This window comes from Streptomyces sp. NPDC093598, from assembly GCF_044764825.1.
Lineage (GTDB): Bacteria > Actinomycetota > Actinomycetes > Streptomycetales > Streptomycetaceae > Streptomyces.
The window spans coordinates 1-109,621 of sequence record NZ_JBIWIV010000018.1 but is presented as its reverse complement, the minus strand read 5'-3'; the positions used below and the strand labels follow the sequence as shown (position 1 = coordinate 109,621).

Genomic DNA, 109,621 nt, shown 5'->3' with positions numbered 1-109,621 from the left:
GCAGCACCTGCACCGGGGCGAACTCCGGGCAGATGCGGTGCACGGACGCGATCGCCGTGCGCAACTGCGCGCCCTGGGGGCCGGACAAGTCGAGTCTCCCGCTGAGCGGTTGGGTGCCGATGGCCGCGCCGCGCCGAGCCCTGCCCGCACCGAGCACGGGGGCCGCCGGCCGCGCGGGGGCGAGGTAGGGGCCGCTGTCCGTGGGACGGGGGTGCAGCGACCGGGGCGGTGCGGACACGGAGGACGATGCTGCGTACATGGGCGAAACAGATCCCTTCGTGTGCCTGCGACGACAGCGCACCACCCGGCCCGACAGCCCGGGAGAACCCTGGGGAGTGCCCCTGCGGCGACCGGGTCGGGGTGGCGCGTTCCTACCTGACACCGGATGGCCCGTGGCACACCATCTGGCGCACCCTGGCGAACCCTGGCGAATAGTCGCCCGGCAAGTCTCCCCCCGCTACTGTCAACTCAGCCGAGAACCTGGGGGCTTGACGTGAGCGGACAACCCAACACCCGGCTCGCGGACCTGTTCGGCCTGGCCGGCTGGTCCAAGGGCGAACTCGCGAGGCTGGTCAACCGGCAGGCGGCGGCCATGGGCCATCCCCAGCTGTCGACCGACACCTCCCGGGTGCGGCGGTGGATCGACACGGGAGAGATCCCGCGCGATCCGGTGCCGCGGGTGCTGGCGGCTCTGTTCACCGAGCGTCTCGGCCGTGTCGTGACCATCGAGGACCTCGGTCTGGTCCGGCACGGGCGTGCGGGTAAACGGCAGGGCGGCGGGAGCGCCGATGCTCCCGACGGTGTGCCGTGGGCGCCCGAGCGGACCGCTGCGGTCCTCACCGAATTCACGGGAATGGACCTCATGCTCAACCGACGCGGCTTGGTGGGCGCGGGCGCCGCGCTCGCCGCGGGATCCGCACTCAGCAGCGCCATGTACGACTGGCTGCACACCGACCCTGCCCTGACTGCCGACGCCCCCGACCTCGACCATCCCCTGCACGCCGACCCCGCCGGGTTCGACCGTTACGAGGCCGCCCCCATCGGGTCGCAGGAGATCGAGGAACTGGAGCGCTCGGTCGAGGTGTTCCGCGCCTGGGACGCGGCCCGCGGCGGCGGGCTCCAGCGCAAGGCCGTGGTGGGCCAGCTCAACGAGGTGGGCGGCATGCTCGCCTACCGTCACCCACCCCACCTCCAGCGGCGCCTGTGGGGCGTCGCCGCCAACCTCGCCGTCCTCGCGGGCTGGATGTCGCACGACGTCGGTCTGGAGCCCACGGCCCAGAAGTACTTCGTCATCGCCGCGCACGCGGCCCGAGAGGGCGGGGACCGGCCCCGCGCGGGCGAGGCACTGTCCCGCGCGGCCCGCCAGATGGTGCACCTGGGCCGGCCCGACGACGCCCTGGACCTGATGAAGCTCGCCGCGTCGGGTTCCGGTGACGAGGTGCTGCCCAGGACCCGGGCGATGCTCTACACCATCGAGGCCTGGGCGCAGGCCTCCATGGGCAAGGGCCAGGCCATGCGTCGCACGCTCGGGCGGGCGGAGGACCTGTTCGTCTCCGACAAGGCGGACGTGCCACCGCCGGACTGGATGCAGACCTTCAAGGAGGAGGACCTCTACGGTATGCAGGCCCTGGCCTATCGCACGCTCGCCGAGTTCGAGCCGGGTGCGGCCGCGCATGCCCAGCACTACGCGGAGAAGGCCCTCGCCCTGCGGGTCGACGGACGGCAGCGGTCGAAGATTTTCGACTACCTGTCGATGGCGTCGGCCTGCTTCATCGCCGACGACCCCGAACAGGCGGACCGGTACGCGCGGCTGGCCCTGGTGTCGATGGGATCCAACTCCTCCCACCGCACCTGGGACCGGCTGCGCCAGATGTACCGGCTCACGGCCGAGTTCTCGGGCTACCCGAGGATCCAGGAGCTGAGGGAGGAGATCAAGCTCGCCCTGCCGAAGACGAAGGGCAGGGGCGGCAACCACGCACAGGCCTGAGCTCCCTAAGACATGACCTTGGCGACGAGCACACAGGCGTTGTCCTCGCGCTCGCTCTCGCCGAACTCCTCGACCACGGTCCGTACGCAGTCCTCCGCGGTGCGGTTCCCGGCCAGGCGCGGTGCCAGTGCGAGGAGGAGGTTGGCGGCCGCCGATCCCGTGTGCCCGGGTACCAGCCCGTCGGTGTGCAGGAGCAGCAGGTCCCCCACCTCGAGCGTCTCTTCGGCCTGCCCGTAGACGGCGCCGGAGGTGGCGCCGAGCAGGACGCCGTCCGGTGCGTTCAGCACGCGCCCCGTCCCGTCGCGGAACAGCAGCGGGGCGGGGTGTCCGGCCTGCGCCCACATCAGGGTGCGGGTGGCGGGCCGGTAGCGGCAGCAGACGGCGCTGCCCAGGGCGGGTTGCACGGTGGCGTCGAGTAACTGGTTCAGCCAGGCCATCAACTGCCCCGGCCGGGCGCCGGCCATCGCCATGCCGCGTACGGCACCGAGCAGCATGGTCATGTTCGACGTCACCCCGACACCCTGGCCGGTGAGATCGCCGACGCTGAGAAGCGTTTCGCCGTCGGTCAGTTCGAGTGCGTCGTACCAGTCGCCGCCGATGAGTGTGTGCGTGGAGGCCGGCAGGTGATGGGCCGCGAGGTCGAGGGTCCGGGGGCCCCGGTGCGGGAGCCGCAGGGAGCCGCGCCACGGCGGCAGCACGGCCTCCTGCAGCTCGACCGCGAGCCGGTGCTCGCTGCGCGCTGCCTCCTGCCGGTGGTGGAGCGAGTCACGGGTCTCGCTCACCGCCCGCTGGTTGCGGCGCAGTTCGCTGACGTCGCGCAGCACGGCCCACATCGAGGCGGTGCTGCCGTCAGTGTCGAGCACCGGTTCGCCCATCATGTGCACGGTCCGTACGTCGCCGCTTCGGCGGGCGATGCGGAACTCGCCGTCGATGGGCCGGGCGTCGACGAGGCAGTCGGTGACCATCGCCGTCAGCTTCGGCCGGTCCTCGTCGAGTACGAGCGACGGCAGCTCGTCCAGGGTGAGCGGGGGAGCGGCCGGGTCGCGGCCCAGGATCCGGTAGAGCTCCCCGGACCAACTGGCCTCGTCCGTCAGCAGGTTCCACTCGGCGCTGCCGACGCGGCTGAGCAACGAGCCCTGCGCGGGTACCCGGGGTTCCGGGGCCGCCGTCGTGGGCGGGGGGCCGTCGCGCAGCTGGGCCAGGTGCTCGTCGAGGTCGTCGAGCTGGTGCAGGGCCAGGTCGTACAGGGCGCGCTGCCAGCGTTCGCGAGGGTGGTCCGATTCCTCTCCCTCGGAGTCGCGGCGCACCGCGTCCACGTCCCCCTTGAGCCGCCGCGTCTGCGATATGAGCGCGTCGACCGAGCCGCGTCCGGGCGGCTGGGCGGCTGGGCGGTCCGCGGAGAGGTGGGACGGCATGACGCACTCCGATGTGGGGACGGTACGACCAAGTCGGACGGAGGGACCGTTACGACTGTTGCACAGCCCGCGACGCCCTGTAAGGGATTCGGCGACACACGATTCGGTGGTGCTTATGGCATATGCCACAGTCTCACGGAGTTACTCCGAGGTAGGCGTGGGGCGTGCCACTCGGAGATCCAAGTCGTAGATTACACAGGGCAGTTGGCGACCCGTCGGAAACGTTGACGCGAGGCTGCTTCGGGTGTTCGACGGCTCTTTGTTCGAGCCGTGTCGAGCAGGTGCTGCTCCGGTCAGTACCGCAGCACCGCGGCCATGCCGTCCGCCTCCCCGAGCGCACCGTCCGGTACGAAGCGGACCTCGGCGCCGGTCTCCAGGCACTGCTCGACGATCTCGTCCACGATGTCCTCGCGGGAGTCGAGGTCGCCGCTCTCGGCGAGGATCAGATGGTCCCCGGCGTCGCGGACCGTCACGCGGTAGTTCTCCTCGACGGCCAGCAGCCGGACGCGGCCGTCCCGGGCGCTCTGCCACAGCTCGTCGACGCCGGCGGCGAACGCCCGCCGCCCGCGGGCCGTTTCGAGGGCGCGGGTCACGGCGTCCGTGCTCCTGCGGGCCTCCGCGTCGACCACCGGGCGCAGGGCCTGCCACACGATCTCGGGGGTGCCGTGCGCGAGCCCGCCGTGCGGGACGTGCACCGCGCCGCGGGCGGTGCTGCCGACCTCGTCCAGCAGGGAGAGGGCGGCCGGCTCGCCGGTGACGTACAGCCGTCTCGGATGGTCGCGCAGAACGGCGTTCATCGCGGTGTCGGCCTCGCGCAGGAACTGGCGGGTGCGTTCCTCGCGGAAGGCGCTCGGCATGTCGCCGATCCGCTGCTGACGTTCCGGGTCGAAGTTCTCCACGCGCCGGGTCAGCGGGAAGCCGCCGACGCGGGCCTCGGCGACCCGGTCGACACCGCCGTTCCAGAGCGTGGCGCGATCCGCGGCGAGGGACAGTGCCCAGAACGGCCGCCCTGCCGTCTGGGCGGATACGAGGTTGCGGGTGAGGAAGGTGTCCGAGAGCACCACGCGTTCGGGTACGGGCCTGGCCAGTGACCACACCTGGTGCTCGCCCGGAGCGGCGAAGATCGCCAGGCCGTCCTCGGCGTGCGTCAGGTCGACCTCGGACAGGGCCCGGTCGAGGTGCCCGGCGACCTCGGTGCGTCGCTCACGGGTGACGGCCGGATCGGCCTCCAGTTGCCTCTTGGCCTCGGCCACCACATTGCGCAGCCGGACCTGGTCCTGACTGTTGTAGGGATCGCGCCGGTGTGTCGGCGTCAGCACGGAGACCGCGGGGTAGGGGCGCGGGCGCCGCAGCTCGGCAAGGGTCGCGGGACTCAGAACGCTCTCCATGACAGAACGATAGAGCGAATCCGCCATGGGGGCATTTGGGGCAATCGGTGTCATTCGTCGTCGCGGTCCGAGCCGCAGGAGCTGCCGTCCGGCGGGAGCGTCCCGTACAGCAGGAAGGCGTCGACCTTGCGGTGCACGCACTTGGACGAGCCGTAGCCGGTGTGGCCCTCGCCCCGGTTGTCGAGCACCACGGCCGACGATCCGAGCCGCTCGGCCGTCTCCACCGTCCAGCGGTACGGCGTGGCCGGGTCGCCCCGGGTGCCGACGAGCAGCATCCTCGGCGCGTCGACGTCCTTGACGTCGTCGCGGATGTAGTCGGTGCCCTTGGGGCGGCCGTAGCACATCAGCACCTGGGTGAGGCGGTACCGGCCGAAGACCGGTGACGCCTGCTCGTAGCGGGCGCGCAGCCGGCCGAGGTCCTTCGTGACCTGCGCGGCGGCGGGGCGGTCGGGGTCGTCCGCGCAGTTGACCGCCATCAGCGCCGCCGGCAGGTTGTCGAGCGGCACGTCCGCCGGGTCGGTGAGTCCGGCGTGCGGGCCGCGCCGCGGCGGGACGGTGAAGCCCCCGGTCAGGAACGCCTCCAGACCGCGTGTGTCGCCGTCCTCCAGCAGCTGGGCGATGGCCCGCTGGAGCGAGGGCCACAGCTCCCTGCTGTAAAGGCCCTGCCCGAGGGCGCCCGCGAAGTCCTGGCCGGAGAAGGGCTCCCCGAAATCGGTCGGCAACGGGTCCTTGTCGAGCGACTCGACCACCTCCACCACGTGTTCCCGGGCCTCGCGCGGATCCCGCCCGAACGGACAGGCGATGTCCTCGGTGCACCAGGTGAGGAAGTTCTCCAGTGCGGTCTGCTGCCCCTGTGCGCTCACCACGCCCTGGTCGGCGAGCGGCTCGGTCAGCGTGTCGACGCCGTCCAGCACCATCCTGCCGACCTTCTCGGGGTACTGGGCCGCGTACACCGCGCCGAGCCGGCTGCCGTAGGAGAAGCCCAGGTAATTCAGCCGGTCGTCGCCCAGCGCGTCGCGCATGACGTCCAGGTCGCGGGCGGCGTTGACCGTCCCGATGTGGGGCAGGACGGGGCCCGAGTGCTCGGTGCACTCGGCCGCCGCCGCGCGCAGCTCTTCCAGCACGGCCTGGGGGTCGGTCACGTCGGCGTTGCCGTCCGTCGCGTCCAGGGCGTTGTCCGAGGCGTTTCCGCAGCTGACCGGCGAGGAACGGCCGACGCCGCGAGGATCGAAGGAGACGACGTCGTAGCCGTTCGTCAGGCCCATGAAGTCCTTGCCGCCCATGGCGAGTTGGGCCACGCCCTGGCCGCCCGGGCCGCCGAAGTTCAACAGGACCGAGCCCCGGGAGCTGCCCGTGGCCCGGTAGCGGGCGACGGCGAGATCGAGGGTGCCCTTGCCGGGCTCGGCGTAGTCGAGCGGGACGGTGACCTTCCCGCACTGGAGATCCTTCGGCATGTCCATGCCTTTGCACTTCGACCACGTGACCTTCTGGTCGTAGAAGCGCGTCAGACCGGGCGGGGGGTCGTCGGCGGCCGGGAGTGCTGTGCCCAGCAGGGCGAGCCCGGCCGTGCCGGTGACCGCGCAGCGCCGTATCGAGGGGCGCATGGACAGCTTGGCCAGCATCGATGCCTCCTGGGGCGCGGGACGCTCCGCAGCGGACCGGGAAACGGCGCCCTCGCCCACCATAGGCGGGCCCCGGAAGCCGCGCCTCCGGGCGGACGGGGCCGGGCGGCGCGCCGCGTCCCGCGCGGCTCGGCCCCGCATACGAAGGGCTTTACCGCTAGTTCGACAACCGGGCCGCTCGATGGAGTGAAAGGCCGATAAGCCATAACTCGGATCGGCCGCTCCGCGTTCTGTCTGGTGCGGGTGAGTGCCCGCGACGATGTCTGGAAGGCAGGGGTCCCATGAGACGGATTACCCGAAACGGAGTGATCGCCGTCGCCGCCGCCTCGGGCGCGATGGCCGTGACCGTCCCGGCGTACGCCGGTTCCGGGGCGGACGGCTCGACGGCCGGTTCGCCCGGGGTGGTCTCCGGCAACACGGTCCAGCTGCCGGTGCACGTCCCGGTGAACGTGTGCGGGAACACCGTGAACGTGGTGGGGCTCCTGAATCCCGCCGCGGGCAACAGCTGCGTGAACAAGGACGACGGGCGCGACGGCCGGCCGGGCAGGACCGGCGGCGCGGTCGCCCACGGCAGCGGAAAGGGTTCACCCGGAGTGATCTCCGGCAACGGTGTGCAGCTTCCGGTCGACCTGCCGGTCAACGTCACGGGCAACTCGGCGAACGTGGTCGGCATCGGCAACGCGTCGATCGGCAACCAGTCCTCGAACACTCCCGGCGACAAGCGCCCGGTCCGCCCCCAGCACCCGCCGAAGCCGGTCCCGAAGCCGACGGCGCCACCCCGGCCGCACCCGGCCCCCGAACCGGCTCCGCGCACCGTCCCGCACGCCACGGGCGCATTGGCCCACACGGGCACGGACCACACTCTCCAGGCCCTCGCGGCGAGCGCGGCGCTGGTCGCCGGGGGAGTGGTGCTGCGCCGGAGGTTCCACCCGGGGGCGGACGGCTGAGCGGCCGGCCGTGCCCGGTTGCCGAAGGCCCCGTCGGTCGCGCCGGCGGCGGGGCCCGGTGAAGCCGGGCTACACCGCCTCCGCCACTCCGGTGAGCAGCACCATCCCCGAGTCCCCGTGGTCCGGCAGGGTCGGGTCCACGTCGATGTGGGTCACGTCCAGGTCCCGGGTCAGGGGTGCGAACACCTCGGTGACGGTCGTCGGGTTCACCGGGCAGCCGGGCCAGCGGGAGGCCGGGCCGATGCGGTACGTCGGCATGTTCTCCATGAACGCGGCGACCAGGTGGCCGCCCGGCCGGGCCGTGCGGACGAAGGTGCGGCAGAAGTCGGCGAACTCGGCGAAGTCCTCCGTGGCGCCCTCGGCGACGAAGTGCATGGAGGCCAGTTCGTACGTACCCGGCGGCAGGGTCCGGACGTCGGCGTGGACGACGTTCACCGGCGCCAGCGCCCCGGCCAGGGTCGCGGGCACCTCGGGGTTGAGCTGCCGGCACAGCGCGTGGAACGGCAGCCAGCTCGCGTCGGGGCGGTGACAGATCTGGTCCGTGAGGTAGGCGACGTTGCTCGATCCCGCCTCCACGGCGTCGATCCGGCGGCTCGCAGCGGACGCGAGCATCAGCGGGTAGAGGTTGGGACCTGCCCCGAACTCCACCGAGCGGGCGATGGCACCGGACGGAAGGCGCCGGTAGAAGGCGCTGTGGTGCGCAATGATCGCCGCGTCCGAGGGATGCACCTCGCGGTAGTTCTCGGCGAGGTAGTCGGCGACCGGCCAGCGGTCCCAGTCCACGTCGTCGTTGTGCGTCGTCATGGCCGTTCAGCCCTTCAGCCGCACCAAGTGCCTCCCCCCGGGCAGGCCGGGCTATGCGCCTGGTCTCACACCTGGTCCGTTCGAGTTCGATCGTAGGTTCGACCGAGCGGCCCTGCATCTCGGCCGGTGTCCGCCGGCGCGGAGCCGCCCGTCGGACGCGGGGCGGCTCCGCCCTCAGCCACGTCCGCGATGGAACCTGATGTGCAACTCCCGCACTGAATCCACCAGTTCGGGGACCGGGCCGTCCACGACTACACCGGGTGCGACCTCATGTACGGAGAGTCCCCGAACCGGCGGTTCGGGGACGCCCAACTCGCCCAGCCAGGATGCGAGTTGTTCGGACGAGGCGACGTAGACGATGCGTCCGAGGCCCACCCAGGCATGCGCGGCCGCGCACATCGGGCAGTGCTCGCCGGAGGTGTAGACCGTGGCGGCCGCCCGCTCCTGCGGGGTGAGACGGGCGGCCGACCAGCGCGCCAGCTCGAACTCGGGGTGCCGGGTGCGGTCGCCCGAGGCGACCCGGTTGTGGTCCTCGCCGAGGACGGTGCCGTCCCCGCCCACCAGGACCGAACCGAACGGCTCGTCCCCGGCTTCCAGCGCCTCGGCCGCGAGTTCCACGCAGCGGCGCAGATGCGGCAGTTCCGTGTCCTTCACGACCATGGGTCCGGCCTTTCCGGTGACGACGCGATCACCAGGACCTTATGGCGCCGGTGCTCGCGGGGGAAGGAACGCCCCCGGGGGCCGTGCCGGTGCCGGTCGGGAGCGCGGAAAACCCTTTGCCGGACCGGCCGGGCGGATGCTGAGGTGTGCCCATGGATCATGCCGCGCTGCTCGCCCTGTTCGACCGTGACCTGCGTGAGGGAGCGCGGCCGGACGGCCCCGACGCCCGTGTCGAACGGACCGGCGGCGTCGTCCGTCAGGTTGCCTCCGAGCGTGGCTGGAGCGGCGTCGTGTGGTCCGCCCTCGACGAGGCCGGAGCGGACGCGGCGATCGCGGGGCAGATCGGCCACTACACCGGGCTCGGTCTGGACTTCGAGTGGAAGCTGTACGGGCACGACCGGCCGGCGGACCTCGGGCGGCGCCTGCGCGCGGCCGGGTTCACAGCCGGACCCGAGGAGACGCTGATGATCGGCGAGGTCGGTGCTCTGGCCCTCGACGCCGACCCGCCCGAGGGAGTGCGCGTGGTGCCGGTCACCGACCCGGCGGGCGTGGATCTCGTGGCCGACGTGCACGAGAAGGCGTTCGGCACGGACAGCTCCGGGCTGCGCCACCAGCTCCTCGCCCGCCTCTCGTCCGACCCGGACACCCTCGTCGCCGTTGTGGCGATGGCCGGTGACGAGCCGGTCAGCGCGGCCCGGATGGAACTCGTGCCCGGCACGCCCTTCGCCGGCCTGTGGGGCGGCGGCACCGTCCAGGGCTGGCGCGGCCGCGGCATCTACCGCACCCTGGTGGCCCACCGTGCCCACGCCGCCGCCGACCGCGGCTACCGTTACCTCCAGGTCGACGCCTCCCGCCAGAGCCGGCCGATCCTGGAACGGCTCGGCTTCGTGCCGCTGACGACCACCACGCCGTACCTGTACACGTCCTAGCCGAGCAGGGCCGCGGATGTCACGTCCGCGTCCACCCGACCTGTCGCAGTGTCATGACGACGAACGACACGAACCAGACCCCAGGGCGCGGCCCGCCCTGGTCGAAGCCGCCCGCGTCACCGGCGCCCGCCGCTTCGTCGGGGAGTCGATGGCCTTCGGCTACGGCGACCACGACGACCGCCCGCTCGCCGAGGACGACCCCTTCGGCCCGCCCGGCAGGACACCGCGGCTGGACGGCACATCGCGGCCAGCAGCGGCTCGCCTTCGACGCGCAGGCGGCGGGGGAGCGTCGCGCTTCGCTTCGGCCTGTTCCACGGCCCCGGCGGCGGCGACGCCCTGCTGCTGCCTCTGCTGCGCAGGGCGGCACCCCGATGGGCTTCCGCGCCCACGTCGAGCCTGTGGCCGGGGCCTTCGGACCGCCGCAGCCGATGACCGTGCCGCTGTGGCTGATGCGGCCCATGTCGTACGCGCGCACCATGATGTGCTATGGCCTGGGCGAAGCCTTCGCCGCCGTTCCGGCGCACACCAGGCCGAGGAGCACGGCCAGTGCACCGATGATGATGTTGTTCCACACGACACCGGCGTCCGGGCTTTCGCCGACGACCCACGGCGAGATGATCATCCACACCCCGAGGGCACACATGGCCCAGCTCAGGCCGTACATGCGCTCCGGAGCACGAGTGAACCCGAGCGCCAGCAGGCCGATCGCGATGCCCATGATCAGGTTGTGGGTCACGAGGGGCGGCTGGCTGGTCGTGTAGTGGACGATCCACGGGGAGGCGGCGCAGTACAGACCGAGCAGGAACACCGGTCCGTCCACGAGCGCCACATCGCGTCCACCGAGCACGCGGGCGTACCGATCCCGCATCTCGGAGGCATCAGGGTGGCTGGTTATGTCACCTCTGGTGGGCGAGACGTTGGCCATGACTCGTCTCCTTCATGGTGCAGGGCGACCGCGTCTGGTGGGGAATGCGGTAAACGCCACGTAAGCATCATTCTGCTCTTATTTTTCCCTTATGTGTAGAGGCCGGTACGGGTGCGGGGCTACCCGGTGGTACATGTCCGGGCGGATCGGGGGCAACCGGATGTGAACGACAGCGACCGATCGACGTCGCCCCGGCGGGCGCGCGGGACAGGGGAGGGCAGCGGACGTGACTGCGGCCATCAGCGCGAAGGTGTTGGAACGGTTCCCGGCGGGATCCCCGCGCGGATCGTGGCCCGCGGAGGAGTACGCGGCGCGCTGCCGCGCCGAGGGCGAGCCCGCCACCGTCGTGATGGACCTGGAGTCGGACGCGTTCCTGGTGGTCGTCCCGTCGGACGACGACTGAGCTCCGTCGCCGTCCGCACAGCGCGCTCCTTCGGTCGTGCCGAACTGCGGGGCGCGCTGGCCTTCCGGGGTGCCCGCTGTGAAACGGCCTGAGCCGCGCATTCCTTGACGGCCCGGCCGCGGTCCTGTCCGTCTCCGGCAGTCCCTCCGCCTCCTCCCGGCAAGACCGTGCTGCCGCACGCCACCGCCTGGAGATCCACCCCACCCTGTGGGCCGGCATCGGCCTGGTGCGCGGCGGGGCGGGCACCGCCCTGGCCGGCGGCCACGACGAGGTCGCCGAGCGGATATGGGAGTACCACGCCTCGGGCATCGGCGCGTTCATCCTGTCCGGCTGTCCGCACTCGGAGGAGGCGTACTGGTTCGGCGAGGGCGCCCTGCCGCGGCCCGCCGCGCAAGGACTGTGGCGGCATCCCGCGGGCAAGGAGTCCGCGGCCGCCGCTCCGAACCTCGTCCGTGCCGGTCGCGAGCTGACACCTCGCGGCTCCCCTCGCAAAAGATCAACCCTGGAGCCCGACCCGGGCGTCCTGGTCACCAAGGAGGCAGGAGTGCCTCCTTGGTGACCAGGAGGCACACATCATGAAGCAGCGGGCTGCACGCACCGTCTCGATCGCCCTGGCCGTGGCCTTGTCCGCCGGAACGGCGGCACTCGCCCCGGCAGCGCAGGCAGCGGACCAGAAGCACGGCCACGACGCCACCCGGACCGCGTTACGCGCTCTGGTCGACGAGGGCGGGCTCCCCGGAGTGGCTGCCGAGGTCCGCGACGGCAAGGGAAATCGGTTCGCGCAGGCCGGCTACGCGGACACCGCCACGGGCCGCAAGCGGTCGGCCGGCGACCATTTCCGCGGGGCCAGCATCACCAAGACGTTCGTCGCGACCGTCCTGCTCCAGCTGGAGGCGGAAGGGAGACTGGACCTGGACGACACGGTCGAGCGATGGCTGCCCGGCCTGGTGCGCGGCAACGGCCACGACGGCAGCAAGGTCACGCTGCGTCAGCTCCTCAACCACACCAGCGGCATCCCCAACTACTCCGACGACCCCGACTTCAGCCACGACACGGCGGGGCCCGGCTTCCCCGAACACCGGTACGACACCTACGAACCCGAGGAACTGGTGGCGATCGCCCTGAGGCACCCGTCGCAGCCTGACCCGGAGGGGAAACCGTCGTACTCCAACACCAACTTCGTGATCGCGGGCATGATCGTCGAGAAGGCGACGGGACGCTCGTACGCGCAGGAGATCAGCCGTCGCGTCATCCGGCCCCTGAAGCTGCGCGGCACGTCGTTCCCGGGCACGGCACCGCAGATGCCGAAGCCGCACCCCGTCGGGTACTCCCGGCTTCACCAGGACGCCCCCGACGCCGAGATCCACGACGCCACCGAACAGAACATGACCTGGCTGGGCGCGGCCGGAGACGTCATCTCCACCAGCGGTGACCTCAACCGTTTCCACCGAGCCCTTGTGAAGGGTGAGTTGCTGCCGCCGCGGCAGATGAAGGAGATGTTCGACGAGGTTCCGGCCGAGTACGGCATCGGGTACGGACTCGGAGTCGAGTTCGCGCAGTTGTCCTGCGGCGTGAAGGTGGTGGGCAAGAGCGGCCGTACCAACGGATCCCTGTCCGCGATGGTCGGCACCCAGGACGGCAAGCACCAGCTCACGTTCAACATCAACGGCGACTGGCTCCCGGACTCCTCGCTCTACATCAACGTCATCGAAGCGGAGTTCTGCGGGAAGGTCCCGTCCCGGACGGACCGGGTGGCGGCCGTGCCCCGGCTCGGCTAACCGGACGCCAGCGAGCCGAGGTGCGTCCGGCGTGCCTCGGCCGTCTGGCCCTGCACCAGCAGGAACATCCCCTCGCGCGCCAGCCGCTGCGCCCGGCTGCCCAGGTCCATGGACCGGCCGCCCCCGGCCACGACCGCCGCGGTCATGGCCGCGCGCAGGAGGTCGTACGCGCGTGTCTTCACGGCCAGCCGTTCCGGGACGGAGTCGTGCGCTGTGGGCCGGTCGGCCAGGGCGTAGGCCTCCTGGCGGACCTCGTCGAGCCGGGCCCGCAGAGCCTCGGCCGTCTCCCGGCCCTCCGGGCTCCGCGCCACCAGGTCCAGCGCCGCGTACGCCACCCCGAACACCGCCGGACTGGCGTTCGCCGCCCGGGGCAGGTCGACCAGGGCGAACTCCTCCTGCGGCGTGCGCAGCACGACGGCATCCGCCGGCACCCGCAGACCGTCCAGTTCCAGGGACACCGTACGTGCGGCGGTCAGGGCCGCCAGCCGCATCGGCGCCGAGGGCCTCAGCCCCGGCTGCTCGCGGGCCTCGGCGAACACGAACACCACCTCGGCCGTGTCGGTCACCCCGGCCAGCAGCATCACGTCGTTCAGACCCCAGCCCGTGTACCAGGGCACCCTGCCCTCGAACCGCCAGCCGCCCTCCTCGGCAACGGCCCGCACCGGGACCCGGGGGAAGGCACGGACATGGGCGAAGGCGATGCCGGCCATCAGCGCACCGGTCGCCAACGGGCGCAGCAGCTTCTCCCGGACGGGTGAGTCACAGGTGGCGAGCAGCTTCACCGGTGTGTGGTGCTGTGTCTGCACGAACCATGTGGAGCAGCACGCACCGGCGAGGATCTCCGCGGTCTCCCGCGCCACGGCGACGGGCGCGTCCGCCCCGCCGTACTCCCGCGGCGCGACCACCCCCAGCAGCCCCGCCCGCTTCACCGCCTCGACATGGCTCGCGGGCACGCCCTCCTGGTCGACGCGCTCTGCCTGCGGGACGAGGAGATCGTGAGCCAGTCGCCGTGCCCGGGTGACGAGGGGATGGGGTGTGGTGGTCATGGGAGGAATTCTCGCGGTCGGGCGGTGCGGGGCGCCGATCCGGGGGTGTGTCGTCGGCCGACCGGGCGCAGATCCGGCGGGCCCGGCGGAGCCAGGGTGCTCCGGCCCTCGCAGGAGGGCCCCCGACCGACCGGACCGTCCCGTCAGGGACGCGTGTCCAGCTCCGTGAGCACGTCGAAGTCGAGCCCGTCGGCCCGCGCCAGGTAGATGCGCTGGCGCACATGTGCGTCCCGCAGGTGCAGCAGGCCGCGCGGGCCCTCGTACGACACCGCCCCCGCCGTCGCGCCGATCACCGACACGTCCAGCGTCCCGGCCCTCCTCAGCAGTGCGGCCAGCAGCAGCACGCCCTCGTAGCAGGACTCGCCGAGGCTGCCGAGGGCGGGCGCCTCGACGCCGTAGCGGGCGGCGTAGCGCCCGTGGAAGTCGAGGGTGTCGCGAGTGGCCAGCGAGGCGAAGAACCCGGCGGTGCTGTAGAGGTCCTGGGTGGCCGCCGGGCCGCTCGCCACCAGCATGTTCTCGTCCATCAGCGTGCTCAGCCGCAGACAGCGCGCGTCCAGGCCGGATGCCGCGAACGCCCGGTTGAAGCGCACCGCGTCACTGCCGACGAGCAGCATCAGCACCGCGTCGGCGTCCGAGCGTTCGACGCGCCGCAGTACCGGCGCGAAGTCATGGACGCCGAGCGGCAGGTACGCCTCACCGGCGACGCACCCGCCGGAGCCCCGGGCGTACCGGCGGGCCGACCGGGCCGTGTGCCGCGGCCACACGTAGTCGTTGCCCACCACGAACCAGCGCCGCACCCCGCGCTCGCGCGCCAGCAGCTCCATCGCCGGCCGGAGCTGGTCGCGCGGGGTCTCGCTCGTCAGGAACACCCCCGCCGTGTCCTCCCCGCCCTCGTACAGCGCGGTGTACACGTACGGGACGCGGTGCGCGATCCTCGGCGCCAGTGCCTGCCGCACGGAGGAGATGTGCCAGCCGGTGACGCCCTGCACGGCACCCAGGTCCACCAGCGCCTCGACCTCGTCGGCGATCTCCCGCGGCGCCCCCGAGCCGTCGACCGGCACCAGCCGGAGCTCTCTGCCGAGCACGCCGCCGTCCCGGTTGACCTCCTCGGCGGCCAGCCGCGCGCACAGCTCGCAGGTGGGCCCGAAGATGCCGGCCGGCCCCCGCAGGGGGAAGACGAGGGCCACGCCGAGCACGGAGTCGTCGGCCGTGAACCACTCGGGCCCGGAGAGGTCGTGCCGGAACATGGCGTCATGATTCCGGCTCGACCGGACGAACTCCAGTGCGTCTCCTACGATGGACACCCTCGTGACCCCGCGTCTGCGGTGTGATCCGAACGACAGGCCCTAGGAGCAGGGATGCCCAGCCCCACCCCGCGTCGGCCCGACGACTTGGTGCAGTTGCTGACGCGGGCCGAACGGCTCGCTGCGCGGCGGTTGCAGGGCGTACTGGAAGCCGAGGGCTGCTCGCTCGACGCGTGGCGGGTGCTCGCCCTGCTGTCCGACGGCGAGGGGCACCACATGACGGGCCTCGCCGAGGCCGCCTTCCTGCCGCCTCCGACGCTGACCAAGCTGGTCGACCAACTCGTCGACCAGAACCTCGTGCACCGCAGGGTCGACCCGTTCGACCGCCGTCGTGTCCTCGCCCATCTCACCCCCCGCGGTCAGGAGTACTGGCAGCGCGTGGACCGAGCGGTCCGCGCAGGCCGGCCCTCGCTCGGCGACGGTGACGACGAGCTGCTGCGGTCCCTGCTGGTCCGGCTGGCGGCGACCCTGGAGAACTCGGCGCACGTGTGAGCGTCCGAGCAGGGAATGACAGGCCGTCACCCAGCTGAAACCCGACAGGTCTACACCTGACTGGTCTACACCCTTGACTGGTACAGACCAACGCGGTTGAGTGTGGCTCCACAGCCCCCCACCACGGCCGCCCCCACGCCGTGACCGGACCACCGGTGCGTGCGGTCAAGGGTCTGCTTCACCCTGCCCTTTCAGGGTGCGGCCGTGCTCCGCGAAGGAGTCGCACCCATGTCGAGACGCCGTATCTCCGCAGTCCTGGCCACCCTCGCCCTCGCCGGCACCGCGCCGGTACTCCTGCCCGCCTCGAACGCCTCGGCCGCCGCCTGCTCCAGCTACCCGAACTGGACGGCCGGAAAGGCGTACGCCGCCGGCGACATCGTCCGCTACACCGACGGCAAGGCGTACATCGCCGAGCACGCCAACCCGGGCTACGACCCGGTCATCAGCACCTGGTACTGGGAGCCCTACGCCTGCGACAACGGACCCGGCACGCCCGACGCGCGCTTCGTGGTGACCGAGGCCCAGTTCAACCAGATGTTCCCGAACCGGAATTCGTTCTACTCCTACAGCGGTCTCACCGCCGCCCTGAGCGCCTACCCCGGCTTCGCCAACACCGGCAGCGACACGGTGAAGAAGCAGGAGGCCGCCGCCTTCCTCGCCAACGTCAGCCACGAGACCGGCGGTCTGGTGCACGTGGTGGAGCAGAACACGGCCAACTACCCGCACTACTGCGACTGGAGCAGGCCCTACGGCTGTCCGGCCGGCCAGGCCGCCTACTACGGGCGCGGCCCGATCCAGCTGAGCTGGAACTTCAACTACAAGGCCGCGGGCGACGCGCTCGGTATCGACCTGCTGAACAACCCCTGGCTGGTGCAGAACGACTCGGCCGTCGCCTGGAAGACGGCCCTGTGGTACTGGAACACCCAGACCGGCCCCGGCAGCATGACCCCGCACAACGCCATGGTGAACGGCGCCGGGTTCGGCCAGACGATCCGCAGCATCAACGGCTCCCTGGAGTGCGACGGCAAGAACCCGGCGCAGGTGCAGAGCCGGGTGAACAACTACCAGCGGTTCACCCAGATTCTCGGCACGTCACCCGGCGGCAACCTGTACTGCTGACGCAGGACCCCGCGGCGTGGTGTCATGCGGAATGTCATGAACCTGACTGGTTGACCGAAGGGCATCCCTCATGCGCCGACGCACCCCCCACGCCCTGCTCGCCACGGCCGCGGCACTGGCCGCCGCGGTCGTGGCCCCCCAGCCCGCTGCCGCCGCTGTTCCGGCTCCGGGCACGTACTACGTCCAGAGCGCCACGACCGGGCTCAACGCCGCCGACAACGGCGGAGCGGTCGAGCAGCACAGACCCCGCGGCAACGAGGACCGCCAGCAGTGGCAGCTGAAGCCGAACGGTTCCTCCTACGTCCTGGAGAGCACCGACGCGCCCGGCACCTGCCTCGGTCGCGGCGGTGACCAGGCCGCGACCGTCCCCTGTGCGGGCGCCGACGCCCCCTGGGAGATCACTCCGCTCTCCGCCGACCGCTACACGCTCAGGGTCCCGGGAACCACCCGTCACCTCACGCTGGCGCCCAAACCGTCCGGCGCCACCTACCCCGCCCGCCTCGCCATCGGCGGATCCGGCGACCTCGCCGCCTGGTACCTCACCCCGGTCACCCCCGTCACCGGCCCCATGCCGCCGAAGGACCGGCGCACCCTGGACCAGGTCACGTTCCTCACCACGCACAACGCGTACGCCAACGGCGTCGACGGTGGCTTCGCCCCGCCCTTCGTCAACCTCGTGCCCAACCAGGCCCGCGGCATCGAACGCCAACTCGCCGACGGTGTCCGGGGATTCATGCTGGACATCCATCAGACCCCGGACGGCGCGATCCTCTGCCACAACAGCTGCACCCTCGTCAGCAGGCCCGTCGCCCTGTGGGTGGACCTCCAGCGCATGGTCGACTTCCTGAAGGCCCACCCCGACCAGTTCGTCACCGTATTCCTGGAGGACTACGTCGACCCGGCCGTCCTGCGCGCCGAACTCGCCCGTGTCAACGGCCTGTCGGACGTGCTCTACCGGCCCGACCTCACCGGCGTCCGGCAGAGCGGCTGGCCGACGATGGCGGACCTGACCGCCGCCGGCGACCGGCTGCTGATCTTCACCGACCACAGCCGCTCCGCCGACCAGGCCGCGGGCCTGACCCGGGACAGCTTCGGCGTCATGTACCAGCGCGAGTGGACCGTCGAGAACCACTGGTCGATGGGCTCGGGCATCGGCACCTCCGACTGGTCCTGCTACAGCCGCTGGTACGGCGCCGACACCAACATCCCCCTGACCCGCACCGAACCCGGATTCCGCCCGCTGTTCGTCATGAACCACTTCCGGGACGTCCCGCTCACCGGCACGGCCGGCACGGACAACACCAAACTCGCCGACCGCGCCCGGAGGTTCTGCCAGCCAGCCGCCCGCAAGAAGCCCAACTTCCTCGCCGTGGACCACTACGACCGCGGCAACCCGGCCTCCGCCGTCACCACCCTCAACTCGTACACGTACCCGTAAACCGGCTTCGCCGGCCCGCGTGCCGTGTGTGAGACTCCGCCAATGAGCTCACAGACGATCACCGCGGCCGCCGCGGGCACCTGGAAACTCGGCGACCTGCCCGTCCACCGCATCGGCTTCGGCGCGATGCGGCTGACGGGCAGCGCCGCCTTCCACCACGGCACACCGAGCGACCGCGCCCGGTCGATCGCCGTCCTGCGCAAGGCGATGGACCTCGGCGTCAACCACATCGACACGGCCGCCTTCTACTTCTCCTCGCTGCGCTCCGCCAACGAACTCATCAACAGCGCGCTCGCGCCCTACCCCGACGACCTGGTCATCGTCACCAAGGTGGGCCCGTACCGGGCCTACGACGGACAGTGGGGCACCTCGGCCCGCCCCGAGGACCTGCGCGGCCACGTGGAGGAGAACCTGCGCCAGCTCGGCCGCGACCACCTGGACGTGGTCAACCTGCGCCGGATGCCCACGTACGACTCCATCACCGAGCACTTCGGCGCCCTCGCCGAACTGCGCGAGGCGGGCCTGATCCGCCACCTCGGCATCTCCAACGTCACATCCCGGCACCTCGCCGAGGCCCAGGCCATCGCCCCCGTGGTCTGCGTCCAGAACCGGTACGCCCTCGACCGCCCCGACCCCGCGACCGACGAACTGCTCCGCATCTGCGGCGAACAGGGCATCGCCTTCGTGCCGTTCTACGCCGTCGCCGGCGAGGCCGCCGAGCAGGGCGTCACCACCTCCCACGACGAGGACGTCCACGCCGTGGCCCGGGCCCATGGCGCCAGCCCCGCCCAGATCCGCCTCGCCTGGACCCTGCACCAGGGCCCCCACGTCCTCGCCATACCCGGCACCGGCAACCCCGACCACCTCACGGAGAACGTGGCTGCGGGTGCGATCCGCCTCACCGACGAGGACCTGAACCGGCTCAACGGGCTTCAAACAAGGCCGGTTGCTTGACATTTACACGGCCCAGACGCTCTCCCTCATCAGATGCCGGCGCGGCAGCTCGTGCTGCTCGCACCACGCCTGCACCGCGCGCGGCCGCACCCGGAAGAACGCGTACGACGCGTGGTCCTCGCGCGGATCCCAACCGGTCTTCACACGGAACGCCTCGGCCGCCGCCGACGGCACCTCCCGCATCGGGTGGGTCCGCACCTCACCGTCGACGAGCACGACGTCCCGGGTGTCCCCGAAGGCCAGCCGGGTCCGCCCGCCCTCGCGGAGGTTGCGGCCGGTGGGGTTGGTCAGCCGGGTGCACAGCCACACCGCCTCGTCGTGCCACACGAACCACAGCGGCACCAGACACGGCATCCCATCGGCGCCCGCCGTCGCGACCCGGATGTCGATCTCCCGCTCCAGACGGTCCAGCAGGTCCGCCTTGCGCTGCTCGGGGGTGCGGGACGGCTCGGTGATCCTCATGGGCGGGACGCCAGCGGGCGACGGGGCGTGGCGCCTCGGGCCGGAGGCCTAGGGCGGGGCCTAGGACTCGAGATACTGCGCCACCCCCTCTCCCAGCGACCAGTCCGCGGAGTCGTTCTCCGTCAGGACGACGAACACGTTCCGCGGCTCGGTGCCCGCGTACGCGTGCGCCAGCTCGGCGATCCTGCGGTACAGCGCCTGCTTCCGCGCCGGCGCGCGGCCGGAACGCAGTGTGATCTCGATGTAGACGATGCCGTCGTCGCGGTGCACGCCGAGGTAGTCGTCGTGGCGCAGCGTGCCGCTCGTGCCGTCGTGGTCGGTCAGGACCTGGAACCGGTCGTCGGGTGGGATGCCGATGGTCTCCGTCAGGGCCTCGTGCACGGCACGACCGAGCGCTGCGAGGCGCTCGGGCCCGGCCCGGAGCGCGTCGATGCGGACGAAGGGCATGGGGCCTCCTGAGTGTCGTCGACGGTGCGTGTACATACTAGTAGGTACAGAACGCCGCCGACGGTCGGACGAGCAGTTGGCATCGACGGGGTTTTACGTATAACCTCTCCGGTCAACCGCCCGCTCCGAGAGGCTCCGATGAGACGTATCGCCCTGGTCACCCTCGTCGTCGACGACTACGACGAGGCGATCCGCTTCTACACCGACGCCCTCGGATTCCGCCTCGCCGAGGACGCGTCCCGGCCCGACGGATCCCGCTGGGTCGTCGTCGAACCCGGCACCCCGGGAGCCGGCACCGGCCTGTTGCTGGCACGTGCCAAGGGGGAGGCGCAGGCCGCCCGGGTCGGAGACCAGACCGGCGGACGGGTCGGGTTCTTCCTGCACACCGACGACTTCGCCCGTGATCACGCCCGGATGACCGCCGCCGGCGTGACCTTCCTGGAGGAGCCACGGCACGAGCCGTACGGCACCGTCGCCGTCTTCCAGGACCTGTACGGCAACCGCTGGGACCTGCTTCAGCCCGTCGGCTGACCCCTTCCCGCCGCTTCGAACCACCCGCTCGAGGAAAGACCCGCCATGACTGCTACGCGCGTAGATGCCGATCTGATCCGCCGCCTCCCCAAGGCCGTCCTGCACGACCACCTCGACGGCGGCCTGCGCCCCGCCACCGTGGTGGAGCTGGCGGAGGCGGTCGGTCACACCCTGCCCACCACCGACCCGGACGAGCTCGCCGCCTGGTACTACGAGGCCGCCAACTCCGGTGACCTGGTGCGCTACATAGCCACCTTTGAGCACACCCTCGCCGTGATGCAGACCCGCGAGGGCCTGCTGCGCACGGCTGAGGAGTACGTGCTCGACCTGGCCGCGGACGGTGTCGTGTACGCCGAGGTGCGCTACGCCCCCGAGCTGAACACCAACGGCGAGCTGACCATGGCCGAGGTCGTGGAGACCGTCCAGGAGGGCCTCGCGGCGGGCATGGCCAAGGCGGCTGCCGCGGGCACGCCGATGCGGGTCGGAACCCTGCTGTGCGGGATGCGGATGTTCGACCGGGTGCGCGAGGCCGCCGACCTCGCCGTGGCGTTCCGGGACGCCGGTGTCGTCGGCTTCGACATCGCCGGCGCCGAGGACGGCTTCCCGCCCGCCGACCACCTCGCGGCCTTCGAGCACCTGCGCCGCGAGAACGTGCCGTTCACCATCCACGCCGGGGAGGCGCACGGCCTGCCCAGCATCCACCAGGCCCTTCAGGTGTGCGGCGCCCAGCGCATCGGCCACGGTGTGCGGATCACGGACGACATCCCGGATCTCGCGGCGGGCAAGCTCGGACGGCTCGCGAGCTGGGTGCGCGACCGGCGTATCGCGCTGGAGATGTGCCCGACGTCCAACCTTCAGACGGGCGCCGCGACCTCGATCGCCGAGCACCCGATCACCGCGCTCAAGGACCTCGGCTTCCGCGTCACCCTCAACACCGACAACCGGCTGGTCTCGGGAACCACGATGACCCGCGAGATGTCCCTGCTGGTCGAGCAGGCGGGCTGGACCGTCGAGGATCTGCGCACGGTCACGGTCAATGCCCTGAAGAGCGCGTTCCTCCCGTTCGACGAGCGGAACGCACTCATCCGTGACGTGGTGCTGCCCGGCTACGCCGCCGCGCTCTGAAGAAGCCCCCGGAGGTAGGCGGCCTGTCCGATGTGCTGGAGATCGTCGGACAGGACGCTGACCAGCCGGACGCCCAGGGTGACCGGCGGGTCCCAGCGCTCGTCGACGACGCGCTCCAGGTCCTTGGCGGCCAGGCCCCGCAGGGCGTCCAGGCTCTGGGCGTGCACGGCGTCGTAGTAGCCGGTCAGCAGCTCGCCCGAGTCGACCCGGACCCTGGCGACCTTGGCGGGGCTGTGTCCGTAGCCCGTGTCGCGGCGGGGCAGGTCCAGAGCGAAGCGCTTCTCCCAGTCCTGGGCCAGCCATACCTGTTCGTGGCCGAAGGCGTCGGCCAGGTGGTCGTCCTGGACGCGGGTGAGGTGCCAGACCAGCCAGGCGATGGAGTTGGTGTCGGGGGAGGGGCGGGCGCTCAGTTCGTCGGGCCCGAGACCCTCGACGGTGGCGTGGACTTCTTCGCGGATGCGGTTGTAACCGTCGATGAGGATGTCCTTCGCATACATACGTCCACCATCGCGCATCGACAGGGATCACGCGTCGGGAATCCAGCTGCCGTGGAAGCCCGGCAGCACCCGGCCCGGAGAGGGATCCGGCCCTGCTCCCGACCGCGGTCGCCTTCCGGAACGTCACGAGTCTGCTGCGCGGGACGGATCGGGTCAGGAGGGGTGGACACCCTCCTGGGCCGGTGCCGGACCCCCTGTTTCCAGCAGGGCCATCAGGGCCCGGGCGGCCGGACTGGTCGCCTGCTCGGGCGGCAGCAGGGCGACCGTCTCGTAGACGGCGTCCCCGGTGCCCTTCACCGGCAGTGCGGTCAGCGAGGCGCGCTTGTGCCGGAAGTGGCGCGGTACGACGGCGATGCCGAGATCCTCGTCCACGAGGTCGAGGAGGCTGTGCACGTCGTTCACCTCCAGGGCGACGCTCCGGCGGACGCCCGCCGCGGCGAACACCGCGTCGGTGGTGCGCCGGGGCCCCCAGTCCGGATGGAAGTCGACGAAGACCTCACCGCCGAGATCCTCCGGCGTCACCGCGACCCCGGCCGCCGCGAGCCGGTGGCTCGGATGGCACAGCACGGTCATCGGCTCGCTCGTCAGCGGCACGGTCCGCAGCTGGTCGGTGTCCTCCCGGGCGGTGCGCACGGCGAACGCCAGATCAAGCCGCCCGGCCGCGACCTCCTCCGCGAGGGCCCACGAGCCCGCCTGCCGCAGACAGATCTCCACGTCCGGGTGGCGCCGCCGGAACGCCGCGAGCAGCCCCGCCACGTGCACTCCGGCGATGCACTGCTCGGACCCGAGCGCGAGCATCCCGCGCAGCACGCCCTGCACCGCGGCCACCGCCTCGTGGGCCGAGCGGACCTGCGCGAGGATCCGCTCCGCCTCGCCGAGCAGCGCCCGCCCGGCCGGGGTCAGCGTCACCCGGCGGGTCGTGCGCACGAACAGCGGCGTCTGGAGCTCCCGCTCCAGTGCCCGGATGGAGGCCGACAGGCCGGACTGGGACACCAGGAGGCGTTCCGCCGCCCGGGTGAAGTGCTGGTCCTCGGCGACCGCGACGAAGTGCTGCAAGTGACGCAGTTCCATGACTGAGAAGCGTAGCCGCTGAATTCCATCGGATTCTTCTGTTGGACGCATGGGCGCAGGTCACGCCAGAGTGGACACCGGTTTCCTCCCGACCGAGCCAACCCCTCTGGAGTCGCGTTGTACACCGCACACCCCGACCGCTACGCGGACATGCCCTACCGGCGCACCGGACGCAGCGGTCTGAAGCTCCCCGCGCTCTCGCTCGGCCTGTGGCACAACTTCGGCCCGGACCGGCCCGTCGAGACGCAGCGCGCCATCCTGCGCCGCGCCTTCGACCTCGGCGTCACCCACTTCGACCTCGCCAACAACTACGGCCCGCCGCCCGGCGCCGCCGAGTCCGCGCTGGGCGAGTTCCTCAAGACGGACTTCGCGCCCTACCGCGACGAGCTGGTGATCTCCACCAAGGCCGGCTACCTGATGTGGCCCGGCCCGTACGGGGAGTGGGGCTCCCGCAAGTACGTGTTGTCCTCGCTGGACCAGAGCCTGAAGCGGATGGGCCTGGACTACGTCGACATCTTCTACTCGCACCGCCCCGACCCGGACACCCCGCTCGAGGAGACGATGGGTGCCCTGCACTCGGCGGTGCAGCAGGGCAAGGCGCTGTACGTCGGTGTCTCCAACTACTCCGCGGAGCAGACCCGCGAGGCCGCCCGCATCCTGGGCGAGCTGGGCACCCCGCTCCTCATCCACCAGCCGCGCTACTCGATGCTGGACCGCCGCCCGGAGGACGAGGGCCTGCTCGACGCCCTCGACGAGCTCCAGGTCGGCTCCATCGTCTTCTCCCCGCTGGAGCAGGGCATGCTCTCCGCCCGCTACCTCGACGGCATCCCCGAGGGCTCCCGGGCCGCGAGCGACAGCCCCTTCCTCAACTCCGACGCGCTCACCGAGGACCTGGTGGGCCGGCTGCGCGACCTGAACGACATCGCGAAGGGCCGCGGCCAGACCCTGGCGCAGATGGCGCTGGCCTGGGTGCTGCGCGGCGGCCGGGTCACCTCCGCGCTGGTCGGCGCGAGCAGCGCGCAGCAGATCGAGGACAGCGTCGGCGCCATCCGCAACCTGGACTTCGACGCGGACGAGCTGGCCCGGATCGACGCCATCGTCAAGCAGTAGCGGTCCGCCTGCCCGGGGGCGGACGCCCCCGGGCGCACGGACTAGGAGCTGATCCGTTCCTCGAGGCGCACGGTCACGGTGTCGCCCTCCTCCTTGCCGATGGCCTTGCGGATGCCCGCCTTCACGGGCAGCTTGTGCGTGCCGTCCCCCAGCGCCATGAACGAGCTGTGGAACGGGTGCCCGTCGATCGTCCCGCGGACCTTGACCGGACCGCGGGTGCCGAAGAACTCGACGGACCGGGGCCAGACCAGATAGGTCCAGCCGCCCTCGGCGGGGCTTTTGCGCAGGACTGCGGTGAACTCCGCGTCCAGTTCTCCCGTGGGGGCCATGACGTCCTCCGGTGCTCGGCGGCCTCTCCCTCACACAGACCGCCGCACACCGGAAAACTCATCGGAGACGCCGGCCTCACGCCCCGGCGGGCACCCGGTCGAGGAAGCCGAGCACGGCCCTGATCCGGCCCTGCCCGTCCAGCGTGATCACATCCGACCCGGCGACCGGTGCCGAGCCGTCGGCCCCGCTCACCAGCTCCCACGAGAAGCGCGCGGTGTCGTGGTGCCCGTCGACACCCCCGCTGAGCCGGAACTCGAACCCCGGGAACTGCTCGTGGGCCGCCGCGATCACCGCGGCGATGCCCTCGTGGCCGCTGACGTCGGCCAGGGGGTCGGTGTAGGCGCCGTCCTCGGTCCAGGCGGCGGCGACCGCCTTGGCGCGCGCCGCCGGGTCCTCGGCGTTCCAGGCCTCGAAATAGCGGGCGACGGCGTCCTCGTAGCGGTGGGTGGTTGCGGACATGGGCGATCAGCCTCCGGAAAGGTCGTACCTGCTGGTCAGGGCCCGGATCCCGGTCTCGGTGACCCCGGTACGACCACCTTGCCCGCACCCGCCGGGAGCGTCGATTACCTCCGGAGTCATGGGCTGTCGTGACCGCTCGCCGGATTTCGGCCAACTCGGGGGGTGAATATGCCAGGAGAGTGGCCGGAAAGTCGTGGTGACAGTGATTCAGTAGTGAACATACTGACCTGCGAGAGCGCTTTTCACATCGAGCTACGGCGCCCTCACGCACAGCACGCGAGCCGCAGGAGAAGCGAGGCCGGACCGGCAGACGGGCAGGGCAACGGGGGAGGGTCACGTGCACGACGAGTTTCTGTGTCACGTCACGGCGTACGGAGTCTGCGACGGCCGCCGTATCGGAGTGCCCCTGGGCACCTACCGGGCACCCACCCTCGCCCTCGCCCTGTGGTGGCTGCGCGACCGCGCCTCCTGGATCGCCCAGCGCCTCGACCCCCGGCCCGAGGCCGAGCACTTACCGCCGGGCGCGCTCGTGCCGGTCGCCCCCACCGTGCCCGACGTGCCCATGCTGCTGCGCGCCTGGTGCGCCGATCCCGCCCAGCAGGAGCGCGTCGCCGAGGAGTTGGCGGCCGGACGGCTGGTGCGCATCGCCACCAGTGACGACACCACCGAATACGAACTGCTCGCCGAGTCCGTGGACGCCCTGCGGATGCAGCGCACCGCTCCGTTCGTCGGCATCTCCGTCGGCTGACCCGCTGCCCACCCCGCTCGACCAGGCGCACACCAGGGCAAATCGGTAGAATCTTGACCATGGCGCAACCCTCGGTAGCACCAGAACTCGTCCTGGAGACAGAGACGGGCACCACCGTGGTGATCCCGGGACGCGACTACCACGTGGGGCGCGACCCGTTGTGCGACATCGTCATCGACGACGACCGGGTGTCCTGGCACCACGCGGTGCTGCGGCCCGAGGACGGCCACTGGACCATCGAGGACGAGGACAGCACCAACGGCACCTATGCCGACGGCCGCCGCATCCACGAGTGGGACGTCGGACCCGGCAGCGTCATCCGCTTCGGCAATCCGGCCGACGGGCCGCGCATGACCCTGACGGGCCGCCCGGCACCCGCCGCACCCACCCCGGAACGCCCCTCCGCCGTCTCCATGCCGGCCCTCACCGGCACCTACCGGCGGCCCACGACCGTACGGCCGCTGCCCTCCCGCACCGTGCGCATCGGCCGCGCCACCGACAACGACCTGGTCATCGACGACCTCGTGGTCTCGCGCCGGCACGCCGAACTGCGTGCCCTGGCCGACGGAACCTACGAGATCACCGACCTGGGCAGCCACAACGGCACGTACCTCAACGGCAGCCGCGTCACCACGGCCCCGGTCGGCCCGGGCGACATCGTCGGCATCGGCCACTCGGCGTTCTGCCTCGTCGGCGACCAACTCCAGGAGTACGTCGACACCGGCGAGGTCTCACTCGACGTGCAGGACCTCGCCGTCACCGTCGACCGCGGCCGCAAGACACTCCTCGACCACGTGTCGTTCCCGGTGGGGGAGAAGTGCCTGCTCGCCGTCGTCGGCCCGAGCGGCGCCGGCAAGTCCACCCTCCTCAACGCCCTCACCGGCCAGCGGCCCGCCGGCCACGGCACCGTCCTCTACGACGGCCGCGACCTCTACCGTGACTACGCCGAGCTGCGCCAGCGCATCGGCCTGGTCCCGCAGGACGACATCCTGCACGCGCAGCTGACCGTCCGCAAAGCCCTCTCCTACGCCGCCGAACTGCGCTTCCCGCAGGACACCGCCAAGGCCGAGCGGCGCGCCCGGGTCGACGAAGTCATCCGCGAACTGGGCCTGGAACAACGCGCAGACCAGCCCGTGCACAGTCTGTCCGGCGGCCAGCGCAAGCGCGTCAGCGTGGCCCTGGAGCTCCTGACGAAGCCGTCGCTGCTGTTCCTGGACGAGCCCACCTCCGGCCTCGACCCCGGCATGGACCGCTCGGTGATGCACATGCTGCGCGGCCTCGCCGACGACGGCCGGACCGTCATCGTCGTCACCCACAGCGTGCTGAGCCTGGACGTGTGCGACCGGCTCCTGGTGCTCGCGCCCGGCGGGAAGATCGCCTACTACGGGCCGCCCGAGGACGCCCTGGCGTTCTTCGGCTTCGAGGAGTGGCCCGAGGCCTTCGAGGCCTTCGACCGGGACACGCACCGGGACTGGGCGGGGGAGTACCTCGCCTCGCCCTTCCACGGCCGGTACGTCGCCGACGCCTCCGCACAGCCCCGGCAGCCCCGGTCCGAGCCCGTCGTCATCACCGCCCCGCCGCGGCCGCGCAGCCGGGGCGCCCAACTCGGCACGCTGGTACGCCGGTACGCGGCCGCGCTGAGCGCCGACCGGACCTTCCTGATCATCATGATCGCCCTGCCGTTCGTGATGGGCGCGATGGCCCGCGCCCTGGCAGGCGGCAAGCTGACGCTGGACACGGCGATGAACGCGCTGCTCATCCTGTGTGTCGGCGCGGTGCTCACCGGGGCCGCCAACGCCGTGCGCGAACTCGTCAAGGAACGCGTGATCTATCAGCGGGAACGGGCGGTGGGCCTCTCCAGATCGGCGTACCTGATGTCCAAGGTCATCGTCCTGGGCGTCATCACCGTGCTCCAGGCCGTGGTGCTGACCCTGGTCGCCCTGTTCGGCGTGGACCTCGACGCACCCGGCGGCGAAGGCGTGCTGATGCCGCCCCTGGTGGAGATCACGGTCGCCGTCGCCCTGCTCGCGTTCACGGCGATGATGCTCGGCCTGCTCGTCTCCGCGCTGGTGCGCAAGGAAGAGGTGACGATGCCGCTGCTGGTGCTCATCGCCATCGTCCAGGTCGTCTTCTGCGGGGCCCTGCTGAAGCTGGCCGGCACCCCCGGGCTCGAACAGCTGGGCTGGCTGGTGCCGGCGCGCTGGGCGCTGGCCGCGATGGCCGGGACCGTCGGGCTGGCCCGGATCGTCCCCGATGACCTGACGAAGGACCCGCTCTTCGAGCACTCGGCGGGCACGTGGCTGCTGGACGTGGGGATGCTGGTCGTGCTGTCGGTGCTCTTCGGGTTCCTCGTCTCCCGGCTGCTGCGCCGGCACGAACCGGCCGTCATGCGGAAGTAGGGAGCGCCGATGACGACCTCCGGCTTCCGGCCCACGCACGTCGTCCCGCAGCACGGGATGCCCGCCTGGGAGGCACCCGACCCGTCCCGGCCCACCGTGGACCTCGACCCCCTGCTGCCCGTGCAACTCCTGGAACGGCAGGGCGACTGGGGACACGTGCTGTGCTTCAACGGCTGGTCGGCCTGGGTCGACGGCCGCCGCCTGGTCGCCGTACCGCAGGATCCTCCCGCCGCCGACGGGCCGCTCACCCGCACCGCCGATCCACGGCCGCTGCTGGGCCGGGCGCACGAAGCCCTGACGCGCTACCGCTCCGCGGTCGAGGACCTCGCGGGCGGCCTGGACCGGGAGTCCTTCCGCGCCCGCACCCACGGCATGCGGATCGGCGTCGTCGTCGACGGCGAGTCCGTGTGGCTCTACGACTCCGCCCACGGGCACTGGGTGTACGCCGACGGCACGCGGATGACCACGTACGCCACGGACGAGACGCCCGGAGCCCGACCGGAGCCCCGCCCGGCCGCAGCGCCCGCGCATCCCCCCACACGCCTGGTACCGCCCGAGGGCCCCGACGAGACGCCCCGGGCCACGCGACCGGTGCCGACCGAGGGCCCCGACCGGACGCCTCGCGCCACCGCGGCGGGGGCGCTCCGCGCGGGCGGTGGTGCTACGGCCGGGCCGACACCGGTGGCGCCGCCCGAGACCCCCCGGCCCACGGAGGCCGCACCTCCCGAGGCTCCGCCGCCGACCCGGGTGGTGACTCCGGACGCTCCCGAGCCGTACCGGCCGGTGCCTCCCGAGGCGCCCGAGCCGACGCGGGTGGTGGCTCCGGATGTTCCTGGGCCGACGCGGGTGGTGGCTTCCGAGGCGTCCGAGCCGACGGAGGCCGTGCCTTCCGAGGGTCCGCCGCCGACGCGAGTGGTGGCTCCGGACGCTCCCGAGCCGGCCCGGGGGGTGCCTCCCGAGGCCCCTGAGGCCACGCGGGTGGTGGCTTCCGACGCTGCTGAGTCTGTGGGTGAGCCGACGCGGGGCGCGGGTGCTGACGTTCCCGGGCCCACGCGTGTCGTGTCGCGGCAAGGCGACGAGGACGACGAGGTGGCGGGCCGGGCGGCTGAGGCGCCGCCCACGCGGGTCGTGTCGCCTGAGGGTGATGGCCGTTGAACCGCGAGACGAGCCTGTTCTCGGGGCGGCCCTCCGAGCTGATCGGGCAGCAGATCGCCGGGTACCGGATCGAGCAGGAGATCGGGCGCGGCGGCATGGCCGTCGTCTACCGGGCCCGGGACCTGCGTCTGGAACGCACCGTCGCGCTCAAGCTGCTCGCCCCGGAACTGGCCCGCAACGACACCTTCCGCCGCCGCTTCACCCACGAGTCCCGGGCCGCCGCAGCGATCGACCACCCGCACATCGTGCCGGTGTTCGAGGCCGGCGAGACGGACGGCGTGCTGTACATCGCCATGCGCTACGTCGCCGGCAGCGACCTGCGCCATCTCCTCGACCGCGAGGGCCCGATGCCGCCCGTCACCGCCGTGCGCGTCGCCGCCCAGGTCGCCTCCGCGCTCGACGCGGCCCACGACCACGGGCTGGTCCACAGGGACGTCAAGCCCGGCAACATCCTGGTCTCCCGCGGCACCGACAGCGACCACCCCGAGCACGTCTACCTCACCGACTTCGGCCTCACGAAGAAGTCGCTGTCGCTGACCGGCTTCACCACGGTCGGCCAGTTCGTCGGCACGCTCGACTACGTCGCCCCCGAGCAGATCTCCGGCAAGCCGGTCGACGCCCGCTGTGACGTGTACGGCTTCGCCTGTGTCGTCTTCGAGACCCTGGCCGGCCATCCGCCGTTCCTCCGCGACGACGACATGGCACTGCTCTGGGCCCACCAGTACGACGAACCGCCGCCGCTGACCGAGGACCGCCCCGACCTCGACCCACGGGTCGACCCCGTCTTCGCCCAGGCCCTCGCAAAGAGCCCCGACGACCGGTACCCGTCCTGCCTCGCCTTCGTCGCCGCCCTGCGCGCCGCGACGACCGGCGGCGGGACCGGGGCCACCCGGTCGCCCACCCGAGTGGACCGGCAACTGCCGGCCGCGGGGCAGGAGCGGCCCAAGCCGCCGCCGCGCTGGGCCGAACCGGTCTTCGTGCAGCGGACGTAGCGCGCGACGTCAGCTGTCGCTGCCGGAGCGCACCTCGCCGCGCCGCCGTACGTGCCGCGCCGACAGGGCCCCGGCGAACCCGGTCACCAATCCCCACGGGACGGCCAGACCCACGGCACCCCACAGCCTCGGTCTCAGGAACAGCTCGCCCCCGAGGCCGCCGCCCAGATCGCCGATGCCGAGCACGGACAGTCCGTAGTGCGCGGAGATGCGCCCGACGAGGCAGATCATGAACACCGTGAGCATGAGGGCGACCGCCATGTGCACGGCATGCTGCCAGGCCCGCACCCGGGCCGGTGACCGGGCCGCCATCACGAACGCGGCGGCCAGCAGCAGCACGATGTCGACGACCAGCAGCCACCACACCCGGCCGTCGTGCTCGGAGAGGGTCCGCAGATTCAGCTCGGAGACGTCCGGGGTGCGCAGCACCTCGTCCAGCACGTGCGGCATGGGCAGCCCGAACGGCCCCTCCACCCTGCCGTTCCAGGTGGCGCCCAGCCCGATCGTCAGGGCCAGCCACACCAGATTCGGCATGCCGAGAAGGATGACCGCGAACGTCTCCCGCGTGTTCCCCTTGGCCACGGCGACGACCAGGGCGACGAGCACGCCGATGACGACGCAGGCCAGCAGCAGCGCGACCATCGCGTACGCGGCCGGCCGCACCGACGTCTGGAAGCGCAGCAGCCCGGCGGGCAGCGGAGCCCCGCGAGACACCAGCAGGGCCAGCACCAGCACACCGGCCAGCCACACCACGCCGACGAACACCGACAGTGGAACGTCGGTGGTGAAGCCGATCCTCGGTGAGGCGCCGAACAGGTCACCGAGTTCGCCGAGCGTGTCGTCCCCGAGGGAGATGTCGAAGGTGTGGCGGGCGGCGAGCGCCAGGCCGATCAGCGCGAGCAGCCACAGGGCCGCCACCCGGCCGGCCCAGCCGGCCAGCTCCGCCGCACCGGCGACCGCGCGGTGCCGCAGCGGCCGCAGAAAGCCCCAGGCGGTCACCAGCGCCCCGGTGAGCGTGACGGACAACGGAATCACCGTCAGGCCCGCCTGCGTGTCGGCGAGGTCGCCGGCGCTACCGGCGAGCTTCACGGTGCCACCGACGGCGGTGACCATGGTGGCCGCGACGACGGGGGCGAAGGCACCGTCCGGGAGGTCCCCGGCCCCGGCCGCCCACAGGCCCAGAGCGGCCACCACCGCCATGGCGAGCAGCCCTCCGAGCACCGTGACGAGGGCGTGTGCCCAGCCGTGGCGGGCGACGGCCCGCTCGTCCGAGGTACGTGCCTGGCCGGAGGGGGTGCGCGAACTCACGCTGCCACGCTAAGCAGCCCCTCCGCCGGGCGCCTGCCGGAGGGGTCCGTCCGCGTCGGCTTGCGGGGCGTACGGGACCGGAGCACACAATGAACGCATAAGGGAAAAGTGACAAAGCACCGGTATGAATCACATCTGGTGTGTGAAGACCGCAGAGAACCCACGCGGAAAGAAGAGCTCGTGAGCGTCGATCCGCCGTCGTCCGGCCGCCCCACAGGACCTCCCTCGGGCCCACTGTCGGGCCCCTCCCAGCCGCCGTCGGGCGGCGGCCCGCCCTCTGAGCCGCCGAGCGAAGGCGGCAAGGAGCCGGAGCCCCGCCGACCGTGGTGGGGGTCCGTGCCCCGGGTGGCGATCATCGCCACCGCCGTGGTGGCCGCCGTGATCCTGGCCGTGGTGCTGTCCCGGCCCGACAACGGCGGCACCGGTGCGTCGGACGGCGGTACCAGTACGTCCAGCGGCGAGGTCTTCCTCCAGCCCGCGGCCGACACGGGCCCGGACGCGTTCACCGAGTCGACGGCGGAGAAGAAGAGCTCGGCCTCGCCGGTCTCGCCCTCGGGAGCCACGGAGTCGGCGCCGCAGAACGCCGTCCAGGGTGTGAAGGGCGACGCGCCCGGCCTGTACGGCGGCACCCGCAAGGTCGCCAGCTGTGACGTGGAGAAGCAGATCACGTACTTCGAGGACGCCCCGGACAAGCAGCGCGCGTTCGCCTCGGTCGCCGGGATCCAGCCGTCCGACGTCCCCTCCTACCTGCGCTCGCTCACGCCCGTGCAGCTGCGCATGGACACCCGCGTCACCAACCACGGCTACAAGGACGGCGCCCCCACCACCTACCAGGCCGTCCTCCAGGCAGGCACGGCCGTCCTCGTCGACGACCGCGGCGTGCCCCGGGTGCGCTGCGCGTGCGGCAACCCGCTGTCCCCGCCGGTCGCCCAGCAGAGCGCGCCGAAGACGACCGGAGACGCGTGGCCGGGGTACAAGGCGTCGAACGTCGTCATGGTGACGCCCGCACCGGAGCCGGTCGACGTCTTCGTGATGTGCGAACCCGACGGCGAGTGGTTCGAGCGCCACAAGGGCGACACGGGCACGAAGGACCACAAGACCCAGAAGCCGGACGAGCCCTCTCCGTCGGCGAGCGTCACCACGCCGACGGCACCGCCCGACTCGACGTCGCCGCAACCGCCCACGAGTGAACCGCCGACCTCGGACACCGACACGTCGGGGCCGACGACGGACGAGCCGCCGTCGCCCGACACCGAGCAGCCTCCGCCCGGCACCGACACCGGGAACGACACCGGCGGCGGCACGACGGAACAGCCCCCGGCCTCCTGACCCGGCCGGCTCAAGCGGCACGGACCACCAGGGCGAAGTCGCCGAGCCCGAGCAACCGATCGGCAGGCAGGTCGCCGTGGGCCGTGACGACCGCCTCGACCCGGCCCGTCTCCGGTTCGAACGCAACGTCCTGGACCGTACCGAGCGTGTCCCCCGTCTCGGTGAGGATCCTGAGGCCGGGCAGCTCGTGGTGCGCGGGCACCTCGGCCGGTTCGGCGGTCGTGCGGACCAGCACCGCGTCCGGGCCGATGGCGTGCAACGCGCCCCAGGCCAGCACGGTGTCCTTACGGGAGTGCCGGCTCCGCACCCGGACATGGGTGACCACACCGGACACGGCGTCGACCGTCAGCGACCTGAGGACGCCGACCTCGTCCGCCTCGGTCAGCGTCAGCACCGGCAGGCCCCGCGCCTCGGAGAACAGCATCATGGCGTCGTCCCGTCCCGCCCGTCCTGGAAGGCGCCGACCCGGGCGACGAACGTCGGAAGGTCGTCGGCGACGTAGCGGGTGGCGTCCGCCGGGATGACCAGGGCCCGGCCGGAGACGGCGAGCGTCTCGCCGCGCGGCACGTACACCCGGTGCCGGTGGCGGCGGGAGCCCTGCACGAGCGCCTTGCTCGCGGCGATGCGGAATCCCACGACCCGGCCGCTGGCGCCGCCCTCGATGATCACGTCGAGCACCGTGCCGACCTCGGCGCCCTCGTCGGTCAGCACCTTGGCGTGCAGCACCCGGCCTTGCCGGGCCTCGCGCCGGGCCATCACGACGGACACGTCCTGGAGAGCGAGGGCGTCGCGGATCATCACCGCCTGCGGACCCAGCGCGTGCACCGCCGACCAGGGCAGGCTCTGCTTCAGCGGGCCCGACAGCAGACCCCGGCCGCTGAGCGTGAAGCCGGTGACGCGCCCGGCGGCGGCGTCGAAGACGGTGTCCTTGACCTGGGCGACGGCGTCACCGCCCAAGGTGACCACCGGCAGGGTCGTCAGGCTCCGTGCGGCCAGCAGCTCGTTCATCGCAGGCCCTTCCCGCCGGGCCGGCGACGGACCGCTATGACGGTCCCCGACCGCCGGCCGGCCTGCACGGCGACTGTCACCGCCGCGACGGCGGCGAGCGCCGCGATCGCCACGACCAGCCATATCCACCAGGCCACCGCGCACCTCCGGCGAATCCGGCCCGGCCGCCCTCGGCCGGCTCTGATTCCTTCCGGGTGCCCTGCGGACGGGGGACAATGCCCGGGGCACCGAACGGGCCGGAAAATGTCAGGACTGCGAGGCCCGGCTCGGGGTACGAGCACTGTGCAGAGCGTCCGGCCAGTCCGGCTTCCCAGAGAGAAAAGAATGATCGACCACCTGGACGAGGCAGTGATACCGACTGGTTTCGACGTGCCCGTTGAACCGCTGTGGCGGGCGGCACACTACACCGGCGAGCAGGGTTGTATCGCCGAGGCGCGGTCTTTCGCCGCGCTCTTCCTCGATCAGCTCAGGACCGAGTGGTGCGCGCGTATCGACGAGCGTGTCGACGGCGCCGTGCTGCTGGTGGTGAGCGAACTGGTCACCAACGCCGACCGGCACAGCAACGGGCCGTACATCCTGGAGCTCGTCGGCACCGACACCGCGGTGACGGTGTCGGTCTACGACAGCAGCTCCGCACTGCCCCGCATCTTCCCCCGCAACCCCGAGCGCATCGGCCGGCACGGCTTGGAGATCGTCCACGCGCTCGCCGAGCAGGTCAGCGTGGAAAGGGTGCCGGTGGGCAAGCGGGTGCGCGCCGTACTGCCTCTCACCGACGGAGCCGACGTCTGAGCCGCCCGGGGTGATTCACGTCACCCGGGCGGCTCTCGTCATCCGCGTCGTTCCGGCGTCGTTCGCGTCTGTACCGGCAAACCGATGTGCGGGTGCCGCCCCACTCCCGCGTGTGGGACGGCACCCGCTGGTCCGCCGGTCGCGTCAGGCGCAGCCCAGCTCGCCCAGCATGCCCTCGCGCAGCCGCGTGATGATCCGCTTGATCAGCCGCGAGACATGCATCTGCGAGCAGCCGAGCCGCTCACCGATCTCCGCCTGGGTGGCCTCCTCCACGAACCGCATGTGGATGATCTGCCGGTCGCGCTCGCTGAGCTCTGCCATGAGCGGGGCGAGCGAATGGAAGTCCTCGACGAGCCGCAGCCCGTCCTCCTCCACTCCGATGAAGTCGGCCAGCACCGCCTCGCCGCCCTCCGGACCGTCGCCGGTGAGCGCGGCGTCCAGCGACGACGAGTTGTACCCGTTCGCCGCGATCTGCCCCTCCACGACCTGGCGCTCGGAGATGTTCATCAGCGTGGCCAGCTCGGCGACGGTCGGCTCGCGGTCCAGCCGGCTGGCGAGCTCCTCACGGGCCTTGGCCAGCTCCACGCGCAGCTCCTGCAGCCGTCGCGGCACGTGCACCGCCCACGTGGTGTCCCGGAAGAAGCGCTTGATCTCGCCGACGATGTACGGCAGGGCGAAGGAGGTGAACTCGACCTCGCGCGAGAGCTCGAACCGGTCGATCGCCTTGATCAGGCCGATCATGCCGGTCTGGACGATGTCCTCCATGTCGTCGCCGCGGCCCCGGAACCGTCCGGCCGCGAAACGCACGAGTGACATGTTCATCTCGATCAGGGTGTTGCGCGCGTACTGGTACTCGTGCGTGCCCTCTTCGAGTTCCGTCAGGCGCTGGAAGAACTGGCGGGACAATTCCCTCGCGTCCCGCGGGGCCACGGACCGCGGGTCCACGACGCCCGGCAGTGCTCCGTCACCCGTGCTGGCCTCGGCGTTCTCTTCGACGGCCTGTGCCTTCGACCGGATCACGGCGGTCTCCATTACCTCTCCCACGAACGTCGCGGCGGACATCTGCATAGGTACTCCCGAGTTGCGGGTACCCGGGTTGACCCGCACCATGCCCTCCGATTCTCCCATGGGCGAAATCGAAGGGAATGTGCCTCTCCGTCCCCGTTGTGGGCGCGGTGATTCCACCCAGGGCGGAACGCCGGGCCCTTCCCCCGGCGGCCGGGATTCCTAGGCTGGAGAAGTGAGCAACCACCTGCCGAACGAAGCCCGAGTCATCCCTCTGCGCCCGCACGGTGCGCGACCCGCCGCCGGCGCACCGCCGCGCCAGGCGCCGCCGGCCCCCGCCGCGAAGGAGCCGCTGTGGCGGGACCTGGTGGGTGACGTCCTGCGCCGTGAACGCCTGGCGCAGGAGCGCACGTTGAAGGACGTGGCGGACGAGGCACGGATCTCCATGCCCTACCTCTCGGAGGTGGAGCGCGGCCGCAAGGAGGCCTCCTCGGAGGTCCTCGCGGCCGCCGCCCACGCACTCGGACTGAACCTCGGCGACCTGCTGACGAGGGCGCAGGGCGAACTGACCCGCGTCAGCTCGCGCTACGCGGGCGGCAGCCGCCGCGGGGCGTCCACCTCGTCGCACGACGGCGTGTGCCTGGCCGCCTGAGCCGTGTCGGCCGGCCGGCGCCTCAGACCCTCACGAGGCGCCGGCTGAGCACCTCGTCGGCCAGCCCGTAGCCGACCGCCTCCTGCGCGGTGAACACCTTGTCGCGGTCCATGTCGGCCCGCAGGGCCGTCACGTCGTGGTGGGTGTGCCGTGCCAGCACCTCCTCCACCTGGGAGCGGATCCGCACCATCTCCTTGGCCCGGAGCGCCAGGTCGGACACCATGCCGCGCTGCCCGCCGGCGGCCGGCTGGCCGAGCAGCACCCGTGAGTGCTCCAGCACGAAGCGCCGCCCTGGGTCCCCTCCGGCCAGCAGCACGGCCGCCGTGGAGGCGGCCTGCCCGACGCAGAACGTGGAGATCGGCGCCTGCACGAACGTCATGGTGTCGTAGATGGCCATGAGCGAAGTGAACGAGCCGCCCGGAGAGTTGATGTAGATCGCGATCTCGCTCTCCGGGGACGACGACTCCAGGTGGAGGAGCTGGGCGATGACGACGTTGGCGACGCCGTCGTCGATCTCGGTGCCGAGGAAGATGATGCGCTCGGACAGCAGCCGGCTGAAGACGTCGTAGGACCGCTCGCCCTGCGGGGTGCGCTCGACGACGTTCGGAATCGTGTACGTACCCATCACTGCAGCCCCATCCTGCGCCGGGTGGCCGCCGGCCGGACGTCCGCGAGGGACTCCACGACCCGGTCCACCATGCCGTACTCCCTGGCCTCCTCGGCCGTGAACCAGCGGTCCCGGTCGCCGTCCCGGGAGATCGTCTCCGGGCTCTGCCCGGTGTGCTCGGCGGTGATCCGCTCGATGGTCCGCTTGGTGAACTCCAGGTTCTCCGCCTGGATCTCGATGTCGGCGGTGGTGCCGCCGATGCCCGCCGACGGCTGGTGCATCATGATCCGCGCGTTCGGCAGGGCGAAGCGCTTGCCCGGCGTGCCGACGCTCAGCAGGAACTGGCCCATACTGGCCGCGAAGCCCATGGCGAGTGTGGAGACGTCGTTCGGGATGAGCCGCATGGTGTCGTAGATGGCGAGGCCCGCGTGCACCGCGCCGCCCGGGCTGTTGATGTACAGGCTGATGTCGGTGTGCGCGTCCTCCGCGGACAGGATGAGCAGCTGGGAGCAGACCCGGTTGGCGGAGACCTCGTCGACCTGGGTGCCCAGCAGCACGATGCGCTGAGCGAGCAGCTGGGCGGCCAGATGGTCGTCGAAGCGGGTCGGAGGGGTGTCGCCCTCCTCCGCCCGGGGCGCGAGCGTCGTGAGTGGTGTCATCGGTTCTCCTCGTCGTGGCGACAAGCGCCGTGGACCTGTCGGGGGGTTCCGTCGACTCCACTCTTGACCTCGGACGATGCCCGCGAACGGTTTCTCTGCCTTCGGCAGATCCGCTACCGGCAGAGCCTCAAGGCTCAGCCCTTCTCGCGCAACCGGCGGAAGAAGGCCCGCACATCACCGACCAGCAGGTCCGGCTCCTCCATCGCCGCGAAGTGCCCGCCGCGGTCGAACTCCGTCCAGCGGACGATGTTCTCCGTCCGCTCCGCCTTGTGGCGCAGCGGGATCTGGGGGTCGCCGAAGAAGGACGCCACCGCGGTCGGCGCGGTGGAAGGCTCCTGCGGGGCGGCGATCCTCTCGCCCCGGGCGTGGGCGCGCTCGTAGTACACCCGGGCCGACGAACCGGCCGTGCCCGTCAGCCAGTACAGCATCACGTTCGTGAGCATCAGGTCCCGGTCGACGGCCTCCTCGGGCAGCTCCTCGGAGTCCGTCCATTCCTGGAACTTCTCGACGATCCAGGCGAGTTGCCCCACCGGTGAGTCCGTGAGCGCGTACGACAGGGTCTGCGGCCGGGTGGACTGCACGTGGAAGTAGCCCGTGCCGTCGCGGGACCACTCAGCCCACCGCCGCCACGAGGTGAGCGTGCGCTCCCGCTCGGCGGGGCTCAGCGCCTCCAGCTCCGCGGCGCTCGGTTCGGCGGCCGCCTGTGCGCCGGGAAGCAGATTGAGGTGGATGCCGACGACACGGCCGGGGTGGACGCGGCCCAGTTCGCGGGAGATGGCCGCACCCCAGTCGCCGCCCTGCGCCCCGAACCGTTCGTAGCCGAGGCGTGTCATCAGCTCGGCCCACGCGTCGGCGATCCGGCGCGCCTCCCAGCCGGTCTCGCGGGTGGGGCCGGAGAACCCGAAGCCGGGAATGCTCGGCAGCACGACGTGGAAGGCGTCGGCCGGATCGCCGCCGTGGGCGGCCGGGTCCGTCAGCGGCCCGACGATGTCGAGGAACTCCACGATCGACCCCGGCCATCCGTGCGTGACGACCAGCGGGGTGGCGTCGGGCTCGGGGGAGCGGACGTGAGCGAAATGCACCCGCGCGCCGTCGATCTCGGTGGTGAACTGCGGCCACGCGTTCAGCCGGGCCTCCGCGGCCCGCCAGTCGTACGCGTGCCGCCAGTACCGCACCAGCTCGCGCAGATAGCCCGACGGAACGCCGTACGACCAGCCCACGCCGGGCAGCTCGTCGGGCCACCGGATCCGGTCGAGGCGGTCGTGGAGGTCGTCGAGGTCGCGCTGCGGTACGTCGATGCGGAAGGGACGGATGCCGCTGCCGGCGGGCGTGGACGTCATCCCGCGATGCTAGTTCCGAACGGTGTAACGGCCACCTGAATTTGCCTGCCGTACGACCGATGAGTTCCGGGGCGGGGCGCGGTCGACAGTGGTGACAGCGTTCCACGCGTGCAGGAGGACTCATGACCACCGACGGTTTCACCACGTGTCTCTGGTTCGACGGCCAGGCCGAGGAGGCCGCCCACCACTACGTCTCGATCTTCAAGAACTCCAGCATCGGCAAGATCGCGCGCTACCCCGAGGGAGCGCCCCAGGCCGCGGGCAGCGTGATGACCGTCGAGTTCACGGCCAACGGGCACAGGTTCCTCGGACTCAACGGCGGCCCTCAGTTCAAGTTCACCGAGGCCACCTCCTTCATGATCTTCTGCGAGAACCAGGAGGAGATCGACTACTACTGGACCAGGCTCACCGAGAACGGCGGCGAGCCCGGCCCCTGCGGCTGGCTCAAGGACAGGTTCGGCGTCTCCTGGCAGGTCGTCCCGGACCGGCTCGACGAGATGATCACCGACCCGGATCCGGCGAAGGCGGCCCGTGTGACCCGGGCGTTCATGGCGATGAGCAAGTTCGACATCGCCGCCCTGGAGAAGGCGTACGCGGGCGAGTGAGGCGCCGCGGACAGGGGCAGTGCCGTGCCCTGCGAGAAGGTCGGACACCCCTGAGCCGTTCCGCCCTTACGCGGCCTCGGCCAGGATCTCCCGGATGACGTACCGGGAGTTCTCCGCGACCGGCGGGTTCGTCTTCCAGTAGTACGGCAGGGCGATGACCGCGATCGACAGGGCCCAGCCCCGGGCCCGTGCCCATTCGGCCTCGCCGGCGCCCACGGCATCGCGGAACACGCCGCGGACCGCGGCGGGCAGCAGGCACCAGGCGCCGATGAGGTCGACGGCGGGGTCACCGACCCCCACCGTGCCGAAGTCGATCACAGCGCTCAGCCGTCCGCCCGTGACCAGGAGGTTCCCGGCCATCAGGTCGCCGTGTGCCCAGACCGGAGGCCCGGCGTGCTCGGGAGCCCGCAGGGCCTCTTCCCACACCTCGGTCACCGCGACGGTGTCGACCCGTCCCGCGAGGTGCGCGAGCGCCTCGCGCACGAAGGGGTCCCGGGTCGCCAGCGGCACTCCCCGGTAACCGAGGGGGCCCGTTGACGCGTCGATGCGGCGCAGGGCCGTGAGGTACGCGGCAAGGTCCTTGGCGAGCAGTTCGGGCTCCTCGAGCCTGCCGGGCACCGGGTTGCGGCCGTCCAGCCAGCCGTAGACCGACCACGGCCAGGGGAAGCCGTCGCCGGGTTCGCCCCGGCCGACGGGCTCGGGCGAGGCGGCGGGCAGTCCCGGGCCGAGCCGGGGCAGCCAGCGCAGTTCGTGGGTGATGGCTTCCACGGCGCGGGGATGCCGGGGCAGGCGTACGACCTTGTCCGCACCGAGGCGGAACATGGCGTTCTCCGTCCCGGAGGACTCCAGCCGCCGCAGCGGCAGCCCGGCCCATTGCGGGAACTGCCCGGCGATCAGCCGGCCGACGAGCGGAACGTCGATGTCCAGCTCGTCCTCATGCATGCGCACCGTGCTCATGGGTGCCCATTCGAGCGGTCAACGGGCCGCCTGTCCAACGGTTTTGGTGATTTCCCGGGCGATGCGCAGGATCCCGGGGGAGGGGACCGGGCAGGGTTTGGGCCTCGACGTCGTGGGAGCCAGGCAGAAGTGCAGATAGTCGTCGTCGCGGTGCAGGGCCGTGCGGTCGCGGCCGGGCTGGGTGCAGAAGCCGGGGTGGGTCCGCTCGTAGGGCGTGCACGGCAGGTACTGCGTCCAGGTGTAGCGGCCGGTGGCCGGGCTCACCGCCTTCCCGGCGTCCGCCACGAGGTCGCCCGAGGCGGCGGCCCGCTTGTCGTAGAGCGCGTTGACGCGCCGGACCCGGTCGGGGGTGATCGGGTCCGGGCCCTGGGACACCCAGACGATCCTCGGTCGGCTGCCGCCCCCGGCCGCGGCGATCTGCTCGGCGAGCCGGCGTGCGTCGGCGTCGTAGCGGCTGAAGTAGCGGGCCGGGGCCTTGTCGTAGGTGATGCCGTCCATGCACGGTGTGTAGCCCCAGGAGTTCCCCCAGAACTGGAGGACCACGAAGTCGGGCCGCAGCCGGCGCACCAGCGCAGCGGCCTTGTCGGCGGCCGGCACCAGGGACCGGTCGGCCGTGCCCTCCAGGTAGTCGCACAGAGTGGTGCCGGAATACGGGGCGCCGGTGTACTCCGCCTTCAGGTCCCGCCGTAACTCCTGACCCAGCACCTTCTGGCCCTCCATCGCCAGCGAGTCCCCGAGGTACAGCACCTTGGGCGCCCTCCTCCTCGGTTCCGGGCCGGGGGAGGCGGGGGCGCGCTGGTGCGTCGTGGCCGACGCGCGCGGTGCGCTCGGCGCCGGCTCCTCCGGCGCGGACGCGGGATCCCCGCACCCGCCGAGGAGCATCCCGGCCAGCAGTATCCCCACGACCCACGGCTTGCGCATACGGCAACTCCCGCCCCGGCCACCGAAACGGCACCCAGGCAAGCACAGCCGGGCCCCCGGGGGGAAGACGTATGCCGGACGCGACGGCTCGGACCGGCCAGGCCACGGCCGGCAGGGCTGCGCGGCAGCCGGCGCGCTCGGCGCGCGGGCCGGCCCCCCGATGACTAGCGTGAGGAAACGGACGATTCCACTCATTCGGAGAGGGCCGTGATCATGGCCGTGCAACCTGAAGGAACCCCCTGCTGGGCCGACGCGATGTTCAGCGACCTCGAAGGGGCCAAGAGCTTCTACGGAGACGTCCTGGGCTGGACCTTCGCCGAGGCGTCGGCGGAGTTCGGCAATTACACCGAGGCCTACGCCGACGGCAAGGCGGTCGCCGCCGTCGTCCCGCCCATGCCCGGCCAGGAGGGCCTGTCGCAGTGGTGCCTGTACTTCGCCGCGGACGACGCCGCCGCCACCGCCGCCCGGATCCGTGACCACGGGGGCGAGGTGCTGATGGAGCCGATGCAGGTCGCCGACTTCGGCACCATGTGCCTGGCCCGCGACCCCGGTGGTGTCGTCTTCGGCGTCTGGCAGGCCGGCACCCACGAGGGCTTCCAGGCGATGGCCGAACCGGGCGCCTACACCTGGGCGGAGGTCTTCACCCGCGAGCCGGAGAAGTCCGACGCGTTCTTCCCCGCCGTCTTCTCCTACCGGCAGCGGGACATGGAGGACGGCGAGACGAACTTCCGGATCTACGACCTGGGTGAACGCACCGTGCTGGGCCGGATGCAGATGACGGAGGAGTTCCCGCCCGAGGTGCAGCCGTACATCAACGTCTACTTCACCGTCGAGGACTGCGACGAGGCCGTGGCGAAGGCCACCAAGCTCGGTGGCGTGCTGCGGTTCGGTCCGATGACCACGCCGTTCGGCCGGTTCGCGGCGATCAGCGACCCGCAGGGCGCCAACTTCTCGGTGATCGACATCACGACGACCGAGGGGGAGATGCCGAAGCTGACCGACGTGGCGTAGGCACCCGGACCTCCCGGCCGGACGGCCCCCGCGGCCATGGCATGATCGAGCGCATGCGTGAACGTGTAGTGGCCGCGTGTGACGGGGCTTCGAAGGGAAATCCCGGGCCCGCGGGCTGGGCCTGGGTCGTCGCCGACGCTTCCGAGACGCCGGAGCGGTGGGAGGCGGGGCCGCTCGGCAAGGCCACCAACAATGTCGCCGAACTCACCGCGCTGGAGCGTCTGCTGACGGCGACCGAACCGGACGTGCCGCTCGAGATCCGGATGGACTCGCAGTACGCGATGAAGGCCGTCACCACCTGGCTGCCCGGCTGGAAGCGCAACGGCTGGAAGACCTCCGCCGGCAAGCCGGTCGCCAACCAGGACCTCGTCGTGCGCATCGACGAGCTCCTGGACGGCCGCTCGGTCGAGTTCCGCTACGTTCCCGCCCACCAGGTCGACGGTGACCGGCTCAACGACTTCGCCGACCGCGCCGCCAGCCAGGCCGCAACCGTCCAGGAGCCCGCGGGCAGCGGCCTTGGCTCCCCGGAGCCGCCGCCGTCGCCGGACACCCCGGCGAAGGCGCCCCGGTCCCGCCCGCGCGGCGGCGCGGCCCGCACCGCGAAGGGTTCCGCCGCGAAGGGTTCGTCGCGCACGATCAAGGCGAAGTTCCCCGGCCGCTGCCAGTGCGGCCGCTCCTACGCGGCCGGTGAGCCCATCGCCAAGAACGACAGCGGCTGGGGCCACCCGGAGTGCCGCACCGGCGCGACCGTCTGATCAGGCGTCGAAGGTGTAGTGCGGCGTGTGGTCCAGCAGATCCGCCGGGGTCGTGTCGTGCCACGGCCGCATCGTCTCGTTCAGGTCGATCACGTTCGGCGTGCCCGCGGTGGGCAGGTAGCCGGAGCCGGGGTGGCGGCGCTGCCAGTCGGCCCACAGCTTGTCTATGTAGGCGTGGTGCAGCCAGAACACCGGGTCGTTGGGGGAGGCCCCGGTGGCCATGTGCCCGCCGACCCAGACGTGGACGCGGTTGTGCAGGTTGACGCCCCGCCACCCTTCGAGGTGGTTGCGGAAGCCGTCCGAGCCGCTGTTCCAGGGCGCCATGTCGTACGTGGACATCGCCAGGACCGACTCGACGTCGGCCCGCGTCGGCAGCTCGCGTCCCCCGGAACCGAGAGCGCGCCGCAGGAAGGTACGGCCGTCTACCCGCACGTTGATCGGCCAGTTCCCGCTCGACACGGAGAACGGCCCGTCCGACACCCGGCCGTCCCGTTCCCGCCCGGTCCCCCCGAGGAAGTCGGGCGCCCACAGCGAGGCGCGCGGCGTGCGGTCGACGGTCCAGTCCCAGTACGGCAGCGTCACCGACGCGTCCACCGACTGCAGTGCCCGCTCGAACTCCAGAAGGAATCTCCGGTGCCAGGGCAGGAAGGACGGTGAGCGGTGCCCGGTCCGCTCGCCGTTGTCGGTGTCGGAGACGATGAACGCGTTGTGCGTCGTGACGAACTCGTCGTAGCGGCCGCTGCGCTTCAGTTCCAGCAGCGCGGCGACGAAACGCCGCTTCTCGTCGGCGGTCAGGGTGGACTGGTTCTTGCGGACAGCCATGTGCGGGTGCTCCAGATGCCTTGCGGTGCGGGTCAGTTGGCGGGGAAGGGCAGCAGTGGCGCGCCCTGCAGCTCGTCCACCGCGGCGCGGGCGGCGGCACGCGGGGTGGCCACCGGGTCGTAGTGGCTGACGACGCTGATCCAGCTGCCGTCGGCGTTGCGCATCACGTGCAGCTCCACCCCGTCGACGAACACCGCGTATCCCGCGCCGTGATGGTGGTGACCGGACCCGCCGGCCGGCCGGCCCTGTATCCGGCGGCCCTTGTAGACCTCGTCGAAGGTCCCGGGGGAGTCGTGGTGCCCGGCCGCCGAGGCCGGGGTGATGGCGGACAACGTCCCCGCGGTCGTGGCGAGGGCGGCCGCAGCGGTGAGCGCGCGGCGACGGCTGAGTTCCGGCATACGGACCTCCAGGGTCGGTTCGGCTGATGACCCCGCATGACTACCGGCCCGTCCACTATCGGGAGAAATCCACGCCGGCCGGTTGGCTGCGATCCGGGCAATTCCCCTTATGTCGTGCAAGGTTGAACGAAGATGATCTTGCCGCGAGCGGTCCGCACGCGGGTGCGGAAGGGGAAATTCCACCCACTGGGGGTGCTGAGGCGGACGTTTCTGCCGGTGCGCATCGCCACCCGTGGTGCACGTCACGCCGCGAAACTGGCGCGATTCGGCGGCCCGGTGCCGACCTGTTCGCGGCGGCCGACGGTGGACGCAGCGCCCTGCGCACCGGGCACTCCGCACATGTCGGCACAGCGCACTCAAGGGCGCGGCCGGGAACGCAAGGCGGACTTCCCGCCCGTGCAGCCGGAACCGCTGCGCCGGGACCTAGGGCCTGTCGTTTGGATCAGGTCGCAGGCGCGGGGTCTGGCACGCGCATCTGCGGCGTTGTCGTCGGTCGCCGACGCTCCGCGTCGACTCCCTCCTCCGCCTTGCAGCTCCACGCACCAGACCCCGCTCACCGGCGTCCAAAAGCACCGCCGATTCCCTGCGACCTGATCCAAACGACAGGCCCTAGGGGCCGAACAGCCGGTCCAGGAAGGCGTTGCCGTACACGCCGTGCGGGTCGAGCCGGTCCAGTACCGCGTCCGCCTGCGCCCACTCGGCCGGGCCGACCGCCGCCGGAACGACGCTGCCCAGCACCTCCTCGTCGCTCCACACCCCGTCGTCCGTGTACGCCCACCCCTTGGACCACTCGACCCGGGTGAGGGCGAACCCGCCGTCGAAGGAGCGCAGCAGGAACCGCTCGATCTCGCGCAGGAACGCCTCCGCGTCAGGCGTGCCCGGCAGCGTCAGGATGTCCAGCCAGACGGCCGTGTCCCACTCGGGGTGGTCCTCGGGCGGCCGGAGCGCCGACAGCAGCGGCGGACGGGCCCCGGCCACCTCGGCGTCGCCCGGGTCGTCCAGGCCGGTCACCCGGATCTCCACCGAGCCGTTGACCGGGAAGCTGCCCCGGGCGGCGTACGCCGTCAGACGCTCGCGGTAGAACGCGGCGAACTCGGAGACGACCCGCTGCACCCGATCTCGCGAGGTGAGGACCGCGTAGCCGTCGGCGTGCACGCGCAGCGTGGTCGGCTTCAGGTACAGCAGCGTGTTCTTGGAGGGCCCCCAGAGGTCGGCGGACAGCGTCGTCACCAGCCCGAGCGCGGCGGCCTCGTACTGCGCGGCGCCGAGCACCGGCGCCAGGTACCAGGCCGCCTCGGACGTCATCCGGCCGACCAGCTCCGCCACCGGCCCCGGGATGTTGTCCGAGAACGGGTAGTTGTACGGCCGGGTCACCTTCCGCGAGGTCAGCGGCCGGGTGGGGGAGACGCTCCACACCTTCAGCCAGGGGTGCTCGGTGAAGGCGAACCAGATCGCCTCGACCCGCCCCGCCTCGTCCAGGAAGCTCGTGAAGGTCCGCCCGTCGCCCGAACCGGGCGCGGCGAACAGCTCCCCGGCCGGGATGTCCGTACGGCTCACGCACCGCAGGTCGGTGTTCGCGCCCACCCTCAGTACCACCTCGGTCACCAGGGACCGCCCGAGATGGGTCAGCAGCGCGGCGCAGTCCGCCTCGTCGCGGTGGAACGTGCGCAGTACGTACGCACCGGCCCGGGCATCCCACACGACCGCCGTCAGGGACAGGATCAGATTGCTGAGGGAGCCGTACGTGTGCCCGGGCCGCCGTCGCTCGCCCCGGGCGGGTACGGCGGTGCCGTGCGCGTCGACGGCGAGGGCGCCGCCCAGGGTGAGCACGCCGGGAGCGGGGGTGGCCGTGACGCCGAGACCGTGCCCCTCCAGGAAGGTCAGCAGCGCCTCCAGGGTCACGCCGGTTCCGGCGCGCACGGCGGTGGGGGAGTCCAGGGCCAGGCCGGTGAGGTGGGGCGCGGTGTCGACGAGGAGGACCGGCGCACCGGACGGCGTCCCCTCCGTGACCGTCAGGGGTGACCAGCCGTGCGAGGCACCCCGGGCGCGCACCCGCCGGCCGTGCCGCCACGCCCAGTTGACGACGGCGACCACCTGGTCCGGACTGCCCGGCGCACAGGCCCACAGACCGTCGGCGGTGATCTCGCCGACCCAGTTCCGGTACGCCGAGCGGTACAGCGCGACGTCCGCGGGGAAGTCCGGCAATTCCACGGCGGCGGCGGCCGGATCCGCCGGCAGACCGGGCACGGCGGCCAGCGCGGCGGCGGTGAGGAGGAAGCCCCGGCGGGTCCAAGGCGAGCCGCTCGAAGGGTGGTTGTTCGCTGAACCAGTGGTCACGTGCAGCACGCTAGAGGCCGGTTGACACGTGACGCGTTCCTGTCGCATCGATTCACCCGTGTGAGTGAATCGAGCAGGCTTGTCGGGTCGGAGCAACGCGTTCCGCGCAGCGCCGTGCCGGATGACAGACTGACGCCCATGGACGAGCGCACATTCGACAGGTCGGGTCAGCACGCTTCCGTCGTCGGTCTGGGCACCTGGCAGCTGGGGGCCGACTGGGGAGACGTCGACGACAAGGAAGCCCTCTCGGTACTGGAGGCGGCGGCCGAGGCCGGGGTCACCTTCTTCGACACGGCCGACGTGTACGGCGACGGCCGCAGCGAGCAGACCATCGCCGCGTTCCTCAGCGGCCGTCCGGACCTGCACGTCATGGTCGCCACCAAGATGGGCCGCCGGGTCGAGCAGATTCCCGGGAACTACGTGCTCGACAACTTCCGCGCCTGGAACGACCGCTCCCGGCGCAACCTCGGCGTCGACCGGATCGACCTGGTGCAGCTGCACTGCCCGCCGACACCCGTCTACTCCACGGACGAGGTGTTCGACGCCCTCGACACCCTGGTCGAGGAGGAGCGCGTCGCCGCGTACGGCGTCAGCGTCGAGACCTGCGAGGAGGCGCTGACCGCGATCGCCCGGCCGAACGTGGCGAGTGTGCAGATCATCCTCAACCCGTTCCGCATGAAGCCCCTGCGCGAGGTGCTCCCGGCCGCCCGTGAGGCGGGCGTCGGCATCATCGCCCGCGTCCCGCTGGCCTCCGGCCTGCTGTCGGGCAAGTACACCCGGGACACCGTCTTCCCGGAGAACGACCACCGCACCTACAACCGGCACGGCGAGTCCTTCGACGTGGGCGAGACCTTCTCCGGCGTCGACTACGCCACCGGTGTGGAGGCGGCCGCCGAGTTCGCGGCGCTCACCCCCGAGGGCTACACCCCTGCCCAGCTGGCCCTGCGCTGGATCGTCGAGCAGCCCGGCGTCACGACCGTGATCCCCGGCGCCCGCTCACCCGAGCAGGCCCGGGCGAACGCGGCCGCCGCCCGCCTCCCGCAGCTGCCCGGCGAGACGCTGACGGCAATCCGCGACCTGTACGAACGCCGCATCAAGGGCCAGGTCGAATCACGCTGGTGAGGCCGGTTCTCACGGCTCCAGGAGCAGCTGCCTCTCCTGCTCCTGGTCGCCGGAGGCGGCACCGTCGTCGCGGGCCGTGAAGGCCCGGGTGAGGGTGTCGCTCGCCCGCCGCACAGCCTCCGGGCTGCCCTGCACGGTGACGGTCACCGGCGCGGACAGCCGCCCGGACTCCTGAGCACCGCCATCGGCGGGACCCTGCGTCTCGCCGCCGAAGGTCGCCATGTGCACCGTCGCGTTCTCGTCGGCGGGAAGCTCGTCCGGCGCCCCGAACGTGCCTTCCAGGGCCCGGACGACCGCTCGCGCGTCGTCGGCGCCTCCGCCGCTGAGCGTCACGGTGAGCTGCGTACCGGACATGCGTCCACGACCTCCTAGAACTCTGCGTCATTCGCGCCGTCCGTGTAACCGTCCCCTGATCGCTCAAACCGCCGCGAGCCCGGGAGGACGACTTGTTACGGGGAACCCGGGAAGGAGGAGGGCTCAGTCTCACACCGGGAGGAACAGTGGCGGACGGGGCAGAGGGCGGGGCCATGCGCCGGGGGCGCAACGAGACGGAGGAGGAGAGAGCGGACCGGATGTGGCAGGAGCTCATCCAGGAGGTCCGTGTGGCACAGATGGGTGTGCAGATCCTGTTCGGCTTCCTGCTGACCGTGGTGTTCACCCCGAAGTACGACGACCTGACCGACATGGACCAGACGATCTACCTCGTGACGGTCGTCCTGGGCGCCTGCGCGACCGGGGCGCTCATAGGCCCGGTGTCCCTGCACCGCCTCGTCTCCGGGCGGCGCGTCAAACCCCAGGCGGTGCGGCTGGCCTCCCGGCTCACCCTGCTCGGCCTCGTGCTGCTGCTCGCCACGACGACCGCCTCACTGCTGCTGATCCTGCGCGTGGCGACGCACGACGGATTCGTGCCCTACCTGGTCGCCGGCGTGGTCGGCTGGTATCTGCTGTGCTGGTTCGTCCTGCCGCTGTGGACCCGGCACCGCCACACGTCGAGGTGACGGCACCGTCGCCAGCTGCCGGTCGTGCGCCCGGCTGAGCAGCAGCAGCGACACGGTCGCCCCGAGCAGCGCGCAGAACATGTCCCACTGCGTGTCCCAGACGTCGCCCTGGGTGGCCAGGAAGGCGTCCGCCGCGTGCCCGCCGGCCACGGCGGCCGCCCACTCGAGCATCTCGAAGACGGCGCTGAAGGCGAGGCACGCGCACACGGTCAGCGGCGCGAGCCAGCGGCTGCCGCGCAGCGGCGAAGTGCGCACCAGCAGCTCGCGCACCAGCACGGCCGGCACGAAGCCCTGCATCAGGTGGCCGAACCGGTCGTAGGGATTGCGGTCCAGGCCGAAGGCGTCCCGGACCCGGTCGCCGAGCGGCACCTCGGCGTAGGTGTAGTGGCCGCCCACCATCAGCACCACGGCGTGGGCGGCCAGCAGACAGCACAGCAGGTTCGTCAGCGGGAAGCGCCGCCGGACCAGCACCAGGAGCGGCAGGCCCACGACGACCCACACGACCTCCAGGAACCAGGTCACGCGGTCGTGCGGGTTCCATGCCGACAGGGCCAGCACCGCGAGCACGCCCGAGGCGAGGGCGGCGGGCAGCGACGGCCGGGGACCGGGACGTACGTCGGACACTGCGGACATGGCGGGCTCCTCTCGAGGCAGCCCATCGTCCTGGCGGGGGCGGGCCCTCGGCATGAGTACGCCTACTCATCCCGGCCGCGTGTCAGCTCCCGGCGATGACGCCCGCGAGGAAGTCGTCGACATGGACCTCCTCGCGGCCCGGCGGGACCACCTCGTGGGTCTCGCGCAGGAACGCCGCGAACCCCGGAGCCCACGCGAACACCACCGCGTGGTGCCGGCCGCCGTCGGGGCGGGCGTCGCCGAGGAACTCCATGCGCAGCTCCTGCCACATGCCGCGCGACTCCGGGCGCATCCGCACGTCGCCCACCCCGACCGGACGCCGCAGCGCGTCACCGAGCATCTCCCGGTCCAGCTGCCACCGGGCGAGGACACGGCCGTCGTGGCTGAAGACCACGGTGACGGCGAACGGGTCCGCGGCGTCGTAGCTCAGGTGGGCGAGCACGGAGAAACGTTCCGTGTCACCCGCCTGGAGCTGCACCACCAGGGTCTTGTGGACGAACGAGTTCACGAGGGGGCCTCCGGGAAGAACCGACGTAGAGCCCTCTAGTACCCCCGATTTCGCCGGAATGCTCAGCCGGCCGGGTGATTCCCGCGAGCACCGCGCAGCGACTCGATGCACATGGCGACGGCCCGCTGGAGGTCCTCAAGACGCTGCACCATGTCGTCCTCGTAGAACTCCCCGGCGTCGTCGAAGGTCAGCTCCTCGAACACCTTGGTCGCCTTCTGGAGGCTGCTGTAGAACTTCGTGCGCCGCTCCTGCACCCGCAGCCCCGGGTCGGCCTCCACGGCCTCGACGACGAGGGACTTCATCGTGTCGTAGGCCTCGGAGGCCCACTCGCCGGAGTCCTCGCCCTCGTCCAGCTCGTCGAGGAGGGACAGGTGCCGCTCGGCTTCCTGGCGCAGGTCGGTCGGCGCGTCGACGGTCTGCCCGGCGGGCGTCTTGATCTGCCCCGACTCGGCGATCTGGCGCACGTATCCGATCCGGTCGGCCGCCCTGCTCTCACCGGCGACAGCCTTCTTCAGCTCGTCGGTGCGCACCACGTCACGGGCCAGCTCCGACTGGAGGTCCGGGTCCTCACGGACGCGGTCCAGCAGGGCCTGGCGGGCCGCGCGGGCGGTCGAGGGATCGGCGAGGATCGCGGCGCGCAGGGCGGTGGGGTTCTCCGCCACCTCCAGGGCCTTCGTGGGCCGGATGCCCTCCGCCTCGGCGGCCTCGGCGATGGCGGTGCCACGCTCGGAGGTCGCGCTGTTGCGGGAGACGTAGTAGCTCAACCACACGTCGGCGTCCGGCAGGTCCACCTCCTGGCCCGGTGTCAGCGTCTCGAAGTGGGGAACCATCCCGTCGTCGGCCGCCCGGTCCCACGCCTTGTAGTAGCGCATGACCCGCTCCGGGGAGCAGCCGGCGAGTTCCGCGAACTCCTTGGCGGACACCTTCGGCGTCTCGTCGGCGCCCTGCCCGCCGGGCCGCACACTGCGCGCCACCTTCAGCCCGAAGGCCCACCCTCCGGTCCGGGCGTACGCCCCGAACTCCCGCGCGTCCCGCGCGACGAGTTCGGAGACGTTCGCCGGGGCGGCGGGGGACGTCTCGGGCAGGGTGATGGCTACGGTCACGGACGACTCTCCTGAGGCGGGGCAGATCGGATGGCACGAGGTGCGGACGGAAGCCTAGCGGCACCCGCTGACCTCGCTGTTCCCCGCCCGCCCGGCCCGTCCGAAAACCGTTGTCGCAGCGGGGCGCGGGTGCGCGAGGATGCCCGGCATGGTGCGACAGGAGGCGGGCGCGGTGCTGCGCCGCTGCGCGGAGTGCGGCGGTTACGCGTACGGCGGTGCCCCCGCCTGCGCCGTCTGCCGTGACCTCGTGGACGGCATCGTCGAGGGGGAGTGGGCGGTCTTCCTGCGGGAGTGGGACACCGTCGCGGGCGGTGACCAGGAGCGGGTACTGGCGGGGATGGTCGCCGCCGAACCCGACCGGCACGACTGGCGGCTGGTGGACGCAGCCCTCGACCGGCTGGTGTGCCCCGACTGCGGCGCCCGGCTCGCCTGCGGCCCGGCCGGCTGCCCGGCCTGTGACCGGGCACACAGCTACCGTTACGCCGCGATCGAGACGGACCGGCCGGGTGTCCCGCCCGGCAACGAGCACGCGATCCGGGTCAACGTCTCCGTGGTGCGCAGGCCGCAGGTCACCTCGGAGAGCGAGGTGCTCGTCCGGCGCCTGCTGCTGCCCCTCCTGCTGGCCGGGTTCCTGCCCACGACCGACGAGGCCCAGCGGATGAGCGCGCTCATGAAGAAGAGCCCCCCGGGGCGGAGGGCTCAACTGGTGGAACCGGCTGTCGAAGCGCTGGCGGAGGACTTCAGCCGAACGCGTCGCGCAGCGCGGGCAGCAGGGTCTTCTCCGACCAGTCCAGATACGCCGGCTGCGACTCGCCGCCGATCTGGACGAGGGCGACCTCGGTGAACCCGGCCTCGGCGTACGGGCGGACGGCCTCGACGAACGCCTCCGGGTCGTCACCGCACGGGATGGCGTCGGCGACGTCGTCCTGCGTGACGAACTGCGTCGCCGCCTCGAAGGAATCCGGGTGCGGCAACTCCGAGTTGACCTTCCAGCCGCTGCCGAACCAGCGGAACTGGGAATGCGCCCGCTTGACGGCCGTGTCCCGGTCGGGGTCGTAGCAGACCGGCAGCTGGCCGACGCGTGGCTTGCCCTGCCCGCCGTGCCGGTCGAACGCCTCCAGCAGCCCGGCCTTGGGCTCCGTGGCGATCACCAGGTCGCCGAGCCGGCCCGCGAGTTTGCACGACCGCTCCCCGGAGACGGCGATGCCGATGGGCGGCGCCTGGTCCGGCAGGTCCCACAGCCGGGCCGACTCCACGTCGAAGTGCGTGCCGCGATGGTTGACGTGACCGCCCTCGAAGAGGGCGCGGATGATCTCCACGGCCTCTTCGAACATCTCGTGCCGCACATCGACGGACGGCCAGCCGCCGCCCACCACGTGCTCGTTGAGGTTCTCGCCCGAGCCCAGCCCCAGCCGGAACCGGCCCTCGGACAGCAACTGCACTGTCGCCGCCTTCTGCGCCACCACCGCCGGGTGGTAGCGGAACGTCGGACACGTCACGTACGTCATCAGCGGGATACGTGACGTGGCCTGGGCGGCCGCACCGAGCACGGCCCACGCGTACGGCGAATGGCCCTGCGAGCGCAGCCACGGGAAGTAGTGGTCGGAGGTCACCGAGAAGTCGAAGCCCGCCTCCTCGGCCCGCACCACATGGTCGACGAGCTCTCGGGGGCCGGCCTGCTCCGTCATCATCGTGTATCCGATTTGCACCATAACCGGCGAGTCCCCTGACAGAGAGCCCGGAAACGGGCTCGATCAAGGTCACCCGACGGGTGCAGGATGCATCCATGAGTGCTTCCGCCCTGCCGACTTCCTGTCCCGCCGCCCAGGGCGTGGACGCCGCAGGCGTCCAGGCTTTCCTCGACGCCCTCGAAGCCGCCCCCGAGATCGAGCCGCACAGCCTGATGATCATGCGGCACGGGCATCTGGTCGCCTCCGGCTGGTGGGCGCCGTACACCCCCGAACGCCCCCAGCTGCTGTACTCGCTCAGCAAGAGCTTCACCGGGACCGCCGCCGCCCTGGCCGAGGCCGAGGGGCTGCTCGACTTCGACGCGCCGGTGATCTCGTACTTCCCGGAGTTCGAGGCCGACATCACCGACCCGCGCAGCCGGGCCATGCTGGTACGGCACGTGGCGTCGATGTCCAGCGGCCACCGGCGGGACACCGTCGACGAGGCCTTCGGGCGGGACGTCGCCGAGCCCGTCCGAGCGTTCCTGCTGCTGCCCCCGGACGGCGACCCGGGCACCGTCTTCGCCTACAACCAGCCCGCCACCTACACGCTCGCCGCGATCGTCCAGCGGGTGACGGGGCAGCCGCTCACCGCGTATCTGCGGCCCCGGCTGCTGGACCCGCTGGGCATCGGCGAGGTGACCTGGCTGTGCGACCGCACCGGCCGCGAGCTCGGCTTCAGCGGCCTGCACGCCACCACCGACGCCGTCGCCCGGCTCGGACAGCTGTATCTGCGCGACGGGCTCTGGGAGGGCGAGCGGCTGCTGCCGGAGGGGTGGGCGGCCCGGGCCTCGTACCCCCGCACACCGACCGCCGGAGCCATGGGAGACACGGATCGGCAGGACTGGGACCTGGGCTACGGCTATCAGTTCTGGACGTCCCGGCACGGCTACCGGGGCGACGGTGCGTTCGGCCAGTTCTGCCTGGTGCTGCCGGAGCACGACGCCGTGATCGCGGCGACAGCGGCGACCGAGCGGATGCACGAGTACCTGAACCTGGTCTGGCGGCATCTGCTGCCCGCCTTCGGACCCGCGCCCCTGAGCGGCCGCGAGGCCGCAGACGCGGGGTTGCGGGAGCGCCTCGGCCGGCTCGCGCTGCCGCCCGCTCCGGGCCGGACCGCGCCCCTGGAGCGGGACGGGGACTGGGCAGCCGCCGTGTTCACGTCCTCCGCGAAGGCGGGACCGGTCCGGTCGGCCGGGCTCGCCCGGGACGCGGAAGGCTGGACCCTCACGCTCACCGGGGAAGCGGACCGCCCGGACCGGCCGGACCGGCCGGACCGGCCGGACCGGCTGGACCTGCGCCTCGCGGGGGCGGGCTGGACGGTCGCCGAGGAACCGGTCCCGACCGCGGTGAGCGGCGGCTGGACCGAGCCCGGCACGCTGGCCGTGGAGGTGGTGTTCCTGGAGACCCCGCACCGCCTGGCACTGACCTGCTCCCTCGCGGACCGGACGCTCACCGCGCACTGGCGTACCCAGCCGCTGCACGGCGGCCGGTTCACCTCCCTGCGCGCCCCGCGCGGCTCAGTCTGAGCCCGGCCGGAAGGTCTTGAAGAACGTGCGCAACGCCTCCTGGTTCGCCGCGTCGCCCCATTCGGCGTCCGGGGTCGTCCAGCGCAGCGAGAAGCTCCGGCCCTCACCCAGCAGGAAGCCCCGGCCGTAGGTGCGCACCCGTGTGCCGTAGACGTCCGCGGTCCACTCCATGTCGGCGGCCTCGCGTCCCTGGTACGTCGTCGCACGGATCGCTCCGATCCGGTCGTAGTCGTCCGCCTGCTTGAGGTTCGGCTCGACGTCGTCCCGCCATACGGCGACGGGGTCCGGGCCGACCCGTGCGCTGTAGGTGACGGCCAGCGTGCGGTCGTCCCCCTCGGCGCCGAAGACGACCCGGTACGCCAGATCGCCCTGACGGTCGGTGTCCAGCCGCTTCCAGCCCTCGGGGAGGGCGACGGAGAAGCCCTCCGGAGCCCGGTAGCGCTGGAAGCCGGGCGGCAGGGCCGTGGCAGGGGCGGACGGTGTGGGTGGGGGAGTGGGGGACGGGGCCGACGGAGTGGGGGTGGGGGAGGGGGACTTGGGGGGATCGGGCGGGCTGGGCGCCCCGGACGGTTCGGGGCTGTCGCCGCCGGTGCCCTCGCCCGGCGTGGCGGCGGAGGCCGGCGGCCGGACCGGCGACTGCGCCGCGTCGCTGCCGCCGTCCGTGCCGGGCAGCCCCTGGGTGGCGGCGAGCACGGCGACCGCGACGGTGACGACGGCCAGGGCCGTTCCCGCCACCATGGTCCGTCTGCTCCACGCCGGGCTCCCCGGCCGCAGCGCGGCACGGGCGCCGCGCAGCCGCGGGGTGGGCGCCGCGGCCAGGGCCGCCTCGGGGTCCTCGCTGAGTGCGCGGGTCAGCGCCTCACGCACCACCGGGCGGGTCAGCCGCTCCCGTGAGTCCTTGCGGAGCAGCCCCTGCACGACCTGGGTGAGCGGCCCGGCGTGCACCGGCGTGCGCAGCGGCAGCCGGTCCACAGCCTTGAGGGTGTTCTCCGGGCGCCCCCGGTCCCGGAAGGGCGGGCGCCCCTCGACCATGGTGTACAGGATCGCGCCCAGTGCCCACAGGTCGGCCGCCGGGCCGATGCGCTGGTCGCGGGCCTGCTCCGGGGAGGCGTACGCGGGTGCCGTGAGCCGGGGGGCGAGGGTCGCGCCGGCCATGCCGAAGCCGGTGACGACGACCGAGTGGTCCTCGCGTACGAACACCTGGCCGGGGCTGAGCTCGCCGTGCGTGATGCCCGCGGCGTGCGCCGCGTCCAGCACGTCGAGCAGCCCGAGGCCGATCCGCGCCGCCCGCACGTAGTCGAACGTGCCCTGCTCCGAGAGCAGTTCGCCGAGCGGGGAGCCGTCGATCCACTCGTTGACGGTCCACAGGGCGCCGGCCTCCTCGATCGCGTCGACGACCGTGGCGATCCGGCCGGGGCACAGCAGCGCCATGTTCTCGGACGTGCGCAGCAGGCGGGCGGCGGCCCGGCGCTCGGCCTCGCGCGAGTCCTCCGGAAGCCCGATCTGGGTCACGAGGCACGGGCGGGAGATCTCGCCGGTCCCGGTGTCCTCGGCGTACCAGCAGATGCGGTTGGTCTCGCGCTGGATGATGTCGAGCAGCCGGTACCGGCCGGCGACCAACTGGTGTGTGGAGACGTGCGCCCTGCCCATGGCCATCCCTCGCTGGAAACCTGCTCTCACCTTTTCCAGAGGTACGGGGAGTGAGGCGGCCTGTGTTCAATCCGATCGCAACTCCGCGTTGATTTTTGCCCTTTGTTCAAGGGAGGGGAGCAAGTGTGCGAAGAAAGGGGGGCGTTTCGCGGGCCCGGGACGCGGTTCACCTCGGCCGCCCGGGGTATCGCGGGCGCGGGGAATTCGCCCGCCGCCGCCCGTGGATTCGCAATTCCGGCCCGGCCTGGTGGTAACCGGCGGTAATTGGGGACGTGTACAACGTCTGAACTCGAAGCCCTCCGATGAATTTCGCGGCGCATTCCACGAGGGAGCGGCAACCTCAGCGCAGACCGAAACGACGCGACCAGGCGAACATGTCGCCCGTGGTCGCGTTGCCCCCGCACACCACCAGACCGAGCCGGGCCCCGTCGCCGACCCGCTCCAGGACCTGCCGGGCGGCGGGCAGCAGACAGCCGGCCGCCGGTTCCGCCCAGACCTTGGCGTGGTCCGCCAGCTCCAGCGCGCCCTGCACGGCGTCCCGGTCCGGGACCACGAGCACCTCGGTGACCAAGGCCCGCACATGGTCGTACGTCAGCTGCGACACGGACGGGGCGCTGAGCGTGGAGACGATCGACGACAGGGCGACCGGCAGCGGGCCGCCCGCCGCCAGCGCCTCCGACATGGCCTGAGCGCCCTCGGTCTCCACGCCCCAGACCCGCACCCCGGGCCGGCACGCCCGCAGCGCGGCGGCGACACCGGCGATCAGGCCGCCGCCCCCGATGCTCACGAGGACGTCCGTGAGCTCACCGGCATCGGCGGCGAACTCCAGTCCGACCGTGCCCTGTCCGGCGATCACCACGGGGTCGTCGAAGGGGTGGACCAGGGTCAGGCCCTCCTGCTGGAGCCGCGTCATGAGCGCGAACGCGCCGTCCATGTCGTCGGTCAGCCGCACCGAGGCGCCGGCCGCCTCCGCGATCTCCACGGCCCGGGCGGGCGCCGAGCGGGGCATCACCACCGTGGCTTTCACATCGAGTGCCGCGGCCATGACCGCGAGGGCGATCCCGTGGTTGCCGCCGCTGACCGCCACCACCCCGGCGGCCCGTTCCGCCTCGCTCAGCGACAACAGTTTCGCCGTCGCCCCGCGCGCCTTGAACGAGCCGGTGCGCTGAAGCAGTTCCAGCTTCGCGGTGACCGGGGTGCCGAGCAGCGCCGACAGCCCCGGGCTGTCCACGGTCGGGGTGCGTACGACGTGCCCGGCGATCCGCCCGGCCGCGGCTTCGATCTCCGAGATGCCGATCATGGCAGTCATCCTTCCGGCGCGGGTCGCGGAGCACGCCGAGTCGAACCCTGACGCGCGCAGGGGGCCGAGGTCAACGCGGTGCGGGGCGGCCGGTCGGCGCGGCCGGGCGAGTCGGCGTGGTCGGGGCGGGACGGCGTGGTCGTCCGGATCGCCCTGCCGTAACAAGCGCCCGCCCGCCGCTGGTCGCTCTGGCCGTGCGGAGCACCCTGCCCGGCCGCCGCCGTTCACGTCGGCTCAGACGTCGCGTCGCACCAAGTAGGCGAGCAGCGAACGCAGTTCCCCGGCAGCCCGCTCGGCCAGCGGCACGCCGGCGAGTGCCGTCTCGACGGCGGCGATGTGCCGCCGGGCCTCTGCCATGGCCGCCGAGCGGCCGCCCGCCTCCTCGATCAGCCCTGCCGCCGTGCCGGGCGCGTCGCCGGACTCCAGGAGTGCGGCGATCCGGCCGCCTCTCGGGGAGCCGAGCGCCACCAGGACCGGGAAGGTCTTCTTCCGCTCGCGCAGATCACCGTGGACCGGCTTGCCGGTGACGGAGGGGTCGCCCCAGATGCCCAGGACGTCGTCGACGATCTGGAACGCGATCCCCAGGTGCCGGCCCGCCCGGTCGAGCGCGGTGACGGTCTCGGGGCAAGCACCGCCCAGCACGGCACCGAGCGCTGCCGCGCAGCCCAGCAGCGCCCCCGTCTTGTGCTCCGCCATCGCCCGGTACTCGTCGGGCCGTACCCGCTCCGGGCCGGTCCACGGACGGTCGGCGAACAGCAGGTCGTCCGCCTGTCCGCGCACGAGGTCGGCCAGCGCCCCGGACAGCGTCCGCACCGCCCCGGCACCTCCTGGCTGCGCGGCGAGCGTCTCGACGGCCAGCGCGAACAGGGCGTCGCCCGCGAGCACCGCGGGCCCCGTGCCATAGGCCTTCCACACGGTCGGGCGGCGACGCCGGTCCGCGTCGCCGTCCATGATGTCGTCGTGCAGCAGGGAGAAGGTGTGCACCAGCTCCACCGCGACGGCCGCGGCCACCCCGGCCCGTCCCGGCGCACCGGCCGCCTCGGCCCCGAGTACCGCGAGCGCCTGCCGTACGCCCTTGCCGCCGGAGGCGGCAGCCGGCGCACCGCCGACCTCGCACCAGCCGAGGGAGTAGGCGGCCATCTCGCCGACCCAGGGGTGCAGTCGCCCGACGGCTTCTTCCAGGGCGGGCCGGACCAGTGCGCGGCAGCGGTGGAGGACCCGGGGGGTGCCGTCGGCGCCGGCCACGAGGTCGTACGGCTCGCCATGGCGTGCCGCTTGTCCGGCGCCACGGGACGGCGGCGCCTGCGTGGCCGGGGGCAATGCCGTCGTGGTGCCCGGACGCGCCGCCTCCACCGTCGTCGGCAGCGCCGTCACAGTGCCGCCTCCGTCGCCCGCTCGGCCGCCGGTATGCCGAGTTCCTCGTGGGCCCGGGCCACCATCCTGCGGGCGTGCTGAAGGCCGATGCGCTCCAGCAGACCGGCGAGGTCGGCCAGTTCGGCCGCCGTGTCGGCGCGGTCGCGGCCCAGCCGGGCCAGGGACTTGGCGAGCCCCAGCCGCGACAAGGCCTCCCCACGCGGTTCGCTCATCTCGCGGAACTCATCGAGTGCCTGCTCGTACAGTTCGCGCGCCTGCTCGTAACGCCCCGCCCGGTACAGGACGTTTCCGCGCATCTTGTGGTTGTAGGCCAGCGCGCTGGACAGCCGCATCGCGCGGCACGTCGTCTCCGCCTCGCTCAGCAGCTCCAAGGCCCGTTCGGTGTCCCCGTCACGGACCGACACCACATCGGCCAGCCCGCGCAGCGCCCAGGCGTGACCACGCCGGTCCTCGGCACGAGCGGCGATCTCCGCGGCCTCCTCGAACAGGGCGTACGCCGTGTCGTAGCGCCCGGTGTTGCGGTGCATCTGCGCGATGCCCTCCAGTGCCCACACCGTGTGCCGCGCCTCCCCGCGCCGCCGGGCCTCGGCGAGCAACTGCTCGTGGAGCCGGCCGACGGCCTCGTAGTCGCCCTGGATGCGGCCGGTCTCCGCCAGGCCTGCCAGCGAGTAGCCGCGGACGACGATGTCTCCGCCGCGTTCGCCCAGGTCGGCCGCCAGCCGGAGCAGCCGGCGGGCCAGCGGGAGCGCGCCGCGCTGCCGGGCCAGCGTGCCGCCGCTCCACAGCGCCCAGGCCATCGCCCCGAGGTCCCCGGCCTGCCGGGCCGCGCGGTAACTCGCCTTCCAGGCCCGGTCCGCGTCCTCGATCCGGCCCAGCCGGCGGTGCGCCTCGGCCACCGCGAGTCCGGAACGTGCCGCCTCCCCGGGCTGTCCGGCGCGCTCGGCCGCCCTCAACTGCGCGGTGCCCGCGGCCAGGACGTCGGTCAGTGAGGAGTTGACGGACAGGGTGGTGAGCGCGCCCTGGTACTCCGGGGCGAATGCCTTGCCGTACATCGATGCCTTTCGGTCCGTATGCACCCCATGTATACATAGTGTGTATACATGGGGTGCATAGAGGGGTGGGGAGCTGCCCCGGCCACACGGGCCAGGGCGTCACCTGTTGCCGATCAAGACGTCGGCGGAACGGACCGGGTTGCCTCTGAGGCGCGGATCACCTGACGGGAGTTCAGTGCTGCCCGGGCTTGTGCGGCGTGGCCTCGCTCGGGCGGACGACGACGTACCCCTCGCCCTGGAGCAGCAGTTGCACGGCCTCGCCGGAGCCGCCGCGCAGCATCGACCCGATGGACTGTGAGCGATGCAGCGACGTCTGCAGGCCGGCGGTCCAGCCGACGATCGCGTCCGTGTCGACGTACACCGGGTACTGCGGCGAGACGGGGATGACGAGCGGATTGCCCTCGCACACCAGGCCCAGCTTGCCGTGCCCGGTGAAGACGCTGTTGAACAGGCCGCCGCCGGTGATGCCCGCGCCCTTCACGGTCGCGATGCGGTACGACAACGTGGCGTCGAAACACAGGACGTTGCGGCCGTTGACCGTGAACTCGTCACCGGGCTCCACGTCGACGATGAAACAGTTCTGCGCCTCGTGTGCGAACCAGGCCTCACCCTGGCCGCGCACCGCCATCAACGGCAGCCCCTCCCCGGTGACCGCGCGCTTGAGCATGCCGCCCACGCCCTGGCCCTTGCGCTCGAACTGGAGGTTGCCGCGGTAGGAGATCATCGCGCCCTGCCGGGCGAGCATGTCGCCGTTCACCGTGTAGCGGATGCACTTGGCGTTCTCGACGGTCATGCCCGGCGCTACGGCCGGCTGCACCATGTGCTCACTGGAAAAGAGGTCACCCTTCATACCGGCATCCTCGCCCGGAGCGTCTCCCTCCGCCAAGATCGCGAGCCGTGGTGGCAAGCGGCGGATCGACGCCGAAGCTGGGTACTCCGGTCGCCATGATCGAAATGCTCGCCCAGTCGCGACCGGAGCGCGTCGAGTTGCTGCCCGCCCTCCCGGACGCCCGGGCCGACGACGGCCGCGTCCGAGGCACCGGCGTACGCGGCGGGTCCGTCCTCGACCCGCTCCGGCGCGAGGGCACGCCCGGAGAGGCCACCCCGCGCAGCGTCGGCGGCCTCACCACTACCGTGGCGCACGCCGGGTACACCCGCAGGATCCGCCCCGCGCCCGGCGGCTTCGTGACCCTGCGGATCCTCGTCCCGTGATCCCGCCCGCACACCACCGACCGGCCGAAGGAGCGCCGACGATGCCCCGCACCGCACGCCCCCGCTGCCGTGCCGCCCTGGCCGCCCTCTCCTCCTGCGTCGCACTGGGCTGCGGGACCGGCACGGTACCTCAAGGGGACCGGCCGAGCCCGACGCCCAGCGTCCCCGCCGCGGCCGGGCGCGGCGTGGTCACCTGGGCCTCCTCGGCCGGCCAGGTCGGCGAGGCTACCGGCGGCCGCGGCTACCGGCTGATGGTGCACACCAGCGTCGGCGGCAGCGGCCTCAGGGTGCGGCTGTCCAACGCCTTCGGCGACCGGCCGGTGACGTTCGGCAACGTCCACGCGGGCCTGCGACGGGACGGAGCCGCCCTCGTCCCCGGCAGCAACAGGCGCCTGACCTTCGGCGGCGCCCGCTCCGTCACCGTCCCCGCCGGCGGCATCGTCCACAGCGACCCACTGCCCGGCCGCGTCCCCGCCGCGAGCACCCTCGCCGTCAGCCTGTACGTCTCCCGGGCCGGCGGCACCCGCACCGGGCACTGGATGGCGATGCAGACGTCGTACACCACCGAGGGCGACCACACCGCGGAGGAGAGCGCGGCCCACTGGAAGCAGCGGACCGGCTCCTGGTTCTACCTCGACGCCGTCACCGTACGGCCCCGGAACAAGACGGGTGCCGTGGTCGCCCTCGGCGACTCCATCACCGACGGCTGGCGGTCCACGACCGACCGGAACCGCCGCTGGCCCGACTACCTGGCCCGCCGCCTGAGCACATCCGGCGCCACGGTCAAAGGGGTGGCCAACGCGGGCATCGCCGGGAACAAGGTCCTCCAGGACGGCCCCGGGCAGAGCGCCCTGAACCGCCTGCAGCGGGACGCGCTCTCGCTGCCGGGCGTGCGCACGGTGTTCCTCTTCCAGGGCGTCAACGACATCAAGGCCGAGCCCGGCGCCACGGGTGCCGGGCTGATCGCCGGGTACCGCAGGCTGATCGACCGGGCGCACGCGGCCGGTAAGTGCGTCGTCGGCGCCACGATCACCCCCTTCAAGGGCTGGCAGGAGTGGGATCCCGCCGGGGAAGCGGTGCGGCGGCAGGTCAACGCCTTCATCCGCGACAGCGGCGAGTTCGACGGGGTCGCCGACTTCGACCGCGTCCTGCGCGACCCCGACGACCCCGAGCGGATCGATCCCGTCTTCGACGGCGGCGACCATCTGCACCCCGACGACAGGGGGATGCGGGCGATGGCCGAGGCCGTCGATCCTGACAGCCTCGACTGCGGGAGCGGCTAGCCCCCGGTCACGGATACGCGACCAGGTTGGCCACGTTCGTCGACGAGTCGGAGGGGCCGCCACGGTCGTTGACGACATGCCGGATGGTCCCGGTGCCGCCCAGGGAGACGGTCACCATGCTCCGGAAGCGGACGTTCGGGCGGTTGGGCGCCTCGATGGCCCGCTCGGCCGCCACCCCCGGGTTCACGTTGAAGTAGCAGTAGCTGCCGAGCCCGTACGCCTCATGGCTGGTCACCGTGTTCGCGACCTTGTAGGCGGTGTATCCCTGCGTCGACCCGTCCATCCAGGCCGCCTGGTTCGGCGGGTCGTAGGGCATCTCGTTCTGGTAGAAGTACGTCCGGCCGCCGTTGCCGTTCCAGACCGTCTGGTGCTTCTGGTAGTGCTCGACGAACAGGCCGTACATCGTCACGTCGTCGCCGTTGACCACCAGGCCCGTGTCCGCCGTGTTGGTGTTCCAGCCGACGCCGCTGCCGTGGTCGGCGCGCCAGATCCACAGATGGTCGCCGATCACGTCGTCACTGTTGACCGTCAGGCTCGTGGTGGCCTTGCCGACGGCGGCACCGCCCACCCGGAAGAACACGTCGTGCAGCGAGCTCGGGTTGCCGCCGTGGTCCGCCGACGAGCCGCTCGGGCCCATCTCCAGCAGCTGCGCCGAGTTGGTGGTGCCGGCGTCGACGAGCAGCCCGGCCAGCTTGACCCCGTCCACGTCGGCGACCGTCATCGCGGTGATGCCGTTGTCGGGGATGAGCGTGGCCAGACCGAGGCCCAGGACCACGGTGTTCGGCCGGGTCACCCGCAGCGTCTGGTCCAGGTGGTGGACACCGGGAGTGACCAGCAGGTTCTTGCCGGCCGCCAGCGCCTCGTTCATCTGTGCGGCCGTCGCGCCCGGCTTGACGACGAAGAAGTCCGACAGAGGCAGCGAGGTGCCGGCCGGAGTGCCCGAAGCCCAGGAGATCCCCGAGGAGTTGGTCCGCACGGCGGGCACGAACACCTTCCACGCCCCCGCCGGGTCGACGTACAGGAACGGCTTCTCCCTGACGACCGGGCTCTGCGCCACCGTCGTGTACGGCGGGCTCGGGAAGCCGGTGGCCGGCACTCCCTGGCTGCCGACGAAGACCATGTTCCAGTTCGAGCCGGTCCAGCTGCCGAGCCGGGAGTTGCGGGTCAGCCACTGCTGCTGCGAACCCGACCGGACCTGCCCGTCGACCACCGTGTCGGCCATGTAGCCGCCGCTCGACCAGCCGCCGTCGTCCAGCTGGAGGTCGCCCCGCAGGTGCATACGCCGGTACGGCGCGGCCTGCGACACCGCCCAGCGGTCGGTGCCGGACGGCGGGGTGACCGACAGGTTCTCCGCCGAACGCCAGAAATTCTGCGTCGCGTTGCCCTGGAACCAGTCCGCCTCCGCGTGCACCGCGCCCCGGATGGTCACGTCGTCGGGGGAGAGGCCGAGACCGGCGACCTGCGTGTAGTAGCCCACGTCGGCGTCGGCCTCATAGGTGCCGGGCTTGAACAGGAAGGCCTTGCGGGCGCTGCCGAACTGGTTGGTCTCCTGCTGTGCGAAGGCCGCGTTCAGCGCGCTCTGGATCGTGGCCTTCGGCGTCGAGGGGTCGAACACGGTCACGTTGGGGCCGAGGTCGGGTGTCCCCGGCGGCTGCTGGGTGTCGACGGGGTGGACGTGGAACGACTGGGCGGCCGAGCCGTTGCAGGTGTACTGCTGGAGCTGGACGCTGTCGGCGCTGGAGGCGGCCGGTACGTCCAGGCACTTGCCGCTGTGGCGGTTGACGAAGTGGAAGGCCCCGCCGGGTTCGGCGACCGCCTGCCACTGCTGGTTGCCGCCACCGCCGAAGGTCCACAGCTGCACGGGGGCGCTGTCGGCGGCGGACACCTCGGTCACGTCCCAGACCTTGGCCGCGTCGTTGCGGTTGCCGGCCCGGACATGGCCCGAGTCCGTGTCCTGGAACTGCCACTGCTGGGCCTGGCTTCCGTTACAGGCGTACTGCTGCACGACGGTGCCGTCGGCGGTGCCCGCGGCACGCGCGTCGACGCACTTGCCGCTGCCCTCGTTGACCACGGTGGCCCAGCTCGTGGGCAGCGCGGCCGCCTCGGCGGCCGGTGGCGCGGCGGGCAGTGCGACCGCGCCACCGGTTGCGGTGGCCGCGAGCGCGAAGGCGAGGAGCAGCGGACGCAGTCCGCCTCTGCGAGGGATTCCGAGCACGGAACTCTCCCAAGGGGGTGGGGGGTTGGGGTGGTGCCGACGGCACGGTGGTGACCCGCGAACCTAAAGGTCCGTACCAGATACGTCAAGGCGTAAGACAAGTCCTGAAGCAAGTGGGTGTGCCCCGGCCCGGGCACGCCGGCCGGTCAGCCGGACGCCGACGGCTCCGGGGTGATCAGGCCCTCGCGGTAGGCGATCGCCACGGCCTCGCCGCGGCTCGACGCGCCCAGCTTTCCGAGGATGTTGGAGACATGCACACTCGCCGTCTTGCCGCTGATGAACAGCTCCTCGCCGATCTGCCGGTTGCTGCGGCCCAGGGCGAGCAACCGGAGCACGTCCTGCTCGCGTGCGGTGAGCACGGCGGCCCGGACGTCACTGCCCGGCCTGTCCGACAGCCGGCCGCGACGGATGAGGACGTCCACCTGTTCCCGCAGCGGCGTGGCGCCGAGGAGGTCCGCGGTCTCCCGGACCGCCCGGGCCTCGGCCGCGGCCTCCTCACGGCGCCCGGCCGCCACCAGGGCCTCGGCGTAGCGCAGCCGGCAGCGCGCCCGCTCGTAGACGTCGCCGTAGCCGAACGCCGTCACCACCTTCGCCCAGGCGGCCGCCGCGTCCGGCGCCGACGCGGCCCTGATCCACTCCGCCTCGGCCCGGGCCAGCCATGCCTGCCCCTCGGGACCCTGAGGCGTGCCGTCGTCCCCCCGGCTGGCCATGGTCCGTGCCAGTTCCACCAGTTCCGTCGCCGTGTCCGTCCAGCGGCGGACCCCCGCCTCGTCGCCGGCAAGCCGCTGCCCGGCGGCCGCGTCGGCCACCGCCGACAACGCCAGCGCGGCGAGCCGCACCGTGACGTCAGGGCGGGTGCCCGCCTCGTCGGTGAGTGCCGTGACCGTCGACCGCATCCACCGCACCGCGTCCTCGGGATCCCGGCGCAGCGCCGCCGCGTCGGTCAGCACGATGCCCGCGACCAGGGTGGCCATCCAGTCGAACGGCCCCTCCAGCAGGGCACGTGCCCGGTCGGCCGCCGCGAAGTCCCCCCGCGCGAGCGTCACGTACAGCGCGGGACCGGCCGTGTACCCGCCGGCGGCCGGCAGCACCTCGGCATCGGCCGCCGCCGCACGCACGCACTCGTCCCAGCGGCCCAGCACGTGCAGCACCAGCAGCCGCAGGTAGCGCATCTCCAGCGGATACGGCGACGACAGCAGACCGGCGCGCCGGGCCCGGTCCAGGCCCTCCGTCAGCCAGGGCACGCACTCCGCCAGGTTCCCGTTCTCGTAGCAGCCCATGGCGAGGTTGAACAGGGCCCGCAGCTCCACGGCCGCGTTGCCCGAACGCGTGGCCAGTTCCCGGGCCTTCAGCAGCCGCTCGCGTCCCTCCGGGCCGCGGCGCCCGCCGTTGTCGAAGCCGGCCAGGGAGATCAGCAGGTCCGCCTGGGCGTCGGTCACCCTCAGCCGCTCGGCCACGTCCAGGGCCCTGCGGGCGACCTTCAGCGCGGTGTCGTTCTCCCCGACGTAGCGGGCGGCCATGACATGCGTGGCCGCGGCCCACACCCAGGTACGCGACGGAGGATCCTCCGGGATCATCGCCAGGGCCTCGCTGCTGTAGGCGAACGCCGCCGTCAGGCTGTCCACGCTCAGCAGGTTCCCGGCGAGGGTGTAGCGCACCCGCGCGGCCAGTTCGGAGTCCGCGTCCTGGCCGAGCTCCGCCAGCGCGGACCGGGTGAGAGACACCGCGCGGTGCAGCTCCCCGGCGTGCGCGGCCGCCGCCGAAGCCCGCAGCGTCAGCGTCACCCGGTCGACACCCGCGCCCGAGGGCCGGGCCTCGGCACCGACCGCCGGCCACAGGTCCAGGGCCGCCTCGAGATGCCGCTGCTCCTCGGCCGGCGCACCGACCCGCTGGGCGTGATCGGCGGCCTCCAGGGACGCGGCCAGCGCCTCGGCGAGGTCGTGGCTCTCCCGGTAGTGGTGGGCGCGCTCGGCGGCACTCTCGGCGAGGTGCCCGCGCCCGGCGAGCAGCCGCGCGAACGCGCCGTGCAGCCGCGCCCGCTCCCCGGGCAGCAGATCGGCGTAGACGGCCTCGCGGGCGAGGGCGTGCCGGAAGGAGTAGGTGTCGTCGTCCCCGGCGACGAGGAGCTGGCGCCCCACCGCCTCCCGCAGCGCCGACTCCAGCTCCGCCTCCGGCAGCCCGGCCGCCTCCCGCAGCAGATCGTGCTCCACCCGGCGCCCGGCGACGGCGGCGGTCCGCAGCACCTGCTGCGCGGTCTCGGAAAGCTGCTCGAAACGGATCAGCAGCACATCGGCGAGCCCGCTGGGCACCCCACCGGACTCCGTGTCGGTGGCGGCGAGCAACTCCTCCGCGTAGAAGGCGTTCCCCTCGGCCCGCTCCACGATCCGCCGCACCGTGGCGTCCGGCAGCGGCCGACGCTCCAGGGCCCGCACCAGCCGGTCCACATCGACATCGGCCAGCGGCCGCAGCTCCAGCCGCTCGACGGCGGGCAGCCGTATCAGCTCCGCCAGCAGCGGCCGCAACGGATGCCGCCGGTGCAGGTCGTCCGCCCGGTACGAGGCGAACACCGCGAGCCGCTGCCGGAGGACGCCCCGGCCGAGCAGGAACCGCAGCAGATCCCGCGACGACTGGTCGGCCCAGTGCAGGTCCTCCAGCACGAGCAACAGCGGTGCGACCTCCGCGACCTCGGCCAGCAGCCCCGCCATCCCCTCGAACAGCCGCAGCCGCCCGTCCACGTCCCGCACGGAGCCGGTCCCGGTCCCCAGCAGCCGCTCGACCACGGGATGGGCGGCCAGGGCACCCGAGAACCGCTCGTCGCCGGCGAGCACCCCGAGAATCTCGGTGAACGGCAGATAGGGCAGCCCGACGTCCCCGAGATCCACACAGTGCCCGGTGACCACGGTCATGCCCGCTGCGGTGGCCCGCCCCCCGACCTCGTCGAGCACCCGGGTCTTGCCGACGCCGGCGTCCCCGGCGATCAGCACGGCCCGGGCCTCACCGCCTCGCGCACGCTCCAGTACAGCGGCGAGCCACGTGAGTTCGGCATCCCGCCCGACGACGGGCGTGGCCGATGAAGCCTGCTGCACAGGACCAACCTTCTCTTTCAGGGGCGCGGGGAACGGCGCGAGCGACCACGAACAACCGGCTGCCGCGGTCGACCGGACAGCCCCGGGCTCTCAGGCTCGCAACACCTTCGCCCAATCCACCGGCACCCGCCCCGCCGGCCCCGGCGCCGGCTGATCGACCGGATGGCTCACCGGCTCGGCAAGCTCCGGCCCACCCTCGTACAACTCGTTCGTCTCGTAGTTCCAGTACCAGTCCTCACCCGGCTCGAAGCTCTGCACGAACGGATGCCCGGTCGCCCGAAAATGCCCCGTCGCGTGCTTCGCCGGTGAACTGTCACAGCACCCCACGTGCCCGCACTGCGCACACCGCCGTAGGTGGAACCACCACCCCCCGGCCGCGTCGCACTCCGCACACCCGCTGCCGCTCGGCGGCACACCCGGGTCGATCCCGTTCTCGCCACTCATGCCGACTCCTCCTCGACCGCTGTCAGCGGAAGCAGTACCTGGAAACGCGTGTCCCCCGGCTCCGACTCCACCTGGATGCTCCCGTGGTGCTTGTCGACCACGATCCGCCACGAGATGTCGAGCCCGAGCCCGGTCCCCTCACCCACCGGCTTGGTGGTGAAGAAGGGATCGAAGATCCGTTCCCGGTCCTCCGCCGGGATGCCGACGCCCGTGTCGCGGAACTCCACCAGCAGCCGGTCGTGGTCCGGAGCCGTCCGCACGGTCAGCGTCCCTTCCCCGCCGGCGCTGTTCATCGCCGCCACCGCGTTGTCGATGAGGTTCGTCCACACCTGGTTGAGCTCCGCGGGGTAGGCGGGGATCTTCGGCAACGTGCGGTCGTAGTCCTTGACGACCTTGATCTGCTTGCCGATCTTGCCGGACAGCATCAGCAGGGTGGAGTCGAGGAGTTCGTGCACGTCGGCGTGCTGGAAGGGCGCCCGGTCGAGCTGCGAGTACTGCTTCGCGGCGTCGACGAGGTGCGAGATGCGGGTGGTCGAGTCCTTGATCTCGTCCATCAGCAGCTCGGTCTCGACGGTGTAGTTGAGCCACCCGATCGCGCTGGGCAGGATGTCCTCGTCCACGGCCGCCGCGACCTGGTCCAGCCAGTCCACGTCGAGACCGGCCTGGACGAAGGTGGGCGCGATCCGCCAGCCCTCCGGGATGCCCTGGTCGTCGAGCCAGTCGGTCACGGCGTCCTCCCGGTCGGACGCCTCCAGCGGACTCAGCGCCGGTGCCTTCGCGACCCGCTCGGCCGTGCGCTCCTGGATGTCGATGAGGTCGGCCATGACCTCGGGGGAGTACGAACCCTGCGCGATGACCGCCAGCTTGTGACGCATCTTGCCGACCCGCTCCCGCAGTGTCGCCGTCGCCCGTACGGCCGCCGCGGCCGGGTTGTTCAGCTCGTGCGTGAGACCGGCGGACAACGAGCCGAGCGCCAGCAGCCGTTCACGCTGACCGATCATCCGCTGGGTGTTCTTCGAGCCGAAGAACAGCCCCTCCAGCAGATGCACCGCCATCGGGAACCACTCCTGCATGATCCCCGCGAACGTGTCGGCGGGCAGCACGAAGAACCGCGTCGGCTCCGTGACGCGCATGGAGTTGTTGTAGACCTGCCGCACCCGGTCGCCGAGGTACGCCTGCATCGACCCCGCGTACACCCCGCGCTGCGAGGTCCGGGTCACCTCCACGTCGTCCCCGCCGACCCTGCGGTACAGCACGACCGTGCCCTCGATCAGCACGTAGAAGCAGGTGGCGGGCTCGCCCTCGGTGTACACGAGACCGGGCTCGAACCGCTCCACCCGCCCCTCGCCGCACAGCCTGCCGAGCTGCTCGGGCGTGAGCTTCTCGAACAGGAACAGGGTCCCGATCTCCTGCGGGTTGCACGGCACCGACTGCCCGCTCATGACTGCTCCAGATACCGGTGGACGAGCATCACGGCCATGGCACCCTCTCCTACGGCGGACGCGACGCGCTTGGCGGACTCGGAGCGGGCGTCGCCCGCCACGAACACGCCGGGCACGTTGGTCTCCAGGTGGTACGGCGGCCGGTCCAGCTCCCAGCCCTCGGGCGGACGGCCGTCGGCGGTCAGGTCGGGTCCGGCGAGGATGAACCCGCGCTCGTCCCGCAGCACCGTGCCGTCCAGCCAGCCGGTCAGCGGGGCCGCTCCGATGAACACGAACACCCACTGTGCGTCGACCTGTTCGGTCTGCCCGCTGTCCACGTCCCGCAGCGTCAGCCGCTCCAGACGGCCGTCGCCGTGCGCGGCCTCGACGACCGTGCGGGCCCGGACCTGGATGTTGGGCGACTCCTCGATCTGCTGGATCAGGTAGTGCGACATCGACGCCGTCAGCGACTCACCGCGCACCAGCAGGGTCACCGACTTGGCGCCCCGGGACAGATACATCGCCGCCTGCCCGGCGGAGTTGGCACCGCCGACGATGTACACGTCCTGCCCCTGGCAGGAGGGCGCCTCCGTCAGGGCCGAGCCGTAGTACACCCCGCAGCCGGTCAGGTCCTCACAGCCGGGCGCCTCCAGCTGCCGGTAGGAGACACCGGTCGCGAGGATCACGCTGTGCGCGGCGACCGCCGAGCCGTCGGAGAACCGGACGATCCGGGCGGCGCCGTTCACCTCCAGGGCCGTCACCTCGCGCGCGGTGAGGATCTCGGCGCCGAACTTCGCCGCCTGCCGCCGCGCCCGGTCGGTGAGCTGCGCGCCCGACACGCCGTCGGGGAAGCCCAGGTAGTTCTCGATGCGGGAACTCTGCCCGGCCTGTCCGCCGGTCGCCGACCGCTCCACCAGCACGGTCCGCAGCCCCTCCGAGGCGCCGTAGACCGCCGCGCCGAGCCCGGCCGGGCCGCCGCCGATCACGACCAGGTCGTAGAAGTCGGCCGTGGGGGTCGTCGCCAGCCCGACCCGGGCGGCGAGGTCGACGGCCTCCGGCTCGACCAGGGGTGTCCCGTCCGGCGTGATCACCACCGGCAGCCGCATCCCGTCCTCGCCGGCCGCGGCCAGCAGCCGCCGTCCCTCCGGCTCGTCGGCGGAGTACCAGCGGTACGGCACCTGGTTGCGGGCCAGGAACTCCCGGACGTCCGAGGAGCGCGACGACCAGCGGTGCCCCACGACCTTGGTGCTGGGCACGGGCCGGAAGTCGCTGGAGCGCCACGCCTGAAGCAGGTCGTCGAGGACCGGGTACAGCTTCTCCTCGGGCGGGTCCCAGGGCTTGAGCAGGTAGTGGTCGAGGTCGACGACGTTGATCGCGTCGATCGCGGCGTTCGTGTCCGCGTACGCGGTCAGCAGGACGCGCCGCGCACCCGGGTAGACGTCCAGGGCCTGTTCGAGGAACTCGATGCCGTTCATCTGCGGCATCCGGTAGTCGGCCAGGATCACCGCCACGAGATCGCCGCGCAGCTTCAGCTCCCGCAGCGCGTCCAGCGCGGACTCGCCGGACTCCGCCCGCACGATCCGGTACGACGCGCCGTACCGCCGCCTCAGGTCCCGGGCCACGGCACGGGAGACCCCCGGATCGTCGTCCACGGTCATGATGACGGTCCGCGCCGAATCGGCGGCCTGTGCCATTCGTCCCCCATACCGGGCGGTCGACTCACGGCACGGCGTCCCGGGCACCGCGCCGACCTCCGCCCATCGTATGTTCGATCGCCGCGCAGCGCTCCGAGTACGGAGATCGGCTCCGGCGGCGCGGCCACGGGCGGCGGTGGTGAAGACTGAGCAGGACGCAGTGACGTTCCACAGGGAGGCAGCCGGATGACACGCCCGATCACCGCAGGGGTCGACGGATCGCAGGAGAGCCTCGCGGCTCTCGCCTGGGCGGCGCGGGAGGCCGTGCGGCGCGACCGGCCGCTGCGCGTGGTGCACGCCTGGCGGTTCGAGCCGCAGGAGGCGCTCGAGGCGGGGATCGAGGGGGACGCGGACAGCCAGGCCGAGTGGGTGCACAGCGCGGTGACCGGGGCCGTCGGGACCGTGACCGAACGGCACCCGGACCTCGAGGTGACCACCGATGTCATCGAGGGCGCGGTGCCCGACGCCCTGGTCGCCGCCGCGGCCGACGCCGAGATGCTGGTGCTCGGCTCGCGCGGGCACGGGCGCATCGTCGGATTCCTGCTCGGCTCGGTCGGCCAGCAGGTGATCGCCACGGCCGCCCGGCCCGTGGTGCTCGTCCGGGCCGGTGACCAGCCGTCGTCCGAGGCCGCCGGGCGCGAGATCGTCGTGGGCCAGCAGGGCGACCCGGAGGACAGCGCCGACGCGCTGCGCTTCGCCTTCGAGGCGGCCGCCGCGCGCGGGGCGACCGTGCGGGTCGTCCGGGCCTGGAGCCTGCCGCCGGTCTTCGCCTACAGTCCGGGCTCGCTGAAGATGCTGGACGAGGCAGGGGGACTGGAGCCGTACGAGAAGAAGAGCCTGGCCGCCGCGGTCCGGCCCTGGCGGGAACGCTTCCCCGGCGTGCCGGTCGAGGAGCACGTGGAGATGGGCAGCGCCAGTCAGGTGTTGCTGTCGGTGGCCGGGACGGCCCAGCTGATGGTCGTCGGCCGTCGGGCCCACCGCACGGCCGTCGGGGCCCGCGTCGGCTCGGTGGCCCACGGGATGCTGCACCACGCGGACTGCCCGGTGGTGGTGGTGCCGCACGGGTGACGGCTCCGGAGTCTCACTCGGCGGTCGGCTGCAGCGTCTTGCGGGCCTTGGGCAGGATGTTCTTGATGTAGTCCTCGACGGCCGTCTCGATGCCGATGTCGTGCTGGGCCCGCTCGGACATGTACCAGCGGTGTTCGAGGAGCTGGTGGTAGATCTCCGCCGGGTCCATCGCACCGCGCAGTTCGAGCGGCACGGCCCGCACGGTCGGCCGGAACACCTCCCGCACCCAGCGGTGGGCCAGCACCTCGGGGCGGGCTCCGAGAGGATCGCCCGGCGCGTAGTCGTCCTGGGTCGCCATCCAGCTCTCCAGGTCGTTCAGCAGCCGCCGGGCCTGGTTCTCCTCCGTGTCCAGACCGGTCAGGCGCAGCAACTGCCGCTGGTGGTGGCCCGCGTCGACGACCTTGGGCACGAACCTGACCGTGTCGCCGTTCGAGGCGTGCTCGATCTGCATCTCGGCGACATCGAAACCCAGGTCGTTCAGGCGGCGGATGCGGCGTTCTATGTAGTGGTACTTGCCGGCCGGGTAGACGGAGGCGCGGGTCAGTTCGTCCCACAGGCCGCGGTAGCGGGCGCAGATCTCCATGCCGAACTCGATCGGGTCGACGGACGGGTGCAGCGCCCCGGACGCCTCCAAGTCCAGGAGTTCCCCGCTGATGTTCACACGGGCGAGGTCCAGGTCGTAGTCCCGCTGGCCGGCGCTGAGCTGCGGATGCAGGTCACCGGTCTCGGCGTCCACCAGGTAGGCCGCGTAGGCGCCCGCGTCGCGCCGGAAGAGGGTGTTGGACAGCGAGCAGTCGCCCCAGGCGAACCCGGCCAGGTGCAGTCGCACCAGGAGCACGGCAAGGGCGTCCATCAGCCGGTGCATGGTGGCCGGGCGCATGGTCGTCTCGAACATCGAGCGGTACGGCATCGAGCCGCCCAGGTGCCGGGTGACCAGGACGCTCTCCAGCGGGGCGCCGCTCGCGTCGGTGCGGCCGGTGACCACGGCGAGCGGGTCCACCGCCGGGATGCCGATGCGGTCGAGGTCGCGCAGCAGCTCGTACTCGCGCAGCGCGGGCCGTTCGGCCAGCTCCTTGACGGCGATCACCTCGTCGCCGGCCCGGGAGTAGCGCACCACGTGCCGGGAGATGCCGCGCGGCAGCGGGACCAGGTACTCCTCCGGCCAGTCCTCCAGGGGCAGGTGCCACGGCAGTTCCAGCAAGAGCGCGGGGTGCTCGGGGTTCGTCGCGCTGATCTGCAGTGCCATGCGCCCGGTGTCCTTGTCTCGCCGCCGATCGTCGCCTCACTCTAGAGGGCGCGTTCCCGGGCCCGGTGAGCGGCGTCCCGCACCGGCCCGCGGTGGACCGGCCCGTGCCCGGGGAGCAGCAGCTCGCCCTCCAGCTCCGCCAGGACGTCCAGGGAGGCCAGGGCCCGCGCCCGCTCGCGGTGGAACATGTCCGGCAGCAGCTGCGGCCCCTCGAGCCGCGAGGTGGGGTGCCCGCTGACCAGGGCGTCCCCGGAGATCAGCACACCGGTGCCGGGCAGGTGGTAGGCGCAGTGCCCGTCGGTGTGGCCCGGGGTGTGCACCGGTACCGGCCGCCCGGGCAGGTCCAGGGCGCCCGCCGCCGGGAACGCCTGCGCAGCGCTGACCGGGACATGGGCCGTACCGCCCGAGCGAAGCGCGTGCACCGCCCAGGGCAGCACCCCCGGCCGCCAGCCGTTCGCCAGCACCGTCCCGACGGACACCTGGTGCAGGAACTCCCGGCGCGCATGGGGCACTTCCGCCTCGTGCAGATGGACGGGCGTGCCGTAGGCGGCGCGCAGGTACTCGGCGGAACCGAGGTGGTCGTTGTGCGCGTGCGTGATCAGCACGGCCGCGAGCGCCTCCGGGGAGCTGCCCACCTGCGCGAGCGAGGCGAGGACCTGCTCCCGGTCGCCGGGGTATCCGGTGTCGACCAGGGTGGCGGCGTCCCCGTCGGTGAGGATCACCCAGTTCGTGTTCGAACCGTGCACCAGGTAGGTGCCGTCCGCGACTTGTTGTACGTCCGCCCGCATGATCGCCCGCCTCGTGTGGTCCCGGTACCGGCCCGACGGGAGAAGAAAAGCAGATCCCGCGGCGGACGGAATCGCCGGGCCGCCTCAACGGACCCGTGCGGCAGGGGCGTTCGGTCCGCCCTCAGCGCACGCCGTGCGGACGGAACTGGATGCTGATGCGCGGTTCCGTGGCGCGCGTGCTCTTGGGGATCGAGTGCTCCCAGGTGCGCTGGCAGGAACCGCCCATCACGACGAGGTCGCCGTGGCCCAGCGGGCGGCGCACGGTGTCCCGGCCGCCTCCGAGCGGACGCAGCAGCAGGTCACGGGGCGCTCCGACCGACAGGATCGCGACCATCGTGTCCTCGCGGGCACCGCGCCCGATCCGGTCGCCGTGCCAGGCGACACTGTCCCGGCCGTCGCGGTAGTAGCACAGCCCTGCCGTGGTGAACGGCTCGCCCAGTTCCTCGCCGTAGTGGGCACTCAGCGCGTCCCGCGCGTCGGCCAGCACCGGGTGCGGCAGCCGGTCGTCCACGCCGTAGAACGCGAGCAGGCGGGGGACGTCGACCACGTTGTCGTACATCTTGCGCCGCTCCGCCCGCCACGGGACCTCCGCGGCCAGCTGTTCGAACAGTTCGTCCGAGCCGCCGAGCCACCCGGGCAGCTCGTCGAGCCAGGCGCCGAAGCCGAGGTGGGTACGGCTGACCTCGTCCAGGGAGCCGAGGCGCAGCTCGTCGGCCTGGTCGAACAGGGAGCCCTGGAGGTGCATGCAGCCAGCGTACCTCTGAATCGAAAGTGTGTTCCATCGATGCATCGCTCTTTCGATACACCGGTGTATCCAATACAGTCCTGTATCGAAAGGAGGCCGGGCATGGCCGTCGGAGGAAGCACCGGGCGCGTGACCAGGCGCCGTGTCCACACCCGCGCCAACCTCCTGGAGGCGGCGTTCTCCGTGTTCGCGGCCAAAGGCTTCGGGCACGTCTCGATCGAGGAGGTCTGCGAGGCCGCCGGCTACAGCAGGGGCGCCTTCTACTCCAACTTCTCCAGCCTCGACGAGCTGTTCTTCGCCCTCTACCGCGAGCGCGCCGACCTGATCGCCGAGCAGGTGTCCGGGGCGCTCGCCCTGGACGGGCCCGACCTCGACGTGCCGGCCGCCGTGGACCGCGTCACCGACGTGCTGCTCCTCGACCGCGACTGGCTCCTGGTGAAGACCGACTTCCTCGTGCACGCCGCCCGCGACCCGGAGGTGGCACGCAGCCTGCTCGAACACCGCGCGCGGCTGCGGCGGGCCATCGCCGACCGGCTCGGCCGGGCCCGGGGGCACACCGCACTGCCCGCCGTACTGGGCGACACCGACGGCGCCGCCCGCGCCGTGGTCGCCGCGTACGACGGCGTCACCACGCAACTGCTCCTGGACCGGGACCTGGAACATGCCCGCGCCTGGCTGAAGCAACTGCTCACGGCCCTGCTGACGGACGGCAGCGGCACTCTCGATCACACGAAGAACTGAAGAAGGGAACGGTCGCCATGGATGCCGATGTCATCGTCGTCGGAGCGGGCCTCGCCGGCCTGGTCGCCGCGCACGAACTGACCAGCAGGGGCCGGCGGGTCGCCCTCGTCGACCAGGAGAACGCGGGCAACCTCGGCGGCCAGGCCTTCTGGAGCTTCGGCGGGCTGTTCCTCGTCGGCTCGCCGGAGCAGCGGCGCCTGGGCATCAAGGACTCCTTCGACCTCGCCTGGAACGACTGGCGCGGCAGCGCGGGCTTCGACCGGCTGGAGGACGAGGACTCCTGGGCCGTGCGCTGGGCGCGTGCCTACGTCGAGTTCGCCGCCGGGGAGAAGCGGTCCTGGCTCGACGGGCACGGCATCACGTTCCTGCCGACCGTCGGCTGGGCCGAGCGCGGCGACCTCACGGCACACGGGCACGGCAACACCGTGCCCCGCTTCCACGTCGCCTGGGGCACCGGCACCGGCGTCGTCGAACCGTTCGTCCGGTACGCCAGGCAGGCCGCCCGCGACGGCCTGCTCACCTTCCACCACCGCCACCGTGTCGACGCCCTCGTCGTCGAGGGCGGCACCGCCCGGGGCGTACGCGGCACGGTCCTGGCCGAGGACCCCGCACCCCGCGGCGTCGCCTCCAGCCGCGACGCCGTCGGCGAGTTCGAACTCACCGCCCAGGCCGTCATCGTCACCAGCGGCGGCATCGGCGCGAACCACGACATCGTCCGCCGCTACTGGCCCGAACGCCTCGGCACCCCGCCCCGCGAGATGGTCACCGGCGTCCCCGCCTACGTCGACGGGCGGATGCTCGACATCAGCGCCGAGGCGGGCGTCCGGCTGGTCAACCGCGACCGCATGTGGCACTACACCGAAGGCCTTCAGAACTGGGACCCGATCTGGCCCGGCCACGGCATCCGCATCCTGCCCGGGCCGTCCTCCCTGTGGTTCGACGCCCTCGGCCGCCGCCTGCCCGGACCGTGCCTGCCCGGCTACGACACCCTCGGCACCCTCAAGCACCTGCGCACCACCGAGGACATCGCCGGGTACGACCACTCCTGGTTCATCCTCACGCAGAAGATCATCGAGAAGGAGTTCGCGCTGTCGGGGTCCGAGCAGAACCCCGACATCACGGCCAAGGACCGGGCCGGATTCCTGAAGGAACGCATCCTCGGCAAGGGCGCGCCCGGACCGGTCGAGGCGTTCCTGCGCAAGGGGGCCGACTTCGTGACCGCGTCGAGCGTCGAACAGCTCGTCGCGAAGATGAACGAGCTCACCGACAAGCCGCTCCTCGACGCGGCCGGGATCAAGCGCCAGATCGAGGCCCGCGACCTGCAGATCGCCAACCCCTACGCGAAGGACGCCCAGGTGCAGGGCATCCGCAACGCCCGCCGCTACATCGGCGACCGGCTGGGCAGGGTCGCCACCCCGCACCGCGTTCTCGACCCGGCGGCCGGCCCGCTGATCGGCGTCAAGCTGCACATCCTCACCCGCAAGACCCTCGGCGGCATCCAGACCGACCTCGACTCCCGCGCGCTCGGGATGGACGGCAAGCCGGTCGAGGGGCTCTACGCGGCCGGTGAGGTCGCCGGCTTCGGCGGCGGCGGGGTCCACGGCTACAACGCGCTGGAGGGCACCTTCCTCGGCGGCTGTCTCTTCTCGGGGCGGGCGGCGGGCCGGGCAGCGGCCAAGCAGACCGCCTGACCTCGCCGGACGGCCCGTCCCCTCAGCCTCGGAGGAGGCGGGCCAGCACCGTCGCGTGGCTCTCCTGCGGCGTCTTGGACGCGGTCAACAGCGTCACGTCCCCCTTGCGGGCCAGCTCACGCACGTCGTCGAGGGCCTCGGCAGCCTCCTCGGCGGCGAGCTCCGCCTCGTACCGCTCGGCGAACTCCTCGTACGAGCCCTCGCCCGCGTGGTACCAGCGCCGCAGCTCCGTCGACGGGGTGAGGGCCTTCGGCCACTCGTCCACCCGCGCCGCCTCCTTCGTCAGTCCGCGCGGCCACAACCGGTCGACCAGGACCCGCACCCCGTCCTCCGGCTCGGCAGGGTCGTGGACACGGCGCACACGCACGCTCATGTTCGGCTCCTCTTCCGCGGTGGTACGGGTGTGCCGCGAGCCTAACGCCGGCCGGGGCCCGGCACCGCCCGGTGCCGAACGGCCGGTTCCGCTCGTGCCGGGCGGGTACTCCGTCCGCCTGGCAGCGTCGAGGAAGGAGGTCATGACATGCGTGCATCGGACGATCTGCCGGTCGTGCGCACGCTCGACGAACTCGCCGAGTTCGTGGAACGGCACCGGGGTCTGTACGTCCGCTGGTCGCGTGGTCCGGAGATCGATCTCCGCAAGGCGTCCAGCACCGACGACCTGACCGGCGTGTCCCTGCCGGGCCTGTCCGCCAACCCGCTCGGAGTCGAGGCGTGGTGGGAGGACCGACCGGTCCGGGTGTGGGTGGCCCGTCGGCTGCACGACTACGCCCATCTGCCGCACGACAAGGGGCCGGGCGTGCACCCCTGGGTGCTCGCCGGTCAGGAGGCCGCCCGCGGCCCCGACAACGAACCACTGGTCACCGACGTCCGGCCGATGTGCTGGATCGACCAGCAGGTGATCGACGAGGCGAAGGCCGAGGTGGCCCGGCAGGAGAACCCCTGGGGGCCGCTGCGGCGCAGCTAGACCCCCAGGGGTGGCGGAGGCGTCAGCCGGCGCGGCGCCGGGCCGCCGCGCGGCGCTTCAGGGCACGCCGTTCGTTCTCGCTCGTTCCGCCCCACACGCCGATGGCCTGCCCCGTGTCCAGCGCCCATTCCAGACACTGCTCCTGCACAGGGCAGCGCCGCCGGCACACCGCCTTGGCCTGTTCGGTCTGCATCAGAGCCGGGCCGGAGGTGCCGATCGGGAAGAAGAGCTCGGGGTCCTCGTGCCGACAGGCAGCGTGGTCTCGCCAGTTGTCCATCGAAGTCACCTGCATCGCAGTAGAAACGTGCTCTTTCGGAGGCTTACCCCTCTTCGGGTCACCTGTCGATGCGTGGTGAAACAGGGCCTTCCCGGACAGTCGTTCACACCTCCCGCATTCCCCACGGGGAACCGTAGTCCGACAGCAGGTCCAGGAAGGGCCGGGCCGGGAAGGCTTCCGGGCCGAGCACACCCGCACCGGACCAGGCGCCCGTGGCGAGGAGTTCGAGTGCGACGACGGGATTGATCGCCGTCTGCCACACCACGGCCTGCGCCCCGTACTCCGTCATGGACCACTGGTTGTCGACCACGTGGTACAGGTACACCTCACGCGGCTCGCCGTCCTTCACACCCCGCACCCAGGTGCCCGCACACGTCTTGCCGTGCATCCGCTCGCCCAGCGTCGCCGGGTCGGGCAGGCACGCGGCGACCACGTCCCGGGGCGAGACCGCCACCGGACCGTCCGGCCCGGGCACGGTCACCGGGTCGGTGCGGTCCAGGCCCAGCAGGTGCAGCGTCTTCAGCGTCTCGACGAACTCCCGGCCCAGGCCGTACTTGAAGGTCACCCGGCGGGCGTTCACCCAGCGCGGGACGAGCAGCACCTCCTCGTGCTCCACGTTGACGCACTCGACCGGGCCGATGCCCTCGGGAAAGTCGAAGACCTCGGGCTCACTGAAGGGCTCGGTGGTGAACCAGCCCTTGCCGCTCTCGTAGACGACCGGCGGATTGAGGCACTCCTCGATGGTGGTCCAGATGCTGAACGAGGGCGCGAAGTCATAGCCGTCGACGGTCAGGTTCGCACCGTCGCGGATGCCGATCTCCTCGATCTCGTCGAAGAGTTCGTCGGCGGCGTACCGCGCGAAGACATCCGACAGGCCCGGCTCCACGCCCATGCCGACGAGGGCCAGCAGCCCCTCCTTCTCCCAGTCGGCCGCCTGCGCGAACTGCTCGTCGCCAAGTTTGACCCCGCACTCCTCGTACGGCCGCTCGGCGTGCGGGCGGGACAGCGACATCGCCATGTCGAGGTAGGTGGCGCCGGCGGCCCGGGCCGCACGGAACAGAGGCATCACGAAGCGGGGGTCGGTGGCGTTGAGGAGGACGTCGCAGCGGTGCCGGGTGAGCAGGCCGGCCACGGCCGCCTCGTCACCCGCGTCCACCTGCTCGGCGGTGAACCGCGCGTCACCGCCCAGCGCGGCGACCGCCGCCTCGGCCCGGTCCGGGTCGTAGTCGGCCACCACCATGGCTCCGAAGAACGGCCGCCGGGCCGCGATCCGGGTGATCGCCCCGCCCACACCACCGGCACCCACGAGCAGTACACGCATGACAGAAACTCCCTATTTGCGAAGAACGTGACACGTCCTTGGGGGAGATACAACGCCGCCGAGTGTCGTAAGGTCAATGGCGTTGGCATAAGGGGAGGCGCCGTCGCCCCCCGGCCGGACATCGAGGAAGGATTCCGCTGTGCCCAAGCCCGTGGTGCCCGAGGAGAAGCGCCGCCGGCGCAGGCCCACCAAGAGCGGCACCGTGCTGTCCGAGGAACTGATCGTCGAGACCGCGCTGCGCATGCTGCGCGAACACGGCAGCGCGGGACTGACCGCCCGCCGGCTGGGCCTCGCCCTGGACGCCGACCCGAGCACGCTCTACCGGTACTTCCGGGGCATGGACGACCTGACCCTCGCCATCGGCGACGCGCTCATCGGCCAGGCGCTGGAGGGCTGGCGGGCCACGGGGGAGTGGCGGGCGGACCTGCGGTCCTTCGGGCTGCGCATCCACGCCGCCTATCTCGCCCATCCCCAGGCCGCCCTGCTGACCACGAACCGGGTCACGGGCCGGGCCCACGAGCTGGCCGCCGACGAGGCCGTCCTGGACGTCCTGCGCACGGCCGGTTTCCCGCTTGCCGACACCGTGCGCATCTACCACGCCTTCATCGACCAGACCCTTGCCTTCGCCGCGCTGGACGCCGCCTCACTGGCGCTGCCCAGCGACTCGCTGCACGCCGACGAGGACATGTGGCGCTCGACGTACGCCCACTTGCCCGCCACCACCCATCCCCGCATCGCCGAGGCGGCGCCCCTGCTCGCCACCCGCATGCTCACCAGCGCCTATCCGACGGCCCTGGAGATGCTGCTGGACAGCGCGGCGGCCCGGCTGGAGGGCATCAGGGCCTGAGGTGTCAGGCGCGCAGCGCTGCCGCCGCGGTCCGCGTCACCGTCCGTGCCACCTGCGCCAGCGCCGGCGAGTCGAGCTTCCACTGCTGCCAGTACAGCGGCACGTCGACCGTGCGGCCCGGGGCGATGCCGACGAGCCGGCCGGCGCGCAGCAGGGGGTCCGCCTGGGCCTCCGGCACCAGGCCCCAGCCCAGCCCGGCGGCGACGGCCTCGACGAAACCCTCCGACGTCGGCACGTAATGCCGCAGCGCGCTCGCGCCACTGCGCCCCCTGGTGAGCCCACGGACGAATCCGTCCTGGAAATCGTCCCGCCGGTCGAAGACCACCACGGGCACTTCCGTGAGTGCCTGTGCCAGGGGCCCAGCGAGATGGCGGGCGGCGAAGTCCGGCGCGGCCACGGGGAGGTAGCGCATCCGCCCGAGCGAGCGCACGGAGCAGCCCGGCACGGGGTCCGGCGAGGACGTCACCGCGGCCATCACCACGCCCTCCCGCAACAGTGCCGCCGTGTGGTCCTCGTCCTCGCGGCGCAGCTCGAAGCAGAGCCTCAGCTCCTGCGGCACGCGCGAGAGCACGGGCAGGAACCAGGTGGCCAGTGAGTCCGCGTTCACCGCGACCGACACCCGGATCGGCTCCCCTTCGCCGCTCAGCCCGAGCTCCGCGTAGGCGTCGTGCTCCAGCCGCGCCACCTGGCGGGCCAGCCGGACCAGCACCTCGCCCGACTCCGTCGGCCGCACCGGCTTGGTCCGCAGCAGCAGGACCCGCCCCGTGCGCTGCTCAAGGGCCTTCACCCGCTGGCTGATCGCCGACGGCGTCACATGCAGCGCGGCCGCCGCCGCGTCGAACGTGCCCTCGTCCACGACGGCGAGCAGGGTCCGCACCTGGTCCAGCGGCAGATCGGTCATCATCACGCGCGCTAATGATACGTAAGAATCCTTAGCTGGACCCTGATGGGAGGCGCCCGTAGCGTCGACGCCATGACCAGCACCTTCACCGTCGGCGCCGCCGGTTTCGGCACCGGACTGTCCCTCATCGTCGCCATCGGCGCCCAGAACGCCTTCGTCCTGCGCCAGGGCATCCGCCGCCAGGCCGTTCTCGCCGTGGTCGCCATCTGCGCCCTGTCGGACGCGGCGCTCATCGCGCTCGGGGTCGGCGGGGTCGGCGCGGTGGTGGTGAAGTGGCCGGGCGCGCTGACGGCGGTCGGCTGGATCGGCGGCGCGTTCCTGCTGGGCTACGGAGCCCTGGCCGCCCGCCGGGTGTTCCGGCCCGGCGGCGACGCGCTGCGGACGGAGGGGGAGGCGACCGGATCGGTGCGCCGGGCCGTGCTCACCTGCCTGGCGATGACCTGGCTCAACCCGCACGTCTACCTCGACACGGTCTTCCTGCTGGGCTCCGTCGCCGCCGACCACGGCGCACTGCGCTGGACGTTCGGCCTCGGGGCGGTGCTGGCCAGCCTGTGCTGGTTCACCGCCCTCGGTTTCGGCGCCCGGACACTCGGCCGGTTCCTCGCCGAGCCCGCGGCCTGGCGCGTCCTGGACGGCCTGGTCGCCGCCACCATGATCGTGCTCGGTGCCGTGCTCATCACCGGAAGCTGAGACCGGCCGCCGAGCGAACGGCGGCTGGTGCGATAGTGATCCCCGCCCGAAAGATGTAGCGAGCATCGAGGAAGCGGCGCGTGGACACGAGCGAGAGCACGACCGAAGAGCGGGAGCCCGGGCCGGGGGCGCCCCGGCGGCGCGGCCGGCGGCGCTGGGCCATGGATACCCGCCCCCTGCGCCGTCCCGCCTACCGGCGGCTGTGGGGCTCGACCATCGTCACGGCCGTCGGCAGCCAGCTCACCGCCGTCGCCGTGCCCAAGCAGATCTACGACATCACCGGCTCCTCTGCCTGGGTGGGCGCCGCGAGCCTGGCCGGCCTCGTGCCCCTGATCGTGTTCGCGCTGTGGGGCGGGGCGATCGCCGACACCATGGACCGGCGCAGGCTGCTGCTGATCACCAACACCGGTATCGCCGTCACCTCGCTGCTGTTCTGGCTCCAGGCCTTCGCCGGCCTGGAGTCGGTGGCGGCGCTCATGCTGCTGCTCGCGGTGCAGCAGGCCTTCTGGGGTCTGAACGCACCGGCCCGCAACGCCTCCATCGCCCGGCTGGTCCCCGAGGACGAACTGCCCGCCGCGGGCGCCCTCGGCTCGACGGTGATGCAGACCGGGCAGGTGGCCGGCCCCCTGCTCGCGGGCGCCCTCATCCCCGTCATCGGCCTGCCCGAGCTGTACCTCGTCGACGCGCTGGCCCTGTGTGTGACGGTGTGGGCGGTGTACCGGCTGCCCTCACTGCCGCCCCTGGCCGGCACGGCGGTGCGGCGGGCCGGCGTGAAGGAGATCGCCGCCGGTTTCCGCTACGTCTCCGGGCACACCGTGCTGCTGCTGTCCTTCCTCGCGGACATCGTCGCCATGGTCCTCGGCATGCCCCGCGCCCTGTTCCCGCAGCTCGCCTCCCAGACCTACGCCCCGTACGGCGAAGGGCTCGCGCTGGGCCTGCTGTTCGCGGCGATCCCCATCGGCGCCGTGCTCGGCGGCCTGTTCTCCGGCACCTTCTCCCGGGCCCGGCGGCACGGCTGGATGGTCATCGGGGCGGTGGTCGCCTGGGGCGTGGCCATCACGGGCTTCGGGCTGAGCCGCAACCTCTGGGTCGCGGTGGCGTTCCTCGCCCTCGCCGGGGTGGCCGACATGGTCTCCATGGTCTTCCGCGGGGCGATCCTGCTGTCCGCCGCCACCGACGAGATGCGCGGGCGCATGCAGGGCGTCTTCACCGTCGTCGTGGCGGGCGGCCCGCGCCTGGCCGACGTGCTGCACGGCACCGCGGGCTCCGCCGTCGGCCCCCGCACCGCCGTCGTGGGCGGCGGACTGCTGGTCGTCGCCGTGATGCTGGTCCTGGCCGCCGCCGTACCGGCACTGCGGCGCTACCGCGTCTGACGTCTCACAGGGCTCCGCGCCGGTGCAGTGTGTACTGCTCCATCAGCTTGCCCCGGGTCATCTCCAGCCGGTGGGCGAGCACCTCGGCGACGTTGCGCACCAGCATCATCCCCAGCTCCGGGTCCTCCTCGCACAGCCCCAGCACGGCCCGCGCGTCGAACTCGTAGGCCCGCACCGGGCTGAACGCCACCGCGCCGAAGTCCCAGGTGTACGGCGGGAACAGCCAGGACCAGCCGAGCAGGTCGCCCGCGCCGAGGCTGGCCACGGTCACCCGCTGCAAAGAGTTCACCTGCTGGTCGAGGGAGACGGCGCCGGAGCGGATGACCCAGAAGCGGTCGGCCGGGCCGTCCGCCTCGAAGATCCGGGCGTCCTCGGGGAAGGACACCTCCCGGGCGAGCGTCATCAGACGCTGCCGCTGGGGCGGAGGCAGGGCGGTCAGGAGTTTGATCGCTTTGGTCATGCGGAGCTCCTCGCCGGGCGGTCGACTGCGGTGCTGTCCCTATGCCCATTTCAGCGGCTGCCGGACCCGTGGGCACCTCGGCGTAGGAGACTTCTTCCCACCGGTCGCCCGGGCATGAAGAAGCCCTGGCTGGACGGGGAGACCAGCCAGGGCAGCAAGCGGTGATGCGGAGGACGAGGGGTCCACTCCGTCACCACGTATGGATGAACGGTAAACCATCCAGGGGGTGTGCGCGCCACTCGAAACCGGGTTGCGTGACCTGTTTCACTTTTCGATGGGTCACCGCCGGCTCTCGTCGAGCACCCGGACCTTCTCCAGCCCGGGATCCTCGGGGTCGGGCAGATGCATGCCCGCGTCCAGCCCCGTCCGCAGATACGCCAGCACCGGCTCGGTCAGGCGCTCACCGGGAAGGACCGCGGGGATGCCGGGAGGATACGGCGTGATCATCTCGGCCGCGATCCGCCCGGCCGCCTCGGCCACCGGCACGGTCTCGGCCGGGCCGAAGAACGCGTCACGGGGCAGTACCGCCTGCTCCATCCGCAGCTCTGTCGGCGACGGCACCTCCACGCGCGGCGCCCGGGGCAGGTCCGGGGCGGCCCGCGCGAGGTCCCGCAGCGCCTCCAGCAACTGCCCGGTGGTCTCCCGGTCGTCGCCATGGGTGATCTGCGCGCCGATCCGGCGGTGGTCCACCAGATGCGCGTCGATGTGCCGGTGCTCCCGCAGCCAGTCCGCCGCCTGGAAGCCGGTGATCCCCAGTCCGGTGAGGTCGATGACGCCGGGCAGCGGGTCGAGGTCGTCGGACAGGCCCGGGCCGCAGAAGTCGTCCCGGTCGTTGACGTGCAGTCCGTCGATCTCCTCGATGGCGGCCCGGACGTCGGCAGCGAGGTCCAGCGCACCGCCCATCAGTTTCTCGCCGTGCAGGGCCATCTGCCGCCGCCAGCCGTCCAGGCCCGCGAAGATCAGTACCGAGGGGCTGGTGGTCCCCAGCAGATCCGCGCGCATCCCCAGCAGCTCAGGCGGCACCAGATCGCCCTGGAGATGGAAGACCGATCCCTGCTCCAGACCGCTGCCCATCTTGTGGATGCTGGTCACGCAGATGTCCGCGCCCGCGTCCATCGCCCAGGACGGCAGATCGGGGTGGAACGGCAGATGCGCACCCCATGCCTCGTCGACGATCAGCGGCCGTGAGCGGCGGTGGCAGACGTCGGCGATCGCCCGCAGGTCCGCGCAGCCGCCGTACGGCGTGGGACTCGTGACCAGCGCGCCGCGCGTGTCCGGATGCGCGTCGAAAGCCCGGTCGAACTCCTCGGCGGACGGGGGATGGGCGAGGTTGCGCTCGGCGTCCCATCGGGGTTCGACCCAGACGGGCTCGACACCGGAGATGATCAGCCCCGCCACCACCGACTTGTGGGCGTCGCGCCCGATCAGCAGCTTCTCGTGCGGCCCCGCGACCGACAGCATCGCGGCCTTCACCGACAGGGAACTGCCGCAGGTGCTGAAGAACGTGTGCTCGGCGTGCACCGCGTCCGCCATCAGCTCCTGGGCCCGTTGCAGCACCCGGCCCCGGGTGAGCCGGTCGTCCAGACCGCCCGAGGCCAGCACGTCCCCGTGGAACGCCGCGTCACCGAGGATCTCCCGGACCGCCGGATCCGTGCCGCGGGCCTGCTTGTGCCCGGGCGGGGTGAACGACAGGTGCCCCTTGCGCCGGTACTCGTCCAGGGCTTCCAGGACCGGTGCCCGCGTGTGGTCGACTGTCATGTGCACCGGGTTCCCGGCGTGTGCCCGCGCAATCCGGCCCGGCCCGCACCCTGCACCGGCCGCGCCCGGTCAGCCCTCCGGGGCGTGTTTGCCCGGACTCACGATCTCGTCAAGCACCCGCAGCACCGCCTCGTAGGACATCCGCCGCACGGTCGCGTCCCGGGCCCCTTGCGGGTCGGTCGCGTCCAGCTCCTCGCTCCTGGTCCGCCACGCTTGTTCCTCCTGCACCGCGCACTCCCTCGCCCGCTGGATGCGCCGCAGCAACTCGTCGGAATCCACCACATCAGTCATGCACACCGCGTACCCGCCCAGCGCGCGGAGATGGCACCGCCTCCCGGCCGTTCGAGGTGTTTTCGGGCCTTCCGGGCGCACCGGAGGTTTGCAGGTGCGGGGAGAGGTGAGCCGAAGAGTACGACCGCGGCGCTCGCGCGGTGCGCGCCCCGAAACGCCGCGGCAGGTCGAAGGAAGCAGCGGGTCCGCGGGCCCGGGCAGTCCCCTCGGACGCCACCGAACGCGGTCCGGACCCGGCAACCGTCTGTGCTGACAGGGAGCTTCAGAATGTGCGAGGAGCACGTGATCGAATCAGTGTTCGAGCCGCCCGGCGCCCACCGCGCCCGGCCGTCCAAACCCGCCGAGGCGCGCCGGGCGGTGGAGCGAGCCGTGGCCGAGCGCTGCCGGGCCACCCACACCCCGTGCGACAGCAACGCCCTGTCCGACGCGCTGCTCGTCGTCTCGGAGCTGACGACCAACGCGATCCTGCACGGCGGCGGCGTCACCGACTTCCAGGTCGACATCGACGGCCCCGGCGTACGCGTCTCGGTGAGCGACCGCAGTGACGCGCTGCCCGTGACGGCGCCCCGCACCGACCCGCACGGGCGACTGCGGCACGGCGGCCACGGCTGGCCCATCGTCTGCCGGCTCGCCCGCGACGTCCGTGTGTCGGACCTGCCCGCCGGGGGCAAGTGCATCACCGCCGTCGTACCCCTGTCCTGAACGCCCGTGAGCGGCGCCCGAAAGATTGCTCAGCAAAGCGGAGTTTGTTCCACCGGGGGCAGGGCAGACGCAATTTCGTGCTTCGGACCGGAGGCGCGCCAGCGGGAGCGGTATGGCTGCCCCGGAGGCCCTCCAGGCGTATCCGGGCAGCGACCTTCCCGCGGTCAGTCCCTGAAACCACCGTTCAGGAGCGAATCCGCATGCTCATCGAAACGCCCACCCATCGTCCCGGCACGCCCGAAACGACGACCACCGCTTCCCGGCGGCGTCACGACGACGCCCCCGACACCGCCGCCCTCTTCACCCGGATGGCGGAGCTGGAGGAGGGTCCCGAGCGGGAGGCCGTCCGCGACGAACTGGTCACCCTGTGGCTGCCCATGGCCCACCGCATCGCCGGCCGCTTCCGCGACCGCGGAGAGTCGATCGAGGACCTGCGGCAGGTCGCCGCACTGGGCCTGGTCAAGGCCATCGACCGGTTCGACCCGAGCCGGGGTGCCTTCGAAAGTTACGCCGTCCCCACCATCACCGGTGAGGTCAAGCGGCACTTCCGGGACCGCATGTGGGCCCTGCGAGTCCCCCGCCGTGTGCAGGAACTGCGCAACAAGGTGCGGGTGGCCCGCCGCGAACTCACCCAGAACCCGGGCAGCCCCGAGCCCTCCGTGGCGGACATCGCCACCCACACCGGCCTGACCGAGGAAGAGGTCAACGCCGGGCTCGAGGCCCTGGACAGCTTCAGCACCCTGTCGCTGGACGCCGAGCTCTCGGCCGACGACGACGGCTACAGCCTCGCGGACACCCTCGGCGCGGCCGACTCGTCCTACGACGTCGTCGTGGACCGCGAGTCCGCCAAGGAAGGCCTGCGCCGGCTGCCGGAACGCGAACGGGCCATCCTCTACATGCGCTTCTTCGAGGACATGACCCAGAGCCGTATCGCCGACCACCTCGGCATCTCCCAGATGCACGTCTCCCGCCTCATCAGCCGCAGCTGCGCCCGTGTGCGCGACGAGGTCATGGGGCAGCGGACGGGCACCCGGGGGAGCGGCGGCCCCTCCACCACGGCCTGACCATCCGACCCCACGAGGAGCGAAACGACCATGCTGAGGCCCCATCCCGTCGTGCTGCGCCGACTCGTCGACGAGTACGAGGCCCTGGCCGCCGCCGAGGCCGTCCGCGGACCGGCGGAGCTGAACCCCAGGGCACGCGACCTGGCGTACACGTTGTGCGTGTCCACCGGCACCCGGGACGTCAAGCGCGCCCTGGAAGCCGCCCACCAGTGGCTCGCGGCCGCACCCGCACCGGTCCGCGAACCCGCTGCGGCGACCACCGGACAGCGCATGCCTGCCAGGGAGCCAGCCTGATCCGCGTGTGCCGCTGACGCGACGGGAAAGACGAGGCGGAACGAGGGCCCGGCCGACGGCGGAAGCCGCGGCCGGGCCCGTTCGCGTCATGCCACCGACACCCCGGGGAGTCTCATGTCCACAGCAGGGCGGGCGGCGGCCGCCGACGGCGACGGCGAGCTGGAGCGCTCGCGCGCCGAGGTGCGCGACCTGCGGGCCCGGGCCCGCGTCCGCGGGCCGGACCGGACCTTCAGACAGGCGCACCGGTCCGGTTCCGGCAGCCGCGGTGCCGTCCTGAGCGTGCCCCTGACGACCGCGTCCGGGCTGTGCGTCGGCATGGTCTCGGCTCATATGGACCGGCCTCTGCACGGACTGACGGCGGCACAGACCAAGGCCCTCGACACCGTCGGCGGCCAGGCGGGCCGCTGGCTCGCCTGGCACGACCGCACGGTGGTCCTGGACGCCTTGGAGCACCTGCACGCCCTCGGCCGCGCCGGCCGGGGAGCGAGGTTCCGGCGGTTTTGAGTCCGTTACGGAAGGGGCGCCGCCGTACCGCTGTGGAAACAGCACCCGGCCCGGAACCGGAACCCCCTGGTCCGGGGACTGCGCCGGGTGTGTGGACGCCGACCCGGGGCATCCGGACTCCCGGGAGGTCGACATGAACACGAGTGCGATGGCACAGAGCGGTCGGTTCCGGGCCCGGCGGATGGCGCGGGGTTCGGTCACCGAGGGGGCGGCGCGGGCGGGCTTCGCCGCCCGGGGCGTGATCTATCTGCTCGTCGGAGCGCTGGCCCTGCAGATCGCCTTCGGCGACACCGGCCGGCAGGCCGACCGCGGGGGAGCGCTCCAGGAACTGGCACAGAAGCCGTTCGGCGCGGTGCTGCTGTGGGCGCTGGGCATCGGACTGGTCGGCATGGCCCTGTGGCGGCTGTCCGAAGCGCTCTTCGGCTCGGTCGGCAAGGACGGCCGCAGCCCCCGCAAGCGGCTGATGGCGACGGCCCGCTTCGCGTTCTACGTCTTCGTCGCCTACTCGGTGCTGTCCTTCGCGATCAGCCGCCACCAGAGCGGCGGATCCAGTGACCAGCAGTCCCGGGACGCCACGGCCAGGGTCTTGGAGATCCCCGCCGGGCAGTGGCTGGTCGGAGCCGTCGGGATAGCGATCGTCGTGGCCGGCGGCTGGATCGCCGTACGCGCGGTGCTGCGCAAGTACCACGACAAGCTCCGGCTGGGGCAGATGAGCCGCCGCACGCGGCAGCTGGTGGACGTCACCGGCGTGGCCGGCGGCGCGGCCCGCGGCCTGGTCTTCGCGGTGGCCGGCGTCTTCGCCGTCCGCGCCGCCATCGACTACGAACCCGACCGGACCAAGGGCCTGGACGACACCCTGCGCTCCTTCGCCGACACCCCGCTCGGCCCCTGGCTGCTGGTCTGCGTCGCCGCCGGGCTGGTGCTCTTCGGAGTGTTCTCCTTCGCCATGGCCCGGTGGCGACGCGTCTGAGCCGCGTCTCGTGGGGAACACGATGCGAATGAGCGATTCCGAGATTCCGCATGGCGACGGCCGGCCCGTGGACGTGTACTTGGACCTCCTGCGCATCCGGATGGACACGGAGGACTACCGGCTACTGATGCGCGCGGTGGAACCGGTCCTCGAGGCGATCGAAGAGGAACGCCTGTCCAGCCTCGACTTCGCGCTCGACTCCGGGCCCGACGACGAACTCCCCCAGGAGGTCCGTGACGAGGTGGCCCTCGTCATCGCCACCGCCGTCACCGGCCGCCTGGACAACGAAGTGGTCGAACTCCACGTCGACGACACCGGCCCGGTCCGGATCGTCACGGACGCCACCACCGCGTCCGACCCGATCCGACTCGGCGAGATAGCCGACTACATCCGGGACCGGCACAAGCAGACCGAGGAACTGCGGGGCATCGCCGAGGTGAGCGGGCTGCCCACGGACTTCTGACGGGCAGCGGCTCTCGGCCCTCGGGCGGCTCTCACCCCTTGGGCGCCGTCACCGGCACGCCCAGCGGCCGGGCGAGGCCCACCACCGCCTCGTCCAGCCGCTCCAGATGCCGCAGCACACGGTCGGTGATCCGGCCGTAGCGCGGCGTGCCGGCGTCGGACCCCAGCAGGGAGGCGATGCTCGGCCCGGTCTCCACCTGCGCGCCCGCGTGCTCGTCGGCCACCCGGGCCGCGATGGACTCGATGTTGCGCACTGTGCGCCCGGCGGCCCCCCGCAGTCGCGGATCCGCCGCGATCGAGGGATGCGTGGGCAGCAGCTCGGCGGTCGCCGCCAGCGTCCGCGCGTGGTACGCGCACGTCTCCAGCAGCGCCACCACGTAACGGGCCGTGTGGCGCCGGGTCCGCAACGGCGTGACCGGGTGGATCAGCGGCTGCGTCGCGGCCCGCAGATCGGCCAGCGCCTGGTCCAGGTCGCGCGCCTTGTCCAGCAGCTCCTCCGCCGGTCCGCCACTGAGCTGGCCGACCGCGGCCTCGGTGACCTCGGCCAGCCGCTCCAGCACGGTGCCGAGCAACTCGTTCGTACGGCGGTCCGTCCGCACCGGCAGGACCAGGGCAGCCGCGACCACCCCGCAGGCCGCGCCGAGCGCCGTCTCCTCGATCCGCAGCACGAGCACGTCGAGGCTGTAGGTGTGCAGCAGCGTGTACAACAGCCCCAGCATCGCGGTGACGAAGAACGACATCAGGGTGTACGACAGCGGCGCCGTGTAGAACATGGCGAAGATCAGCACCATGACCAGGGCGAACGCCGTCCAGGTGTGTCTGCCGACCAGCCCCGCCAGGACGATGCCGGCCACCACGCCGAACACCGTGCCCAGCAGCCGCCGGTACCCCTTGACCAGGATCTCGCCCGTCGAGGCGGTGTTGAGGAAAACGATCCAGCACGTCAGCACCGCCCAGTACCAGCGCTGCGTGGACAGCAGCTCGCCGCCGATGATCGCCAGCGAGGACCCGACGGCGACCTGCACCGCCGCACGGGTGGTGGGCCGCCGCAGCCCCGTCTGCTCGTCCTGCGCCGGTTCCTCGCCGCCGCCGTCGATCGCGGCGTCCTCGGCGTCCAGTTCCTCGCGGGAGCGGGCCGTCGCGGGGGTGTCGTCCGACTCGTCCTGCGGGCCGTCCAGCGCGATCCGCAGCCCGAGCACCGCGCGGGCCGACTCGCCGATCCCGCGGAAGACGTCCTGGACGGCGGCCGACGCGGGCGGCAGATTCTCCTCGTCCCGGTAGCCGAGGAGCCGGTTGCGCACATGGGCCAGCCCGGTGCCCGTGTCGCCGCTGCCGGCCCGCAGCACCAGGGCGTGCAGCGCCTGCAGATCGCGGCGGAGCGTGGCACCCGCTTCGTCCGGCACAGCCGGCCCCGCGACCGACGGGGCGGGCGCGCCCGGCAGGTGCAGGGTCAGCGTGTCGGCCCGTTCGGCGGTGCGGGCGGTCAGCAGCAGCAGGCCGAGCCGCTCGGCGGCGATCTCGGCGTCCGCGATCCTGCGCTGCACCAGCCGCGCCGCCGACTCGTCCGGGGTGCCCTCCTCCAGCCGCCCCTGGATCATCATCGCCGTCTCGTGGAGCCGCGCGGTGCCCTCACGCACGGACTCCAGCGCCTTGTCCATCGCGTCCGCGGGAGCGTCGAGGAGTTCCAGCTGCGCGGCGACCAGCTGGGCAAGCCGCGCGCGGAAGGCCAGGCGCAGCCGCAGCAGCACACCTGTGGGCGTCGCGGGCACGACCGCGAAGCGCATCAGGGCGCTGGAGCAGAACGCCAGGGCCATGGCACCGCACAGCGCGGGCAGCGTGGAAACGGTGGCGCCGACGAACAGGGACAGGAAGTAGACCTGGAAGCCGATCAGTCCGAGCGCGGTGCCCCGGTCGCCGAACCGGCGGCCGTAGACCGCGCAGAAGATCAGGACGACGAAGAAGGCGTCACCGACGACGAGACGCGTGTTGAGCACCGCGCCCAGGGACACCGAGGCCAAGGCCACCGGCAGCCCCAGCGCCAGCGTCACGGCCTGCGCGGCCGGCTGCTTCTCCCGGATGGCGAAGGTGGCGACCATCGCCGCCATGGCCCCCGCCACCAGAAGGTGCACATCGACCCGCAGCAGGGAGAGCACGGCCAGGGTGAGGGCGATCGCGCCGACCGTCCGCAACCCGGCCGTCAGACGCAGCAGTCCGGGGTCGGACGCCGCGATCCGGTCCCGCACCCGTGCCCGCACCGCCGCTGCCCTCACGCCGCCGCACTCTCTCCCTGCTCACGCCAAGATCCGAATCTCAGCATGACATGCCACGAGCGCGAGCTCCCGCCCGGCCCGGTCACTCCGGGCGGCGGGACCCCTCGACCTGCTCCCGGACCTGTTCCGGCGTCAGGTAGGCGTCGGTGTACTCGAAGTCCTTCAGGCGCGCGGCCTTGCGGGCCTGGAAGCCGGTTCGTACGAAGTCGTCACCGGCGACCGCGTTGAGCAGCCAGTTCGTCATCACCCGCGTCTTGGCCACGTTGGTGCGCAGCGCCGACCAGTGGTAGCCGCGGGCCACGGCCTGGGCGGGCAGCCCGCGCAGTTCGATGCCCAGCGGCTTGGAGACCGCGTCGGTGCCGCCGAGGTCGACGACGAGACCGAGGTCCTTGTGGACGTACGGCTTCATCGACTGGCCCCGCAGCGACGCGATGACGTTGTCGGCGACGTGCTTGCCCTGCCGCAGCGCGTGCTGCGCGGTGGGCGGGCACATGGCCCCGTCCCCCTTGGCCAGGTCGGGCACGGCGGCCGAGTCGCCGAGCGCGAACACCCCGTCGTTGCCCGGCAGGTTCATCTCGGGGGCGACCGCGAGCCGCCCCTTGACCGTCTCCGCGCCGAGCGTGGCGATGAGCGGGCTGGCGACGACCCCGGCGGTCCAGATGAGCGTGCGGGTCGGCACCACCCGCCCGTCGGTGAAGGTGACCTCCTCGGGGCCCGCCTTCGCGATGGAGGTGCCCAGGGAGATGTCGATACCCCGCCGGCGCAGGATCTCCTGCGCGCTGCTGCCGAGCTTCTCGCCCAGCTCCGGCATCAGCTTCGGCGCGATGTCGATCAGATGCCACTTGATCAGACCCGGGTCCAGCCGCGGGTAGCGCTTGACCGCCGCGTGCGTCAGCCGCTGGAGGCACGCCGCGGTCTCGGTGCCCGCGTAACCGCCGCCGACCACCACGAACTGCAGCCGCGAGGCCCGCTCCACGGGGTCCTGGCTCGCGTCCGCCAAATCCAGCTGCGAGATGACGTGGTCACGGATGTACGCCGCCTCGGCGAGCGTCTTCATCCCGAACGCGTGGTCCGTCAGCCCCGGGATGTCGAAGGTGCGGGTGATGCTGCCGGGCGCCAGCACGATGTAGTCGTACGGCTCGTTGACGATCTCGTCGGTGATGGTGCGGATGACGCAGACCTTGGACTTCAGGTCCACGCCGATGGCACCGCCCGGAATGATCCGCGTGCGGTACTTCTTGCTGCGCCGCAGGGAGACGGCGATCGACTGCGGCGTCAGCACGCCGGAGGCGACCTGGGGGAGCAACGGCAGGTAGAGCTGGTAGGCGAACGGCGTCACCAATGTGACGTCGGCCTCGTCCGGGGAGAGTTTCCGTTCCAGACGGCGGACGCACTCCACGCCGGCGAAGCCTGCGCCAACCACCAGGATCCTGGGTCGTGTCACGGTGTTCATCCCTTTCTGCGGCTCCAGGCGGTCTGCCTCGAACGCCTTCCGACTGCCCCTGGATCGCTGGTTCGCACCCTTTCGATCCCACCGTGTGTCCGGCCGGCGCGCCAGTCGGACGCGGCAGGCAGACGAACGCGTCGATCACCACCATGCCCGCACCGTGGCCGAAAAGCACCAGGCGGGAGTGAAGAACGCGTGCACACCCGGCCGGCCGGACCCGCCGTCAGGAGTCCACGCCGCCCCGGAAGTGACAGAGCAGCAGACACACGTCGTCGTCCCGCTCGGAATCGCTCAGCAGCGGGTGCAGGAGCCGGTCCGCCGAACCCTCCAGATCGGCGTCCAGCTCCGCGGAACGGAACCCGCCGAGCGCCGAGGCCAGCCGGTCGATGCCCGGGTCTATGCCCTGCGCACGCCGCTCCACCAGCCCGTCCGTGTACAGCGCGAGGGTCGAACCGGGCTCCAGTTCCTCCGTGTGGTCGGCGATCTCCTGGGTGAGCGGGATGCCGAGCATCGCGCCGGGCTTGGCGTCGAGGGTGCGCACGCTGCCGTCGGGCAGCCGCAGCACCGGTGGAGGATGCCCGGCCGCCGCCCAGGTCAGCGTGGGCTCGTCCGGGTGGAACCGGGCGATGACGGCGGTGGCGTACAGATCCGGCTGGAGATGGTGCAGGAACCGGTGCAGCCGGGTGAGCAGCCGGCCCGGGCTGTCGCCGTCGACGGCGTACGCCCGCAGGGCGGTGCGCAGCTGGCTCATCATGACGGCAGCGTGCAGCCCGTGCCCGGTGACGTCGCCGATGACGGTGATGAGACCGCCGTCCCGCTGGGGGAACGCGTCGTACCAGTCGCCGCCGATGTTCAGCCCGTGCGTGGCCGGCAGATACCGCGCGGCCAGGCTGAGGCCCGGCGTGGCCGGAAGATCCGTCAGCAGGGCGCGCTGGAGCGTCTCGGCGATGTCGCGGTTGTGCTCGAAGCGCCGGGCGTTGTCGATCGCGATGCTGGCCCGCCGGGTCAGCTCGATCAGCATCACCGCGTCGTCCGGATCCCAGCGCCCCCCGGGCGGCGACAGGGTCAGGACGCCCAGCGGCGCCCGTCGCGTCGGCAGCGGCACACACAGCAGCGGCCTCTCGGGATCCAGCGCCGAGGCCGGCTGGTCGTCGACGCCGGGCAGGTTGCCGGGATGGTCGGCGGCGTACTGGGGCCGCCCGGTGCGGGCCGCGACCACGGCCGCGGCGGGATGCGGCGCCGACCGGTGCTTGTCCTCCTCGTGGTCGAACAACCAGACGTCGACGGTGCTCGCGTACTCCGGCACCAGCAGGTCCGGCAGCCGGCGCACGATCTCCTCGTGGTTCAGCGACGCCGTCAGCACGGCGCTCGCGTCCGCGAGGAACGTCAGCCTGCGCCGGGCGCTCTCCGCCTCGTTGCGGGCCCTGCGCTCGGCGGCGAAGGCCTCGCGCTGGGCCCGCCCGGCCGCGTCCAGCTCGGCGTGCAGCGCCAGGACGCCCTGGTTCGTCTGGTGCAGCTCCTCGCGGTGGAAGGAGACCAGATCCTCCTGCTCGGTGAGCTTGTCCAGCACCACGGCGGTGTCCTCGTCGGCGCCGAGCAGCGCCTCGGAGAGGGCGGCGGGATCGTCGGCGACGGTGCCGTCCTCGGCGGCCTCGGCCGTCTCGGGGCAGGGGACCGTGACCTCCCAGAGCGGCTCCCCGGCCGCGCACGCGTCCGGCGACGGGGTCACCACGACGTGCAGCAGCCCCTCCTCGGCGGGGGAGCCCGCCAGGTCCATGGTCAGCCGCCAGGTGCCGCCCTTGGTGAGGCACTGCCGCAGGTGGGCGCTGAGGGCGGCGGCCAGCCGGGTCCGTTCGACGGTGGGCACACCGTAAGCGGCGGCCAGACGCGCGAGCGAGATGCGGGCGCGGGCCGCGTCGGTGACGGTGGTGATCTGCCAAGTGCGCATCATGGGCGTTCCGGCGGGGTCGAGGTCAGCACGGCCACGGCGGTGTCGTCCCGCACCGGCCGGGCGGGACTGCTGGTGTCACGTATCGTCACGGCGGCCGTCACGGCCGGGTCGGCCGCGGGCAGACCCGGGTCGGACGGAGGCGTCCAGCGACTGGGCAGTCCGTCGGTGTGCAGGATCAGCAGCGGGTCGCCCGTCCAGTCGGCCTCCTCCTCGCGGAGGGTCGTGGGACGGTGGACCCCGACGATGCCGGGCCGCGACAGCAGGGGGCGCCAGGTGCCGCCGGTGCGCAGCCGCGCCCCCACGTTCCCGATGCCGGCGAACCGCAGCCGCCCGGACGGCAGGTCGAGCTGGGCCAGGGCGACGGCCGCGCCCCGCGTACCCGTCAGCGCGTCGTGCAGCCGCCGCAGCGACTCGGCGGGGGAGAGGTGGGCCCACCGGTGCAGCGCCGCGACCGCGGCGGACGAGGCCCGCGCGGCCTCCGGCCCGTGCCCCAGCCCGTCCGCCAGCAGCAACGTCACCCGGTCCCCGGCCCGGACCCACGCCCAGGCGTCCCCCGAGTACTCGGCACCGCCGTAGGGGATGTTCACCCCGCCGGCCCGCACCCCGGCAACCGGCAAGGAACGGTTCTGCGGGGCCGCCCCGGGGGCCGGGAGGCCGTGGGCCGATGCCGCGTGGCCTTCCGGCGCGTTCGTCTTCGGGCCGCTGCCCGTCACCGCGGCGTCCGAGAGGCCGTGGGTCGGTGCCGAGTGCTGGTCCGGCCGGTCCCACTGCGGGTTCTTGCCCGTGCTCGCGGCGTCCGCCGGGTCGTGGGGCGGCGGAGCCTGGTGGCCGGTCCGTCTGCCGGAGGCACCGGCGTCTGCCGGGTCGTGGCCCGGCGCCGCCTGGGGATCGGTCCGGCTGCCCGGCGTGACGGCGTCTGCCACGCCGTGGGCCGGTGCCGTCCGGGAAGGGGCGCTCATCGGGGTGCCGACGTCCGCAGGGCCGCGGAGCGGTGCCGCCTGGGCGCCGGGCCGGCTTCCCGTGGTGCCGGTGTCCAGGAGGCCGTAGCCCGGCGCTGCGTACGGCCCCTGCCCGATCTCCCGCACGCGGCCGCGCGTGGGCACGGGACCGCCCGTGGTCCCCTCGGCCCGTCCCGCGATGCCCGGCGCACGGCCCGGCACCGCCGCGTGGCCCGTCAGACCGCCGCAGGCCACCGCGCCGAACGGCGGCTCGCCGCCCGGCCACTGCCCGCCGGCACAGGCCCGGCCTTCGGACCGCACCGAAGCCGCACCGCCCCGGGGCGTCGCGCTCACGCGGGCCACCGCGACCGTGCCGCGGCCGGGGACGCTGTGCAGGGCGAAGTCGTCGGACAGGCGCAGGCACGTGCCGAGGCCCGCGCCGAGGGAGCGGGTCGTGGAGAAACCGTCGCGCAGGGCCGCGGGCACGTCGGCGATGCCGGGGCCGTGGTCGATCGCGGCGATCTGCACCACCCGGGACTCCTCACGGCCCTCCCGCAGCACGGGCGGGGCCACGACGTCGATGAGCACCTGACCACCGTCGGCATGCTTCAGCAGATTCGTGGCGAGCTCGGTCGCGACCAGCGCGGCGGCCGCCGTACGCCGCTCGTCCAGCCCGGCCAGCGCGGCAGCGCCCTCCGCCGCGACCCGCGCGTCGCGCACCCGGGTCGAGTCGCGCACCGGCACGTCCCACACGCGCGGCATCAGACCTCCTCGCGCGGACGCGGTGGCCGGCCCACCCAGCAGGTCACCCGCACCGTGGTGCCCGAGCCCGGCGTGGTGTCGATGTCGAAGTCGTGCACCAGGCGCCGCGCGCCGCTCAGCCCCATCCCCAGACCGCCGCCGGAGGTGTAGCCGTCGCTCAGCGCCCGGTCCAGGTCGGCGATGCCCGGTCCCTGGTCGCTGAAGGACAGCCGCAGCCCCTGCGCACCCGCGGTGCTGACCTGCGTCGCCTCCATCTGTCCGCCACCGCCGTGCACCAGGGTGTTGCGGGCCAGCTCGCTGGCCGCGGTGATCAGCTTGGTCTGGTCCACCAGGCCGAAGCCGAGCCGGGCAGCGGCCTGCCGTACATGCTGTCGCACCCACACCAGGTCCATGTCCGACCGGATGGGCAAGCAGGCCTCCACGCCCGCGGCGGTGTGCATCACGGACTCTCCTGACGCGGGCTGCCGGGACGGGGCACCGGGGCCTGCTGCGAGAGGAGCTCCATGCCCGCCTCGGTGCTGAGTGCGGTGCGCAGCCCCGGCAGCGTCAGACCCAGTTCGACCAGGGTGATGGCGACCGCCGGGCGCATGCCGGCCACCACGGTGCGCGCCGCCAGCAGTTTGGCCTGGGCGGCGATCTCGGCCAGCACCCGGCCGAGGAAGGAGTCGACGATCTCCACACCGGAGATGTCGATGAGGACTCCGCGTACCCCGGTACGGGAGATGGTCTCCGCGAGGTCCTGCTGGAGCTGCTGCGCCGTGCTGTCGTGCAGGTCGCCCTGGAGCGTGACCAACAGGACGTCGCCGAGCCGGAGGACCGGCACGTGGCCGGTCACGGGTCGGGGATACGCGTCGCTCACCGCTGACCCGCACCCGGGTTCACGATGTCCGCGCCGAGCTGGTGCAGCGCGTACCCGAGCGCGTCGGCGAGGCTCGCGCGGGTGATCACGTCCAGGTCGAGACCGAGATGGACGATGGTCTGCGCGATGGCGGGGCGGATGCCCGAGACGATGCACTCGGCGCCCATGAGCCGCGCCGCGGCGACCGTCTTCATCAGGTGCTGCGCCACCAGCGAGTCGACCGTCGGCACCCCCGTGATGTCGAGGATCGCGAACCGCGCGTGCTGCTCGACGACGGCGTTCAGCAGCGTCTCCATCACGATCTGGCTGCGGGCGCTGTCGAGCGTCCCGATGAGCGGCACGGCCACGACGCCGTCCCACAGCCGGATGACGGGTGTGGCCACCTCCATCAGCTGCAGTCGCTGCCGGTCGCTGAGCGCCTGCCACTCGCTCAGTGCCGTCTGCATCGCCACCAGCCGCAGGGTGCCCATCAGCACCGTCAGAGCGGTCGAACACGCCCGCAGATGCTCGGGGGGCGCCTGCTCCAGATCGGCGGCCAGCAGATTCTCCGCGGGCGGGCGCAGGGCCGCCAGCTCGCTGGAGACCTGGGTGTTGGACAGTCCGGCACGGGAGCGGGCCACCCCCATCCGGGCCAGCTGCTCGCGCACCCCGCTGAATCCCGCGGCGTCGGGATCCTCCACCTGCTCCGAGTCGGCCACCTGGGCCAGCGCGTCGACGACGGCCTTGCCCGCCTCCACCGCCTCGTCGCGCGAGACGGTGAACACGGTGCGGAACAAAGGCTCGTCCGCCCACCGCTGGGCGATCTGCTCACGCCGGCGGTGCAGGAAGTCCCTCACCTCATGGCTGGGCGTGGCGAGCTGTCCGTCCGCTTCGTGCTCCGGCACCTGGTTCTCTCCTCATCCGCGTTGCGTCGACCGAGCCCGCTTCTGGCAACGAGACGGCGATGTGACACTTGCCGGGCGACAACTCTAACCATGCGCCGACCTCGTACGACACCTGCTCCGGTGCAAGCGATCCGGTTCAGGGGAACGGCGGTTGCCACCGCCTGTCATCGGCGTGCGAAGGGTGAGCCGTCGTTCGGGCAGGGCGGAGCGGGGGCACCGGGCCGGTCTTTCGCCGACGCCGTACCCGAGGGGGCACCCGAACCGTCAGACGCTCTGTTCTCCCGGCTCCCCGGGGACGCTCGGCCCTTCGTCGACACGGGCCAGAGCCTCGTCGACACTCTCCGATATCGGCACCGTGATGCTGACGCCGGTCAGGTCGAGGATCCGCCGCACAGCCGGCGTCGGGCTGATGACGTGCACGCTGCCCTCGGTCTTACGGGTCTCCTGGTACACCCGCAGGATGATGTTCATCCCGGACGAGTCCATGAAGGGGACGGACGAGAGGTCGAGCAGAAAGTGCCGTCGGCCGTGGTGGAGTTGGTTGGCCAGATGGGCCTGGAACTCGGTCGCGGTGTCGACGTCCAGGTAGCCGTCGACCGTGATCAGGGCCACGTCCTCCCGGGGCAGTTCGACTTCCACGGACAGCGGGTTCTGGGCGAGGGGCACGGATACCTCCAACAAGTGCTACGGCCTGGGCTGGTCACCTCTGGGGATGACCGCGGTGCGAGGGGGTCCCGGTCGTTCTCCGGACTCGAATGCCGTTTCTCATGTGCCTCCCTTCCTCGACGGGCTTCGGATGTCACCGCGCACCCGCGATTACCCCGGAAACCGTCCTCCATGCACCCTGGGTCGAACATCGTCGGGGCCGGCCCGCCGGAAGTCCCGCAGGAGCAGGCGTGTTCGCCGAATGCGCTTGCGACAGGAGGGTAATTGCTGGGGTGGAACGGGGCGGGCGCGAAGCGTCCGCCGACGGTATGGCGATTCGCACATCGCCAGGGAGGATGGAGCAGCGTGACCATCGACAGAATCTGGTCGTACGCGCCGGACAGCGGTCACACCGAGGGGCAGGACCTGACCGGTTTCGCCGTCGCCGCGACCGACGGCACGATCGGGCACGTGGACCGGGAGGCCGCCCCGCACGACATGCGGCACCTGGTCGTCGACACCGGCGTCTGGGTGTTCGGCCGCAGCGTCCTGGTCCCGGCGGGAGTGGTCACCGGCATCGACACACAGGCGAGGAAGGTCACACTGGCGTGCAGCAGGGGAGACGCCAAGGCGGCGCCCCGCTTCCAGACCGACAGCGAGACGAGGGACCGGGAGTACCTGCGGGCCGTGGGTGACTACTACGACCGGCTGCCGCCGCGCGAGACGGCCTCGGTCTGAGCCGGTCACGGGCGCGTCGCGCCCGTGACGCTCCCGGCTCACCAGGGCAGGAACACGTGCACGTCCTTGCCGTGGTCGTCGGCCACCACGCTGACCTGGTCGCACAGTGTGTGGATCAGGTGCCAGCCGATGCCCCCGCCGCCGCTGCGCGGATCGAAGGGGCGAGGGGCGGGCTCCGTGGTGCTGGTGTCGTGCAGGACCACATGCACCCCGTCGAACGTCCGGCGCATCCGCAGCGCGAACGGACCCGGGGCGTACTGGACCGCGTTGGCGGCCAGTTCCGTCACCACCAGCAGGATGTCGTCCCAGTACTCGGGGGCAGAGGGCGGGGAGGAGCGTGCCAGATCACGCAGGAACTCCTCCGCGGCCAAGCGCGCACCGGTCACGTCATGCGGCTCGCCCACGAAGCTGTTCGTGCGGCTCGGGATCTCCTCGGAGGTCAGGGCGTCGTCCCCACGCGGCTCGGTTGACATATCGCCTTTCCGGCCCGGGCGTCAGCAAGGGCTGTCGTCAGGGCTGTCGTCCTTTCTCTTGCGTCGCCACTGTTGCGTGTTCCCGACCGGGCGAGGCCTACGCGTCCGGCTGCACGCTCAGCGGAACACGTTGTCCGAATCGTCCCAGTTCGACGGTTCGTCCCGGGTGCTCGGTCTGCCGGGACGCCTGCGTGACTGGTACATCGCCTCGATCTCGGACGCGTAGTGCCGCACGATCTCGTCCCGGCGCAGCTTCATCGACGGCGTGAGCAGCCCGTTGGTCACGTCGAACGCCTCCGGCAGGACCCGGAAGACCCGGATCGACTCCGAGGGTGACACGACGCTGTTGGCCGCGGCCACGGCCCGCGCGACCTCCTCCCGCAGCGCGTTCTCCTCCCGCGCCTCCCGCATCTCGCCCTGCATCGCCAGCCCGGCCCGCCAGTGCGCCAGGAACTCCGGATCCAGCGTGATCAGAGCGCCGACACAGGGCCGGTTGTCCCCCACGACCACCGCCTGGTGGATGAGCGGGTGCATCCGCAGCCGCTGCTCCAGGGCCAGCGGGGCGACGCTCTTGCCACTGCTGGTGATGATGATGTCCTTCTTGCGGCCGGTGATCGTCAGATAGCCCTCCGAGTCAAGCTGCCCGAGGTCGCCCGTGGCAAGCCAGCCGCCGCGCAGCGCGGCCCGGGTGGCGGCCTGGTCGCCCACGTACCCCTGGAACACCGACGGGCCGCGCACCAGGATCTCCCCGTCCTCGGCCACCCGGATCTCCATGCCCGGCAGGGCCTGCCCGACCGTCCCGGACTTCTCCCGGCCCAGCGGCTGCATCGTCGCCCCGCCGGAGGTCTCCGTCAGGCCGTACCCGTCGTGTACGTAGATGCCGATGCCCTCGTAGAAGAGGGACAGCTCGCGGCTGAGGGGGGAGCCGCCGGACGTCGCCCGCTGCACCCGGCCGCCCAGCGCGGCCCGCAGCCGGCGGTACACCGTGCGCTCGTACAGGGCGTGCTGGAGCCGCAGGTCGAAGCCGGGTCCGCGCCCGCGGCCCAGCCGCTGGCGCTCCAGCGCCGCGGCGAAGTCCCGGGCGGTCTCGGCCGCCCGCTCGAACAGTCCGCCGTGGCCACCCTGCTGCGCCGTGCGCAGGAAGTTCTTGTAGATCTTCTCGAGGACCGACGGGACCGCGTACAGATACGTGGGCCGGAAGGAGCGCAGCGCCGACGACAGCGCGTCCCCGCTCAGCTCGGCCTGGTGCCCCATGAGCAGGCCGCCGCGCACGCACAGCCCCTGGATCATCAGCCCGTACACATGGGAGAAGGGGAGGAACGCGAGCACGGAGCCCTGCTCCCCGCGCGGCGCCGCCGTGTGCCCCCAGCCCGCCAGCAGCGTGTCGCAGGGGGCGGCGAGGTTGCGGTGGCTGAGGGCGCAGCCCATGGCATGGCCGGAGGTGCCGGAGGTATAGGCGATGACGGCCGTGGAGTCCGGCAGCACGATGCGGCGCATGGAGTCGACGGTGGCGATCGGGATGAACTCCCCGCGGAGCGTCAGCTCCTCCAGGGCGCCCGCGTCCAGCTGCCAGACGTGGCGCAGCAGCGGCAGCGACGCGCACACCGAGCCGACGGTCATGACGCCCTGCTCGTCCTCGACCACCACGGCCACGCACCCGGCGTCCCGCAGGATCCACTCCACCTGGTCGCGCGACGACGTCGGGTAGACCGGGACGACCTCGGCGCCCACGGCCCACAGCGCGTAGCACAGGACCGTCCACTCGAACCGGGTGCGCGCCATGATCGCCACGCGGTGGCCCGGCGCGATCCCCGAGGCGATCAGCCCCTTGGACACGTCCACGACCTCGTCGCGCAGCTCGATGGCCGTCACCTCCTCCCAGGTCGTGGAGGCGGGGTCGGCCCGGCGGGCGAGCATCGGCCGGGTCGGTTCGCGGTCCGCCGTCTCGAAGACGCTGTCGGCGAGCCCGCCGGTCAGGGGCGCCACGGCCGGGGGAGCGACGGCGAGGTCGCGCATGCACTGCTCCTGACGTGTACGGGGTGTGACATTGCCGACGGGTACCGTCATCGGCGGTGCTCGAATGTAGTCGAGTCGAGACCCTTCGGGGTCGGAAAATACGGAAGTCGACCCCCTGATGATCTCGGCGTGATCGGGGGACCCGGACGGCATGACTCATATCAGTCCCGATCCCGAACCCGAACGCACCACCGGTCTGGAGCCCGGCGGCGGTGTGCCGCCGGGCGAGACCCCGCCCGCGGAGAGCAGCATGCCGGAAACGCTTCCCCGGGAGACCCACAACCCGTCCAAGGGCTGGGCCAAGGCTCCGCTCACCGTGATCATCGCCGTCGCGGTGCTGATCGCGGCGTTCTTCCTGGCCTACGCCCTCGTCCTGATCCTCTGAGCCCCGGCCCCTGACAGTCGGGACGCCTACGACTGCGTGTGGCGGACGCACTCGGTGACGACGTCCCGCAGACTCCCCGTGCGCTCCATCAGCGCGCGCTGCACCTGAGCGCCGTTGCCCTCCCGCAGCAGCTCCTCGCAGGCGGCACCGGCCCGCTGCAGGTCACCCGTGCTGTCCAGGGCCTCCTCGACGTGCTCCAGCAGAGCACGGACGACGGCCTCGGCGGGCATGCGCCGCATGGTCGCGGGGTGCAGCAGCTCCCCCGAGAGGCCGGACCGGGCGGCCTGCCAGTCGGCCAGTCGCAGCAGACTGACACTGTGGCCGAGCGGCTCACGGCCCTCCCGCCACTCGCGCGCGGCGGTCTCGACCAGTCCGCGGACGAGTGTGGCGACCAGCACCGCCGTGCCGGAGTGCAGACAGACGTCCGAGACGCGCAGTTCCACCGTCGGGTATCGCGGGGACAGCCGCGCGTCGAAATAGATCATCCCGTCGTCCAGGAGGGCGCCGGTGGCCACCATGTCCGCGATCAGACGGTGGTACCGCTCGGGCGAGCCGAAGATCTCGGTCGGCCCGGCCGACGGCCAGCGCAGCCACACCCGGCTGCGGTAACTGCTGTACCCCGAGTCCTTGCCCTGCCAGAACGGCGAGTTCGCGCTCAGCGCCCGCAGGACCGGGAGCCACGGCCGCAGCCGGTCGACGACCGCGACGCCCTCCTCGTCCGACTCGACCGACACATGTACATGACAGCCCATGACGAGCTGCTCCCGGGTGGCGATGCCGTACTGGTCGGCCATCCACTGGTAGCGCCGGCCGACGCCGACGGCGGGGCTGACCGGCAGCGGCGAGGTGGCCAGCGCCGCCACGGTGCAGCCGATCTCCCCCGCGTGCCGGGCGGCCTCCTTGCGACAGCGGACGATCTCCTCGCGCAGGCTCTCCATGGACGACTGCGGATGGGTCGCGAACTCCAGCATCTGCTCGTGGAGTTCCTTCTCGAAAACGTCCTGATCCGCGTCGTCCTTCTCCGCCCGGGCGAGTACCGCTGCGGACAGTGCCCGCGGTTCTCCGGTCTCCGGATCGACCAGGAGGAGTTCCTCCTCCACTCCCACGGTGCGCACCTGATGCCCGCCCTTCTGTGCCTGCCGCGTCGTACCACCGGGTGCTCCCGGTGGTACGACCCCCAGTGCCCCTCACAGGCGGGTGGGACACCTGGTGGGACGGCAGGACTTCACACAGCGAACGGCGTCAGCCACACCGTGGCCAGCGGAGGCAGCGTGATCCGGACCTGTCCGTCCTCCGGTTTGACCGGATTCGGGTTGGTGACGCCGCTGCCGCCGTAGCGCGTGTCGTCGGTGTTGAGGCGCTCCTCCCAGGCGACGACGTCGCCCGGCACCCACAGGCCGTAGTCCTGCCGGACCACGGGGGAGAAATTCGACACCGCCAGCAGCGGGTTGCCCGCGGCGTCGTAGCGCAGGAACGCGAAGACGTTGTCGTCGGCCGAGTCCACCGCCACCCACCGGAAGCCCTCCGGCCGGGTGTCGCACTGCCACAGCGCCGGCGTCGCCCGGTAGGCGGTGTTCAGGTCACGGACCAGGTCGCGCACGCCCCGGTGGTCACCCGCCGAGTGGTAGCCGTCGTCGAGCAGCCACCACTCGGGGCCGTGCTCCACCGACCACTCGGCCCCCTGCGCGAACTCCTGCCCCATGAACAGCAGCTGCTTGCCGGGATGGCCCCACATGAAGCCGAGGTAGGCCCGGTGCGTGGCGCGCCGCTGCCACCAGTCGCCCGGCACCTTCGACACCAGCGCCTGCTTGCCGTGCACGACCTCGTCGTGGGAGATCGGCAGGACGTAGTTCTCGCTGTAGGCGTACACCATCGAGAAGGTCATCTCGTGGTGGTGGTACTTGCGGTGCACCGGCTCGTGGGCGATGTACTCCAGCGAGTCGTGCATCCAGCCCATGTTCCACTTCAGCCCGAAGCCGAGCCCGCCGGTGTCGGTGGGCCGGGTCACCCCGCCCCAGGCGGTGGACTCCTCCGCGATCGTGACCACGCCCGGGGCCCGCCGGTACACCGTCGCGTTCATCTCCTGGAGGAACCCCATGGCCGCCAGGTCCTCCCGGCCGCCGTAGGCGTTGGGCTCCCACTGGCCGTCCTCACGCGAGTAGTCCAGGTAGAGCATCGAGGCGACCGCGTCCACGCGCAGCCCGTCGATGTGGAACTCCTCGCACCAGTACACGGCGTTCGCCACCAGGAAGTTGCGTACTTCGGTGCGGCCGAAGTCGAACTCGTAGGTGCCCCAGTCCGGGTGCTCCGCGCGCCGGTCGTCCCCCGGCTCGTACAGCGGCTCCCCGTCGAACCGGGCCAGCGCCCAGTCGTCCTTCGGGAAGTGCGCCGGCACCCAGTCCATGATCACGCCGATACCGGCCCGGTGGCAGGCGTCGACGAAGAACCGGAAGTCGTCCGGCGTGCCGAGCCGGGCCGTCGGCGCGTAGAAGCCGGTGACCTGGTACCCCCAGGAGCCGTGGAAGGGGTGCTCGGCGACCGGCATCAGTTCGACGTGGGTGAAGCCCATCTCCTTGACGTACTTGGGGAGTTCCTCGGCGAGCTGCCGGTAGGTCAGCCCCGGACGCCACGACGCCAGATGCACCTCGTACACCGAGAACGGCGCCTCGTGCACGGGCGTGTCCGCGCGGTGCGCCATCCACTCGGTGTCGCCCCACTCGTAGTGCGAGGCCGTCACGATCGACGCGGTGTCGGGCGGCTCCTCGCAGCGGCGGGCCATCGGGTCGGCCTTGAGGAAGCGCCCGCCGTGCCGCGAGTGGATCTCGAACTTGTACGCGGTGCCCTCGCCCACGCCCGGCAGGAACAGCTCCCACACGCCGGAGGCGCCGAGGGACCGCATGGGGAACTGCGTCCCGTCCCAGTAGGTGAAGTCCGTGGCGACCCGCACGCCCTGCGCGTTCGGCGCCCACACGGTGAACCGGGTGCCGGGCACGCCCTCGTGGGTCATGGGCTGCGCGCCGAGCGCCTGCCACAGCTGCTCGTGCCGGCCCTCGCGGATCAGGTGCAGGTCGAGCTCCCCGAGCGCGGGCAGGAAGCGGTACGGGTCGTGCGTCTCCTGCTCACCGTCCTCGTACGCCACGTGCAGCGTGTACTCCGGGATCGCCTCCAGCGGCAGCACGCCCGAGAAGAGGCCTTCGCCCTCCGAGACGAGCGCCGTGCGCCGCCCGTCGATCACCACGCTCACCGCGCGGGCGAAGGGGCGCAGCGCCCGGAACGCGATCCCGCCGGGGGCCGGGTGGGCGCCCAGCAGGGCGTGCGGATCGTGGTGGGCGCCCGCCAGCAGGCGCCCGCGGTCCTCCGGGTTCAGGGTGGGTGCGGTCGTGCTCGGGACCGGGCCGGACGGCTCCGGGATTGAGGTGTCGCGCAGGGCCACGGCTCAGTCTCCTCTCACGGCGAGGCGCTCGATCGCCGCCATCGGTACAGGCAGCCAGTCGGGGCGGTGCCGTGCCTCGTACAGCACCTCGTACACGGCCCGGTCCGTCTCATAGGCGCGGAGCAGTCCGTGCTTCTTGCGCGGGTCCCAGCCGGCGCGGGCGGCGTAGCCCGCGCAGTAGGCCTCGCGGCAGCGGCGGGCCCACTCCGGGCGCCAGGGGCGGCGCTGCCGGGCGGCGTAGTCGAAGGAACGCAGCATCCCGGCGATGTCCCGCACGGGGGAATGGGCGCTGCGCCGTTCGGAGAGCGGCCGGGACGGCTCGCCCTCGAAGTCGATGACGAACCACTCGCGCCCGGCCCGCAGCACCTGACCCAGGTGCAGGTCGCCGTGGATGCGCTGGGCGGGCGGCCCGGGGTCGCAGCTGGTCAGCGCGGCGAACGCGGTCCGCAGGCCCGGCACGAACGGTTGCAGCGCGGGCACGCAGTGCGCGGCCGCGTCCAGCCGCTCGGTCATCGCCGCCGCCGTGCGCCCGTTCTCCCCGGGCCCGCCGACCGGGAACGCCGACGCCAGCGCGAGATGCACCTCCGCCGTGGCCGCGCCCAGGGCCCGGGCCTGGGCCGTGAAGTCGTCGCCGGCGGCCAGCGCGTGCAGGCCCAGCGTCCAGCCGTCGGAGGCGTCCCGCAGATACGGCTGGAGCACGCCGAGGGTGGCCTTGAACGGGTGCTTCGTCTGGAACCAGGCCACGGGCGCGGGCACGCGGTGACAGCCCTGGCGGGCCAGCGCGCCCGGTACTTCCAGGTCCGGGTTGACGCCCGGCTGGATGCGCCGGAAGACCTTCAGGATGTACTCGTCGCCGTACACCAGCGAGGAGTTGGACTGCTCCGCGTCCAGCAGCCGCGGCACCAGACCGGCGGGCACCCGCTCGTCCGGGGCGCAGTCGAAGCGCAAGGGGCCCGCGGTGCCGGGGTGCCGCAGCCGGTCCAGCAGCAGCTGGGCCGAACGGGGATCGTGCAGCGCGTCGTAGACGGTCATGCCGGCCAGCGGCCCGTCCTGCACCTGCCCGATGAGTGCCCGCCCCAGACGCGGCGACGGCTGCTCCCGTACGCCGAGCAGCAGCTGGTAGCAGTCGCCGGCCGGGGGAGCGCCGCCGGGCGAGGGCACGCCCGTGTGGCCGGCGTGACCGGCGTGGACCAGCAGATGCAGACAGCCCGGAAAGAGCTCGGTCATCGACAGCAGACCGAGCTCGGTGACGGGCCGGTCCTTGCCCGCGAACCAGCGCTGCCGGGGCAGCCAGTCACGCAGCAGCCCGCCGAGCGACTCCATGGGCTCGGCCAGGCGTGTGAGGCTCGGGCGGAGGGATGCGGTCTTCGGCATGGTCACGCCTCCTTTCGTCGGCGCAGGCTCACAGTCGCCGGCCGATGCGGGATGCGACTCGGGTGAGCCGGAACCAGTAGAAGCCGTGACCCCCGAGGGTCAGCAGATACGGCAGTTCACCGATGGCCGGGAAGCGGACCCCGCCGAACAGCTCCACCGGATGGCGCCCGGCGAACTCGCGCAGGTCGAGCTCGGTGGGCTGTGCGAACCGCGCGAAGTTGTTGACGCAGAGCACCAGGTCGTCCTCGTACTCCCGCAGGAAGGCCAGCACCGCGGGGTTGGAGGAGGGCAGTTCGGTGTAGGAGCCGAGTCCGAAGGCCGGGTTCTGCTTGCGGATCTCGATCATGCGGCGGGTCCAGTGCAGCAGCGACGACGGCGACGACATCGACGCCTCGACATTGGTCACCTGGTGACCGTAGACCGGGTCCATGATCGCCGGCAGGAAGAGGCGGCCCGGGTCGCAGGTCGAGAACCCGGCGTTGCGGTCCGGGGTCCACTGCATGGGGGTCCGCACGGCGTCGCGGTCGCCGAGCCAGATGTTGTCGCCCATGCCGATCTCGTCGCCGTAGTAGAGGATCGGCGAGCCGGGGAGGGCCAGCAGCAGCGCGGTGAACAGCTCGATCGTGTGCCGGTCGTTGTCCAGCAGGGGTGCCAGCCGCCTGCGGATGCCGATGTTGGCGCGCATGCGGGGGTCCTTGGCGTACTCGGCCCACATGTAGTCGCGCTCTTCGTCGGTGACCATCTCGAGCGTCAGCTCGTCGTGGTTGCGCAGGAACATGCCCCACTGGCAGTTCGACGGGATCGCCGGGGTCTTGGCCAGGATCTCGGAGACCGGGTAGCGGGATTCCCGCCGTACGGCCATGAAGATGCGCGGCATGACCGGGAAGTGGAACGCCAT

The 109,621-nt window shown here is 72.2% G+C and carries 108 protein-coding genes and 4 pseudogenes (1 of these 112 cut by a window edge); 44 read left to right on the top strand and 68 right to left on the bottom strand.

The genetic code is table 11. The features are described 5' to 3' along the window. On the bottom strand, positions 1 to 259 hold the 5' portion of the coding sequence (locus tag ACIRDU_RS34115) for an aminoglycoside phosphotransferase family protein (RefSeq protein ID WP_403587038.1). The gene continues 881 nt to the left of window position 1, outside the view; only the first 259 of its 1,140 coding nucleotides appear in the window; the start codon lies at positions 257 to 259; its stop codon lies off the left edge, out of view. A gap of 234 nt (positions 260 to 493) precedes the next feature. On the opposite strand from ACIRDU_RS34115, the gene ACIRDU_RS34110 reads away from it, so the two are divergent. Further along, positions 494 to 1,987, top strand: coding sequence for a hypothetical protein (locus ACIRDU_RS34110; protein WP_403587035.1), 1,494 nt, complete (start codon positions 494 to 496; stop codon positions 1,985 to 1,987). Positions 1,988 to 1,992: 5 nt separating this feature from the next. On the opposite strand, the gene ACIRDU_RS34105 is transcribed toward ACIRDU_RS34110, so the two are convergent. The 3 genes from ACIRDU_RS34105 to ACIRDU_RS34095 all read right to left on the bottom strand — a co-directional run bounded on the left by ACIRDU_RS34105 (position 1,993) and on the right by ACIRDU_RS34095 (position 6,412). Beyond that, a complete protein-coding gene (locus tag ACIRDU_RS34105; RefSeq protein ID WP_403587033.1) occupies positions 1,993 to 3,402 on the bottom strand; it encodes a PP2C family protein-serine/threonine phosphatase in 1,410 nt (469 codons plus the stop codon). 293 nt (positions 3,403 to 3,695) lie between these two features. Continuing rightward, positions 3,696 to 4,790, bottom strand: coding sequence for a chemotaxis protein (locus ACIRDU_RS34100; RefSeq protein ID WP_403587032.1), 1,095 nt, complete (start codon positions 4,788 to 4,790; stop codon positions 3,696 to 3,698). Between the two features lie 50 nt (positions 4,791 to 4,840). Then, positions 4,841 to 6,412, bottom strand: a complete 1,572-nt coding sequence (locus ACIRDU_RS34095; RefSeq protein ID WP_403587029.1) for an alpha/beta hydrolase — start codon at positions 6,410 to 6,412, stop codon at positions 4,841 to 4,843. 281 nt (positions 6,413 to 6,693) lie between these two features. Here ACIRDU_RS34095 and ACIRDU_RS34090 point away from each other — a divergent pair, with 281 nt between their 5' ends. Next, positions 6,694 to 7,359, top strand: a complete 666-nt coding sequence (locus ACIRDU_RS34090; protein WP_403587026.1) for a chaplin — start codon at positions 6,694 to 6,696, stop codon at positions 7,357 to 7,359. A gap of 69 nt (positions 7,360 to 7,428) precedes the next feature. On the opposite strand, the gene ACIRDU_RS34085 is transcribed toward ACIRDU_RS34090, so the two are convergent. Both ACIRDU_RS34085 and ACIRDU_RS34080 read right to left on the bottom strand, forming a co-directional pair. Next, positions 7,429 to 8,163 carry a class I SAM-dependent methyltransferase gene (locus ACIRDU_RS34085; protein ID WP_403587023.1) on the bottom strand — a complete coding sequence of 245 codons (735 nt, stop codon included), beginning with the start codon at positions 8,161 to 8,163 and terminating at the stop codon, positions 7,429 to 7,431. A 174-nt stretch (positions 8,164 to 8,337) separates the two neighbouring features. After that, positions 8,338 to 8,823 (bottom strand): nucleoside deaminase, encoded by a 486-nt coding sequence (locus ACIRDU_RS34080; RefSeq protein ID WP_403587021.1) that lies wholly within the window; start codon positions 8,821 to 8,823, stop codon positions 8,338 to 8,340. Between the two features lie 152 nt (positions 8,824 to 8,975). Between ACIRDU_RS34080 and ACIRDU_RS34075 the strand changes: the two genes are divergently transcribed. Continuing rightward, positions 8,976 to 9,752, top strand: coding sequence for a GNAT family N-acetyltransferase (locus tag ACIRDU_RS34075; protein WP_403587018.1), 777 nt, complete (start codon positions 8,976 to 8,978; stop codon positions 9,750 to 9,752). 484 nt (positions 9,753 to 10,236) lie between these two features. On the opposite strand, the gene ACIRDU_RS34070 is transcribed toward ACIRDU_RS34075, so the two are convergent. Beyond that, entirely contained in the window at positions 10,237 to 10,677 is a 441-nt protein-coding gene (locus ACIRDU_RS34070) for an SPW repeat protein (RefSeq protein WP_403587015.1), read from the bottom strand. Between the two features lie 226 nt (positions 10,678 to 10,903). On the opposite strand from ACIRDU_RS34070, the gene ACIRDU_RS34065 reads away from it, so the two are divergent. The 3 genes and pseudogenes from ACIRDU_RS34065 (at position 10,904) to ACIRDU_RS34055 (ending at position 12,858) form a co-directional block, all read left to right on the top strand. Further along, entirely contained in the window at positions 10,904 to 11,080 is a 177-nt protein-coding gene (locus ACIRDU_RS34065) for a hypothetical protein (RefSeq protein ID WP_403587011.1), read from the top strand. Positions 11,081 to 11,165: 85 nt separating this feature from the next. Continuing rightward, a pseudogene (locus ACIRDU_RS34060) lies at positions 11,166 to 11,516 on the top strand (alkanesulfonate monooxygenase); the annotation flags it as partial. Between the two features lie 139 nt (positions 11,517 to 11,655). Further along, positions 11,656 to 12,858, top strand: a complete 1,203-nt coding sequence (locus ACIRDU_RS34055) for a serine hydrolase domain-containing protein (RefSeq protein ID WP_403587008.1) — start codon at positions 11,656 to 11,658, stop codon at positions 12,856 to 12,858. Here the strand turns inward: ACIRDU_RS34055 and ACIRDU_RS34050 are convergent. Then, entirely contained in the window at positions 12,855 to 13,904 is a 1,050-nt protein-coding gene (locus ACIRDU_RS34050; protein WP_403587005.1) for an acyl-CoA dehydrogenase family protein, read from the bottom strand. The two genes, ACIRDU_RS34055 and ACIRDU_RS34050, sit on opposite strands and share 4 nt — an antisense overlap. 143 nt (positions 13,905 to 14,047) lie before the next feature. After that, positions 14,048 to 15,151, bottom strand: a complete 1,104-nt coding sequence (locus tag ACIRDU_RS34045) for a substrate-binding domain-containing protein (RefSeq protein ID WP_403587002.1) — start codon at positions 15,149 to 15,151, stop codon at positions 14,048 to 14,050. Positions 15,152 to 15,262: 111 nt separating this feature from the next. Between ACIRDU_RS34045 and ACIRDU_RS34040 the strand changes: the two genes are divergently transcribed. The 4 genes from ACIRDU_RS34040 to ACIRDU_RS34025 all read left to right on the top strand — a co-directional run bounded on the left by ACIRDU_RS34040 (position 15,263) and on the right by ACIRDU_RS34025 (position 19,211). Then, the gene (locus ACIRDU_RS34040; protein ID WP_403586999.1) at positions 15,263 to 15,700 is read left to right on the top strand and encodes a MarR family winged helix-turn-helix transcriptional regulator; all 438 of its coding nucleotides are present in this window, start codon (positions 15,263 to 15,265) and stop codon (positions 15,698 to 15,700) included. Positions 15,701 to 15,928: 228 nt separating this feature from the next. After that, entirely contained in the window at positions 15,929 to 16,819 is an 891-nt protein-coding gene (locus ACIRDU_RS34035; RefSeq protein WP_403586997.1) for a glycoside hydrolase family 19 protein, read from the top strand. A gap of 70 nt (positions 16,820 to 16,889) precedes the next feature. Continuing rightward, the gene (locus ACIRDU_RS34030) at positions 16,890 to 18,257 is read left to right on the top strand and encodes a phospholipase (RefSeq protein WP_403586995.1); all 1,368 of its coding nucleotides are present in this window, start codon (positions 16,890 to 16,892) and stop codon (positions 18,255 to 18,257) included. Between the two features lie 42 nt (positions 18,258 to 18,299). Then, entirely contained in the window at positions 18,300 to 19,211 is a 912-nt protein-coding gene (locus tag ACIRDU_RS34025) for an oxidoreductase (RefSeq protein ID WP_403586993.1), read from the top strand. Positions 19,212 to 19,214: 3 nt separating this feature from the next. Here the strand turns inward: ACIRDU_RS34025 and ACIRDU_RS34020 are convergent, their stop codons facing one another. Further along, complete coding sequence (locus ACIRDU_RS34020; RefSeq protein ID WP_403586990.1) at positions 19,215 to 19,673, bottom strand: pyridoxamine 5'-phosphate oxidase family protein; 459 nt, start codon at positions 19,671 to 19,673, stop codon at positions 19,215 to 19,217. Between the two features lie 60 nt (positions 19,674 to 19,733). After that, on the bottom strand, positions 19,734 to 20,120 hold the full coding sequence (locus ACIRDU_RS34015) for a tautomerase family protein (protein ID WP_403586987.1): 387 nt from the start codon (positions 20,118 to 20,120) through the stop codon (positions 19,734 to 19,736). A gap of 138 nt (positions 20,121 to 20,258) precedes the next feature. Between ACIRDU_RS34015 and ACIRDU_RS34010 the strand changes: the two genes are divergently transcribed. Both ACIRDU_RS34010 and ACIRDU_RS34005 read left to right on the top strand, forming a co-directional pair. After that, positions 20,259 to 20,651 (top strand): VOC family protein, encoded by a 393-nt coding sequence (locus ACIRDU_RS34010; protein WP_403586984.1) that lies wholly within the window; start codon positions 20,259 to 20,261, stop codon positions 20,649 to 20,651. 45 nt (positions 20,652 to 20,696) lie between these two features. Continuing rightward, complete coding sequence (locus ACIRDU_RS34005; RefSeq protein WP_403586981.1) at positions 20,697 to 21,776, top strand: adenosine deaminase; 1,080 nt, start codon at positions 20,697 to 20,699, stop codon at positions 21,774 to 21,776. On the opposite strand, the gene ACIRDU_RS34000 is transcribed toward ACIRDU_RS34005, so the two are convergent. Together ACIRDU_RS34000 and ACIRDU_RS33995 are read right to left on the bottom strand one after the other, a co-directional pair. Beyond that, entirely contained in the window at positions 21,758 to 22,273 is a 516-nt protein-coding gene (locus tag ACIRDU_RS34000; RefSeq protein ID WP_403586978.1) for a DUF664 domain-containing protein, read from the bottom strand. The two genes, ACIRDU_RS34005 and ACIRDU_RS34000, sit on opposite strands and share 19 nt — an antisense overlap. A gap of 153 nt (positions 22,274 to 22,426) precedes the next feature. Further along, a complete protein-coding gene (locus ACIRDU_RS33995) occupies positions 22,427 to 23,344 on the bottom strand; it encodes a LysR family transcriptional regulator (protein WP_403586975.1) in 918 nt (305 codons plus the stop codon). A 117-nt stretch (positions 23,345 to 23,461) separates the two neighbouring features. Here ACIRDU_RS33995 and mgrA point away from each other — a divergent pair, with 117 nt between their 5' ends. Further along, positions 23,462 to 24,454 (top strand): L-glyceraldehyde 3-phosphate reductase, encoded by a 993-nt coding sequence (gene mgrA, locus ACIRDU_RS33990; protein WP_403586972.1) that lies wholly within the window; start codon positions 23,462 to 23,464, stop codon positions 24,452 to 24,454. 41 nt (positions 24,455 to 24,495) lie between these two features. Here the strand turns inward: mgrA and ACIRDU_RS33985 are convergent, their stop codons facing one another. Both ACIRDU_RS33985 and ACIRDU_RS33980 read right to left on the bottom strand, forming a co-directional pair. After that, the gene (locus ACIRDU_RS33985) at positions 24,496 to 24,783 is read right to left on the bottom strand and encodes a DUF1905 domain-containing protein (RefSeq protein ID WP_403586969.1); all 288 of its coding nucleotides are present in this window, start codon (positions 24,781 to 24,783) and stop codon (positions 24,496 to 24,498) included. A gap of 76 nt (positions 24,784 to 24,859) precedes the next feature. Further along, entirely contained in the window at positions 24,860 to 25,243 is a 384-nt protein-coding gene (locus tag ACIRDU_RS33980; protein WP_403586967.1) for a nuclear transport factor 2 family protein, read from the bottom strand. A gap of 337 nt (positions 25,244 to 25,580) precedes the next feature. Here ACIRDU_RS33980 and ACIRDU_RS33975 point away from each other — a divergent pair, with 337 nt between their 5' ends. From ACIRDU_RS33975 to ACIRDU_RS33960, 4 genes are read left to right on the top strand one after another with little or no spacing between them, the layout of a single operon-like run. Further along, positions 25,581 to 25,991, top strand: coding sequence for a hypothetical protein (locus ACIRDU_RS33975; RefSeq protein WP_403586964.1), 411 nt, complete (start codon positions 25,581 to 25,583; stop codon positions 25,989 to 25,991). A 59-nt stretch (positions 25,992 to 26,050) separates the two neighbouring features. Further along, positions 26,051 to 28,390: an FHA domain-containing protein gene (locus tag ACIRDU_RS33970; RefSeq protein ID WP_403586961.1), complete on the top strand. Its 2,340-nt coding sequence runs from the start codon at positions 26,051 to 26,053 to the stop codon at positions 28,388 to 28,390. A 9-nt stretch (positions 28,391 to 28,399) separates the two neighbouring features. After that, positions 28,400 to 29,545: a hypothetical protein gene (locus tag ACIRDU_RS33965; RefSeq protein ID WP_403586958.1), complete on the top strand. Its 1,146-nt coding sequence runs from the start codon at positions 28,400 to 28,402 to the stop codon at positions 29,543 to 29,545. Further along, positions 29,542 to 30,537: a serine/threonine-protein kinase gene (locus ACIRDU_RS33960; RefSeq protein ID WP_403586956.1), complete on the top strand. Its 996-nt coding sequence runs from the start codon at positions 29,542 to 29,544 to the stop codon at positions 30,535 to 30,537. The genes ACIRDU_RS33965 and ACIRDU_RS33960 overlap by 4 nt, the downstream gene beginning before the upstream one ends. A 9-nt stretch (positions 30,538 to 30,546) precedes the next feature. Here ACIRDU_RS33960 and ACIRDU_RS33955 read toward each other — a convergent pair whose 3' ends face one another. After that, positions 30,547 to 31,845 carry a streptophobe family protein gene (locus tag ACIRDU_RS33955; protein WP_403586953.1) on the bottom strand — a complete coding sequence of 433 codons (1,299 nt, stop codon included), beginning with the start codon at positions 31,843 to 31,845 and terminating at the stop codon, positions 30,547 to 30,549. A 180-nt stretch (positions 31,846 to 32,025) separates the two neighbouring features. On the opposite strand from ACIRDU_RS33955, the gene ACIRDU_RS33950 reads away from it, so the two are divergent. Then, the gene (locus ACIRDU_RS33950) at positions 32,026 to 33,174 is read left to right on the top strand and encodes a DUF6777 domain-containing protein (protein WP_403586950.1); all 1,149 of its coding nucleotides are present in this window, start codon (positions 32,026 to 32,028) and stop codon (positions 33,172 to 33,174) included. 10 nt (positions 33,175 to 33,184) lie between these two features. Here ACIRDU_RS33950 and ACIRDU_RS33945 read toward each other — a convergent pair whose 3' ends face one another. The 3 genes from ACIRDU_RS33945 to ACIRDU_RS33935 are packed head-to-tail and all read right to left on the bottom strand — an operon-like array spanning position 33,185 to position 34,319. Then, a complete protein-coding gene (locus ACIRDU_RS33945) occupies positions 33,185 to 33,601 on the bottom strand; it encodes a PRC-barrel domain-containing protein (RefSeq protein WP_403586947.1) in 417 nt (138 codons plus the stop codon). Next, positions 33,598 to 34,182 carry a PRC-barrel domain-containing protein gene (locus ACIRDU_RS33940; protein ID WP_403586945.1) on the bottom strand — a complete coding sequence of 195 codons (585 nt, stop codon included), beginning with the start codon at positions 34,180 to 34,182 and terminating at the stop codon, positions 33,598 to 33,600. The genes ACIRDU_RS33945 and ACIRDU_RS33940 overlap by 4 nt, the downstream gene beginning before the upstream one ends. Further along, positions 34,179 to 34,319 (bottom strand): hypothetical protein, encoded by a 141-nt coding sequence (locus ACIRDU_RS33935; protein ID WP_403586943.1) that lies wholly within the window; start codon positions 34,317 to 34,319, stop codon positions 34,179 to 34,181. The genes ACIRDU_RS33940 and ACIRDU_RS33935 overlap by 4 nt, the downstream gene beginning before the upstream one ends. Before the next feature lie 187 nt (positions 34,320 to 34,506). Between ACIRDU_RS33935 and ACIRDU_RS33930 the strand changes: the two genes are divergently transcribed. Then, complete coding sequence (locus ACIRDU_RS33930; protein WP_403586940.1) at positions 34,507 to 34,971, top strand: ATP-binding protein; 465 nt, start codon at positions 34,507 to 34,509, stop codon at positions 34,969 to 34,971. A 144-nt stretch (positions 34,972 to 35,115) separates the two neighbouring features. On the opposite strand, the gene ACIRDU_RS33925 is transcribed toward ACIRDU_RS33930, so the two are convergent. Continuing rightward, positions 35,116 to 36,003, bottom strand: a complete 888-nt coding sequence (locus tag ACIRDU_RS33925) for an RNA polymerase sigma factor SigF (RefSeq protein WP_403587101.1) — start codon at positions 36,001 to 36,003, stop codon at positions 35,116 to 35,118. Positions 36,004 to 36,211: 208 nt separating this feature from the next. Here ACIRDU_RS33925 and ACIRDU_RS33920 point away from each other — a divergent pair, with 208 nt between their 5' ends. Continuing rightward, positions 36,212 to 36,628 (top strand): helix-turn-helix domain-containing protein, encoded by a 417-nt coding sequence (locus ACIRDU_RS33920; protein WP_403586938.1) that lies wholly within the window; start codon positions 36,212 to 36,214, stop codon positions 36,626 to 36,628. Between the two features lie 22 nt (positions 36,629 to 36,650). Here the strand turns inward: ACIRDU_RS33920 and ACIRDU_RS33915 are convergent, their stop codons facing one another. The 3 genes from ACIRDU_RS33915 to ACIRDU_RS33905 form a co-directional block, all read right to left on the bottom strand. Next, entirely contained in the window at positions 36,651 to 37,253 is a 603-nt protein-coding gene (locus tag ACIRDU_RS33915; protein WP_403586936.1) for a ClpP family protease, read from the bottom strand. Continuing rightward, positions 37,253 to 37,894 (bottom strand): ATP-dependent Clp protease proteolytic subunit, encoded by a 642-nt coding sequence (locus ACIRDU_RS33910; RefSeq protein ID WP_403586934.1) that lies wholly within the window; start codon positions 37,892 to 37,894, stop codon positions 37,253 to 37,255. The genes ACIRDU_RS33915 and ACIRDU_RS33910 overlap by 1 nt, the downstream gene beginning before the upstream one ends. Before the next feature lie 134 nt (positions 37,895 to 38,028). Then, the gene (locus ACIRDU_RS33905) at positions 38,029 to 39,234 is read right to left on the bottom strand and encodes an epoxide hydrolase family protein (protein WP_403586931.1); all 1,206 of its coding nucleotides are present in this window, start codon (positions 39,232 to 39,234) and stop codon (positions 38,029 to 38,031) included. A 122-nt stretch (positions 39,235 to 39,356) separates the two neighbouring features. On the opposite strand from ACIRDU_RS33905, the gene ACIRDU_RS33900 reads away from it, so the two are divergent. Continuing rightward, positions 39,357 to 39,839, top strand: a complete 483-nt coding sequence (locus tag ACIRDU_RS33900) for a VOC family protein (protein WP_403586928.1) — start codon at positions 39,357 to 39,359, stop codon at positions 39,837 to 39,839. Between the two features lie 66 nt (positions 39,840 to 39,905). On the opposite strand, the gene ACIRDU_RS33895 is transcribed toward ACIRDU_RS33900, so the two are convergent. Together ACIRDU_RS33895 and ACIRDU_RS33890 are read right to left on the bottom strand one after the other, a co-directional pair. Beyond that, a complete protein-coding gene (locus ACIRDU_RS33895) occupies positions 39,906 to 40,796 on the bottom strand; it encodes an aminoglycoside phosphotransferase family protein (RefSeq protein WP_403586925.1) in 891 nt (296 codons plus the stop codon). A gap of 18 nt (positions 40,797 to 40,814) precedes the next feature. Then, positions 40,815 to 41,717 (bottom strand): SGNH/GDSL hydrolase family protein, encoded by a 903-nt coding sequence (locus ACIRDU_RS33890; RefSeq protein WP_403586923.1) that lies wholly within the window; start codon positions 41,715 to 41,717, stop codon positions 40,815 to 40,817. Positions 41,718 to 41,930: 213 nt separating this feature from the next. On the opposite strand from ACIRDU_RS33890, the gene ACIRDU_RS33885 reads away from it, so the two are divergent. Next, positions 41,931 to 42,728 carry a VOC family protein gene (locus ACIRDU_RS33885; protein ID WP_403586920.1) on the top strand — a complete coding sequence of 266 codons (798 nt, stop codon included), beginning with the start codon at positions 41,931 to 41,933 and terminating at the stop codon, positions 42,726 to 42,728. 41 nt (positions 42,729 to 42,769) lie between these two features. After that, positions 42,770 to 43,483: a ribonuclease H gene (locus ACIRDU_RS33880; RefSeq protein ID WP_403586918.1), complete on the top strand. Its 714-nt coding sequence runs from the start codon at positions 42,770 to 42,772 to the stop codon at positions 43,481 to 43,483. Here the strand turns inward: ACIRDU_RS33880 and ACIRDU_RS33875 are convergent, their stop codons facing one another. The 3 genes from ACIRDU_RS33875 to ACIRDU_RS33865 form a co-directional block, all read right to left on the bottom strand. Then, positions 43,484 to 44,305, bottom strand: coding sequence for a tyrosinase family protein (locus tag ACIRDU_RS33875; protein ID WP_403586915.1), 822 nt, complete (start codon positions 44,303 to 44,305; stop codon positions 43,484 to 43,486). 32 nt (positions 44,306 to 44,337) lie between these two features. Continuing rightward, complete coding sequence (locus ACIRDU_RS33870; RefSeq protein ID WP_403586913.1) at positions 44,338 to 44,703, bottom strand: tyrosinase cofactor; 366 nt, start codon at positions 44,701 to 44,703, stop codon at positions 44,338 to 44,340. Between the two features lie 609 nt (positions 44,704 to 45,312). Beyond that, positions 45,313 to 47,040: a cholesterol oxidase substrate-binding domain-containing protein gene (locus tag ACIRDU_RS33865; protein ID WP_403586910.1), complete on the bottom strand. Its 1,728-nt coding sequence runs from the start codon at positions 47,038 to 47,040 to the stop codon at positions 45,313 to 45,315. Between the two features lie 138 nt (positions 47,041 to 47,178). Here ACIRDU_RS33865 and ACIRDU_RS33860 point away from each other — a divergent pair, with 138 nt between their 5' ends. Continuing rightward, positions 47,179 to 48,162, top strand: coding sequence for an aldo/keto reductase (locus ACIRDU_RS33860; RefSeq protein WP_403586908.1), 984 nt, complete (start codon positions 47,179 to 47,181; stop codon positions 48,160 to 48,162). Between the two features lie 9 nt (positions 48,163 to 48,171). On the opposite strand, the gene ACIRDU_RS33855 is transcribed toward ACIRDU_RS33860, so the two are convergent. Then, positions 48,172 to 48,516 (bottom strand): hypothetical protein, encoded by a 345-nt coding sequence (locus ACIRDU_RS33855; protein ID WP_403586906.1) that lies wholly within the window; start codon positions 48,514 to 48,516, stop codon positions 48,172 to 48,174. Positions 48,517 to 48,689: 173 nt separating this feature from the next. Here ACIRDU_RS33855 and ACIRDU_RS33850 point away from each other — a divergent pair, with 173 nt between their 5' ends. After that, positions 48,690 to 49,160, top strand: a complete 471-nt coding sequence (locus ACIRDU_RS33850) for a DUF6328 family protein (protein WP_403587099.1) — start codon at positions 48,690 to 48,692, stop codon at positions 49,158 to 49,160. 129 nt (positions 49,161 to 49,289) lie between these two features. On the opposite strand, the pseudogene ACIRDU_RS33845 reads toward ACIRDU_RS33850, so the two are convergent. From ACIRDU_RS33845 to ACIRDU_RS33835, 3 genes and pseudogenes are all read right to left on the bottom strand, one after another. Next, positions 49,290 to 49,793: pseudogene (locus ACIRDU_RS33845) on the bottom strand (DUF2238 domain-containing protein); the annotation flags it as partial. Positions 49,794 to 49,875: 82 nt separating this feature from the next. After that, complete coding sequence (locus ACIRDU_RS33840; protein ID WP_403586904.1) at positions 49,876 to 50,301, bottom strand: SsgA family sporulation/cell division regulator; 426 nt, start codon at positions 50,299 to 50,301, stop codon at positions 49,876 to 49,878. A 62-nt stretch (positions 50,302 to 50,363) separates the two neighbouring features. Further along, a complete protein-coding gene (locus ACIRDU_RS33835) occupies positions 50,364 to 51,404 on the bottom strand; it encodes a hypothetical protein (protein ID WP_403586903.1) in 1,041 nt (346 codons plus the stop codon). Between the two features lie 148 nt (positions 51,405 to 51,552). Between ACIRDU_RS33835 and ACIRDU_RS33830 the strand changes: the two genes are divergently transcribed. After that, positions 51,553 to 52,248 (top strand): hypothetical protein, encoded by a 696-nt coding sequence (locus tag ACIRDU_RS33830; RefSeq protein ID WP_403586901.1) that lies wholly within the window; start codon positions 51,553 to 51,555, stop codon positions 52,246 to 52,248. Here the strand turns inward: ACIRDU_RS33830 and ACIRDU_RS33825 are convergent. Then, the gene (locus tag ACIRDU_RS33825; protein WP_403586899.1) at positions 52,145 to 53,116 is read right to left on the bottom strand and encodes an LLM class F420-dependent oxidoreductase; all 972 of its coding nucleotides are present in this window, start codon (positions 53,114 to 53,116) and stop codon (positions 52,145 to 52,147) included. The genes ACIRDU_RS33830 and ACIRDU_RS33825 overlap by 104 nt on opposite strands. A gap of 74 nt (positions 53,117 to 53,190) precedes the next feature. Between ACIRDU_RS33825 and ACIRDU_RS33820 the strand changes: the two genes are divergently transcribed. Beyond that, positions 53,191 to 54,660, top strand: a complete 1,470-nt coding sequence (locus tag ACIRDU_RS33820) for a serine hydrolase domain-containing protein (protein WP_403586896.1) — start codon at positions 53,191 to 53,193, stop codon at positions 54,658 to 54,660. Here ACIRDU_RS33820 and ACIRDU_RS33815 read toward each other — a convergent pair. From ACIRDU_RS33815 to ACIRDU_RS33795, 5 genes are all read right to left on the bottom strand, one after another. Then, on the bottom strand, positions 54,652 to 56,310 hold the full coding sequence (locus tag ACIRDU_RS33815) for a serine/threonine protein kinase (protein WP_403586894.1): 1,659 nt from the start codon (positions 56,308 to 56,310) through the stop codon (positions 54,652 to 54,654). The two genes, ACIRDU_RS33820 and ACIRDU_RS33815, sit on opposite strands and share 9 nt — an antisense overlap. Positions 56,311 to 56,650: 340 nt before the next feature. Further along, positions 56,651 to 57,610, bottom strand: coding sequence for a threonine/serine dehydratase (locus tag ACIRDU_RS33810; protein WP_403586891.1), 960 nt, complete (start codon positions 57,608 to 57,610; stop codon positions 56,651 to 56,653). 234 nt (positions 57,611 to 57,844) lie between these two features. After that, positions 57,845 to 58,930, bottom strand: a complete 1,086-nt coding sequence (locus tag ACIRDU_RS33805; RefSeq protein WP_403587097.1) for a polyprenyl synthetase family protein — start codon at positions 58,928 to 58,930, stop codon at positions 57,845 to 57,847. A gap of 50 nt (positions 58,931 to 58,980) precedes the next feature. Continuing rightward, entirely contained in the window at positions 58,981 to 60,036 is a 1,056-nt protein-coding gene (locus tag ACIRDU_RS33800; protein WP_403586889.1) for a tetratricopeptide repeat protein, read from the bottom strand. A 172-nt stretch (positions 60,037 to 60,208) separates the two neighbouring features. After that, entirely contained in the window at positions 60,209 to 60,886 is a 678-nt protein-coding gene (locus ACIRDU_RS33795) for an AIM24 family protein (protein ID WP_403586886.1), read from the bottom strand. Between the two features lie 95 nt (positions 60,887 to 60,981). Here ACIRDU_RS33795 and ACIRDU_RS33790 point away from each other — a divergent pair, with 95 nt between their 5' ends. Next, positions 60,982 to 61,248 (top strand): hypothetical protein, encoded by a 267-nt coding sequence (locus ACIRDU_RS33790; protein WP_403586883.1) that lies wholly within the window; start codon positions 60,982 to 60,984, stop codon positions 61,246 to 61,248. A gap of 41 nt (positions 61,249 to 61,289) precedes the next feature. Beyond that, positions 61,290 to 62,531: an SGNH/GDSL hydrolase family protein gene (locus tag ACIRDU_RS33785; RefSeq protein WP_403586881.1), complete on the top strand. Its 1,242-nt coding sequence runs from the start codon at positions 61,290 to 61,292 to the stop codon at positions 62,529 to 62,531. 7 nt (positions 62,532 to 62,538) lie between these two features. Here ACIRDU_RS33785 and ACIRDU_RS33780 read toward each other — a convergent pair whose 3' ends face one another. The 5 genes from ACIRDU_RS33780 to ACIRDU_RS33760 form a co-directional block, all read right to left on the bottom strand. Next, positions 62,539 to 64,746, bottom strand: a complete 2,208-nt coding sequence (locus ACIRDU_RS33780; RefSeq protein ID WP_403586879.1) for an RICIN domain-containing protein — start codon at positions 64,744 to 64,746, stop codon at positions 62,539 to 62,541. 146 nt (positions 64,747 to 64,892) lie between these two features. Beyond that, positions 64,893 to 67,832, bottom strand: coding sequence for a helix-turn-helix transcriptional regulator (locus ACIRDU_RS33775; RefSeq protein WP_403586876.1), 2,940 nt, complete (start codon positions 67,830 to 67,832; stop codon positions 64,893 to 64,895). A 90-nt stretch (positions 67,833 to 67,922) separates the two neighbouring features. Further along, entirely contained in the window at positions 67,923 to 68,276 is a 354-nt protein-coding gene (locus tag ACIRDU_RS33770; RefSeq protein WP_403586874.1) for a UBP-type zinc finger domain-containing protein, read from the bottom strand. Then, positions 68,273 to 69,718 (bottom strand): ATP-binding protein, encoded by a 1,446-nt coding sequence (locus ACIRDU_RS33765; protein WP_403586872.1) that lies wholly within the window; start codon positions 69,716 to 69,718, stop codon positions 68,273 to 68,275. Before ACIRDU_RS33765 ends, ACIRDU_RS33770 begins: the two co-directional genes overlap by 4 nt. Further along, the gene (locus tag ACIRDU_RS33760) at positions 69,715 to 71,391 is read right to left on the bottom strand and encodes an FAD-dependent oxidoreductase (RefSeq protein ID WP_403586870.1); all 1,677 of its coding nucleotides are present in this window, start codon (positions 71,389 to 71,391) and stop codon (positions 69,715 to 69,717) included. The genes ACIRDU_RS33765 and ACIRDU_RS33760 overlap by 4 nt, the downstream gene beginning before the upstream one ends. A gap of 186 nt (positions 71,392 to 71,577) precedes the next feature. Here ACIRDU_RS33760 and ACIRDU_RS33755 point away from each other — a divergent pair, with 186 nt between their 5' ends. Beyond that, positions 71,578 to 72,459, top strand: coding sequence for a universal stress protein (locus ACIRDU_RS33755; RefSeq protein WP_403586867.1), 882 nt, complete (start codon positions 71,578 to 71,580; stop codon positions 72,457 to 72,459). Between the two features lie 13 nt (positions 72,460 to 72,472). On the opposite strand, the gene ACIRDU_RS33750 is transcribed toward ACIRDU_RS33755, so the two are convergent. From ACIRDU_RS33750 to ACIRDU_RS33740, 3 genes are all read right to left on the bottom strand, one after another. After that, positions 72,473 to 73,705 carry a DUF4032 domain-containing protein gene (locus ACIRDU_RS33750; protein WP_403586865.1) on the bottom strand — a complete coding sequence of 411 codons (1,233 nt, stop codon included), beginning with the start codon at positions 73,703 to 73,705 and terminating at the stop codon, positions 72,473 to 72,475. Positions 73,706 to 73,746: 41 nt separating this feature from the next. Next, the gene (locus ACIRDU_RS33745) at positions 73,747 to 74,493 is read right to left on the bottom strand and encodes an MBL fold metallo-hydrolase (protein WP_403586862.1); all 747 of its coding nucleotides are present in this window, start codon (positions 74,491 to 74,493) and stop codon (positions 73,747 to 73,749) included. Positions 74,494 to 74,614: 121 nt separating this feature from the next. Then, entirely contained in the window at positions 74,615 to 75,238 is a 624-nt protein-coding gene (locus ACIRDU_RS33740) for an alpha-ketoglutarate-dependent dioxygenase AlkB (protein WP_403586859.1), read from the bottom strand. A gap of 102 nt (positions 75,239 to 75,340) precedes the next feature. Here ACIRDU_RS33740 and ACIRDU_RS33735 point away from each other — a divergent pair, with 102 nt between their 5' ends. After that, a complete protein-coding gene (locus ACIRDU_RS33735) occupies positions 75,341 to 75,979 on the top strand; it encodes a TetR/AcrR family transcriptional regulator (RefSeq protein WP_403586858.1) in 639 nt (212 codons plus the stop codon). A 17-nt stretch (positions 75,980 to 75,996) separates the two neighbouring features. Further along, positions 75,997 to 77,670 carry an FAD-binding dehydrogenase gene (locus tag ACIRDU_RS33730; protein ID WP_403586856.1) on the top strand — a complete coding sequence of 558 codons (1,674 nt, stop codon included), beginning with the start codon at positions 75,997 to 75,999 and terminating at the stop codon, positions 77,668 to 77,670. A 22-nt stretch (positions 77,671 to 77,692) separates the two neighbouring features. On the opposite strand, the gene ACIRDU_RS33725 is transcribed toward ACIRDU_RS33730, so the two are convergent. Continuing rightward, on the bottom strand, positions 77,693 to 78,043 hold the full coding sequence (locus tag ACIRDU_RS33725) for a DUF488 domain-containing protein (protein ID WP_403586853.1): 351 nt from the start codon (positions 78,041 to 78,043) through the stop codon (positions 77,693 to 77,695). Between the two features lie 147 nt (positions 78,044 to 78,190). Here ACIRDU_RS33725 and ACIRDU_RS33720 point away from each other — a divergent pair, with 147 nt between their 5' ends. Next, the gene (locus tag ACIRDU_RS33720) at positions 78,191 to 78,634 is read left to right on the top strand and encodes a DUF6098 family protein (RefSeq protein WP_403586851.1); all 444 of its coding nucleotides are present in this window, start codon (positions 78,191 to 78,193) and stop codon (positions 78,632 to 78,634) included. A 22-nt stretch (positions 78,635 to 78,656) separates the two neighbouring features. Here ACIRDU_RS33720 and ACIRDU_RS33715 read toward each other — a convergent pair whose 3' ends face one another. Both ACIRDU_RS33715 and ACIRDU_RS33710 read right to left on the bottom strand, forming a co-directional pair. Next, complete coding sequence (locus ACIRDU_RS33715) at positions 78,657 to 78,911, bottom strand: WhiB family transcriptional regulator (RefSeq protein ID WP_403586848.1); 255 nt, start codon at positions 78,909 to 78,911, stop codon at positions 78,657 to 78,659. Positions 78,912 to 79,014: 103 nt separating this feature from the next. Then, entirely contained in the window at positions 79,015 to 80,232 is a 1,218-nt protein-coding gene (locus ACIRDU_RS33710; RefSeq protein ID WP_403586846.1) for a saccharopine dehydrogenase family protein, read from the bottom strand. 139 nt (positions 80,233 to 80,371) lie between these two features. Between ACIRDU_RS33710 and ACIRDU_RS33705 the strand changes: the two genes are divergently transcribed. Further along, positions 80,372 to 81,079 (top strand): TetR/AcrR family transcriptional regulator, encoded by a 708-nt coding sequence (locus tag ACIRDU_RS33705; protein WP_403586844.1) that lies wholly within the window; start codon positions 80,372 to 80,374, stop codon positions 81,077 to 81,079. Between the two features lie 4 nt (positions 81,080 to 81,083). Here the strand turns inward: ACIRDU_RS33705 and ACIRDU_RS33700 are convergent, their stop codons facing one another. Beyond that, positions 81,084 to 81,983 (bottom strand): LysR family transcriptional regulator ArgP, encoded by a 900-nt coding sequence (locus tag ACIRDU_RS33700; protein ID WP_403587094.1) that lies wholly within the window; start codon positions 81,981 to 81,983, stop codon positions 81,084 to 81,086. 69 nt (positions 81,984 to 82,052) lie between these two features. Here ACIRDU_RS33700 and ACIRDU_RS33695 point away from each other — a divergent pair, with 69 nt between their 5' ends. Together ACIRDU_RS33695 and ACIRDU_RS33690 are read left to right on the top strand one after the other, a co-directional pair. Continuing rightward, entirely contained in the window at positions 82,053 to 82,670 is a 618-nt protein-coding gene (locus tag ACIRDU_RS33695) for a LysE/ArgO family amino acid transporter (RefSeq protein ID WP_403586842.1), read from the top strand. Positions 82,671 to 82,750: 80 nt separating this feature from the next. Beyond that, positions 82,751 to 84,043, top strand: coding sequence for an MFS transporter (locus ACIRDU_RS33690; RefSeq protein WP_403586839.1), 1,293 nt, complete (start codon positions 82,751 to 82,753; stop codon positions 84,041 to 84,043). Between the two features lie 4 nt (positions 84,044 to 84,047). Here the strand turns inward: ACIRDU_RS33690 and ACIRDU_RS33685 are convergent, their stop codons facing one another. The 3 genes from ACIRDU_RS33685 to ACIRDU_RS33675 all read right to left on the bottom strand — a co-directional run bounded on the left by ACIRDU_RS33685 (position 84,048) and on the right by ACIRDU_RS33675 (position 86,552). Continuing rightward, positions 84,048 to 84,503, bottom strand: a complete 456-nt coding sequence (locus ACIRDU_RS33685; protein ID WP_403586836.1) for a cyclic nucleotide-binding domain-containing protein — start codon at positions 84,501 to 84,503, stop codon at positions 84,048 to 84,050. A 279-nt stretch (positions 84,504 to 84,782) separates the two neighbouring features. Continuing rightward, a complete protein-coding gene (locus ACIRDU_RS33680) occupies positions 84,783 to 86,261 on the bottom strand; it encodes an aminotransferase class I/II-fold pyridoxal phosphate-dependent enzyme (RefSeq protein ID WP_403586835.1) in 1,479 nt (492 codons plus the stop codon). A gap of 69 nt (positions 86,262 to 86,330) precedes the next feature. Then, complete coding sequence (locus ACIRDU_RS33675; RefSeq protein WP_403586832.1) at positions 86,331 to 86,552, bottom strand: hypothetical protein; 222 nt, start codon at positions 86,550 to 86,552, stop codon at positions 86,331 to 86,333. Positions 86,553 to 86,819: 267 nt separating this feature from the next. Between ACIRDU_RS33675 and ACIRDU_RS33670 the strand changes: the two genes are divergently transcribed. From ACIRDU_RS33670 to ACIRDU_RS33645, 6 genes are all read left to right on the top strand, one after another. Then, positions 86,820 to 87,254 (top strand): ATP-binding protein, encoded by a 435-nt coding sequence (locus tag ACIRDU_RS33670; RefSeq protein WP_403586829.1) that lies wholly within the window; start codon positions 86,820 to 86,822, stop codon positions 87,252 to 87,254. 200 nt (positions 87,255 to 87,454) lie between these two features. Further along, positions 87,455 to 88,318 carry an RNA polymerase sigma factor SigF gene (locus tag ACIRDU_RS33665; protein ID WP_403586827.1) on the top strand — a complete coding sequence of 288 codons (864 nt, stop codon included), beginning with the start codon at positions 87,455 to 87,457 and terminating at the stop codon, positions 88,316 to 88,318. 30 nt (positions 88,319 to 88,348) lie between these two features. Beyond that, positions 88,349 to 88,612, top strand: a complete 264-nt coding sequence (locus tag ACIRDU_RS33660; protein ID WP_403586825.1) for a DUF5133 domain-containing protein — start codon at positions 88,349 to 88,351, stop codon at positions 88,610 to 88,612. 114 nt (positions 88,613 to 88,726) lie between these two features. Beyond that, positions 88,727 to 89,116, top strand: coding sequence for a hypothetical protein (locus tag ACIRDU_RS33655; RefSeq protein ID WP_403586821.1), 390 nt, complete (start codon positions 88,727 to 88,729; stop codon positions 89,114 to 89,116). 133 nt (positions 89,117 to 89,249) lie between these two features. After that, a complete protein-coding gene (locus ACIRDU_RS33650; protein WP_403586818.1) occupies positions 89,250 to 90,086 on the top strand; it encodes a DUF1206 domain-containing protein in 837 nt (278 codons plus the stop codon). Between the two features lie 28 nt (positions 90,087 to 90,114). Then, entirely contained in the window at positions 90,115 to 90,549 is a 435-nt protein-coding gene (locus tag ACIRDU_RS33645; protein ID WP_062924908.1) for a hypothetical protein, read from the top strand. A 31-nt stretch (positions 90,550 to 90,580) separates the two neighbouring features. Here ACIRDU_RS33645 and ACIRDU_RS33640 read toward each other — a convergent pair whose 3' ends face one another. From ACIRDU_RS33640 to ACIRDU_RS33600, 9 genes and pseudogenes are all read right to left on the bottom strand, one after another. Next, positions 90,581 to 92,818 carry an FUSC family protein gene (locus ACIRDU_RS33640; RefSeq protein WP_403586815.1) on the bottom strand — a complete coding sequence of 746 codons (2,238 nt, stop codon included), beginning with the start codon at positions 92,816 to 92,818 and terminating at the stop codon, positions 90,581 to 90,583. 82 nt (positions 92,819 to 92,900) lie between these two features. Continuing rightward, on the bottom strand, positions 92,901 to 94,271 hold the full coding sequence (locus tag ACIRDU_RS33635; RefSeq protein WP_403586812.1) for an NAD(P)/FAD-dependent oxidoreductase: 1,371 nt from the start codon (positions 94,269 to 94,271) through the stop codon (positions 92,901 to 92,903). Positions 94,272 to 94,488: 217 nt separating this feature from the next. Further along, a complete protein-coding gene (locus ACIRDU_RS33630) occupies positions 94,489 to 96,216 on the bottom strand; it encodes a PP2C family protein-serine/threonine phosphatase (protein WP_403586810.1) in 1,728 nt (575 codons plus the stop codon). Beyond that, a pseudogene (locus ACIRDU_RS33625) lies at positions 96,213 to 96,821 on the bottom strand (SpoIIE family protein phosphatase); the annotation flags it as partial. The pseudogene ACIRDU_RS33625 and the gene ACIRDU_RS33630, both read right to left, overlap by 4 nt. Positions 96,822 to 97,580: 759 nt before the next feature. Next, positions 97,581 to 97,916 (bottom strand): annotated as a pseudogene (locus tag ACIRDU_RS33620) (ATP-binding protein); the annotation flags it as partial. Then, positions 97,916 to 98,356 carry an anti-sigma regulatory factor gene (locus ACIRDU_RS33615; RefSeq protein ID WP_403587092.1) on the bottom strand — a complete coding sequence of 147 codons (441 nt, stop codon included), beginning with the start codon at positions 98,354 to 98,356 and terminating at the stop codon, positions 97,916 to 97,918. The gene ACIRDU_RS33615 and the pseudogene ACIRDU_RS33620, both read right to left, overlap by 1 nt. Further along, complete coding sequence (locus ACIRDU_RS33610; protein WP_403586807.1) at positions 98,356 to 98,775, bottom strand: STAS domain-containing protein; 420 nt, start codon at positions 98,773 to 98,775, stop codon at positions 98,356 to 98,358. The genes ACIRDU_RS33615 and ACIRDU_RS33610 overlap by 1 nt, the downstream gene beginning before the upstream one ends. Beyond that, a complete protein-coding gene (locus ACIRDU_RS33605) occupies positions 98,772 to 99,659 on the bottom strand; it encodes an STAS domain-containing protein (RefSeq protein ID WP_403586805.1) in 888 nt (295 codons plus the stop codon). Before ACIRDU_RS33605 ends, ACIRDU_RS33610 begins: the two co-directional genes overlap by 4 nt. Positions 99,660 to 99,923: 264 nt before the next feature. Further along, positions 99,924 to 100,325: an STAS domain-containing protein gene (locus ACIRDU_RS33600; protein ID WP_403586802.1), complete on the bottom strand. Its 402-nt coding sequence runs from the start codon at positions 100,323 to 100,325 to the stop codon at positions 99,924 to 99,926. 345 nt (positions 100,326 to 100,670) lie between these two features. Here ACIRDU_RS33600 and ACIRDU_RS33595 point away from each other — a divergent pair, with 345 nt between their 5' ends. Further along, positions 100,671 to 101,042 carry a PRC-barrel domain containing protein gene (locus tag ACIRDU_RS33595; RefSeq protein ID WP_403586799.1) on the top strand — a complete coding sequence of 124 codons (372 nt, stop codon included), beginning with the start codon at positions 100,671 to 100,673 and terminating at the stop codon, positions 101,040 to 101,042. A gap of 38 nt (positions 101,043 to 101,080) precedes the next feature. Here ACIRDU_RS33595 and ACIRDU_RS33590 read toward each other — a convergent pair whose 3' ends face one another. Both ACIRDU_RS33590 and ACIRDU_RS33585 read right to left on the bottom strand, forming a co-directional pair. Next, a complete protein-coding gene (locus ACIRDU_RS33590; protein WP_403586797.1) occupies positions 101,081 to 101,515 on the bottom strand; it encodes an ATP-binding protein in 435 nt (144 codons plus the stop codon). A 117-nt stretch (positions 101,516 to 101,632) separates the two neighbouring features. Next, positions 101,633 to 103,531: an AMP-dependent synthetase/ligase gene (locus ACIRDU_RS33585; RefSeq protein WP_403586795.1), complete on the bottom strand. Its 1,899-nt coding sequence runs from the start codon at positions 103,529 to 103,531 to the stop codon at positions 101,633 to 101,635. A 151-nt stretch (positions 103,532 to 103,682) separates the two neighbouring features. Here ACIRDU_RS33585 and ACIRDU_RS33580 point away from each other — a divergent pair, with 151 nt between their 5' ends. After that, positions 103,683 to 103,916, top strand: coding sequence for a DUF6480 family protein (locus ACIRDU_RS33580; protein ID WP_403586792.1), 234 nt, complete (start codon positions 103,683 to 103,685; stop codon positions 103,914 to 103,916). Positions 103,917 to 103,942: 26 nt separating this feature from the next. Here the strand turns inward: ACIRDU_RS33580 and ACIRDU_RS33575 are convergent, their stop codons facing one another. The 4 genes from ACIRDU_RS33575 to ACIRDU_RS33560 all read right to left on the bottom strand — a co-directional run. After that, positions 103,943 to 105,031: a glutamate--cysteine ligase gene (locus ACIRDU_RS33575; RefSeq protein WP_403586790.1), complete on the bottom strand. Its 1,089-nt coding sequence runs from the start codon at positions 105,029 to 105,031 to the stop codon at positions 103,943 to 103,945. Between the two features lie 110 nt (positions 105,032 to 105,141). Beyond that, positions 105,142 to 107,349 carry a 1,4-alpha-glucan branching protein GlgB gene (gene glgB, locus ACIRDU_RS33570; RefSeq protein WP_403586787.1) on the bottom strand — a complete coding sequence of 736 codons (2,208 nt, stop codon included), beginning with the start codon at positions 107,347 to 107,349 and terminating at the stop codon, positions 105,142 to 105,144. 3 nt (positions 107,350 to 107,352) lie between these two features. Further along, positions 107,353 to 108,723 (bottom strand): maltokinase, encoded by a 1,371-nt coding sequence (locus ACIRDU_RS33565; protein ID WP_403586784.1) that lies wholly within the window; start codon positions 108,721 to 108,723, stop codon positions 107,353 to 107,355. 28 nt (positions 108,724 to 108,751) lie between these two features. Then, positions 108,752 to 109,621 (bottom strand): alpha-glucosidase C-terminal domain-containing protein (locus ACIRDU_RS33560; protein WP_403586782.1); only part of this gene is annotated, 870 nt, incomplete at its 5' end.

Coding starts and splice junctions, on each gene's coding strand:
- ACIRDU_RS34105 (WP_403587033.1), bottom strand. CDS start 3,402: ATGCCGTCCCACCTCTCCGCGGACCGCCCAGCCGCCCAGCCGCCCGGA.
- ACIRDU_RS34100 (WP_403587032.1), bottom strand. CDS start 4,790: ATGGAGAGCGTTCTGAGTCCCGCGACCCTTGCCGAGCTGCGGCGCCCG.
- ACIRDU_RS34095 (WP_403587029.1), bottom strand. CDS start 6,412: ATGCTGGCCAAGCTGTCCATGCGCCCCTCGATACGGCGCTGCGCGGTC.
- ACIRDU_RS34090 (WP_403587026.1), top strand. CDS start 6,694: ATGAGACGGATTACCCGAAACGGAGTGATCGCCGTCGCCGCCGCCTCG.
- ACIRDU_RS34085 (WP_403587023.1), bottom strand. CDS start 8,163: ATGACGACGCACAACGACGACGTGGACTGGGACCGCTGGCCGGTCGCC.
- ACIRDU_RS34080 (WP_403587021.1), bottom strand. CDS start 8,823: ATGGTCGTGAAGGACACGGAACTGCCGCATCTGCGCCGCTGCGTGGAA.
- ACIRDU_RS34075 (WP_403587018.1), top strand. CDS start 8,976: ATGGATCATGCCGCGCTGCTCGCCCTGTTCGACCGTGACCTGCGTGAG.
- ACIRDU_RS34070 (WP_403587015.1), bottom strand. CDS start 10,677: ATGGCCAACGTCTCGCCCACCAGAGGTGACATAACCAGCCACCCTGAT.
- ACIRDU_RS34055 (WP_403587008.1), top strand. CDS start 11,656: ATGAAGCAGCGGGCTGCACGCACCGTCTCGATCGCCCTGGCCGTGGCC.
- ACIRDU_RS34050 (WP_403587005.1), bottom strand. CDS start 13,904: ATGACCACCACACCCCATCCCCTCGTCACCCGGGCACGGCGACTGGCT.
- ACIRDU_RS34045 (WP_403587002.1), bottom strand. CDS start 15,151: ATGTTCCGGCACGACCTCTCCGGGCCCGAGTGGTTCACGGCCGACGAC.
- ACIRDU_RS34040 (WP_403586999.1), top strand. CDS start 15,263: ATGCCCAGCCCCACCCCGCGTCGGCCCGACGACTTGGTGCAGTTGCTG.
- ACIRDU_RS34035 (WP_403586997.1), top strand. CDS start 15,929: ATGTCGAGACGCCGTATCTCCGCAGTCCTGGCCACCCTCGCCCTCGCC.
- ACIRDU_RS34030 (WP_403586995.1), top strand. CDS start 16,890: ATGCGCCGACGCACCCCCCACGCCCTGCTCGCCACGGCCGCGGCACTG.
- ACIRDU_RS34025 (WP_403586993.1), top strand. CDS start 18,300: ATGAGCTCACAGACGATCACCGCGGCCGCCGCGGGCACCTGGAAACTC.
- ACIRDU_RS34020 (WP_403586990.1), bottom strand. CDS start 19,673: ATGAGGATCACCGAGCCGTCCCGCACCCCCGAGCAGCGCAAGGCGGAC.
- ACIRDU_RS34015 (WP_403586987.1), bottom strand. CDS start 20,120: ATGCCCTTCGTCCGCATCGACGCGCTCCGGGCCGGGCCCGAGCGCCTC.
- ACIRDU_RS34010 (WP_403586984.1), top strand. CDS start 20,259: ATGAGACGTATCGCCCTGGTCACCCTCGTCGTCGACGACTACGACGAG.
- ACIRDU_RS34005 (WP_403586981.1), top strand. CDS start 20,697: ATGACTGCTACGCGCGTAGATGCCGATCTGATCCGCCGCCTCCCCAAG.
- ACIRDU_RS34000 (WP_403586978.1), bottom strand. CDS start 22,273: ATGTATGCGAAGGACATCCTCATCGACGGTTACAACCGCATCCGCGAA.
- ACIRDU_RS33995 (WP_403586975.1), bottom strand. CDS start 23,344: ATGGAACTGCGTCACTTGCAGCACTTCGTCGCGGTCGCCGAGGACCAG.
- ACIRDU_RS33985 (WP_403586969.1), bottom strand. CDS start 24,783: ATGGCCCCCACGGGAGAACTGGACGCGGAGTTCACCGCAGTCCTGCGC.
- ACIRDU_RS33980 (WP_403586967.1), bottom strand. CDS start 25,243: ATGTCCGCAACCACCCACCGCTACGAGGACGCCGTCGCCCGCTATTTC.
- ACIRDU_RS33970 (WP_403586961.1), top strand. CDS start 26,051: ATGGCGCAACCCTCGGTAGCACCAGAACTCGTCCTGGAGACAGAGACG.
- ACIRDU_RS33965 (WP_403586958.1), top strand. CDS start 28,400: ATGACGACCTCCGGCTTCCGGCCCACGCACGTCGTCCCGCAGCACGGG.
- ACIRDU_RS33945 (WP_403586947.1), bottom strand. CDS start 33,601: ATGATGCTGTTCTCCGAGGCGCGGGGCCTGCCGGTGCTGACGCTGACC.
- ACIRDU_RS33940 (WP_403586945.1), bottom strand. CDS start 34,182: ATGAACGAGCTGCTGGCCGCACGGAGCCTGACGACCCTGCCGGTGGTC.
- ACIRDU_RS33930 (WP_403586940.1), top strand. CDS start 34,507: ATGATCGACCACCTGGACGAGGCAGTGATACCGACTGGTTTCGACGTG.
- ACIRDU_RS33925 (WP_403587101.1), bottom strand. CDS start 36,003: ATGGAGACCGCCGTGATCCGGTCGAAGGCACAGGCCGTCGAAGAGAAC.
- ACIRDU_RS33915 (WP_403586936.1), bottom strand. CDS start 37,253: ATGGGTACGTACACGATTCCGAACGTCGTCGAGCGCACCCCGCAGGGC.
- ACIRDU_RS33910 (WP_403586934.1), bottom strand. CDS start 37,894: ATGACACCACTCACGACGCTCGCGCCCCGGGCGGAGGAGGGCGACACC.
- ACIRDU_RS33905 (WP_403586931.1), bottom strand. CDS start 39,234: ATGACGTCCACGCCCGCCGGCAGCGGCATCCGTCCCTTCCGCATCGAC.
- ACIRDU_RS33900 (WP_403586928.1), top strand. CDS start 39,357: ATGACCACCGACGGTTTCACCACGTGTCTCTGGTTCGACGGCCAGGCC.
- ACIRDU_RS33895 (WP_403586925.1), bottom strand. CDS start 40,796: ATGAGCACGGTGCGCATGCATGAGGACGAGCTGGACATCGACGTTCCG.
- ACIRDU_RS33890 (WP_403586923.1), bottom strand. CDS start 41,717: ATGCGCAAGCCGTGGGTCGTGGGGATACTGCTGGCCGGGATGCTCCTC.
- ACIRDU_RS33885 (WP_403586920.1), top strand. CDS start 41,931: ATGGCCGTGCAACCTGAAGGAACCCCCTGCTGGGCCGACGCGATGTTC.
- ACIRDU_RS33880 (WP_403586918.1), top strand. CDS start 42,770: ATGATCGAGCGCATGCGTGAACGTGTAGTGGCCGCGTGTGACGGGGCT.
- ACIRDU_RS33875 (WP_403586915.1), bottom strand. CDS start 44,305: ATGGCTGTCCGCAAGAACCAGTCCACCCTGACCGCCGACGAGAAGCGG.
- ACIRDU_RS33870 (WP_403586913.1), bottom strand. CDS start 44,703: ATGCCGGAACTCAGCCGTCGCCGCGCGCTCACCGCTGCGGCCGCCCTC.
- ACIRDU_RS33860 (WP_403586908.1), top strand. CDS start 47,179: ATGGACGAGCGCACATTCGACAGGTCGGGTCAGCACGCTTCCGTCGTC.
- ACIRDU_RS33855 (WP_403586906.1), bottom strand. CDS start 48,516: ATGTCCGGTACGCAGCTCACCGTGACGCTCAGCGGCGGAGGCGCCGAC.
- ACIRDU_RS33850 (WP_403587099.1), top strand. CDS start 48,690: ATGCGCCGGGGGCGCAACGAGACGGAGGAGGAGAGAGCGGACCGGATG.
- ACIRDU_RS33830 (WP_403586901.1), top strand. CDS start 51,553: ATGGTGCGACAGGAGGCGGGCGCGGTGCTGCGCCGCTGCGCGGAGTGC.
- ACIRDU_RS33825 (WP_403586899.1), bottom strand. CDS start 53,116: ATGGTGCAAATCGGATACACGATGATGACGGAGCAGGCCGGCCCCCGA.
- ACIRDU_RS33820 (WP_403586896.1), top strand. CDS start 53,191: ATGAGTGCTTCCGCCCTGCCGACTTCCTGTCCCGCCGCCCAGGGCGTG.
- ACIRDU_RS33815 (WP_403586894.1), bottom strand. CDS start 56,310: ATGGGCAGGGCGCACGTCTCCACACACCAGTTGGTCGCCGGCCGGTAC.
- ACIRDU_RS33810 (WP_403586891.1), bottom strand. CDS start 57,610: ATGATCGGCATCTCGGAGATCGAAGCCGCGGCCGGGCGGATCGCCGGG.
- ACIRDU_RS33800 (WP_403586889.1), bottom strand. CDS start 60,036: ATGTACGGCAAGGCATTCGCCCCGGAGTACCAGGGCGCGCTCACCACC.
- ACIRDU_RS33795 (WP_403586886.1), bottom strand. CDS start 60,886: ATGAAGGGTGACCTCTTTTCCAGTGAGCACATGGTGCAGCCGGCCGTA.
- ACIRDU_RS33790 (WP_403586883.1), top strand. CDS start 60,982: ATGATCGAAATGCTCGCCCAGTCGCGACCGGAGCGCGTCGAGTTGCTG.
- ACIRDU_RS33785 (WP_403586881.1), top strand. CDS start 61,290: ATGCCCCGCACCGCACGCCCCCGCTGCCGTGCCGCCCTGGCCGCCCTC.
- ACIRDU_RS33770 (WP_403586874.1), bottom strand. CDS start 68,276: ATGAGTGGCGAGAACGGGATCGACCCGGGTGTGCCGCCGAGCGGCAGC.
- ACIRDU_RS33765 (WP_403586872.1), bottom strand. CDS start 69,718: ATGAGCGGGCAGTCGGTGCCGTGCAACCCGCAGGAGATCGGGACCCTG.
- ACIRDU_RS33760 (WP_403586870.1), bottom strand. CDS start 71,391: ATGGCACAGGCCGCCGATTCGGCGCGGACCGTCATCATGACCGTGGAC.
- ACIRDU_RS33755 (WP_403586867.1), top strand. CDS start 71,578: ATGACACGCCCGATCACCGCAGGGGTCGACGGATCGCAGGAGAGCCTC.
- ACIRDU_RS33750 (WP_403586865.1), bottom strand. CDS start 73,705: ATGGCACTGCAGATCAGCGCGACGAACCCCGAGCACCCCGCGCTCTTG.
- ACIRDU_RS33745 (WP_403586862.1), bottom strand. CDS start 74,493: ATGCGGGCGGACGTACAACAAGTCGCGGACGGCACCTACCTGGTGCAC.
- ACIRDU_RS33740 (WP_403586859.1), bottom strand. CDS start 75,238: ATGCACCTCCAGGGCTCCCTGTTCGACCAGGCCGACGAGCTGCGCCTC.
- ACIRDU_RS33735 (WP_403586858.1), top strand. CDS start 75,341: ATGGCCGTCGGAGGAAGCACCGGGCGCGTGACCAGGCGCCGTGTCCAC.
- ACIRDU_RS33730 (WP_403586856.1), top strand. CDS start 75,997: ATGGATGCCGATGTCATCGTCGTCGGAGCGGGCCTCGCCGGCCTGGTC.
- ACIRDU_RS33725 (WP_403586853.1), bottom strand. CDS start 78,043: ATGAGCGTGCGTGTGCGCCGTGTCCACGACCCTGCCGAGCCGGAGGAC.
- ACIRDU_RS33720 (WP_403586851.1), top strand. CDS start 78,191: ATGCGTGCATCGGACGATCTGCCGGTCGTGCGCACGCTCGACGAACTC.
- ACIRDU_RS33715 (WP_403586848.1), bottom strand. CDS start 78,911: ATGGACAACTGGCGAGACCACGCTGCCTGTCGGCACGAGGACCCCGAG.
- ACIRDU_RS33710 (WP_403586846.1), bottom strand. CDS start 80,232: ATGCGTGTACTGCTCGTGGGTGCCGGTGGTGTGGGCGGGGCGATCACC.
- ACIRDU_RS33700 (WP_403587094.1), bottom strand. CDS start 81,983: ATGATGACCGATCTGCCGCTGGACCAGGTGCGGACCCTGCTCGCCGTC.
- ACIRDU_RS33695 (WP_403586842.1), top strand. CDS start 82,053: ATGACCAGCACCTTCACCGTCGGCGCCGCCGGTTTCGGCACCGGACTG.
- ACIRDU_RS33685 (WP_403586836.1), bottom strand. CDS start 84,503: ATGACCAAAGCGATCAAACTCCTGACCGCCCTGCCTCCGCCCCAGCGG.
- ACIRDU_RS33680 (WP_403586835.1), bottom strand. CDS start 86,261: ATGACAGTCGACCACACGCGGGCACCGGTCCTGGAAGCCCTGGACGAG.
- ACIRDU_RS33675 (WP_403586832.1), bottom strand. CDS start 86,552: ATGACTGATGTGGTGGATTCCGACGAGTTGCTGCGGCGCATCCAGCGG.
- ACIRDU_RS33670 (WP_403586829.1), top strand. CDS start 86,820: ATGTGCGAGGAGCACGTGATCGAATCAGTGTTCGAGCCGCCCGGCGCC.
- ACIRDU_RS33665 (WP_403586827.1), top strand. CDS start 87,455: ATGCTCATCGAAACGCCCACCCATCGTCCCGGCACGCCCGAAACGACG.
- ACIRDU_RS33660 (WP_403586825.1), top strand. CDS start 88,349: ATGCTGAGGCCCCATCCCGTCGTGCTGCGCCGACTCGTCGACGAGTAC.
- ACIRDU_RS33655 (WP_403586821.1), top strand. CDS start 88,727: ATGTCCACAGCAGGGCGGGCGGCGGCCGCCGACGGCGACGGCGAGCTG.
- ACIRDU_RS33650 (WP_403586818.1), top strand. CDS start 89,250: ATGAACACGAGTGCGATGGCACAGAGCGGTCGGTTCCGGGCCCGGCGG.
- ACIRDU_RS33645 (WP_062924908.1), top strand. CDS start 90,115: ATGAGCGATTCCGAGATTCCGCATGGCGACGGCCGGCCCGTGGACGTG.
- ACIRDU_RS33635 (WP_403586812.1), bottom strand. CDS start 94,271: ATGAACACCGTGACACGACCCAGGATCCTGGTGGTTGGCGCAGGCTTC.
- ACIRDU_RS33630 (WP_403586810.1), bottom strand. CDS start 96,216: ATGATGCGCACTTGGCAGATCACCACCGTCACCGACGCGGCCCGCGCC.
- ACIRDU_RS33615 (WP_403587092.1), bottom strand. CDS start 98,356: ATGCACACCGCCGCGGGCGTGGAGGCCTGCTTGCCCATCCGGTCGGAC.
- ACIRDU_RS33590 (WP_403586797.1), bottom strand. CDS start 101,515: ATGTCAACCGAGCCGCGTGGGGACGACGCCCTGACCTCCGAGGAGATC.
- ACIRDU_RS33585 (WP_403586795.1), bottom strand. CDS start 103,531: ATGCGCGACCTCGCCGTCGCTCCCCCGGCCGTGGCGCCCCTGACCGGC.
- ACIRDU_RS33580 (WP_403586792.1), top strand. CDS start 103,683: ATGACTCATATCAGTCCCGATCCCGAACCCGAACGCACCACCGGTCTG.
- ACIRDU_RS33565 (WP_403586784.1), bottom strand. CDS start 108,723: ATGCCGAAGACCGCATCCCTCCGCCCGAGCCTCACACGCCTGGCCGAG.